At 38.8% G+C, this 115,343-nt stretch carries 115 protein-coding genes, 1 pseudogene and 1 riboswitch (2 of these 117 cut by a window edge); of the genes and pseudogenes, 76 read left to right on the plus strand and 40 right to left on the minus strand.

What is annotated here, in order from left to right; translation table 11 throughout:
* Together AC6CHV_RS15485 and AC6CHV_RS15490 are read right to left on the minus strand one after the other, a co-directional pair.
* Positions 1 to 421: the start of a dimethylarginine dimethylaminohydrolase family protein gene (locus AC6CHV_RS15485; protein WP_341329812.1), read on the minus strand. Its footprint begins 578 nt before the window's first position; 421 of the gene's 999 nt are visible here — the first part of the coding sequence; it begins with the start codon at positions 419 to 421; the stop codon falls past the left edge of the window.
* A gap of 87 nt (positions 422 to 508) precedes the next feature.
* Positions 509 to 676, minus strand: a complete 168-nt coding sequence (locus AC6CHV_RS15490) for a hypothetical protein (RefSeq protein WP_165918285.1) — start codon at positions 674 to 676, stop codon at positions 509 to 511.
* 202 nt (positions 677 to 878) lie between these two features.
* Between AC6CHV_RS15490 and AC6CHV_RS15495 the strand changes: the two genes are divergently transcribed.
* The 4 genes from AC6CHV_RS15495 to AC6CHV_RS15510 all read left to right on the plus strand — a co-directional run bounded on the left by AC6CHV_RS15495 (position 879) and on the right by AC6CHV_RS15510 (position 5,746).
* Positions 879 to 2,168, plus strand: coding sequence for an MFS transporter (locus AC6CHV_RS15495; RefSeq protein ID WP_341329813.1), 1,290 nt, complete (start codon positions 879 to 881; stop codon positions 2,166 to 2,168).
* An 82-nt stretch (positions 2,169 to 2,250) separates the two neighbouring features.
* On the plus strand, positions 2,251 to 3,240 hold the full coding sequence (locus tag AC6CHV_RS15500) for an ornithine cyclodeaminase family protein (RefSeq protein ID WP_498079175.1): 990 nt from the start codon (positions 2,251 to 2,253) through the stop codon (positions 3,238 to 3,240).
* A gap of 75 nt (positions 3,241 to 3,315) precedes the next feature.
* Positions 3,316 to 3,816, plus strand: a complete 501-nt coding sequence (locus AC6CHV_RS15505) for a cupin domain-containing protein (protein WP_341329815.1) — start codon at positions 3,316 to 3,318, stop codon at positions 3,814 to 3,816.
* A 526-nt stretch (positions 3,817 to 4,342) separates the two neighbouring features.
* On the plus strand, positions 4,343 to 5,746 hold the full coding sequence (locus AC6CHV_RS15510) for a tyrosine phenol-lyase (protein WP_341329816.1): 1,404 nt from the start codon (positions 4,343 to 4,345) through the stop codon (positions 5,744 to 5,746).
* Between the two features lie 41 nt (positions 5,747 to 5,787).
* Here the strand turns inward: AC6CHV_RS15510 and AC6CHV_RS15515 are convergent, their stop codons facing one another.
* Positions 5,788 to 6,567, minus strand: a complete 780-nt coding sequence (locus AC6CHV_RS15515) for an ABC transporter ATP-binding protein (RefSeq protein WP_341329817.1) — start codon at positions 6,565 to 6,567, stop codon at positions 5,788 to 5,790.
* A 252-nt stretch (positions 6,568 to 6,819) separates the two neighbouring features.
* On the opposite strand from AC6CHV_RS15515, the gene AC6CHV_RS15520 reads away from it, so the two are divergent.
* Together AC6CHV_RS15520 and AC6CHV_RS15525 are read left to right on the plus strand one after the other, a co-directional pair.
* Positions 6,820 to 7,806, plus strand: a complete 987-nt coding sequence (locus tag AC6CHV_RS15520; protein ID WP_341333471.1) for a Gfo/Idh/MocA family protein — start codon at positions 6,820 to 6,822, stop codon at positions 7,804 to 7,806.
* Between the two features lie 247 nt (positions 7,807 to 8,053).
* A complete protein-coding gene (locus AC6CHV_RS15525) occupies positions 8,054 to 9,127 on the plus strand; it encodes a branched-chain amino acid aminotransferase (RefSeq protein ID WP_341329818.1) in 1,074 nt (357 codons plus the stop codon).
* A gap of 132 nt (positions 9,128 to 9,259) precedes the next feature.
* Here the strand turns inward: AC6CHV_RS15525 and AC6CHV_RS15530 are convergent, their stop codons facing one another.
* Entirely contained in the window at positions 9,260 to 9,622 is a 363-nt protein-coding gene (locus tag AC6CHV_RS15530) for a hypothetical protein (protein ID WP_341329819.1), read from the minus strand.
* Between the two features lie 713 nt (positions 9,623 to 10,335).
* Between AC6CHV_RS15530 and AC6CHV_RS15535 the strand changes: the two genes are divergently transcribed.
* The 3 genes from AC6CHV_RS15535 to AC6CHV_RS15545 are packed head-to-tail and all read left to right on the plus strand — an operon-like array spanning position 10,336 to position 12,345.
* Positions 10,336 to 11,394: an LLM class flavin-dependent oxidoreductase gene (locus AC6CHV_RS15535; protein WP_341329820.1), complete on the plus strand. Its 1,059-nt coding sequence runs from the start codon at positions 10,336 to 10,338 to the stop codon at positions 11,392 to 11,394.
* Between the two features lie 19 nt (positions 11,395 to 11,413).
* Complete coding sequence (locus tag AC6CHV_RS15540; RefSeq protein WP_341329821.1) at positions 11,414 to 11,872, plus strand: hypothetical protein; 459 nt, start codon at positions 11,414 to 11,416, stop codon at positions 11,870 to 11,872.
* A 56-nt stretch (positions 11,873 to 11,928) separates the two neighbouring features.
* Positions 11,929 to 12,345 carry a hypothetical protein gene (locus AC6CHV_RS15545; protein ID WP_341329822.1) on the plus strand — a complete coding sequence of 139 codons (417 nt, stop codon included), beginning with the start codon at positions 11,929 to 11,931 and terminating at the stop codon, positions 12,343 to 12,345.
* Between the two features lie 84 nt (positions 12,346 to 12,429).
* Here the strand turns inward: AC6CHV_RS15545 and AC6CHV_RS15550 are convergent, their stop codons facing one another.
* Entirely contained in the window at positions 12,430 to 12,693 is a 264-nt protein-coding gene (locus tag AC6CHV_RS15550) for a phage holin family protein (protein WP_341329823.1), read from the minus strand.
* Positions 12,694 to 12,865: 172 nt separating this feature from the next.
* Here AC6CHV_RS15550 and AC6CHV_RS15555 point away from each other — a divergent pair, with 172 nt between their 5' ends.
* The 3 genes from AC6CHV_RS15555 to AC6CHV_RS15565 are packed head-to-tail and all read left to right on the plus strand — an operon-like array spanning position 12,866 to position 15,321.
* Positions 12,866 to 13,591 (plus strand): ABC transporter ATP-binding protein, encoded by a 726-nt coding sequence (locus AC6CHV_RS15555; protein WP_341329824.1) that lies wholly within the window; start codon positions 12,866 to 12,868, stop codon positions 13,589 to 13,591.
* Positions 13,588 to 14,649, plus strand: a complete 1,062-nt coding sequence (locus AC6CHV_RS15560) for an ABC transporter permease (RefSeq protein ID WP_341329825.1) — start codon at positions 13,588 to 13,590, stop codon at positions 14,647 to 14,649. Before AC6CHV_RS15555 ends, AC6CHV_RS15560 begins: the two co-directional genes overlap by 4 nt.
* An 18-nt stretch (positions 14,650 to 14,667) precedes the next feature.
* A complete protein-coding gene (locus AC6CHV_RS15565; protein ID WP_341329826.1) occupies positions 14,668 to 15,321 on the plus strand; it encodes a TetR/AcrR family transcriptional regulator in 654 nt (217 codons plus the stop codon).
* Positions 15,322 to 15,364: 43 nt separating this feature from the next.
* On the opposite strand, the gene AC6CHV_RS15570 is transcribed toward AC6CHV_RS15565, so the two are convergent.
* The 3 genes from AC6CHV_RS15570 to AC6CHV_RS15580 all read right to left on the minus strand — a co-directional run bounded on the left by AC6CHV_RS15570 (position 15,365) and on the right by AC6CHV_RS15580 (position 18,357).
* A complete protein-coding gene (locus tag AC6CHV_RS15570; RefSeq protein ID WP_440274397.1) occupies positions 15,365 to 16,579 on the minus strand; it encodes an MFS transporter in 1,215 nt (404 codons plus the stop codon).
* 4 nt (positions 16,580 to 16,583) lie between these two features.
* The gene (locus AC6CHV_RS15575; RefSeq protein WP_341329828.1) at positions 16,584 to 16,988 is read right to left on the minus strand and encodes a MarR family winged helix-turn-helix transcriptional regulator; all 405 of its coding nucleotides are present in this window, start codon (positions 16,986 to 16,988) and stop codon (positions 16,584 to 16,586) included.
* A 193-nt stretch (positions 16,989 to 17,181) separates the two neighbouring features.
* Complete coding sequence (locus AC6CHV_RS15580) at positions 17,182 to 18,357, minus strand: SLC45 family MFS transporter (protein WP_440274394.1); 1,176 nt, start codon at positions 18,355 to 18,357, stop codon at positions 17,182 to 17,184.
* Between the two features lie 226 nt (positions 18,358 to 18,583).
* Here AC6CHV_RS15580 and AC6CHV_RS15585 point away from each other — a divergent pair, with 226 nt between their 5' ends.
* Entirely contained in the window at positions 18,584 to 19,363 is a 780-nt protein-coding gene (locus AC6CHV_RS15585; RefSeq protein ID WP_341329830.1) for a Cof-type HAD-IIB family hydrolase, read from the plus strand.
* Positions 19,364 to 19,436: 73 nt separating this feature from the next.
* Here AC6CHV_RS15585 and AC6CHV_RS15590 read toward each other — a convergent pair whose 3' ends face one another.
* The 4 genes from AC6CHV_RS15590 to AC6CHV_RS15605 are packed head-to-tail and all read right to left on the minus strand — an operon-like array spanning position 19,437 to position 23,341.
* Positions 19,437 to 20,372, minus strand: a complete 936-nt coding sequence (locus AC6CHV_RS15590; protein ID WP_341329831.1) for an aldo/keto reductase — start codon at positions 20,370 to 20,372, stop codon at positions 19,437 to 19,439.
* A gap of 29 nt (positions 20,373 to 20,401) precedes the next feature.
* Entirely contained in the window at positions 20,402 to 20,755 is a 354-nt protein-coding gene (locus tag AC6CHV_RS15595; protein WP_341329832.1) for a cupin domain-containing protein, read from the minus strand.
* 59 nt (positions 20,756 to 20,814) lie between these two features.
* Positions 20,815 to 22,383 (minus strand): autoinducer-2 kinase, encoded by a 1,569-nt coding sequence (gene lsrK / locus AC6CHV_RS15600; RefSeq protein ID WP_341329833.1) that lies wholly within the window; start codon positions 22,381 to 22,383, stop codon positions 20,815 to 20,817.
* Between the two features lie 40 nt (positions 22,384 to 22,423).
* A complete protein-coding gene (locus AC6CHV_RS15605) occupies positions 22,424 to 23,341 on the minus strand; it encodes a sugar-binding transcriptional regulator (protein ID WP_341329834.1) in 918 nt (305 codons plus the stop codon).
* Positions 23,342 to 23,852: 511 nt separating this feature from the next.
* Here AC6CHV_RS15605 and AC6CHV_RS15610 point away from each other — a divergent pair.
* The 7 genes from AC6CHV_RS15610 (at position 23,853) to AC6CHV_RS15640 (ending at position 31,886) form a co-directional block, all read left to right on the plus strand.
* A complete protein-coding gene (locus AC6CHV_RS15610; RefSeq protein ID WP_341329835.1) occupies positions 23,853 to 25,361 on the plus strand; it encodes a sugar ABC transporter ATP-binding protein in 1,509 nt (502 codons plus the stop codon).
* Positions 25,354 to 26,355 carry an ABC transporter permease subunit gene (locus tag AC6CHV_RS15615; protein ID WP_498079176.1) on the plus strand — a complete coding sequence of 334 codons (1,002 nt, stop codon included), beginning with the start codon at positions 25,354 to 25,356 and terminating at the stop codon, positions 26,353 to 26,355. Before AC6CHV_RS15610 ends, AC6CHV_RS15615 begins: the two co-directional genes overlap by 8 nt.
* 8 nt (positions 26,356 to 26,363) lie before the next feature.
* Positions 26,364 to 27,371: an ABC transporter permease gene (locus tag AC6CHV_RS15620; protein WP_341329837.1), complete on the plus strand. Its 1,008-nt coding sequence runs from the start codon at positions 26,364 to 26,366 to the stop codon at positions 27,369 to 27,371.
* On the plus strand, positions 27,364 to 28,449 hold the full coding sequence (gene lsrB, locus AC6CHV_RS15625; RefSeq protein ID WP_341329838.1) for an autoinducer 2 ABC transporter substrate-binding protein LsrB: 1,086 nt from the start codon (positions 27,364 to 27,366) through the stop codon (positions 28,447 to 28,449). Before AC6CHV_RS15620 ends, lsrB begins: the two co-directional genes overlap by 8 nt.
* Before the next feature lie 71 nt (positions 28,450 to 28,520).
* Positions 28,521 to 29,402, plus strand: coding sequence for a 3-hydroxy-5-phosphonooxypentane-2,4-dione thiolase (lsrF, locus tag AC6CHV_RS15630; RefSeq protein WP_341329839.1), 882 nt, complete (start codon positions 28,521 to 28,523; stop codon positions 29,400 to 29,402).
* Positions 29,403 to 29,558: 156 nt separating this feature from the next.
* Positions 29,559 to 31,349 carry an oligoendopeptidase F gene (pepF, locus tag AC6CHV_RS15635; protein WP_440273646.1) on the plus strand — a complete coding sequence of 597 codons (1,791 nt, stop codon included), beginning with the start codon at positions 29,559 to 29,561 and terminating at the stop codon, positions 31,347 to 31,349.
* A gap of 168 nt (positions 31,350 to 31,517) precedes the next feature.
* Positions 31,518 to 31,886: a YkvA family protein gene (locus AC6CHV_RS15640; RefSeq protein WP_341329841.1), complete on the plus strand. Its 369-nt coding sequence runs from the start codon at positions 31,518 to 31,520 to the stop codon at positions 31,884 to 31,886.
* Positions 31,887 to 31,906: 20 nt separating this feature from the next.
* On the opposite strand, the gene AC6CHV_RS15645 is transcribed toward AC6CHV_RS15640, so the two are convergent.
* From AC6CHV_RS15645 to AC6CHV_RS15665, 5 genes are all read right to left on the minus strand, one after another.
* Positions 31,907 to 32,158: a LexA family protein gene (locus AC6CHV_RS15645; RefSeq protein WP_165918166.1), complete on the minus strand. Its 252-nt coding sequence runs from the start codon at positions 32,156 to 32,158 to the stop codon at positions 31,907 to 31,909.
* Positions 32,148 to 32,375, minus strand: coding sequence for a hypothetical protein (locus tag AC6CHV_RS15650; protein WP_341329842.1), 228 nt, complete (start codon positions 32,373 to 32,375; stop codon positions 32,148 to 32,150). The genes AC6CHV_RS15645 and AC6CHV_RS15650 overlap by 11 nt, the downstream gene beginning before the upstream one ends.
* Positions 32,376 to 32,470: 95 nt before the next feature.
* On the minus strand, positions 32,471 to 32,965 hold the full coding sequence (locus AC6CHV_RS15655; protein WP_341329843.1) for a L,D-transpeptidase family protein: 495 nt from the start codon (positions 32,963 to 32,965) through the stop codon (positions 32,471 to 32,473).
* 134 nt (positions 32,966 to 33,099) lie between these two features.
* Positions 33,100 to 33,711, minus strand: coding sequence for a hypothetical protein (locus AC6CHV_RS15660; protein ID WP_440273656.1), 612 nt, complete (start codon positions 33,709 to 33,711; stop codon positions 33,100 to 33,102).
* Between the two features lie 145 nt (positions 33,712 to 33,856).
* Positions 33,857 to 34,249 carry a cytosolic protein gene (locus AC6CHV_RS15665; RefSeq protein WP_309101759.1) on the minus strand — a complete coding sequence of 131 codons (393 nt, stop codon included), beginning with the start codon at positions 34,247 to 34,249 and terminating at the stop codon, positions 33,857 to 33,859.
* Positions 34,250 to 34,402: 153 nt separating this feature from the next.
* On the opposite strand from AC6CHV_RS15665, the gene AC6CHV_RS15670 reads away from it, so the two are divergent.
* Positions 34,403 to 35,116: a YwmB family TATA-box binding protein gene (locus tag AC6CHV_RS15670; RefSeq protein ID WP_341329845.1), complete on the plus strand. Its 714-nt coding sequence runs from the start codon at positions 34,403 to 34,405 to the stop codon at positions 35,114 to 35,116.
* 116 nt (positions 35,117 to 35,232) lie between these two features.
* A complete protein-coding gene (locus AC6CHV_RS15675; protein ID WP_341329846.1) occupies positions 35,233 to 35,745 on the plus strand; it encodes a YbaK/EbsC family protein in 513 nt (170 codons plus the stop codon).
* A gap of 1,286 nt (positions 35,746 to 37,031) precedes the next feature.
* Here AC6CHV_RS15675 and AC6CHV_RS15680 read toward each other — a convergent pair.
* From AC6CHV_RS15680 to AC6CHV_RS15690, 3 genes are all read right to left on the minus strand, one after another.
* Entirely contained in the window at positions 37,032 to 37,388 is a 357-nt protein-coding gene (locus AC6CHV_RS15680) for a GIY-YIG nuclease family protein (RefSeq protein WP_498079177.1), read from the minus strand.
* Between the two features lie 20 nt (positions 37,389 to 37,408).
* On the minus strand, positions 37,409 to 38,164 hold the full coding sequence (locus AC6CHV_RS15685) for a DUF2087 domain-containing protein (RefSeq protein WP_498079178.1): 756 nt from the start codon (positions 38,162 to 38,164) through the stop codon (positions 37,409 to 37,411).
* Positions 38,165 to 38,361: 197 nt separating this feature from the next.
* Complete coding sequence (locus AC6CHV_RS15690) at positions 38,362 to 39,150, minus strand: Cof-type HAD-IIB family hydrolase (protein WP_498079179.1); 789 nt, start codon at positions 39,148 to 39,150, stop codon at positions 38,362 to 38,364.
* A 254-nt stretch (positions 39,151 to 39,404) separates the two neighbouring features.
* Between AC6CHV_RS15690 and AC6CHV_RS15695 the strand changes: the two genes are divergently transcribed.
* Complete coding sequence (locus tag AC6CHV_RS15695) at positions 39,405 to 41,111, plus strand: DUF2207 domain-containing protein (RefSeq protein ID WP_341329850.1); 1,707 nt, start codon at positions 39,405 to 39,407, stop codon at positions 41,109 to 41,111.
* A gap of 111 nt (positions 41,112 to 41,222) precedes the next feature.
* Here the strand turns inward: AC6CHV_RS15695 and AC6CHV_RS15700 are convergent, their stop codons facing one another.
* The gene (locus AC6CHV_RS15700) at positions 41,223 to 42,605 is read right to left on the minus strand and encodes a Glu/Leu/Phe/Val family dehydrogenase (RefSeq protein ID WP_341329851.1); all 1,383 of its coding nucleotides are present in this window, start codon (positions 42,603 to 42,605) and stop codon (positions 41,223 to 41,225) included.
* A gap of 155 nt (positions 42,606 to 42,760) precedes the next feature.
* On the opposite strand from AC6CHV_RS15700, the gene AC6CHV_RS15705 reads away from it, so the two are divergent.
* From AC6CHV_RS15705 to AC6CHV_RS15745, 9 genes are all read left to right on the plus strand, one after another.
* Positions 42,761 to 44,101, plus strand: coding sequence for an FAD-dependent oxidoreductase (locus AC6CHV_RS15705; RefSeq protein ID WP_341329852.1), 1,341 nt, complete (start codon positions 42,761 to 42,763; stop codon positions 44,099 to 44,101).
* Between the two features lie 125 nt (positions 44,102 to 44,226).
* A riboswitch (PreQ1 riboswitch) is annotated at positions 44,227 to 44,274 on the plus strand.
* 118 nt (positions 44,275 to 44,392) lie between these two features.
* Positions 44,393 to 44,893, plus strand: coding sequence for a preQ(1) synthase (queF, locus tag AC6CHV_RS15710; protein ID WP_121446832.1), 501 nt, complete (start codon positions 44,393 to 44,395; stop codon positions 44,891 to 44,893).
* Between the two features lie 255 nt (positions 44,894 to 45,148).
* Entirely contained in the window at positions 45,149 to 46,732 is a 1,584-nt protein-coding gene (locus tag AC6CHV_RS15715) for an ABC transporter substrate-binding protein (protein ID WP_440273650.1), read from the plus strand.
* A gap of 68 nt (positions 46,733 to 46,800) precedes the next feature.
* The gene (locus AC6CHV_RS15720) at positions 46,801 to 47,754 is read left to right on the plus strand and encodes an ABC transporter permease subunit (protein WP_498079180.1); all 954 of its coding nucleotides are present in this window, start codon (positions 46,801 to 46,803) and stop codon (positions 47,752 to 47,754) included.
* 9 nt (positions 47,755 to 47,763) lie between these two features.
* Positions 47,764 to 48,660 (plus strand): ABC transporter permease subunit, encoded by an 897-nt coding sequence (locus tag AC6CHV_RS15725; RefSeq protein WP_121446829.1) that lies wholly within the window; start codon positions 47,764 to 47,766, stop codon positions 48,658 to 48,660.
* Positions 48,661 to 48,985: 325 nt separating this feature from the next.
* A complete protein-coding gene (locus tag AC6CHV_RS15730; protein ID WP_498079181.1) occupies positions 48,986 to 49,996 on the plus strand; it encodes an oligopeptide/dipeptide ABC transporter ATP-binding protein in 1,011 nt (336 codons plus the stop codon).
* Positions 49,983 to 50,966, plus strand: a complete 984-nt coding sequence (locus tag AC6CHV_RS15735) for an ABC transporter ATP-binding protein (RefSeq protein WP_341329856.1) — start codon at positions 49,983 to 49,985, stop codon at positions 50,964 to 50,966. The genes AC6CHV_RS15730 and AC6CHV_RS15735 overlap by 14 nt, the downstream gene beginning before the upstream one ends.
* A gap of 23 nt (positions 50,967 to 50,989) precedes the next feature.
* Complete coding sequence (locus AC6CHV_RS15740) at positions 50,990 to 52,123, plus strand: M20/M25/M40 family metallo-hydrolase (RefSeq protein ID WP_498079182.1); 1,134 nt, start codon at positions 50,990 to 50,992, stop codon at positions 52,121 to 52,123.
* 33 nt (positions 52,124 to 52,156) lie between these two features.
* The gene (locus AC6CHV_RS15745; protein ID WP_341329858.1) at positions 52,157 to 53,095 is read left to right on the plus strand and encodes an ATP-grasp domain-containing protein; all 939 of its coding nucleotides are present in this window, start codon (positions 52,157 to 52,159) and stop codon (positions 53,093 to 53,095) included.
* A 28-nt stretch (positions 53,096 to 53,123) separates the two neighbouring features.
* Here the strand turns inward: AC6CHV_RS15745 and AC6CHV_RS15750 are convergent, their stop codons facing one another.
* From AC6CHV_RS15750 to AC6CHV_RS15760, 3 genes are all read right to left on the minus strand, one after another.
* Positions 53,124 to 54,305 carry an MFS transporter gene (locus tag AC6CHV_RS15750; RefSeq protein WP_341329859.1) on the minus strand — a complete coding sequence of 394 codons (1,182 nt, stop codon included), beginning with the start codon at positions 54,303 to 54,305 and terminating at the stop codon, positions 53,124 to 53,126.
* 163 nt (positions 54,306 to 54,468) lie between these two features.
* Positions 54,469 to 55,611: a PcsB-like coiled-coil domain-containing protein gene (locus tag AC6CHV_RS15755; RefSeq protein WP_498079183.1), complete on the minus strand. Its 1,143-nt coding sequence runs from the start codon at positions 55,609 to 55,611 to the stop codon at positions 54,469 to 54,471.
* A gap of 412 nt (positions 55,612 to 56,023) precedes the next feature.
* A complete protein-coding gene (locus tag AC6CHV_RS15760; RefSeq protein ID WP_341329861.1) occupies positions 56,024 to 56,443 on the minus strand; it encodes an acyl-CoA thioesterase in 420 nt (139 codons plus the stop codon).
* A gap of 306 nt (positions 56,444 to 56,749) precedes the next feature.
* Between AC6CHV_RS15760 and AC6CHV_RS15765 the strand changes: the two genes are divergently transcribed.
* Positions 56,750 to 57,805: an AbrB family transcriptional regulator gene (locus tag AC6CHV_RS15765; RefSeq protein ID WP_498079184.1), complete on the plus strand. Its 1,056-nt coding sequence runs from the start codon at positions 56,750 to 56,752 to the stop codon at positions 57,803 to 57,805.
* A 751-nt stretch (positions 57,806 to 58,556) separates the two neighbouring features.
* On the opposite strand, the gene AC6CHV_RS15770 is transcribed toward AC6CHV_RS15765, so the two are convergent.
* A complete protein-coding gene (locus AC6CHV_RS15770; protein WP_121446822.1) occupies positions 58,557 to 59,033 on the minus strand; it encodes a DinB family protein in 477 nt (158 codons plus the stop codon).
* Positions 59,034 to 59,195: 162 nt separating this feature from the next.
* Between AC6CHV_RS15770 and AC6CHV_RS15775 the strand changes: the two genes are divergently transcribed.
* From AC6CHV_RS15775 to AC6CHV_RS15785, 3 genes are all read left to right on the plus strand, one after another.
* Positions 59,196 to 59,840, plus strand: a complete 645-nt coding sequence (locus AC6CHV_RS15775) for a LytTR family DNA-binding domain-containing protein (RefSeq protein WP_341329863.1) — start codon at positions 59,196 to 59,198, stop codon at positions 59,838 to 59,840.
* A 227-nt stretch (positions 59,841 to 60,067) separates the two neighbouring features.
* Complete coding sequence (gene scpC / locus AC6CHV_RS15780; RefSeq protein WP_498079185.1) at positions 60,068 to 61,579, plus strand: succinyl-CoA:acetate CoA-transferase ScpC; 1,512 nt, start codon at positions 60,068 to 60,070, stop codon at positions 61,577 to 61,579.
* Positions 61,580 to 61,724: 145 nt separating this feature from the next.
* The gene (locus tag AC6CHV_RS15785; protein WP_341329865.1) at positions 61,725 to 62,003 is read left to right on the plus strand and encodes a hypothetical protein; all 279 of its coding nucleotides are present in this window, start codon (positions 61,725 to 61,727) and stop codon (positions 62,001 to 62,003) included.
* Positions 62,004 to 62,037: 34 nt separating this feature from the next.
* On the opposite strand, the gene AC6CHV_RS15790 is transcribed toward AC6CHV_RS15785, so the two are convergent.
* Positions 62,038 to 62,493: a DUF2269 family protein gene (locus AC6CHV_RS15790; protein WP_341329866.1), complete on the minus strand. Its 456-nt coding sequence runs from the start codon at positions 62,491 to 62,493 to the stop codon at positions 62,038 to 62,040.
* A gap of 182 nt (positions 62,494 to 62,675) precedes the next feature.
* On the opposite strand from AC6CHV_RS15790, the gene AC6CHV_RS15795 reads away from it, so the two are divergent.
* On the plus strand, positions 62,676 to 63,104 hold the full coding sequence (locus AC6CHV_RS15795) for a YbaN family protein (protein WP_341329867.1): 429 nt from the start codon (positions 62,676 to 62,678) through the stop codon (positions 63,102 to 63,104).
* Between the two features lie 45 nt (positions 63,105 to 63,149).
* Here AC6CHV_RS15795 and AC6CHV_RS15800 read toward each other — a convergent pair whose 3' ends face one another.
* The 3 genes from AC6CHV_RS15800 to AC6CHV_RS15810 form a co-directional block, all read right to left on the minus strand.
* On the minus strand, positions 63,150 to 63,491 hold the full coding sequence (locus tag AC6CHV_RS15800) for an ASCH domain-containing protein (protein ID WP_121446816.1): 342 nt from the start codon (positions 63,489 to 63,491) through the stop codon (positions 63,150 to 63,152).
* 263 nt (positions 63,492 to 63,754) lie between these two features.
* Positions 63,755 to 64,654, minus strand: a complete 900-nt coding sequence (locus tag AC6CHV_RS15805) for an ABC transporter permease subunit (protein ID WP_498079186.1) — start codon at positions 64,652 to 64,654, stop codon at positions 63,755 to 63,757.
* Positions 64,655 to 64,663: 9 nt separating this feature from the next.
* Entirely contained in the window at positions 64,664 to 65,581 is a 918-nt protein-coding gene (locus tag AC6CHV_RS15810; protein WP_341329869.1) for an ABC transporter permease subunit, read from the minus strand.
* Between the two features lie 242 nt (positions 65,582 to 65,823).
* Between AC6CHV_RS15810 and AC6CHV_RS15815 the strand changes: the two genes are divergently transcribed.
* The 8 genes from AC6CHV_RS15815 (at position 65,824) to AC6CHV_RS15850 (ending at position 72,058) form a co-directional block, all read left to right on the plus strand.
* Positions 65,824 to 66,657: a transporter substrate-binding domain-containing protein gene (locus AC6CHV_RS15815; RefSeq protein ID WP_498079187.1), complete on the plus strand. Its 834-nt coding sequence runs from the start codon at positions 65,824 to 65,826 to the stop codon at positions 66,655 to 66,657.
* 70 nt (positions 66,658 to 66,727) lie between these two features.
* Positions 66,728 to 67,384, plus strand: a complete 657-nt coding sequence (locus AC6CHV_RS15820; RefSeq protein ID WP_498079188.1) for an ABC transporter permease subunit — start codon at positions 66,728 to 66,730, stop codon at positions 67,382 to 67,384.
* Positions 67,381 to 68,103, plus strand: coding sequence for an ATP-binding cassette domain-containing protein (locus AC6CHV_RS15825; RefSeq protein WP_498079189.1), 723 nt, complete (start codon positions 67,381 to 67,383; stop codon positions 68,101 to 68,103). The genes AC6CHV_RS15820 and AC6CHV_RS15825 overlap by 4 nt, the downstream gene beginning before the upstream one ends.
* Positions 68,104 to 68,274: 171 nt before the next feature.
* Positions 68,275 to 68,811, plus strand: coding sequence for an HD domain-containing protein (locus tag AC6CHV_RS15830; protein ID WP_341329873.1), 537 nt, complete (start codon positions 68,275 to 68,277; stop codon positions 68,809 to 68,811).
* A 115-nt stretch (positions 68,812 to 68,926) separates the two neighbouring features.
* Positions 68,927 to 69,550 carry a TetR family transcriptional regulator gene (locus AC6CHV_RS15835; protein WP_498079190.1) on the plus strand — a complete coding sequence of 208 codons (624 nt, stop codon included), beginning with the start codon at positions 68,927 to 68,929 and terminating at the stop codon, positions 69,548 to 69,550.
* Positions 69,551 to 69,569: 19 nt separating this feature from the next.
* Positions 69,570 to 70,454, plus strand: a complete 885-nt coding sequence (locus tag AC6CHV_RS15840) for an ATP-binding cassette domain-containing protein (RefSeq protein ID WP_498079191.1) — start codon at positions 69,570 to 69,572, stop codon at positions 70,452 to 70,454.
* 6 nt (positions 70,455 to 70,460) lie between these two features.
* Complete coding sequence (locus AC6CHV_RS15845; protein ID WP_498079192.1) at positions 70,461 to 71,255, plus strand: ABC transporter permease subunit; 795 nt, start codon at positions 70,461 to 70,463, stop codon at positions 71,253 to 71,255.
* A 17-nt stretch (positions 71,256 to 71,272) separates the two neighbouring features.
* Entirely contained in the window at positions 71,273 to 72,058 is a 786-nt protein-coding gene (locus tag AC6CHV_RS15850; protein ID WP_498079193.1) for a DUF2705 family protein, read from the plus strand.
* A 29-nt stretch (positions 72,059 to 72,087) separates the two neighbouring features.
* Here the strand turns inward: AC6CHV_RS15850 and AC6CHV_RS15855 are convergent, their stop codons facing one another.
* Positions 72,088 to 73,254 carry an ROK family protein gene (locus tag AC6CHV_RS15855; RefSeq protein ID WP_498079194.1) on the minus strand — a complete coding sequence of 389 codons (1,167 nt, stop codon included), beginning with the start codon at positions 73,252 to 73,254 and terminating at the stop codon, positions 72,088 to 72,090.
* Between the two features lie 326 nt (positions 73,255 to 73,580).
* On the opposite strand from AC6CHV_RS15855, the gene tkt reads away from it, so the two are divergent.
* The gene (tkt, locus tag AC6CHV_RS15860; RefSeq protein WP_341329879.1) at positions 73,581 to 75,590 is read left to right on the plus strand and encodes a transketolase; all 2,010 of its coding nucleotides are present in this window, start codon (positions 73,581 to 73,583) and stop codon (positions 75,588 to 75,590) included.
* Between the two features lie 91 nt (positions 75,591 to 75,681).
* The gene (gene fsa / locus AC6CHV_RS15865) at positions 75,682 to 76,347 is read left to right on the plus strand and encodes a fructose-6-phosphate aldolase (RefSeq protein ID WP_121446803.1); all 666 of its coding nucleotides are present in this window, start codon (positions 75,682 to 75,684) and stop codon (positions 76,345 to 76,347) included.
* A 1,710-nt stretch (positions 76,348 to 78,057) separates the two neighbouring features.
* Here the strand turns inward: fsa and AC6CHV_RS15870 are convergent.
* The 3 genes from AC6CHV_RS15870 to AC6CHV_RS15880 form a co-directional block, all read right to left on the minus strand.
* Positions 78,058 to 78,963 carry an NERD domain-containing protein gene (locus tag AC6CHV_RS15870; RefSeq protein WP_498079195.1) on the minus strand — a complete coding sequence of 302 codons (906 nt, stop codon included), beginning with the start codon at positions 78,961 to 78,963 and terminating at the stop codon, positions 78,058 to 78,060.
* Positions 78,964 to 79,068: 105 nt separating this feature from the next.
* Positions 79,069 to 80,175 carry a PAS domain-containing sensor histidine kinase gene (locus tag AC6CHV_RS15875; protein WP_341329881.1) on the minus strand — a complete coding sequence of 369 codons (1,107 nt, stop codon included), beginning with the start codon at positions 80,173 to 80,175 and terminating at the stop codon, positions 79,069 to 79,071.
* Positions 80,168 to 80,821 (minus strand): response regulator, encoded by a 654-nt coding sequence (locus AC6CHV_RS15880; RefSeq protein WP_341329882.1) that lies wholly within the window; start codon positions 80,819 to 80,821, stop codon positions 80,168 to 80,170. Before AC6CHV_RS15880 ends, AC6CHV_RS15875 begins: the two co-directional genes overlap by 8 nt.
* 210 nt (positions 80,822 to 81,031) lie before the next feature.
* On the opposite strand from AC6CHV_RS15880, the gene AC6CHV_RS15885 reads away from it, so the two are divergent.
* From AC6CHV_RS15885 to AC6CHV_RS15915, 7 genes are all read left to right on the plus strand, one after another.
* Positions 81,032 to 82,117, plus strand: coding sequence for a hypothetical protein (locus tag AC6CHV_RS15885; protein ID WP_341329883.1), 1,086 nt, complete (start codon positions 81,032 to 81,034; stop codon positions 82,115 to 82,117).
* Positions 82,104 to 84,272, plus strand: a complete 2,169-nt coding sequence (locus AC6CHV_RS15890) for a molybdopterin oxidoreductase family protein (protein WP_341329884.1) — start codon at positions 82,104 to 82,106, stop codon at positions 84,270 to 84,272. The genes AC6CHV_RS15885 and AC6CHV_RS15890 overlap by 14 nt, the downstream gene beginning before the upstream one ends.
* Complete coding sequence (locus tag AC6CHV_RS15895) at positions 84,273 to 84,830, plus strand: 4Fe-4S dicluster domain-containing protein (protein ID WP_121446797.1); 558 nt, start codon at positions 84,273 to 84,275, stop codon at positions 84,828 to 84,830.
* Between the two features lie 42 nt (positions 84,831 to 84,872).
* Positions 84,873 to 85,400, plus strand: coding sequence for a Rieske (2Fe-2S) protein (locus AC6CHV_RS15900; RefSeq protein ID WP_341329885.1), 528 nt, complete (start codon positions 84,873 to 84,875; stop codon positions 85,398 to 85,400).
* 180 nt (positions 85,401 to 85,580) lie between these two features.
* Positions 85,581 to 85,892, plus strand: a complete 312-nt coding sequence (locus AC6CHV_RS15905) for a hypothetical protein (RefSeq protein WP_121446794.1) — start codon at positions 85,581 to 85,583, stop codon at positions 85,890 to 85,892.
* Positions 85,879 to 86,166, plus strand: a complete 288-nt coding sequence (locus AC6CHV_RS15910) for a hypothetical protein (RefSeq protein ID WP_341329886.1) — start codon at positions 85,879 to 85,881, stop codon at positions 86,164 to 86,166. Before AC6CHV_RS15905 ends, AC6CHV_RS15910 begins: the two co-directional genes overlap by 14 nt.
* Complete coding sequence (locus tag AC6CHV_RS15915; RefSeq protein WP_440274536.1) at positions 86,159 to 87,664, plus strand: nitrate/nitrite transporter; 1,506 nt, start codon at positions 86,159 to 86,161, stop codon at positions 87,662 to 87,664. The genes AC6CHV_RS15910 and AC6CHV_RS15915 overlap by 8 nt, the downstream gene beginning before the upstream one ends.
* Before the next feature lie 196 nt (positions 87,665 to 87,860).
* On the opposite strand, the gene AC6CHV_RS15920 is transcribed toward AC6CHV_RS15915, so the two are convergent.
* The gene (locus tag AC6CHV_RS15920; RefSeq protein ID WP_341329888.1) at positions 87,861 to 88,292 is read right to left on the minus strand and encodes a GAF domain-containing protein; all 432 of its coding nucleotides are present in this window, start codon (positions 88,290 to 88,292) and stop codon (positions 87,861 to 87,863) included.
* A gap of 314 nt (positions 88,293 to 88,606) precedes the next feature.
* Between AC6CHV_RS15920 and AC6CHV_RS15925 the strand changes: the two genes are divergently transcribed.
* The 3 genes from AC6CHV_RS15925 to AC6CHV_RS15935 all read left to right on the plus strand — a co-directional run bounded on the left by AC6CHV_RS15925 (position 88,607) and on the right by AC6CHV_RS15935 (position 91,262).
* Positions 88,607 to 89,338: a helix-turn-helix domain-containing protein gene (locus tag AC6CHV_RS15925; protein ID WP_498079196.1), complete on the plus strand. Its 732-nt coding sequence runs from the start codon at positions 88,607 to 88,609 to the stop codon at positions 89,336 to 89,338.
* Positions 89,339 to 89,598: 260 nt separating this feature from the next.
* The gene (locus tag AC6CHV_RS15930) at positions 89,599 to 89,733 is read left to right on the plus strand and encodes a hypothetical protein (RefSeq protein ID WP_341329890.1); all 135 of its coding nucleotides are present in this window, start codon (positions 89,599 to 89,601) and stop codon (positions 89,731 to 89,733) included.
* A 17-nt stretch (positions 89,734 to 89,750) separates the two neighbouring features.
* Positions 89,751 to 91,262: a sodium:solute symporter family protein gene (locus AC6CHV_RS15935; protein WP_440273333.1), complete on the plus strand. Its 1,512-nt coding sequence runs from the start codon at positions 89,751 to 89,753 to the stop codon at positions 91,260 to 91,262.
* Positions 91,263 to 91,441: 179 nt separating this feature from the next.
* On the opposite strand, the gene AC6CHV_RS15940 is transcribed toward AC6CHV_RS15935, so the two are convergent.
* Positions 91,442 to 91,765 (minus strand): DUF192 domain-containing protein, encoded by a 324-nt coding sequence (locus tag AC6CHV_RS15940; protein WP_341329893.1) that lies wholly within the window; start codon positions 91,763 to 91,765, stop codon positions 91,442 to 91,444.
* Positions 91,766 to 92,007: 242 nt separating this feature from the next.
* Between AC6CHV_RS15940 and AC6CHV_RS15945 the strand changes: the two genes are divergently transcribed.
* From AC6CHV_RS15945 to AC6CHV_RS15985, 9 genes are read left to right on the plus strand one after another with little or no spacing between them, the layout of a single operon-like run.
* Positions 92,008 to 92,193, plus strand: coding sequence for a Flp family type IVb pilin (locus AC6CHV_RS15945; RefSeq protein WP_341329894.1), 186 nt, complete (start codon positions 92,008 to 92,010; stop codon positions 92,191 to 92,193).
* Positions 92,194 to 92,248: 55 nt separating this feature from the next.
* Positions 92,249 to 92,758: an A24 family peptidase gene (locus AC6CHV_RS15950; protein WP_341329895.1), complete on the plus strand. Its 510-nt coding sequence runs from the start codon at positions 92,249 to 92,251 to the stop codon at positions 92,756 to 92,758.
* Positions 92,755 to 93,171 carry a TadE/TadG family type IV pilus assembly protein gene (locus tag AC6CHV_RS15955; RefSeq protein ID WP_341329896.1) on the plus strand — a complete coding sequence of 139 codons (417 nt, stop codon included), beginning with the start codon at positions 92,755 to 92,757 and terminating at the stop codon, positions 93,169 to 93,171. Before AC6CHV_RS15950 ends, AC6CHV_RS15955 begins: the two co-directional genes overlap by 4 nt.
* Complete coding sequence (locus AC6CHV_RS15960; protein ID WP_341329897.1) at positions 93,172 to 94,158, plus strand: TadE/TadG family type IV pilus assembly protein; 987 nt, start codon at positions 93,172 to 93,174, stop codon at positions 94,156 to 94,158.
* Between the two features lie 28 nt (positions 94,159 to 94,186).
* Positions 94,187 to 94,780: a Flp pilus assembly protein CpaB gene (gene cpaB / locus AC6CHV_RS15965; protein WP_341329898.1), complete on the plus strand. Its 594-nt coding sequence runs from the start codon at positions 94,187 to 94,189 to the stop codon at positions 94,778 to 94,780.
* Positions 94,780 to 95,952: a CpaE/TadZ family protein gene (locus tag AC6CHV_RS15970; RefSeq protein ID WP_341329899.1), complete on the plus strand. Its 1,173-nt coding sequence runs from the start codon at positions 94,780 to 94,782 to the stop codon at positions 95,950 to 95,952. Before cpaB ends, AC6CHV_RS15970 begins: the two co-directional genes overlap by 1 nt.
* Positions 95,952 to 97,265, plus strand: a complete 1,314-nt coding sequence (locus tag AC6CHV_RS15975) for a TadA family conjugal transfer-associated ATPase (protein ID WP_341329900.1) — start codon at positions 95,952 to 95,954, stop codon at positions 97,263 to 97,265. Before AC6CHV_RS15970 ends, AC6CHV_RS15975 begins: the two co-directional genes overlap by 1 nt.
* Positions 97,262 to 98,212: a type II secretion system F family protein gene (locus AC6CHV_RS15980; RefSeq protein ID WP_341329901.1), complete on the plus strand. Its 951-nt coding sequence runs from the start codon at positions 97,262 to 97,264 to the stop codon at positions 98,210 to 98,212. Before AC6CHV_RS15975 ends, AC6CHV_RS15980 begins: the two co-directional genes overlap by 4 nt.
* A 6-nt stretch (positions 98,213 to 98,218) precedes the next feature.
* Complete coding sequence (locus AC6CHV_RS15985) at positions 98,219 to 99,130, plus strand: type II secretion system F family protein (RefSeq protein ID WP_341329902.1); 912 nt, start codon at positions 98,219 to 98,221, stop codon at positions 99,128 to 99,130.
* 72 nt (positions 99,131 to 99,202) lie between these two features.
* On the opposite strand, the pseudogene AC6CHV_RS15990 reads toward AC6CHV_RS15985, so the two are convergent.
* Positions 99,203 to 100,397: pseudogene (locus tag AC6CHV_RS15990) on the minus strand (MFS transporter).
* A 208-nt stretch (positions 100,398 to 100,605) separates the two neighbouring features.
* On the opposite strand from AC6CHV_RS15990, the gene AC6CHV_RS15995 reads away from it, so the two are divergent.
* The 3 genes from AC6CHV_RS15995 (at position 100,606) to AC6CHV_RS16005 (ending at position 103,204) form a co-directional block, all read left to right on the plus strand.
* The gene (locus AC6CHV_RS15995) at positions 100,606 to 102,042 is read left to right on the plus strand and encodes a DEAD/DEAH box helicase (protein ID WP_341329904.1); all 1,437 of its coding nucleotides are present in this window, start codon (positions 100,606 to 100,608) and stop codon (positions 102,040 to 102,042) included.
* Between the two features lie 231 nt (positions 102,043 to 102,273).
* Positions 102,274 to 102,615 carry a hypothetical protein gene (locus AC6CHV_RS16000; RefSeq protein ID WP_341329905.1) on the plus strand — a complete coding sequence of 114 codons (342 nt, stop codon included), beginning with the start codon at positions 102,274 to 102,276 and terminating at the stop codon, positions 102,613 to 102,615.
* A 139-nt stretch (positions 102,616 to 102,754) separates the two neighbouring features.
* Positions 102,755 to 103,204, plus strand: coding sequence for a YueI family protein (locus AC6CHV_RS16005; protein ID WP_341329906.1), 450 nt, complete (start codon positions 102,755 to 102,757; stop codon positions 103,202 to 103,204).
* A gap of 110 nt (positions 103,205 to 103,314) precedes the next feature.
* On the opposite strand, the gene AC6CHV_RS16010 is transcribed toward AC6CHV_RS16005, so the two are convergent.
* From AC6CHV_RS16010 to AC6CHV_RS16025, 4 genes are read right to left on the minus strand one after another with little or no spacing between them, the layout of a single operon-like run.
* Positions 103,315 to 103,917 carry a response regulator transcription factor gene (locus tag AC6CHV_RS16010; protein WP_341329907.1) on the minus strand — a complete coding sequence of 201 codons (603 nt, stop codon included), beginning with the start codon at positions 103,915 to 103,917 and terminating at the stop codon, positions 103,315 to 103,317.
* Entirely contained in the window at positions 103,914 to 105,050 is a 1,137-nt protein-coding gene (locus AC6CHV_RS16015) for a sensor histidine kinase (protein ID WP_341329908.1), read from the minus strand. Before AC6CHV_RS16015 ends, AC6CHV_RS16010 begins: the two co-directional genes overlap by 4 nt.
* Positions 105,051 to 105,055: 5 nt before the next feature.
* Complete coding sequence (locus tag AC6CHV_RS16020) at positions 105,056 to 105,796, minus strand: ABC transporter permease (protein ID WP_341329909.1); 741 nt, start codon at positions 105,794 to 105,796, stop codon at positions 105,056 to 105,058.
* A gap of 1 nt (position 105,797) precedes the next feature.
* A complete protein-coding gene (locus tag AC6CHV_RS16025) occupies positions 105,798 to 106,697 on the minus strand; it encodes an ABC transporter ATP-binding protein (RefSeq protein WP_341329910.1) in 900 nt (299 codons plus the stop codon).
* Between the two features lie 250 nt (positions 106,698 to 106,947).
* Between AC6CHV_RS16025 and AC6CHV_RS16030 the strand changes: the two genes are divergently transcribed.
* The 7 genes from AC6CHV_RS16030 to narJ all read left to right on the plus strand — a co-directional run.
* Entirely contained in the window at positions 106,948 to 108,450 is a 1,503-nt protein-coding gene (locus AC6CHV_RS16030; protein ID WP_341329911.1) for a nitrate/nitrite transporter, read from the plus strand.
* A gap of 325 nt (positions 108,451 to 108,775) precedes the next feature.
* Complete coding sequence (locus AC6CHV_RS16035) at positions 108,776 to 109,201, plus strand: hemerythrin domain-containing protein (RefSeq protein ID WP_121446769.1); 426 nt, start codon at positions 108,776 to 108,778, stop codon at positions 109,199 to 109,201.
* Positions 109,202 to 109,240: 39 nt separating this feature from the next.
* A complete protein-coding gene (locus AC6CHV_RS16040) occupies positions 109,241 to 109,552 on the plus strand; it encodes a hypothetical protein (RefSeq protein ID WP_440273319.1) in 312 nt (103 codons plus the stop codon).
* 99 nt (positions 109,553 to 109,651) lie between these two features.
* Entirely contained in the window at positions 109,652 to 109,936 is a 285-nt protein-coding gene (locus AC6CHV_RS16045; protein WP_121446871.1) for a hypothetical protein, read from the plus strand.
* Entirely contained in the window at positions 109,920 to 113,597 is a 3,678-nt protein-coding gene (locus AC6CHV_RS16050) for a nitrate reductase subunit alpha (protein ID WP_498079197.1), read from the plus strand. Before AC6CHV_RS16045 ends, AC6CHV_RS16050 begins: the two co-directional genes overlap by 17 nt.
* Positions 113,587 to 115,089, plus strand: coding sequence for a nitrate reductase subunit beta (narH, locus tag AC6CHV_RS16055; RefSeq protein ID WP_121446766.1), 1,503 nt, complete (start codon positions 113,587 to 113,589; stop codon positions 115,087 to 115,089). Before AC6CHV_RS16050 ends, narH begins: the two co-directional genes overlap by 11 nt.
* A protein-coding gene (narJ, locus tag AC6CHV_RS16060; protein ID WP_498079198.1) for a nitrate reductase molybdenum cofactor assembly chaperone crosses the window boundary here: on the plus strand, positions 115,086 to 115,343 show its 5' end (the start). Its footprint extends 345 nt past the window's final position; 258 of the gene's 603 nt are visible here — the first part of the coding sequence; it begins with the start codon at positions 115,086 to 115,088; the stop codon falls past the right edge of the window. Before narH ends, narJ begins: the two co-directional genes overlap by 4 nt.

Genomic DNA, 115,343 nt, shown 5'->3' on the forward strand with positions numbered 1-115,343 from the left:
TCGACAAAATGACACCACTCGGAATAATCATTCCTAAGTCTCTAGTAAAGGTTCTTTCCGGTAATTCTTCATGCTTAGTTCGGTCAAGAAAGACAACCTCTATTCCTTCAAGCCTCAAAGCTTTTACCAATTGGTCATGTTGATCTTGCAAGATCTGTAATTTAGGTTTTAAATTGGCTTCGAGATCTTCAGGTTGTGTGCCCTTTATATACTTTCCTAATAATGGACCAGCTTCAATTTCCTTCTGATTTTGATGAAGTTTTAAAACTTCATTACCAGGACGATGCATTAATACTTTTCTTAGCTGCCCGATATCACTTGTAATCCCCAAAAATTCGCCCCAAACTTCTTTGATAAGTGTAATGTCCTGAAAGGGCTCTCGTACAATCCTTCTTGAAAAGTTTAGCTTGTTTTTATTCATTTGGATTACCTGCTTTACTCTTGTCTTATATATAAAGAACCCCCTTGGTTCAATCTTGGGGGTTCTTTTTTTTAAGGTGCTTTCGTATTAAGGCATTTCGTCTTCTTTCTCTCGGTTCTTAAAAGCTTCATGAGAGACAATACCTTCCATTTGTTCAAATTGTCGACTATGGTCTTTTTCTTCAGTTATGCTGTTCTTTGGAAAGTTGCCAGGATGGCCTTTTTCTTTGTGGTTAAAGCTTTTTCCACGACCCATATTGATCTCTCCTTTCAAATGCTTTCCATCGTAGTTTTTGCATTCGTTGGTTTTGTATGTATCACGGACTATTTGGTAAATCGCGGAAAATAGGACTTAGCTCCTAATATCTGTAAAAAGTGAATAGTTGTCCTTGATTTGAAATATATACAGTATTGGTATATTTAATCTTTTTTTACCTTAGGAAAAAGGGGGATACACGATGCAGACGAAGGTGGAGAAGAAGGTACTTGTTGCAAGCCTTGTAGGAAGTTCTATAGAATGGTTCGATTACTTTTTATACGGTACTGTTGCAGCACTTGTTTTTAATACAGCATTCTTTCATAGTGACGATCCAACGGTCGGGTTAATGTTAGCATATGCTTCATTTGCTTTATCCTTTTTCATTCGACCACTTGGTGGAGTGATTTTTAGTCATATTGGCGATAAAATTGGGAGAAAAAAAACACTCGTTTTAACTCTATCACTTATGGGTGGAGCGACTGTTCTTATGGGTTTCCTTCCTACTTATGAACAAATCGGGGTAATCGCACCGATTTTACTCATAATCCTGCGACTTGTTCAAGGGATTGGACTAGGTGGTGAGTGGGGTGGAGCACTTTTATTAGCGGTTGAATATGCGCCAAAAGAAAAGCGTGGATTCTTCGGAAGTATCCCACAAATGGGTGTTACGGTAGGGCTCCTACTTGGAACGTTAGCATTATCTCTAATGACATTACTTCCAGAGGCTGCATTCATGTCGTGGGGATGGCGTGTTCCGTTTATTCTAAGTGCATTTTTGGTCATTTTCGGTTTATGGATCCGTAAAGGTATAGAGGAAACGCCTTCTTTCAAAAAGGTACAAGAGAAGGGCGAGGTAGCTAAAATCCCATTTATCGAAACAATGCGTACGCACTGGAAAGAGGTTTTAATCGCAGTTGGTGCAAAGGTTGTTGAAACAGCACCATTCTATATTTTTGGTACATTTATCGTCTCTTATGCAACAACACAGCTTGGTTTCTCGCGAACGGCAACCTTAAATGCGGTTACCATTGCAACAATCGTAACAACTCTTCTTATTCCTATTATGGGGAGTCTTTCTGATAAATTTGGTCGGAAAAAGCTCTATGTCGGTGGAACCATTTTGATGATGATATATGCTTTTCCTTACTTTTGGTTACTACATCAAGGCTCTGTTGCACTATTAATCGTTGCAACTATTTTGGGATTAGGAATTATCTGGGCTCCAATTACAGCTGTGCTTGGAACCATGTTTTCGGAGATATTTAAATCAAATGTTCGCTACACGGGGATTACATTGGGGTATCAAATCGGAGCTGCGGTTGCTGGTGGCACGGCTCCACTTGTTGCAACGGCATTATTAGCAGCCTTTAATGATTCCTATATACCAGTTGCATTATATATCATTCTTACCGCTGCTATATCACTTATTGCAGTTGCCACCGTACGTGATCGTAAGAATGAGGACTTAGATTATGATGAGATCGTGTAAGTGTGAAGGGATCGCAAGTGGCGGTTCCTTTTTCCTTTTAGTGATATGATGTTTATAAGATAAAATAGAAAGAAGGGATACCGTGCTCGTTTTATCAGAATCTCAAATTCGTTCCATATATTCAATGGCAGATGCAATTCAGGACTTAGAAGAGGCACTTATACACAATAATGATGGTAAGGTAAAGAATCCACACCGTACGGTTCTGGACTTCCCAGAAAAAGAAGCATCTGCTTTATACATGCCAAGCTCAATTGAACCGGTTGGAAAATCCGCTGTCAAGGTCGTGACTATTTTTCCGCACAATCCTTCCGTGGGCAAGAAAACGACACAGGGTATTATTTTACTAAGTGATACAGATAATGGAGAACACCTTGCATGTATCAATGCTTCTTATTTAACTCGTTTGCGGACCGGTGCAGTAAGTGGAATTGCAACAAAGCATCTAGCGAAAAAAGAAGCGTCAACTGTTGCTGTAATTGGAACGGGTGCCATGGAAGAGGAGCAGTTACAAGCGGTTCTAGAGGTACGTGAAATAATGGAAATCATGTTATATAATCGTACAAAGGAAAAGGCTTTCCTTTTTGAAAAAAGAATTTTAGAACTCTGCCCGGGATTCAAAGGTTCAATTACAGTCATGGATCATCCAGATGAAGCTGTTTCCAAATCAGATATTGTTATCTGTGCAACACGATCCGTTACACCTGTTTTTTCAGGGAGAGCATTAAAGCAGGGGACACATATCAACGGAGTTGGCTCTTATCTTCCGCATATGCAAGAGGTCGATGCAGAAACGATTCTAAAATGCTCAAAAATCGTTGTGGATACGATTGAAGGGGTAAAAGACGAGGCGGGTGATTTGATTATTCCAGCGAAAAAAGGGCTATGGAGTTTCTCGGATTTACATGGAGAATTAGGAGACCTTGTCTCGGGTGCTGTCTCTGGACGAGAAAATAAGGAAGAGATAACGTTTTTCAAGTCAGTGGGAATTGCTTATTTTGATCTTGCGGTAGCAGCTGCTGTCTATAATAAAGCAATAACAATTGGAGTAGGCACACAGGTAGAGATTTAGATTTTAGGTACCTTCAAGTATTCAAGCATTTATCGTGGTTTTTTTATTACAGTATTCGTGAAAGGGGTTATGAAATTGAACACAAATGATGCACAATTCTACATATCACATCTTGGGCTAGAGCCACATCCAGAGGGAGGGTTTTATAAACAAATCTATGCTTCAGATATGACGATTCATACTGAGCAGGAAAAACAAAGAAAACTATATACAAGTATTTATTTTCTACTGAGGTCTGAAGAAATCTCTCATTTACATAGATTGCAATCAGATGAGCTTTGGTATTACCATGGGGGGAGTTCCTTAACCGTACATATTATTGATGAACAAGGAGAATACAAGGAGGTAAACCTTGGTCTAAAGCTTGACAAGGGAGAGGTTCCACAAGTTCTTGTACCCAAAAACTCGATTTTTGCGTCTTCAGTGAACGAAGAAAATACATTCTCACTTGTTGGCTGCATGGTTTCTCCGGGATTTGATTTCGAGGATTTTGAATTATTTTCACAAGAGGAATTATTGAGGGAATATCCGCAGCATGAGGTGGTCATCCGCAGACTCGCGCTGGAAAAGAAATAAATTAGAATAATAAAATTATTGTTTCTCTATATATAACAGTCCTTTTTTACATGGCAGAATCTCGTGTAAACAAACGTTTGATTGAAATTCAAATACCTTGATCTGCATAGCTTAGGGTGCTAATCAAACGTTTGTTTGAAATGAGTATTGCAAAATGAAACAGATTGTTTTAAAACCATATTACAATAATAAGGTAAGGCGCCTATCCTCTAACTTGGGAAGGCGTTTTTTTATTGGTTTAAAGCGTTTATCGTGCAATGGGAATTCTTGAGAATGAAGCATAAAATATTCTACATTATAGATAGATTTAACTTTAATCAGTGGGGTCCAAACCCCGACTGATTAAAGTTAAAGCCTCCGGCGGATGCCACGATTTTTCAAAGGAAACTTTTCGAGCAGTAAGATCAAAGACTAAATACGCCACGTCCTGTGGCAACGTCTTTATGACCCACTTCCTGTGGGCCTAAAAATCGGGTGCAAATACGCCAAGGCGCGTTTGATCTTTCAAAATAATGGAGGGGTTCAGGTGAAAAGAAGAACGGCGGAACCATATAAAATTAAAGCAATAGAACCATTAGCAATGCTAACCTATGAGGAACGAAATGAGGCGCTTAAAAGGGCGGGTTATAATACGTTTTTGATTGATTCTCAGGATGTCTATATTGACCTTCTAACAGACAGCGGGACAAGTGCAATGAGTGACAGGCAGTGGGGAGCTTTAATGGTTGGTGACGAGGCTTATGCTGGAAGTAAAAGCTGGAAGAAGCTTGAGCAGGCAGTTAGAGAGATTTATGGATATAAGTATGTGTTGCCGACTCACCAGGGACGTGGTGCAGAAAACATTTTATCTCAACTAAAAATAAAACAAGGTGACGTAGTACCCGGGAATATGTATTTTACTACAACACGTGCCCATCAGGAGCTAAATGGGGCAAGATTTGTTGATATCATCATTGATGCAGCACATGATTCAACGACAGAGCATCCTTTTAAAGGGAATGTGGATCTTTCTAAATTAAAGTCGCTCATTCAAGAGGTTGGGGCAAAACGGATTCCTTATGTTTGCGTGGCAGTAACCGTGAATATGGCGGGTGGCCAGCCGGTTAGCATGGAGAATATGAGAGAGGTTTATAACTTGTGTAAAAGTTATGGAATTGATGTGATGTTTGATGCTACACGGTGCGTAGAGAATGCCTATTTTATAAAGGAAAGAGAAGCGGGATATGAAAATCATCGGATTAAGGATATTTTAAAAGAGATGTTTTCGTATTCAGATGGTTGTACGATGAGTGGTAAAAAAGATTGTTTAGTGAATATTGGCGGCTTTTTAGCAATGAATGATGAGGATTTATATGCCAGGTCACGTGAATTGGTGGTGGTTTATGAGGGGATGCCATCTTATGGCGGCATGGCAGGACGTGATATGGAAGCGATGGCACAAGGAATCTATGAATCTGTCGATGATCATTATATCCATCACCGGATTCAACAAGTCCGTTATCTTGGACAGCAGTTAATTGAAGCAGGAATACCTGTTGTTCAACCAATTGGGGGTCATGCTGTTTATTTGGATGCAAGAAAGTTTTTATCTCATTTAAACCAAGAAGAATTTCCTGCACAAGCATTGGCAGCGGCGCTTTATTTAGATTCAGGTGTTAGGGCGATGGAAAGAGGGATAGTCTCAGCTGGTCGAAATAAAGAAACGGGTGAACATAACAAACCGAAGCTAGAACTCGTTCGTTTAACAATACCAAGAAGGGTTTATACGAATAATCATATGGATGTTGTCGCTGATTCTGTGATTGGACTCTTTGAAAAGAGACATCAGATAAGTGGTTTACGAATAGATTATGAACCTCCTACGTTACGATTCTTTAATGCCAGGTTTTCACCACTTTCCAATGACTTAGAATTGATGCCTAAGGAATAAAATGAAAGCCAGCCCTTTATTAGATTTGGGGCTGGCCGTTTTTATTTTCCTTTTACTAGGTAAGGACGGGAATTTTCCCATTTAACCTGAACCGGAAGATTGAAATAGTCTGATAGAATTTCACTAGTAATGATCTGATCTGTTTGCCCTGAGGCAAATACTTCTCCGCTCTTTAAAAGCAAAGTTTTCGTAAACACAGGAAGAATTTCTTCTACATGGTGGGTAACATAAATAATCGTTGGTGCGTCTTCTTTGATGGCAAGTCTTTCAATTGAATCTAATAATTGCTCTCTAGCGATAAAATCTAACCCGTTTGTTGGTTCGTCCAAAATAAGGATTGATGGATTTGCCATTAAAGCACGGGCAATTAATACTCGTTGTTTTTCACCTTGGGACAGGGTCGAATAGTCACGGTTTGCATAGGCAAGACATCCAAGTTCCTCAAGAAGACCCTTTGCCTTTTCTCTCATGTCGTCAGTAGGGGTCTCATACAGGCCAATGGATGCAAAAGCTCCACTTAAAACAACCTCAAACGCGTTGTCTGTGGGGTAGAACTTTTCTTGTAAGGATGCAGACACAAAGCCAATTTTTTTCCGGAGCTCCTCACCTAAGTAAACCTTGCCGAACTTAAACCCAAGTACAGTAGCATTTCCGCTAGTAGGGAAATTATAGGCGTTAATTAAATCCAATAATGCAGTCTTACCAGAACCATTTAATCCATAAAGCACCCAGTGCTCGCCTTGTTTTATCTGCCAATTAATATTTTGTAGGATGAGTGCATCATCACGCCGTAGTGTAACATTCATCAAATCTAAAACCACTTTATACCCCTCCTTGTTTAATAAATTTATAATATCAAATAATTCAGATAAGGGTACACAAAAATTTCCAGAAGGAAAATGATGATAGTTCTTTCAAATAGTGAAAAACGGCCATTACATGAACCCTATACACAATCTATCCGTTAACATTTTAAAAGTCGTCTTCTAGCCACAATTGAGAACTATTTTGTGAATGGAAAACTTTTTGGGGTATACTTTATGATGGAGATAATTGACAGAGGGAGTGAAAATATGGCATATAACAAGGTTCGGTGGGGAATTATTGGTTGTGGGAATGTGACGGAAATAAAGAGTGGTCCAGCATTTCAAAAAATTACGAATTCCGAATTGGTTGCCGTAATGAGAAGAACAGGTGAGTTAGCAAAAGATTATGCAAAAAGGCATAATGTATCGAAATGGTATGATAATGCGGATGAGCTTATCCATGATCCGGAGGTGGATGTAATCTATATTGCAACTCCGCCAGGATCCCATAAAGAGTATACATTGAAAGCAGCTCAGGTTGGAAAGCCAGTATATGTTGAAAAACCAATGGCTCGTACATACACAGAATGCCTAGAAATGATTGAGGCATGTAAAGAAGCAAATGTTCCTTTGTATGTCGCTTATTATCGTAGAGCGCAAGAGCGGTTTTTGAAAATCAAAGATCTACTGAATAACGGTGCAGTGGGGGATATTCGCTTTGTGTCAACAACACAATATCGTAAAGCATCAGAAGATCCGAACAATCTCCCATGGCGAGTTCAACCAGAGTTATCAGGAGGTGGGCTGTTCTTTGATTTGGCAAGCCATACTCTTGATATAATCGATTACTTGGTTGGACCCATTATAGAGGTTCATGGTTTTGCTTCCAATCATGGTGGCCTATATACAGCAGAAGATATTGTAACGGGTACCTATGTTTTTGAATCTGGCATACATGGTGTTGGCAATTGGTGTTTTACGGCATTTCAAAATGAAGACGTGAATGAGATTGTGGGTAGCAAAGGAAAAATTACCTTCTCTACTTTTGGAAATGAGCCTGTTGTGTTAACAACAAACAATGGAACCGAAGAGTGGAGCTTTAAACGTCCCGAGCATGTACACCAACCACTAGTGGAAACCATTGTAGCCGAATTGACCGGAAAGGGCGGTATCTGCCCAAGTACTGGCGAATCAGGAGCTCGAACAAACTGGGTAATGGGAGAAATGGTTAAAGGGTATTATTCCAAGCACTGATAGTCTAGCCCACGGGAAGGTCGTTTTCTTCTTCGGGGGCTAGTTTTTTTGTTGCTAAACCAACATTGATTTTTATCATTTTAGTAATTAACTTTAAATGGAAACAAAAATAAAAAAGATTGCTATACTTTAATACACTTTTTTTAGCAATATTGTGATAAAATAGTTGATATTATTATCAGAATAATATAAGATTTCGATTAATAAAAACTTAAAAGATTTAAATTAAATGAAAGCTGGGATTAACATGACGACAGATTTTACAATTGATATCACCCTTACAACCAAGAAGAAGGAAATTCCTCCATTCGATCAGTTGGTGTTTGGAACTAGCTTCACTGATCATATGTTTATGTGGGATTACACGGAAGGAAAGGGTTGGCATGATCCTCGAATCGTACCTTATCAATCGATTCCTTTAGATCCTGCAGCTACTATTTTTCATTATGGTCAATCGGTATTTGAAGGATTAAAAGCCTATCGTACAAAGGACGAAGAAATTTTATTATTCAGACCGGATCAAAACATGAAAAGATTCAATAAGTCTAACCAGCGTTTAGTCATGCCGCAGTTTGACGAAGAATTTGCCATTCATGCTTTGAAGAAGCTAATAGAAATCGATAGAGACTGGGTGCCAAATCTTCCGGGTACTTCGTTATATATCAGACCGTTCATGATTGCTACGGAAGCACATCTTGGCGTTAATCCGGCTAAAAACTATAAGTTTATGATTATATTATCCCCAGTTGGTTCTTATTATAAAGAAGGTATCAATCCTGTAAAAATTGCTGTAGAAAATAAATATGTTCGTGCAGTTGCAGGTGGAACAGGTGATGCAAAAACAGCAGGGAACTATGCTGCAAGTTTATTAGCATCAGAAATTGCAAGTGAACATGGCTATTCACAAGTATTATGGCTTGATGGCAGAGAGAAACAATATATCGAAGAAGTTGGCAGTATGAACATCTTCTTTAAAATCAATGGAGAAGTTGTCACACCAGCATTAAACGGTAGTATTTTAGATGGAATCACTCGTAAATCTATTATTGAACTCTTAAAATACTGGAATGTTCCTGTAACTGAACGGAAAATTTCTATTCACGAAGTTCAACAAGCTTATAACGATGGCGTGCTTGAAGAAGTATTTGGAACAGGAACAGCAGCAGTTATTTCACCAGTTGGCGAGCTTTTCTATAATAATGAAAAATCTATTATTAACAATGGCGAAACAGGAGAATTATCAAAGAAACTATATGATACTATTACTGGCATCCAAAACGGTACAGTAGAAGATCCGTTTGGCTGGACTGTAAAATTATAAGGAATAAAAAAGTGCTTACCCATGTGGTAGGCACTATTTTTTTGCGATGTGGACAGGTTGGTTTCTTATCCCAGTGAGAGAAAAAGGATAACCCCCTAAGCCAGAGTTATCCATTTTATGTTCCATTATATTTTAAAAGATAATGAGCCAATAAATGTAAGATGCTACTAGCAGGCAGGTGTATGCCCATGATAGCTTGCGTTGCCAAGTAGCTGGTTGAAAAGTGGTAAATAGAAATGTGATAGGTACTAGTGTCCAAGGTAGTAAGAGTAATAGACTTAGGAAAATCAATCCAAGGGACATACCAATAGAGCCGACTCCTATCGAAACTTTGGCTAAGTATGCTGACGCTCCTAATCCAAAAGGAGAGAGTAATAGCAAGAAATAACTTTTAAGTCGGAAGGCTAAGAAAAACGTACTAAGAGATTCTGTTTCGAAAATTCCGAAATTAAAATGTGAGAGTGGTTCACGAATTTTTTCAGGAACTAATTGCATGTTCATCACTCCTAATAGAATGGTATACGAAGTATGTAAAATTCCTATATATATAGTATACGAAATAAACAGTAAAAAGTTTTACAATAATACAATAATATTCCATTTTTCTGAATTTATCGAATGATGTGATCGAATATTCATATTTCCTATATTGAAGGATGGGGTATGAATAATTTTTTAAGTACTTTACGGGAATCTTCTTAGGGGGGGCTGAACGACTAGGTGTGGATCGTACCCTCACAGCGCTCACTTTTAGTAATTGATGGTAGGACTAGGTGTGGATGCTACCCTCACCGCTCACTTTTAGTGATTGATGGTATGAATAGGTGCTAATCGTACCCTCACAGTGCTCACTTTTAGTGATTGATGGTATGAATAGGTGTTAATCGTACCATCACTGTACTGACCTATGGTGACTGAGGGTACGAATAGGTGTTAATCATACCCTCACAGTGCTCATTTTTAGTGATTGATGGTACGAATAGGTGTTAATCATACCCTTACAGCGCTCACCATTAGTGACATATGGTACGATTACAGGCTTTTGATGCCACCTCTCAACCGTCTTAGAGTAGTCCAAGGCGTGACTCCCCCGACTCCGACCCGTCCCAAACCCAAAGTCGAAAAAATTTGCTTCAGAACCAACAATATTAAATAATAGAAGTAGTTTAGCAATAAGATAAATGAAACAATAATAGGGGGTACAGACATTGGAGATAGGAATTAGTACTTTTGTTGAGACAACACCGGATCCTCGGACAGGTGAGGTCATTAGCCATGCCGAGCGAATTCGTGAAGTGGTTGAGGAAATAGTTCTAGCTGACCAAGTAGGTCTAGATGTATTCGGTGTTGGGGAGCACCACCGTGAGGATTATGCAGCTTCAGCACCAGCTATTATACTAGCAGCGGCTGCATCGCAAACAAAGAAAATTCGTCTTACTAGCGCGGTTACCGTACTTTCTTCAGCCGATCCTGTTCGCGTGTTCCAGGACTTTTCAACCCTTGATGCCATTTCGAATGGTCGGGCTGAAATTATGGCAGGAAGAGGGTCATTTATCGAATCATTCCCCCTATTTGGCTATGATTTAAAGGACTATGATGAGCTTTTTGAAGAAAAGTTAGATCTGCTGCTACATATTCAAAGATCGGAGAAAGTGACCTGGCAAGGAAAGCACCGAGCAGCCATTATCAATAGAGGCATTTACCCAAGACCTGTTCAAGATCCATTACCGATCTGGATTGGAAGTGGAGGAAACCAAGAATCAGTGGTACGTGCGGGTCTATTGGGATTACCACTCGTTCTTGCAATTATTGGAGGAAGGCCCGTTCAATTTGCGCCACTTGCTGAACTATATAAAAGAGCTGTTGCACATGCAGGGCATGATTTTTCAAAATTGGCTATTGCCTCCCATTCGCACGGGTTTGTTGGTGAAAGCAAGGAAGAAGCTGCGGAAAAATTCTTCCCACCAACAGCGCAGTCGATGAGTAAATTAGGAAAAGAGCGTGGCTGGGGACCATACACCCGGGAGACCTTTGAACATGCCCGAAGCTTTGAAGGTGCATTATATGTAGGTGACCCTGAATACGTTGCCAATAAAATCATACATTTACGTAAAAATGTTGGGGTTACTCGTTTTATGCTTCATTGTCCTGTTGGAACAATGCCACATGAGGATGTCATGCGCTCAATTGAACTACTAGGGAAAGAAGTAGCACCCCGTGTAAGGGAAGAAGTAGCGAAATGGGAAGCAGAAAACGAATCCAAATAAGAAAATAGAGGGGAAAGTAATGGGGAATCTATCTCATAAACAGTTAGCAACAGAATGCTTTAACAAAGTGTGGGATCTATTAGAAAATACGAATCGTACGGAATATGAAACAGAGGAAATGATGCATCTTTGTCATACTTCATTTTGGCATTGGACACAGGTAACAGATCACACCGAACAAAATTTATCAATTGGATATTGGCAACTTTCACGCGTTTATGCTGTAGTGGAAAATGGAGTTTTGGCCCTATACTTCGCAAAGCGGTGCGTCGAAATCAGCAAGAAGGCAGAGCTAGCTCCATTTTTTATAGCGTACGCATTTGAAGCGTTGACAAGGTCTTATATCGTCCTAAATGAAATAGGCCAAGCAGAAGAAACCCTTATTCAAGTTAAAAAATATACGGAACTTGTAAAAGATGAAGAAAGTAGGAAGCTCTTATTAGCAGATTTGGCAGACCTTATGAATAAAATATCATGACCCGCATGCATAACTCATGTTAAAAATTGGGATATTACTATTTGAGGTGAATAATTATGAAAAAAATAGTAATATCCCTGCTTTCTCTTGTCATCTTGTTCCCATTCCAAGTCGGTGCACAAGCAAGAGTTGAATGCCCAAGTGTGAGTCTGTTAGAGGATACATCAATAACGAATAAAGATGAACTCATTCAGGCTTTGGAAACAATCATTCCACGTACATTTGGCGAAAGTGATTATGGAAATCATTTTTCAGATTGGGAAGTCGTAACAGCGCAACCTCTAGATGAAAAAGTTGCAAAAGAATACCAAATGTCTACGAAATATTGTGGACAAGAGGTTGCTGACAAATCATGGTTAGTTACATTGCATTTTCCAAGATGGGAAGGAAAAAGTGACATTGCAGCGGATGGCCAAATTTTTGTATCTAAAAGTAAAGATAATGGTTGGTTCGTCTGGTACAGAAATCAATAAAAGAACGCAAACAAAACGCTTGGAAAAAATCCAAGCGTTTCGCATTTTTAATAAGTGGAAAATAGATTAGTGCGAAAAGGTGAATTATTTTTTTGTGAATTTTGCCTCGGCAGTTTGTTTATACAGTTGATGTCCGAAAACAGCAACCCCAGCTGCAATTACTCCGTTATATAACGCCTCTGCAGTAAAGCCATAGAAAAATGCGCCTCCTACTAGAGAAACTCCTAAAAGAATCCATCCAATAGCCCAATCAGGAATAGTTGGCGTTGATTTTAGGAAATACCCGATCACCCACAGTGCAGGGACCAACATATAGTAATTTTCATTTAAAAATTCAAGCAAGTCCATGGTTGTCACCTCCCTTAGTTCATCGTATGAAAGGTAGAAAGATGTGCTTGTTCGGATATCCCGATTTCATAAAAAAATGGTGAGTAAACACTCATTTTTTTATTGACTAGGTTTTGAAAAAGGAGCATAATGTGAGTAATCACTCACTTCTTTGTGAAAAGGGGGACCTATCATGAGTCATACTGTAGAAATCAATAAGATGAGTAAAAGCTTTGGGAAAAAGGTGGTACTAAATGAAATTGACCTATCTATTGAGGAAGGTACGATTTACGGTTTTATTGGGCCATCAGGTGCAGGTAAAACGACATTAGTTAAAATGATTGTGGGAATGGATTCACCAGATCATGGCTCCATTCAGGTGTTAGGAAAGAAAATGCCCAATTTGGAATTGTTGCAGGACATCGGGTATATGGCTCAATCCGATGCTTTGTACACAGAACTAACAGGTAGAGAAAACCTTGCATTTTTTGCTTCACTTTATAAATTAAATCGTGCCCAAACGAAAGAACGAATTGAATATACAGCAAACCTAGTCAATCTGACAGACGACTTAAATAAAAAGGTATCCACTTATTCGGGTGGGATGAAAAGACGTTTGTCTCTCGCGATCGCATTGATTCAAAATCCCAAAATGCTCATTTTAGATGAGCCAACTGTTGGCATAGATCCGGAGCTAAGACTTGCCATTTGGAATGAACTCATCCGTTTAAAAAAAGAAGAAGGAAAAACAATTATCGTGACAACCCATGTCATGGAAGAGGCTGAGCGTTGCGATTACATTGCAATGGTACGGGACGGTAGGATTTTAACAAGAGGTACACCAAACGAATTGAAAAAAGCATACAATGCCAGCAATTTTGATGAAGTATTTTTACACGCTGGGAGGGCGAGACAATGAGAATCGTAGCACTCATAAAAAGAATTTTTCAGCAGTTGCTTCGTGATAAGCGGACATTGGCTTTGCTATTTGTGGCTCCACTATTAATCCTATCTCTAATGTACGTAATGTTTAACGGAGATTCAGCAGAACCTACAGTGGGTGTTGTAGGTGTTGATGAAAAGTTAGTCATTGCATTAAAAAAGCTAGATATTCAAATTGAAGAGTTTGAACAGGCACCAAATCCTAATCAGACAATACTTAATCACGAACTTGATGGGTTACTTGTAATGGAAAATAATCATGTCATTCTTACGTTAACAAACAGTGACCCATCATCTGCAAAAGCCTTGCAAATGAAAGTGAACCAGATTTTTGCTGCGCAAGCACAGGAAAATCTAGTAAGTCAACTACCAAACCCTAGTGTAATGCCAAAAGTCGAACTCGAAACAAACTATGTGTACGGTAGTGATGACACCGCCTTTTTCGATGTGCTAAGCCCTATTTTAATCGGCTTTTTTGTTTTCTTTTTCGTATTTTTAATTTCTGGTATAGGATTACTAAAGGAAAGAACTACCGGTACTTTGGAGCGTCTTTTATCCACACCAATTCGAAGAGGTGAGATTGTAACAGCCTACCTTGTTGGATTTGGCATTTTTGCAATTATCCAGACAATAATTGTTGTCTTTTTTGCCATCACTGTTTTAGACGTCATATTAGTTGGTTCGCTATGGAATGTGCTCGTCATCAATTTATTATTAGCATTGGTAGCTCTTTCCTTGGGGATTTTATTATCTGCTTTTGCAGCTTCGGAATTTCAAATGGTACAATTTATTCCGATAGCCGTTATTCCTCAAATTTTTTTCTCAGGGATTATACCGCTTGAAGGAATGGCCAACTGGCTTCAAGTTGTAGCAAAATTCATGCCTTTATACTATGCCGCCGATGCATTGAAGGGTGTCATGTATAAAGGCTTGGGAATTACTGATATAAGTTTAAACCTTTTGATGTTAGTCATATTCGCGGCTGTGTTTATCATACTGAATGTATTCGCATTGAAAAAGTACCGTGCATTGTAGCTAAGGAAGTGAAGAATTTTGTCAAAAGATAATTTACTAGACGCTCTAATTGAACAAACTAAATTAACGAAAAAACAAACCGATAAACAACAGAAAATCATAGAAACTGCGATTAGTTTGTTTGCGGAAAAAGGGTATGCTAACACATCAACAAATGAAATTGCAAAAGCAGCAGGGGTTGCTGAGGGAACTATTTTTCGGCATTACGGTACAAAGGATAATTTATTGCTCTCCGTTATTTTGCCTTTTCTAAAAGAAGCATTACCTGGAATGGCCGAAAATGTGTTTAAAGAAGTATTAAAAGAGGAGACGCTCCACTTTGAGGATTTTTTAAAAGGACTTTTCAAAAATAGAATAAAATTCGTGATTGAAAATAGAGAAATCTTTCAAATCATCGTTAAGGAAATCTTATATAGTGACTCACTACGACAGGAAATTGCACCATTTTTTATGGACAGTGTTATCAAACGGGTTAATCAAGCAATTGAGAAGTTTAAAGAACGCGGAGACATAAAGGACATACCGACACACAAACTATTAAAATTGCTAATGACAACCTTCGGTGGTTTCCTTGTCACTAATTTTGTACTTATCCCATCCCAAGAAAAAATGGATATCGACCAAGAAACGGAAAACTTAGTCCGTTTTGTAATGGATGGTATCAGAAAATAAACTGAGCCTTGCCCGACAAAACATGCCGAGCAAGGCTTCATTATTACATGGATAATGGTAATGTTTGATTTTTTCGACCTGTAGATTCTTTCTTTCCATGCACAAAGAAGTAAAGAATAATACTCGCTAAAGCAAAAATTCCTAGTATAGAATATAGCTTGCTGTATCCTGTAATTGGAACAAGATATCCTAATAGATAAGGACCAAACCCAAGCCCTGCGTCTAGGAAGATATAGAAAGTTGAGGTCGCAAGCCCCATGCGATGTGCTGGTGTTAACTTGATCGCAACAGCTTGAGTACATGACTGCATATTCCCGAATCCTAGCCCGATAAGCGCACCAGAAAGTAGGAGAGTTATGCTGTTATGCGCAATACTTAATAGAAACATTCCAATTCCTAATAGGATAAAGGCAGGATACATGACATAATTGGCACCTTTTATATCCATTAACCGTCCAGTGAAAGGACGGGAAAGAAGTATCGCGATAGAATACACAAGGAAGAAGAAGCTTGCTGCAGTTACTAATTCAATTTCAATTGCATAAAAATTGATAAACGAAAGAACACTCGCGTAACAAAGCGAAATTGCAAAAGTAACAATAGCAATCGGAAGTGCCTTTGGTTCCACATAATTTGCAATTGAAAAGCCTTTTTTCTCTTGAGTTTGATTTGATTGTACTTCAATTGGTGGCACATAAAGAATGAACGAAGTGAGAAGAGTGATAACTCCAATCACAAGACATAGACCGAAGATAACCTGGTAGCTCGTATGTTGAGACATAAATAATCCGATGAATGGTCCGATTGCCGTCGCTAATGTCGCACTCATACTAAAATAACCAATTCCTTCACCCCTGCGTTTGGGTGGGATAATTTGAGCAACAATGGTACCAGTCGCAGTGCTAGCGATGCCAAGCGTAACGCCGTGTATGAAACGATTGATAAGGAGAAACGTGATTCCGGCATGTACGAAGTATAAGAAGGTCGTGAGTGTAAAAAGAGTCAACCCAATAAATAATGTCTTTTTACGTCCAATCAGATCGATATAACGACCAATAAAAAGTCGGCCAATTAATGTTCCGACAATAAAGATGCCTGTGACAAGCCCTGCTTGGCTAGTGGAAGCACCATATTCATCAACCGCATAGACGGCGATAATTACAACCAATAGATAAAAGATAAAGGTTAAGAAAAAGTTGATGGAAGACACGATGATAAAATCTTTCGTCCATAGTTTTTGATTATCCAAGTTGAAAATCCCCTCACTTAATTAAATTGTTTCGTATTGTTTTCATAATCTGAATGGCTTGGAGTAGTTCCTTTTCAGATACCCCCTCGATTAATTCCTTTTCAAATTCATCAACTGTTTCTCTGACTTCTAGGTACACTTTTTTACCAAGGTCAGTCAGCTGCATTCTTTTTTCTCGCTTGTCTTTCCCAGGAATGTTTTCTACATAGCCAAGTTCTTCTAAACGATTTATGGTTCTTGTAACAGTTGGCTTTTCGACACCTAGGTAGTTAGAAATTTCCACGAGTGTTGGTGAACCAAAGTTTACAATGTAGTACAGAATGGACCATTGTGCTCTATAAAGCTGGTGTTTTCCCAGTTCAACATTCAGCTTACTCTCAAATGGTCGATATAATTGGGTTAGTTGTTGAAAAAACAATTGAAAATTTTCGATTGGAATTCACCTCTTTTGAAAATAGTTACCCAAGGTAATAGTTAACAAGGGTAACCATTTGAATATAATATCAGACATCATTGTAATAGTCTATGAAATAAGCAAATAAAAATGAAAAAAGCGTGAGAAAACTGTTTCCAGTTTACACGCCTTTTATGGTTATTTGCTCGGAAAACCGCTATGAACCAAGCCCTGCGCTTTCCTCTTCTTTTACCCTGGTAATAAAAAACAATGCAAGAACCAGACTCCCTGCTGCAGCAATAAATAACACACTGAATCCAAACAGATCAATTAAGTATCCAAGTGCTGGAGGTGACGTGATTGCAGCCAATGAGGAAACTAAATAATAAAGCCCTGTTCTCGTTCCGAAACTTTTTTCACTTCCTGTCGAGACAATATAAGGGTATGCGTTAATGTTAACAAATGCCCAAAAAATGCCTCCCAAAAATAAAATGGCCCTCAAGAGAATAACGGAATCAACCCAGTTTAATAGTAAAAAAGAAACAATTAGCCCAATGACACCTATGACAATTACTTTTTTCTTGCCAATCTTTGCACCTAGTAGTCCACTTGGAATGGCTGAAATCACAAAGCTTAGTGAAAAAAATGTAAGTGAAAAAGCAGAAGCGCTTCTGGAAAGACCTAACTCATTTACACCATATAAGGTAAACAAAGCCTCCATTCCTTGAATGGCAATAAACCAAAAAAAGATAGCTGCTAAAAGGTATATCGTAGAGGCATTCAATTCCTCCTTATAATTAATCTTTGGTATGACTGTTTCTGCATAGGAAAGGGCATCACGTTGTTCTTTTATATGTTTAAATACAATCCAAAGGGTGATCAGGAAAACAACGGAAACAGCAAGAAAAGGGAGGGTCTCGTCGATGCTAAATAAGAATGAGCCGATACTAAATGCTAAGATAGCACCGCAGCCCCCCATAAAGTTGATGATTCCGTTTGCTTTTGTACGTTCTTGTTCAGGGGTGATGTCGGGCATCAATGCAATCGTAGGAGAACGGAAAATCGCCATCGATAAGTTCATGCATAGCATAAAAATGAGTAAGGATATTAGCCCAGTGTGGAAGGGAATGAGGGTATAGAAAAGGGCTGCAAGTGGCACACCAACAAGTAAATAGGGCATCCTGCGTCCGAAGCGAGTTCGAGTTCGGTCACTTAATTGTCCAATATACGGCTGTAAAAAGAGAGCAATATAATTATCGATTGTCATAAGAAAACCAATTAAAGCCGTACTAGTAATGAAATTATCCAGAAAAAAAGGAACAAATCCGTTATACAAAGACCAACCTAGACTAATGCTAAAAAAGCCAAACCCTAATAACCAAGTTTTTTTCATTCTCGCTCTCCTTGATGTAGATCAAATGCGCATTGGCGTATTTGTGCCCATTTGGACTTCTACTGAATATGTCAAACATACTTCTAATTTATGCTCAAGAATAGTACTTTTTGCCTGTTTTTGTGCCTATTATTCTTGATTTGTTTCATTTGTTTAAAGCGCGAAAATAATGTATCGTAGACATTATGTGATTGAGCAAAAGTGAGATAGAAAGTGGGAAGATGAAATGAAAGAACGTAGCCTAATTTTTTTTGACATAGATGGGACACTCTTGAACCATAATAAACAACTTCCGCCTTCCACAAAGGAAGCCATCTTTAAACTAAAGGAAATTGGACATGAAGTTGCGATTGCTACTGGTCGTGCTCCTTTTATGTTTGAAGACCTTCGCGAAGAGCTTGGGATCGGTACATATGTTAGCTACAATGGGCAGTACGTCGTGTTAAATGGAGAAGAGATTTATACGAACCCATTAAATGAAGAAGCCCTTATTCAATTAACTGAAAAGGCACTTGCCAACAATCATCCTATCGTTTACATGGACCACGAAGACATGAAAGCAAATGTGCCCGAACATGAATTTATTACGGAAAGCATTGCAACATTAAAAATCAAAAGTTTTCCAGCCTATGATCCAACGTATTATGAAGGACGGAAATTGTTCCAATCGCTTTTATTTGTCCAAGAAGGCGAAGAAGGTCAGTACGAAAAAGAATATAAGGACTTTGATTTTGTGCGCTGGCATCCGGTTTCCGTAGACGTAATCCCTAGAGGGGGTTCAAAAGCTAACGGAATAGAGAAGCTTGTTGAAAAAATAGGTATTCCTTCAGAACGCATTTATGCTTTTGGTGATGGGTTGAATGATATGGAAATGCTCACCACTGTTCAAAATAGTGTAGCCATGGGGAATGGACTTGACGAAGTAAAAGAAGTAGCGAAGTACGTTACCAAATCAGTTGAGGAAGATGGAATCCTACACGGACTAAAAATGGTGGGGTTGTTATAGAAATAGTTGCAAACCAAAAAAAAAGAGCAAAAGCACGAAAAATCTTGCTTTTGCTCTTTTTATGTTTCAAAACTCATGATTTAAAGATATTATCTATATCCTGGATTTCTTTTGGCGTTAATGTAATTTCTAACGCTTTAAGGTTACTAACAATTTGCTCTGGTCTTTTTGCCCCAGGGATAACAGAATCAATTCCATCACGTGTTAAGTACCAGGCAAGGACAAGATGTGCCATTTCAACATTTTTTGATTCGGATATGGTTCGTAATTTTTCTACCTTTTCAAGATTTTGCAGGTATGATTCCTCTTTAAAATAAGGTAATCTTGCTCGAAGGTCAGTGAATGTGGAGTCCTTTGAAAACTTACCGGTTAGTAAACCGGCTGCTAAAGGGTAAAATTGTATAAACGAAATATTTTTTTCAATCGTGTAAGGTATTATGTCATTTTCTAGTCCTCTGTCTAACAAGTGATAACCACCCTGGTATACATCTACGTAACCGTCCTGGTTCGCTTCTCTTAGCTGATCTATTGAAAAGTTTGACACCCCAATTACTCGTAGTTTCCCTTCATCTTTAAGCTCTTTTAAAGCACCGATAGCCTCAGCTTTTGGCGTTGTTTTATCGGGTTTGTGGATATAATAGATATCAATATAATCTGTTTTTAAACGCTTTAGGCTTTCTTCTACCTCTTGCTTTAGGAAGGAAGGGGAGTTATCAAATTGTATTTTTTGATTAATAAGTTTGGGGCCACCCTTTGTTGCAATAATGACATCAGATCGATTTCTCATCTCACTTACAACTTCACCAATCAATTCCTCTGACCTTCCAAACCCATAGCTATATGCCGTATCAATAAAATTTATATCATGATGAAATGCTGTTCTTACTAAATCTTTCCCAACCTCATCATCAAGGTTTGAATAGATATTATGACCACCAATCGCATTTGCTCCCAACCCGATTGGATTAATATATATTTCGGTTTTACCTAAACGAACTTGTATTGTCATTTTAAGCATCTCCTCTAAGCAAAAACATTTTATTTCAAGGGCTTATAATCAACATCAACTTTATCCTTTTCCTGATAAGGGGAGAGCATGAAAGCAGCTTTAAAAATTGTTTCCCCTGTATTTACAAGATAATGAACTTTTTTTGGCTCGACATGGATAAAGTCGCCTTTACTGCAATTGAAAACTTCTCCATCGATGTGGATTTCCAATTCGCCTTCAAGAATAAAGAAATTTTCCTCCATTACATTATGGTAATGGGCAGGGAAGTCTTGACCAGGTTTTAAAACCACTACACCAAAGTTCATTCTTGGACCTCTTTGAAGATACTTCGGACCACTATCACCAAATCTGTATTCCTTTTCGTTCTCATTAATAACCGTCATTGTTATCACTCCAAGTCGCTTATTTTAAGACTAAGAATCGGGCGCAAATTCGCAAAGGCTCATTTGATTCCGGGTGCTATCCACATATGCTCAGTTAAACCACTATCTGCTAATTCAAGTTGATGTTTGTATATGCCCTTCCACTTACTGTATAACTCATCATAAACTTCCCGATTTTCTTGATTTGGTAAATAGGTTCTTTCGAAATGAATGACTTTTGCTATAGCATCGTTAAAATCCTCATAAATCTTTGCGCCAACACCTGCACAAATTGCGGCACCTAGGGCTGTCGATTCTTTTACAACTGGAACTTTTATAGGCGTATTAAGGACATCGGAAACGATCTGACACCACAACTCACTTTTCGAAGCTCCACCCGCAAAAATAATCAGTTCAGGAGAAGTATTTGTTATAGCATTAACCAATTCGATATTCCCCTTCGTTACAAAAGCTGCATTTTCCATAATAGATCTATAAAAGCTTGCTTTGTTATACTTGTGGGAATCAAGTTTAAAGTTAATAAAACCAGGTGCGGCATGCTTCCAAGTTTTATAGTTCATTTGATCTGAAAAAGTGCATAGCAACCCAAAGCTTCCGGCAGGAACGTTTTGTGCTCGTTTTTCCATCTGAATATAAATACTTTCTCCGGTTTTATCTTGAATGTCCTTTTCAAGCTCACAAAAACTATCTCTAAACCATCTCATCACTAAGCCTGGAAAAAAGGCAATTGCTTCGTATTGCCAAGTATTAGGTGCAGCATGGCAATTAATTCGTACTCTGCATTCATCGTCGATTTCAACATGATTTGTAGTATATTCGTATTGCCAGAAGCTTCCTCCAAAGATAGCAGCATCGCCTTCTTTAATAACCCCTACGCCAATACAACCAAGCTGCGCATCTCCACCTCCAGCAACAACAATTGTTTGAGGGTTTAATCCTGTAAGCGTTGCCATTTCGTTCGTTACGTTTCCAATTACCGTACCACTTTCGTATACGATTGGAAAAATATCATTTCTCAGGTTTACTTTTTGGGCGATACTTGGATCCCATAACCTGCTTTTTAAATCAAAGAGCCCAGTAGTACAACCGTTTGAAGGCTCGACTGAGATAATATCTGTGAGACGATAGGTTATCCAGTCATTAAGCATCGTTACATATTTTATCTTTTCGTATGTGTCAGGGAGATTATTTTTAACCCAAAGTATTCGAGGGATGGCACCTAAGGAAAACGTCTGACCAGAGAGTTTATAAATCTCAGATTCTAGTGAATCGCTCTGGCTATATAGATTTGCAACTTCATCGTTAGAACGTGAATCAACATTCGCACATGCCCATATTTCCTTGCCCTTGTCATCATATAAAACGATGGCTTCTCTCATACTAGTCGTAGAAATGGCAAGTATATCACGTGGGTCTATTTTGCTTTTGTCGATCGTTTCTTTGATGAGGTCAGTAATGATACTGATATTTCTATTGATATCAAAATCCATAGAGCCTGGATATCTTTTATCTTCATGGTGTGTCCATTCAGCCTGTGAAACGCATACCTCTTGGCCAGTTGTGTCAAATATGATTACTCTCACACTGCCAGTTCCAGCATCGATAGCCATTAGGAATTTCCCCTTCATTCCTATTTCCCCCTTATCAAAAAAAGATAGTGTTCACTCTTTATATCAATCCTTGGGCAACTGATTCATCAGTAATTAGAACATCAATATATCCCCCCTTAAGTGCACCAATTATTGCATCCTTTTTTTCAAGGCCGCCAGCAACAGCTACTACATGATTAAGGGATTTTAGTACGTCAATTTCAGTACTAATAAGTTGTTTATGAAAATCTAAATCTAAAACATTACCATTGATATCGTAAAACTGGCATAATAAATCGCCAACTGCCCCCTTTGACTTTAATATTTCAAAGTCATTTGTATTGAAATAGCTTTCTTTAATTAAGGTGGCTCGATCATTCAGAGCGCCTATTCCGATTACTGTTAAATTCGTATATGGTATCATATCTAATATTTTGCTTACTGATTGTTCCTTTCGTAAATGCTCTGCAATATTTTTAGAGGAAATGATTAAGGGGGAAGGAACAATGTAATGATTGTAGTTAGGGTTCGTATAATAGTCTGATCTCGTATCGATAGCGGTAGGCATGTAGAACTTTACACCGCCAGAAAGTGAAACAAATGTCACTTTGTATTTTGTTGAGATACGCAAATGTCCTAAAGTTCTAGATACAGCTTCTCCGTAACCAATGCTTAACATCGTATCACTTGTAATTCGATCTTCAATATACTGGGCAGCAGCAATCGTTAAACTTTCAACATTCTTTTGATTTGAAGTAGGTACAATGATGATATCCTTTAGATTATATTTTTTCTTAATCTTATTTTGGAGACTAAGATTCTCAATTTCTTCCAGGTTGATTTTAAATTGGATCACATTGTTTGTTTTTGCTTTTTCAAGGTATTTAATAACCTTCATTCTTGATAAATTAAGAGATTCTGATATCTCATTCTGCGTTAGACCTTCAATATAATATTGCCACGCAATTTTTACGATTAAGTCATTTTCATAGTTCATCATAATCACTCTTCTTAGCTATATTTTTGGTTAATACAATTTATTCATATGCCAACAAATGTTCAAAAATGATACAAACATAACATCCTATTTCCAAAATTCATGAAAAACCATTTACAGAAAAATCCTTTTATTATTATGCGAATAATCTCGGGCCTGGGAATATATATGTAATATAAAAGTTCTATGGTCTATAAAATTTTAATAATTATGAAAATGAATAATTTTATCCTGCCTTAATAAAATGTTTTAACTTTATTCAGCAGAAGTCCCTACTTCTATAAGTGGGGGATGAATGAAATTTTGAGTATCAATCAGTGGTGGGTTTAAACCCCGACTGAATAAAGTGAAAGCCTCCGGCGGATGCCACGATTTTTCAGGGGTAGTTTTTCGAGCGAGCTCGAAAAAAACCGGGCGCAAATACGCCAAGGCGCATTTGATAATCAATCTAAAACCGTTAAAAGAAAGCGATTACAAAAATAGAGAGATTTGTAGGCATGGGGGGGTTTTTATGGAAGTGAAAAAAAGGCTTGTTAGGCTAGACAATATCTATAAGACTTTTAACCAAAATGAAGTCCTTAAGGGTGTCTCTCTAGAAATTTATGAATCTGAAGTAATCTCGATTATCGGTGGAAATGGTGCTGGAAAGAGTACATTGATGAAGATACTTACAGGAGTCTATAAAGCGGATAGTGGAAGTATAGAGGTAAGTGGTGAGAAGGTGAACCAGTTTAATCCCTCTATTGCACACGAAAAAGGAATCTATTTGGTGCCTCAAGAACCTTTATTATTTCCAAATATGTCAGTTGAGCAAAATCTCACAATTGGGTTAAATAGGAAAAAACAAGTGGTAAGGGAGCAGGCAAAGAAATTAATTCACCAACTAGGTTGGGATCTTGATTTGAATAGATTTGCAAATTCATTGTCAATTGCTGAGCAGCAACAAGTAGAAATCATAAAAGGTCTGCTAAGGAATGCGAAGATTCTTATTTTAGATGAACCAACATCTTCTCTAACATTTGCAGAGACGAAAAGCTTATTCGAGCTAATTGAGAAGTTAAAGGCCGATGGTGTAGGTGTTTTTTATATCACTCATAGACTTGATGAGGTTTTTCAGATTTCGACACACGCAGTCATTCTTCGAGACGGTAAAGTGACATTAAAAGGAGAAATCCATGACTTTACAAAAGAAATGTTAATTAACGGATTGTTACCAGAAGAAAGCGAACGAAATGGTAAAGAAGAGTTTAGGAAAAGGTTCATAAGTCGTGAAAAAGAAGAGCCGATCCTGAAGGTCCAAAATATTTGTGGTGATGGTTTTAAAAATATAAGTTTCGATGTTTATAAGGGAGAGGTAGTCGGTCTTGCGGGACTCGTTGGGGCAGGTAGAACTGAAATTGCAGAGGCTATATATGGAATTAATAAAATAACTAGCGGGAAAGTTTATTTGAATGGAAAGGATATTACGGACTTACCAGCAAACGAAACAATTGAAAGTGGCTTAGCCTATATTCCGGAGGACCGGTTTTTAAACGGAACTTTTTCAATTAGTTCGGTAAGTAGTAATATCACAGCACAGGTAATCAAAAATCAGGGATTTTTCCTAAATAAAAATTTGGAAGAAGCAATTACAAATGAATATGTTAAAAAGTTAAGCATTAAAATAAGTAGCCAAAATGAAGAAATTAAATCATTGTCTGGCGGAAATCAACAAAAAGTAATCATAGCACGGATTTTATCTACAAATCCACAACTTATCATCATGGATGAACCTACAAGGGGAATTGATGCAGCAGCGAGGAGTGATATTTATTCGATTATCACACAACTAAAAAAACATGGATATTCGATTTTGTTGGTCTCTTCAGATTTAGAAGAAATTGAAAGAATTAGTGATCGAATATATGCCATATATCGTGGTACGTGTGCGGACTGTCTTGGATTTGATGAGATTAATGCAACAAATGTGATGAGTGCTGCATTTGGAACATATAAAGGAAGAAGTGATAGGCATGTCTAAAATCACTGGCATAACGAAGTATAGGGAATTTAGAACCATTATCTTCTTGATTATTATTTTTTTGCTGGTAGGTATAGTTAACTCTGACTTTCTTGCTTTGGAAAACATACTAAATTCTGTGAAAAATAGTTTGCTATATATAGTCCTTGCGGTTGGATTAACTTTCGTTCTATTGACAGGAGAAATTGATATCTCTGTTGGAGGTACTTTAGGACTTAGTGCTGCAGTAAGCGGTGTGATTGTAAGGGACGGAGGAAGCATCTTTCTAGCGATTATTGTAGCTATTTTCATTGGGGCTTTAATCGGTTTAGTCAATGGAATAGGGGTTACAAAACTAAAAATATCTTCATTCATTATGACTCTAGGTATGTTGGAAATTGTAAGGGTTGTACAAGTAATATACACAGATGGAAAATGGATTGAAAATCTTCCTGCAAATTTCAAGCAAATCTCACAGATTAATCTACTGGGAATGAATCTATTAGGAATTATCGTGATTTTAGCCGTTATTATCCTACATCTTTACTTGTCAAATAGTAGGAAAGGGAGGTACTTCTCGGCGATTGGTGATAACGAGGATGGAGCTATATTAATGGGAATACCCGTAATAAGGTATAAAATCATATCATTTGTCATTTGCGGAATCTCAGCTAGTTTAGCTGGACTCATCTTTGCAAGTCAGGTTGGTTTTATTTCAACCACTGCGGGATTAGGGATAGAGATGACGGTAATCGCAGCTGCTGTTCTTGGAGGAGTCTCCTTAAGCGGTGGCATAGGTTCTGTAGTTGGTGCGGCGATTGGAGCCATTATTATGAGTTCAATTAATTCAGCTTTAGTATTCTTAAAAGTTCCAGCATTTTGGAATGCCACAATCTCAGGGTCGCTATTGATCGTTATTGTCGTAGTTGATGTCCTCATTTTCCGTAGAGCTAATAAGAAGGCGAAAAAGGAAAGGTTAAATGCGAGAGTGCTAACTTTAAAGGAGGAGGTGTGAAGTCTGGGATGCTGAAAAAAATACCGAAGTGGAATTTGATCCTTTTACTAACATTAGTTGGTGAAATTATTATATTTGGTTTAATTAACCCGAGATTTTGGAATCTAAATGTACTTCTAAATAGTTTTAATGACTTTGTGGGAATTGCCATCATTGCTTTTTTTGTGACATTTGTCGTTATTACAGGTGGTATCGATATTTCAGGGGGATCTATTATCGGGCTAACTTCTGTAGTAACAGGTATGCTAGCACAATTTGTTGGAATGAATATTTGGATTGCCGCCCTATTAGCAGTACTAGTTGGAGGACTCTGTGGTTTGCTGAATGGAGTACTTATCGCATATGCCAAAGTTCAGGCCATGGTTATAACGCTAGGCGGGATGCTTTTATATAGTGGAATTGCAATTGTATTAGTTGGTTTATCGGGAACAAGCACATATGAGGGAATTTCTGGATTTTCACAAGAGTTTATAAATCTAGCAAATGGAAAAATTCTTGGAATACCACATTCCGTTATCCTCTTTCTTGTAATACTAGTGATTGCCTATATTCTACTTCATAGAACGAGATATGGGAGATATGTCTATTTAACTGGGATTAATCAGAACGCAGCGGATTATTCAGGTATCGATACTAGGAAGATTATTACAAGTACTTATATTTTATCAGGGTTAAGCGCAGGTATTGCGGGTGTAATTTTAACATCGTATTTGGGAAGTTCTCGAGCTGATTTTGGTGCGGAGTATTTAATGCCAATTTTAACAGCTGTTGTCCTAGGAGGAACATTAATAACTGGAGGTAAAGGGGGTGTTATCGGCACTGCACTTGCAAGCATAGTTGTTGGTTTCTTAAAGCTAGGATTGCAAATGGGAGGAGTTCAAACACAATATATAGGCTTAGCTACAGGATTGCTCTTAATCACTTCGGTTGCATTCTTAGGTGTTCCAGGATTCAAGTCCAAGGTAAAAAGATTTTTAACGATTAAAAAGGACAGAGGGGGAAATCTACATGCGTAAATCCAAGTTTTTTCAACTATTAACGGGAGTGGCTCTTTCCACATTGTTATTAGCAGCCTGTAGCGGTGAAGATTCTGGCAAAAGTACAGAAAATGGTTCTGGCGGAGAAAAAGATGCAAGTGACATTGAAGTCGTTTTTATTCCAAAAATGACTGGGAATGCATTCTTTGAATCAGGTAATGACGGTGCACAAGAAATGGCTGAAAAGATAGGATTTAAGGTGAAATATGATGGCGCACCGGAGGGAACAGTTGCAAATCAGGTGCAGATTATTAATAGTGCGGTCAATAGTGGTGCTGATGCAATTGCGATATCATCAGTTACCTCTGATGGATTAAATCAAGCTTTACAAAAGGCATTAGATGCAGGAATTAAAGTTGTTACTTGGGATTCAGATGTTGACCCGAAATATCGAACTGCATATATCAATCAAGGTACACCTGACATCCTTGGTGCAATGCTAGTTGACATGGCAGCACGTCAGCTTGAAAATCCCGATGAAGCACAACAGATTGCATGGTTCTATTCAAGTCCAACTGTGCCTGATCAGAATTCATGGGTTGATTATGCGAATAAATATATAAAAGAAAAATATCCTAACTGGGAAGTTGTAACAACACAATTTGGTGATGGGAATGAACAAAAATCTCTCCAAGTGGGTGAAAGTATTCTAGATTCATATCCTGACATCGATATTATTATTTGTCCTGACTCTACTGCTTTACCTGCAATGGCACAAGCGGCACAAAATAAAGGACTAAATAAGGAGGATGTAATCATTACTGGATTTGCATCTCCAAATTCTATGAGACAGTATATTGAAAATGATACGATCGAAAACCACGGTTTATGGGACGTAAAAGACCAAGGGGCTCTCGCAGTCTACATTGCATACTATTTAGCTCAAGGAAATGAACTAAAAGTAGGTGACACTGTAGATGTTCCGGAACTAGGGGAAGTAAAAGTAGAACCAAATTCTGTTCAAGGCTATGAGTACGAGGCAGAAGATTCCGGAATTATTGTATTACCTGAAAGAATCGTATTCACGAAGGATAATACAGGAGACTATGATTTCTAAAACCTTATAACAAAATTTCGCTTATTACTATCGATACGATTCTAGATATCTTGTAAGGAGAGGAAGAAAAAATGGCTGATGTAATTGGAAACAAAGCTGCAAAGAAATTTTTAGAAGAAACTCCTTTTGCCAATAATGGTAACTTTCATGTGAAAGGAGCAGCTAATTTAGATTGGGGAATGAAAGATCGATTATCAAGAATTTTTAATCCTAAAAGTCAAAAGACAGTCATGTTGGCTTTCGACCATGGATATTTTATGGGACCAACATCAGGCTTAGAAAGATTAGATATCCTTATTCCGAAATTAGCAAATTATGCTGATTGCTTAATGGGAACTAGAGGGGCAATCAGAAGTAGTGTCCCCCCAACCTTTAATAAATCAATAGCACTCCGGGCGTCCTCAGGCTCAAGTGTATTGCAGGATGACTTGAGTCACGAATCGATGGTTGTTGATATTGAGGATGCAATTCGAATGAACGCAAGTGCGATAGCCATCCAAACCTTCATCGGGGCAGAGGGGCAAAAGGAAACAATTGAACAACTAAATAAAGCAGTCAATTTAGGAACTAGGTACTCAATACCAACTATGGGTGTTGTTGCTGTCGGGAAGGAGATGGAACGCACAACCCAATTTTTCCTCTTAGCAACTAGAATGTTAGCAGAATTTGGTGTGCAAATAGTCAAAACCTATTATTGTGAGGACTTTGATAAGGTAGCATCTGCTTGTCCTGTACCATTAGTAGTTGCGGGTGGAAAGAAAGTTCCTGAAAAAGACGCACTCTCGTTGGCGTACAATTCTATCCAAGGTGGTGCGGCCGGAGTTGACATGGGAAGAAACATTTTCCAATCAGATTACCCTGAAGAAATGATTCAGGCAGTGGGAAAGGTTGTGCATGAAGGATATACGGATAAGGAAGCATATGAGTTTTTCATAGATTTAACGAATCAATAATGCTAATTTATTAGAAATCAAGCTTCTGCCTGGATAAGGGTAAAAGCTTGATTTTTGTTTGTCCTTTTAGAAAATATTTTAACTTTTTAAATTAGTACGATATAATTTATGTATATTTCGATTTGCGAAACATTTTACAAGAGAGGGGAAATTTAAATGGCATTATTACGTTCAGAAGTACCTGTTGAGCAAACATGGAACCTACAAGATTTATTTGAAACAGATGAGGCATGGGAGAGAGAGCTTTCGTCTGTTGAAATTGACATCCAAACCGTAACTCAATTTAAGGGGACTGTTGGGAAGAGTGCTAAGAACTTACTTAATTGCTTATTAGCAAATGACGCACTTCAGGAAAGAATTATGCGTGTTGTGAGTTATGCAGATTTACATATGTCGGTAGACGGTACGAATTCCGTTTATCAAACAAATGCTGCCAGGGCCGCATCCTTGGTCTCCAGTGTAAGTGCGAGTATATCATTTATAAAGTCAGAGCTACTTGCATTAGAATCAGAAACCATCCAATCATACATAAAAGAGGAAGAGGGATTACAAGAGTTCATAAAAACGTTATCGGATATCTCAGAGGCAAAGGAATACACACTATCCCCTGATGCAGAGGAAGTTTTAGCTGCGTTTGGTGAGGTGATGGATTCTCCATATATGATTTACCAAAGAAGCAAAACTTCAGATATGCAGTTTTCAGCATTTAAGACGGATAATGGGATCGAACATCCACTTACTTTTAACTCATTCCCAAAATATGAGGATTCTCCTGATACGGAATTGCGCCGTAAGGCTTCTGCAGCTTTTGCTGAAACTTTGGATAAATATAAAAATACCTATGCTGCGACATTAGCCACAGAGGTAAAAAAGCAAGTCATTGAAGCGCGCTTACGTGGTTATGAATCTGTAACAGATATGCTACTTGATGAACAACAGGTTACAAAGGAAATGTACCATAATCAGTTACATACCATTCAAACGGAATTAGCACCCCATATGCGACGCCTTGCTAAATTAAAGCAACGCGTATTAGGGCTTGAAAAAATGTATTATAGTGATTTAAAGGCTCCGCTTGATCCAGACTTTGACCCAGAGGTAACGTATGAGGAGGCTTCAAAGTATGTTCTTGATGCCATCCAGGTTATGGGGCCGGAATATAGTAAAATTATGGAAGAGGGCATTCATAATCGTTGGGTCGATTTAGCAGATAATATTGGGAAACGATCGGGTGCATTTTGTTCGAGCCCGTATGGAGCCCACCCATATATATTGATGACATGGAATAATTCCATGCGAAATACGTATACTCTTGCACATGAATTGGGACATGCTGGTCACTTTGTGCTAGCGGGGCGTAATCAACGCATCTCAAACAACCGTCCTTCACGTTATTTTATCGAGGCGCCATCAACAATGAATGAGATGCTGTTGAGCAGACATATTCTTTCGCATTCCAATGATGAACGGATGAAGCGCTGGGTGATTTTACAATCATTAGGCACCTACTACCACAATTTCGTTACCCATATATTAGAAGGTGAATTACAACGTCGTATCTATGAGTTGGCTGATAAAGGAACCCCGATTACAGCAAAACTTTTATGTGAACAAAAAACAGAGTTGCTGTCGACATTCTGGGGCGATGATGTAGTAATGGATGAGCTCGCTGCTTTAACATGGATGCGTCAGCCACATTATTACATGGGTCTATATCCATATACGTATTCTGCTGGTCTGACTGCTTCAACAGCTGCATCCCAAATGATTCAAGAGGAAGGCCAACCCGCAGTCGACCGCTGGTTATCTGCATTAAAAGCAGGTGGAACACTGAAACCACTTGAGTTGATGAAGCTTGCAGGTGTTGATATGTCAACACCGGAACCAATTAAGAAAGCAGTTGCCTATGTTGGTTCATTGATAGATGAGCTTGAAAGAAGTTTTTGATCAAAACGTTTTAACCTAGTCATTTTGGCTAGGTTTTTTTGTGTAAAAATGGATTTCAGGCATAAGATAAGGAAAGTGAAATTTTAAAGCTTGTACAATGATTCATTTATTCGCCTATGTAGTACAATAGTAGTAAAGGATTCTGATCATTTAAAATGGGGGATTCAAATGGATGAAATGGAAAAGCATTATTCAGACGATAAATTTTGGGAAAAACTTAAAAAGTTTGCATTAAGAGCGGGCCATTCAGTCGTATATACGGCATTATTGCTTTATTATGTCCTTCAAAAACCTGATTTGCCTGCAAAAGCAAGGGTGACGATTCTTGCTGCGTTGGGGTATTTTATTTTTCCAGTGGATCTCATTCCAGACCTTGCAGTAGGTATCGGCTTTACCGATGATTTAGGTGCCTTAGGTGTAGCATTATTCCAAGTGGCAATCCATATTGATGACAATGTCAAAGCAAAGGCAAAAGCAAAGTTAGTTGACTGGTTTGGTGAAGATGTCGATACTTCAGAAGTGGATGAAAAACTCTAGAAAGTAGAAAGGAACTACCCTTATTTAGCCTGGGGTAGTTCTTTTTTTAGAGTGATGGATCGTGGTGTTTTGGGTTCATAATGCAGGACTCCTTTTTCTTTAAGGCGATCCAGATATGCTTTAATTGTGCTTGTTGAGCTCACCGAAGTACAGAGTCTAGAAAGTTCACGTATCGTCGGAGCTTTGTGGAATTTCTTCATATATTTTTCAATTTGTTGAAGTAATTCCTGTTCGGTGTCCTCCATTCGCATTTGTAGTGTTCTAATTTGCAAACTTAACAACTCCTTTTTTCCTGGGTACATCTGCAGATAATATGCTTTCTATTTTAAAAGTTCTTTTTTTATGACGAAGCAAGCAATAAGCCTTGATGGTATGTTCATTGATTTCGTAAACCTTGATTAGGCGTTGTGTAAGTATGCCGTTTTGAGACATATAGATGATTTCGATTGGTGTGTGTTGAGAAAGGGCTCGTTGTAAAATCCCGCGCATGTAATCATCTCCTTTCTTATATTATATACGAACATATATTCTATTATCAACATAAACCAGAACATTTATTCGTGTCTTGGAGACTCGCTTTTAAATCAAGGATGTATGAAAACAGGGGTACCGATTGGAATGGTTCGTGCCAGTTCCTCAACATCATGGTTATACATTCGAATGCAACCTTTTGAAACGAATTTACCGATAGAGCTCGGGTCATTGGTTCCGTGGATTCCGTAGTGTTCTTTTGATAAGCTCATCCACATTGTCCCAAACGGTCCACCAGGATTCGGGGCTTTATTGATGATGATAAAGTTTCCGATAGGTGTGGAATGAAGCATACGGCCAACCGCAATTGGGTATTGTTTTTGTAAGACTCCATTTTTCAGTAAGCGTAAATGACGGTTCTGAGTAGAAATCTCAATTTTAAAGGGAATTGTTGAGGGGTCTGGGAAACCTGGAATAATAATGGATTGACCTGGATAAATCAGATTGGGGTTAATGGAAGGATTTGCTCGAATGATTTCAAAAAGTGGTTTCCGATAATCTCTGGCGATTTGATTCAGTGTTTCACCAGGTTTTACGGTATGATTCAACAGGAATACCTCCTTATTTACTACGTACATTCATCATATTAATTAACGAAGGAAAAGAGTCTGTACCTGTGGTCCAACAAGCCAATCCTCTGTTAAGAGGAATAAAAATACACCAGGCTACAAGGCCTCGTGTATTATGATTTGGATGAAATAGTTGGAGTTGTTTGTTGCGTTTGGTCTGCTTTTCTTTTTCCGGGAATGCCGTTTGTCTCAAGTAATTCAATGATTTTATCAAGATGTTCTTCATTTTCAACAACAACGAAATTGAGGAATGGAAAAATACTTTTTACCTTAATCGTTAACTTATAGCTAAAATTTAATCGGTCTTCAATCCCGTACAAATCATGCCAACGGACAATTCGCTCGACTTCATATTCCTTGACTCGGCTATAAGAAAAATATCGGCCCTGAAGGATAATACCTTTTGGTAATAAAAAGAGGTTTCCACGGTGGCGAACTGCACTAATGAGTGCAAAAAAGAAATATGCCAATGAAAAAAAGGAAGATCCTAAGTAATCTGTTGTAAGAATAACAATTAATAGCCCTATGAGAACGATGATTATAGCAGTCGTTCCCCATTTGACAATTTTATAAGATCTTGTTGATTTAGAAAGGGGCTCCATTTCCTTAAACTCATTCGGGATAAGGATGCCACGGAACTCCTCTTCCGTTTGCGGGTAAAGGGCTTCTTTTGAAAAATCGACTGCCTTTTTAATACTGATTCTGTATTGAATCAAATAATACACACCAAGTATGAAAACAATCGAAAAAAAGATATCTACAAACAAATAATCACCAACCTTGGTTTTTACATTATTTTCTATATATCTATTTTTTCATATTTTCAGCTGTTTGAAAAGGAAAAAAGACCACATTGCTGTGGCCTTCCTTTTACGCTTGTTTTGCATCTTCAACGATATGATATAGCAGGTGAGCGAGGTGATGGATGGGTCCATACTCTTGCTCTTCGTCTTCCGATTCTTCATCTGAAAACTCAAGGTCATTAAGGTACAATGCCATAAATTCATAAAAGTCCTTAAGCTCAAATGAGAAACAGTATGTAGGTTCTTCACTATCTTCTTCATACTGCAGGGCAAGATAATGTATATTTCCCTCGGCATCCGCACCATCGAAAAAGACAAAAAAACCAATATTTGTGTCAAGCTCAAATAAGTGTCGCGTACCACCTTCAGTCACACGGTTAAAATCGTCTTCCTCGAGGATACCGACTTTCATTGCTTCAACAGCATCTTCTTTATGAAATGAAACAGTAATTGATTTCAAAGATAACACCTCCTTAGGCTCATCTTTAGATTGTACTAAAAATATAAAAAGTAAAACAGCTAAAAGAAAATTAATCGATTTTTAAGATTACTAGATTTTCAGGTATAGAACCTAATCACCCTGGCTATCCTTGTTAAGGAGGTGAGGGACAAAATGAAAATGACAATTGCATTAATCTTATCGTTGGGAATTTTAGCAGGATTTTATAATAATCAGGAAGAAATCATTCAAAAAAACGATTTAGTGGATATAAAAGAAATTGCCGATAAAAATGAAATTGAAATTTCATCTTGGATGGCCTTATCTCGAGATAAGGTTGGACAAGCAAATAATGTACATGAAATGAAACAACAGATTGAAAAATTCATGAGTGATCATGGTTCATATAAGTGGAAAAGCATTCTTAAAGAAGAAAACAGCCATTATGTTTGGCAAGGATTAAAAGAAAATGATAACGGAATTACGGAGTCAATTAAGCTAAAAGCTTATAAATCCAATGATAAATACGAAATCGCTATCACGAATGAAGCAAAAGGGAATCAGCTTACTGCAGACCATGTTGAATGGGTGAGTGAAACTTTCGTGGAAAGAAATACTTTTTATACAGTCTCCGGTGTTATGAGATCCAAATCAAACCAATTAGATGAGGTAGCCGAGAAGATGGTTGGAGATGTGAATGCAAAGATGGTGGAACAGCTACAAGAAAAGAAATTTGTGTCGGTATCAGCTTACTCGGAGGTTTTCGAATCTGAATTGTTAACAGCAAAACAAGAAAAAATTAATCTTCAACTAGGCTTACGAGCAGATACAGATAAAAATGAAATCGACGTAACGATTGGAACACCAATAATTACAACCGAATATTAGAATAAGTAGCTTGGGCTAGTTTCCAAGCTATTTTTAAATGGAAGAGCATATTTTGTGACTTTTTCAAATTGTATGCTAAATTAATAGAATAAACTTCGAAGAAAGGATGAAACTAAATGTCACTTGAGAGTGTAAAAGATCATTTCAAAAAGTGGAACCGTGAAAAAGATGTGATGGAGTTTGATTCTGTAAGTGCAACCGTTGATCAGGCTGCTGATACAATCGGCGTTGCCCCTGAACGGATTGCAAAAACTCTTTCCTTTCGGGGAAAAGAGGATGCTGCCATTTTAGTTGTAGCAGCAGGGGATGCGAAAATTGATAATAAAAAATTTCGAAATACCTTTGGGTTTAAGGCAAGAATGCTGTCTGCAGAAGAAGTAGTCGAACAAACCGGACATGTCATAGGTGGTGTATGCCCGTTTGGCTTGGCAAACAATCTTGACGTTTACTTGGACGAGTCCTTAAAACGCTTTACGACCGTATTTCCAGCATGCGGCAGTATCAATTCTGCTATTGAACTAACCTGTGACGAACTATTCCAATACTCCGAAGCAAAACAATGGGTCGACGTATCCAAAGGCTGGCAACCCGAACAAACCGAACAAAAAGAGGCCGTACATAACAAATAGGTGGGACAGAGGGACAGGTCCCTCGTCCCACCATTTTTTTACAGGATTAGTGAAATCCCCTTCATTGAGGTTATGAAGGGGAAATCGAGTAGGTGGATGGGGAGAAATCCAAATCTTCGGGGTTATGAAGGGGAAACCGAGTAGGTGAATCGGGAGAAATCCTCTTCATTGAGGTTATGAAGGGGAAACCGAGTCGGTAGATCCATAGAAATCCTCTTCATGGGGGTTATGAAGGGGAAACCGAGTCGGTAAATCGTGAGAAATCCTCTTCATCGAGGTTATGAAGGGGAAACCGAGTCGGTAAATCGTGAGAAATCCTCTTCATCGGGGATATGAAGAGGAAAACGCGACGGTAGATCCATAGAAATTTTCTTCATCAGGGATATGAAGGGGAAACCGAGTCGGTAAATCGTGAGAAATCCTCTTCATTGAGGTTATGAAGGGGAAATTGAGTCGGTGGATCAGGAGAAATCCTCTTCATGGGGGTTATGAAGGGGAAAACAAGTCGGTAAATCGTGAGAAATCCTCTTCATCGGGGATATGAAGGGGAAACCAAGTCGGTAAATCGTGAGAAATCCTCTTCATCGGGGATATGAAGAGGAAAACGCGATGGTAAATCGTGAGAAATCCTCTTCATCGGGGTGATGAAGGGGAAACCGAGTCGGTAAATCGTGAGAAATCCTCTTCATAGGGGTTATGAAGGGGAAACCAAGTCGGTAAATCGTGAGAAATCCTCTTCATCAGGGTTATGAAGGGGAAACCAAGTCGGTAAATCGTGAGAAATCCTCTTCATCGGGGATATGAAGAGGAAACCGCGACGGTAGCCCCAGAGAAATCCTCTTCATCGTGGATATGAAGGGGAAACCGCGACTGTAGGTCCAAAGAAATCCTCATCATTATAGAGGGAATGTCTATTTTTTTGATGATACTCCTGGTAAATATAATGAAGTAAACTATTGGGATACCAAACAAGATGCCAAATCCGCACATAAGGTAATCTCTCCAAAATTAGAAGCGGCGTTTAAACAAATGAAAAGCCTACTTATCTCTTCATTGAAGTATTTGATACCATTGATGATGAGGAGATTATCTCATCACATTCCGTAACTAAATGAAAAAAAGAGCTTGGTGAGGTGGTGACCCCACAAAGTTAGATTTTCAACTCTAACTTCTGGGGTGCACCACCCGACTCAAGCTCTTTTTATGTGACAACAAATATTTGGGAAATAGGATTGTATCGCCATACCGTATTTTTACAGGGACAACGGACCTGTCCCTGTGTCCCATTATTTTTTCTTGTTGTATCCTCGTTCCCCGTATGGTTGGAAGTGTTCTAACCATTTGTTTTCGAGTTCTTGTAATGCTTCTTTTTCATTGTAATAGGGATCGTCCTTCTTTTTGAGTTTTTCTAGTATCTCAATACTGAATGCACTTGCGCCGTAATGGTTCCAATCTGCTTGGAGCGCTTGGTTCGTAGGTGAGGCTGAACCTGATTCTAAACTGAACTTTAACCCGTTTAAAGTTTTAAAGTTTCTCGTGCTTCCGATGAAAAGCTTCCCATTTTGGTTGTTTTTTATTTGATAAACACCAGCTTCAATTGGCGTTTCTTTATATTGCTGTTTCAATACTTTCTTTCGATCCATAGTAGACACTCACTTTCTTCTTATTGTTTCAGCCAATATTGACTGCCATCTTTCTTTCGTTCTAAAAATCCATAACTAATTAAATATCTTCGAATCAATACATAATCATCATACAAACCTTTTAATATCTGGTTGATTTCTCTTTCTGTGTATGTGATGTTACTATCGAATTGTTTTGTTATTTCTCGCAAAACAATCAGTCTTTGTTTTTCTTTTGGGGGGAATTTTAGTAGTCGACCATTTATCCCTTCTGGTAAAAACTTTTCAATGATTTCTTGTTGCTCCTGCTCTGTAACAGCATATCGATCATCAACCATTGTCGCTGTTTTATGAGGGGGAACAAAGGCTGGTGCGTGTTGATCTTTTTCTTTTAATAGCTCCATGATGGCTAAGAAGGTCCTAGCTTGGCGTTCTTTTTCTTTCAATGCAAAACGATGATGTCTAATTGTAGAAGTACTGCCGATCCCCATTTCGGCTTGAACTTCTTTATCGCTTTTTCCTTGGTAGAAAAGACGAAGCAGCTGATTTTGATGGTCCGTAAGACCCGTAAGTTTTTTATCAAGTTCGATTAAATAATCAAACACAGATTGATGGGTCGCTTCGATATGAAGACGCATATACCTCTCCGCCTCATAAAGAACTTTTTCATGAGGATATATGACCCCCTTTTCTATTTTCTCGCCACATAAAAGGCAGACATATGAATCTAACTCTTGGATATACCCCTTTTTAAGTTCATCTAGTGAGGCATTCCAAAAATTTTCCGACATATCCATTACTTAAACACATCCGTTCAACGTTTGATATAGAACAAACACTTTTGAAAAGTGTTTATCTTTTAATCAAAATTTTATAGTGTCCCCAGCTAAAAGTCAAACACTTTATCTGGTTGTTTGTATAAAAGTAAACATTTTGTGTGAAAGTTTAACTATATGCAAAAAAGACTAGGATCTATTTATCCTAGTCTTTTCATTTATTCAATTAGCCCTAGCTGTTTTAATCCGTTGTATACGCCGGAATTCTCGACATCCGTTGTTTTATATTTTGCATAGGAAAATAAATCGGGATTGGCATTTCCCATGGCAAATCCAGAACCGACTGCTGACAACATTTCCTTGTCATTCATGCCATCTCCAAAAGCAGCCGCTTGTTCAGTTGATATGTGAAGTGAAGCTAACACAGCTTTTACGGCAACCCCTTTGTTTACTTCATCACGAATGACATCGTGACATGTTCTCATACCATCCACATTAACCGAGGAGAGGTGAATCCCATCGATATGTTCGAACCATTTTTCTGAATGTTCCTCATTCGTAATAATCGTCGAACCTAGAATTTCGTCTTTTTCAGTGTCATCGTATAGCGCATTTTTCCTTAGATGGAAGGTTTCGATGAACTCTTTTACAATCTTAGAATCCATGCTAGTGAAGATATTTTTATTTTGAGTATATAGAACAATATCGTAATTATTTTCCTTGGTCGTATGTAAAAGGTTGTCAACTAAGCTAGCTGGAAGTGGTTCATTAAACAGTGTTACACCACGATGAATGGCAAAAGCACCATTATATGCAATATAGGATGAAATTGAAAGTTCATCTCCAATATCCGTTATTTCATGAAGCGGTCTACCAGTCGCGAGAAATACTTCAATTCCATTTTGCTGAAGGTGGGTAACCGCCTCCTTGGTGGATTCTTCAATGGTATCGTCCGGTCGCAAAATCGTTCCGTCTATGTCAAGAAAGACAATTTTTATATCAGGCATTTATTTTCTCCTTTTTAACTTTATTCAGCGTTCATGCCGTTTCATACAGTTAGAGAATTAATTCATAGTGGAGGTTCAAACTTAATGAATAAAGGTAAAGCCTCCGGCGGATGCCACGATTTTTCAAGGATTCGAGTTTGCTTGAAAAATCGGGCGGCAAATACGCCAAAAGGAATTTGATAATAGTATACCACGTTAGTTTGAAACCATATGGGGTGTTTATTCGTATTCATAAGTATGAAGGAGGGGACGGCATGCGTGCAAAAATGGGAGGCATCATATTATTACTAGTATTCCTTTTACTTTTTCCGATGCAAGGTTTCGCGGTCGATTTTTGGATCAATGATGTAAAAATGGATGCGCAGTTGCAGGATGATGGTACTGTTCACGTAACAGAAACACATACATATGAATTTGATGGTGAGTTTAACGGGATAACAAGGACTGTCATCCCGAAGGAAGGAAGTACGATTAAGGACTTTTCCGCTACTGAAAATGGAGCGGAGTTACGAGTAAAAAAGGAAGATGAACTTTATAAAATTTATCGTAAGGGTGAGGACGAGACAATAACAGTCACACTTACCTATACGATTGAAAAGGGCTTAGAAATCTACGAGGATGTAGCCCAATTTTATTGGCCATTTTTTGATAGTCGGAATGAGGCAACTTATGAAAACCTCGTTATCACAGTTCGTCCGCCACAATCAACAAACGACGTGATTGCCTTCGGGTATGATGAGGCATTTCAAAAGGAAACTGTGAAATCGGACGGCTCTGTTGTCTATCAGTTCGGAGAGGTTCCGAGTGAAACAAATGGAGATATTCGAATTGCTTATGATGTAAATCTTTTTTCTGGAGCAGGCTATGTAACCTCTGATAAACCGATGAAAGCAGAAATTATGAATGCCAAAAATGAACTACTTGCAGAAGCGCAGGAATGGACAGAGACACAAGACACTCTATCTAAGGTAGCGATTGTGTTAGTACCGCTTTTGGCATTAGTCTTTTTGATCATAATGATTCGAAATCGGATGGAAGGTCGAGCAAAGTTAGCTATGGTAAAAAGGGAGATGACAAATCCGGGTGCACTCCCGAAACAGGATCTTAGCTTGCCTGCAACTATCCGTTTTACTAACTACAATTATTTACCGCAAGGGCAGTCGATGGCAGCTGCGTTATTGGATTTGGTGAGAAAGAAAATGGTTAGACAGGTGACGGATGAAAAATTTCAGCTTATGAATCAGTCCGGGGCACTGCCACATGAGAACATCTTAATGGAGTGGTTATTTGAAAAAATCGGCCAAAATGGGGAGTTTAGTTTTAAAGACCTAGAAGATTATTCAAAAAACAAGAAGAACTCTGATAGTTACTCAGGCTTCCAACTGAAATGGGGCGAGTCAATTCGAAACGAAATTAAGGAACGCAATCTCTATGAGGATAAATCAAAGTTCAAATTGGTTCTTGGGCTGTTAAGCATTTTACTGGTTCCATTTTTAATCTTGTTCCCAATGTATGAGTTATTTTCTTGGTTTGTTTTGGATTTGATTTTGTTTGGAGGAATCATCATCTATTTGATTGCTTATCGACCAAAAAATATAGATGGTTTGCGAATTTACCATGAATGGTTACTGTTCAAAGAGAGATACAAAACATTGTCATCGGATGAATGGAAAAAATGGTCAGAAGATGACCAGATGCGTGCCTATATTTACGGATTTGGTATGGGAGACAAGGAAATGAAAAAGCAGAACGAGGATCTGATATCCGCAATCACTAAGCCTTATTACAATAATAGCACTGGTTTTTATCCTTATTCAGTAGCCTCATTTGGCTATGTTGGACCAAATGCCTCAACCCACTTTGATTCTGCCAATGAACTCATTGGAAGTGGAAGCAGCAGTTCGAGCAGCACAGGCGGTGGTGGAACCGGTGGTGGCGGAGGCGGTTCTGGAGCGTTTTAGGGACACAGGGACAGGTTCCGCGTCCCACCATATTTTTACAGGGACACTGTACCTGTCCCTCTGACCCACAAAATAAAAGCGGTAGCCCACGGGCTACCGCATTAACTAATCTCAATATAATTTTCCCTGTCGATATAGGACAGTAGATAGTCTTGTGACGGCATGAATATAACAGTTTTGACGCAGGGTGAATGAGTCCCCAAAGAAGGTCGGTAAGATTGCATCCAATGTTGCCTTCATTTTATTCAATAGCTGACTGAACACTTCTTCCTCGGAATAAAATTGTGTTTCACGACCCTGTAGCCACTCTAGGTAAGAAACGATAACGCCACCTGCGTTTGCAAGAATGTCCGGTATAATCAGGACACCTTTTTTACTTAAGAAATTGTCTGCTTCCTGTGTTATAGGGGCATTCGCACCCTCTAAAATAATAGGTGCTTTAATTTTCTCCATATTATTCTTATGGATTTGATCCTCTAAAGCAGCGAGAATCAGAGTATCTACTTCTAAATAAAGGATAGCCTCTCGGTCAAGAATTTCAGCCTTGACACCAGCTGCAGCTAGCTCCTTATCAGAAATAGGGAGATCCCCTTTATTGCTCTTAGTGAATTTTACAAGAGAAGGGATGTTTAAACCGTCCTCATTAAATAAAGTAACATTCCGGTCACTAACAGCTACAACTTTATTTTGTAAATGAGAACATTGATAAGCCTCTAGAGCTGCGACAGAGCCAACATTACCGAAGCCTTGCACCGCGAGCCTCATGGCTTGGTTTTCAAATTTGACCACTGTATTTGAAAACACATTATCAGTTTTCGTAAGTAGACTCTTTTGATTTTGAAGAAAATCATGAAATAGATATCGGAACGTAAAATAGACGCCTTTCCCGGTAGCTTCTCGTCGTCCTAATGAACCACCATTAACCACGCTCTTTCCGGTAAAACTCCCGCGATAGGGTGTGCCAGGTCGAATGCTTTTATACTCTGCCATCATCCAATCCATCTCGCGTTCACCTGAACCAACATCTGGTGCTGGAATATCTTTATCAGGACCAAGACTATCTGAAAAGTAACGAACATATTTTTTGCAAATTAGATGTAGTTCTTTTTCGGAAAGTGTTCTAGGATTGATAACGAGTCCGCCTTTGCCTCCACCAAAAGGAACGTCATGAAGTGCATTCTTTAATGTCATCAGAGAAGCAAGGTTAATTACTTCATCTTCGTTGACTGTTTCGTGAAAACGGATTCCACCCTTATAAGGACCTAACGCATTATTATGCTGGACACGGTAGGCTGGGATACGAACCACCTGACCATTTTCTAACGGGATTCTTAAAAAAGACTTATGAACATGATTCGGGGTTGATAGTATTGAGGCTAGTGAGGTAAAAGCTTGCTCACGGGTTTCCCCAGATAACTCTGGAATAAACGTGTCATCCTTCATTAATGCATCTAATGATTCTTGGACAATCAACTTTGTTTTATTCAATTCCATTCCTCCTTGTTGAAAGCGTTATTACACCTATAATTGTAACATATAGACGGTGTAAATGTTGGTCTGGGACTCTGTACCCTTGTCCCAAGGAATAGGAGCGTTGCTCTACATAAAACTGGCGGATGGAAGGAAAATACTAGAGTGGAGGGATATTGATGAAATATATTATTATTGGTGGCGATGCAGCGGGAATGAGTGCTGCTATGCAAATTGTACGGAATAGCTCAGGGAATTCGATTACTGTGTTCGAGAAGGGTGGAATCTATTCATATGGTCAATGTGGGTTGCCTTATGTAATAGGTGGGAAGATTGAGTCCACAGACAAGGTGATTGCAAGAACACAACAAGAATTCATAGAAAAGTATGAGATTGATGCAAGGGTATTTCATGAGGCGAAGAGCATTGATGCGAAACATAAGGTTGTACGAGGAATTAACCTGTCCACGGGAGAAAACTTTGAACAAGCATATGACCGTTTGCTAATTGCGACGGGTGCCAGTCCAGTTGTCCCAAATTGGGAAGGAAGTTCACTTCAAGGCGTCTTCACGCTAAAAACAATACCAGATACTGAAGAAATTTTAGATTATGTATACAAGGGGTTCCGTGATGTCAAAGACGTAACAATCATCGGTGGTGGTTATATAGGTCTTGAAATGGCAGAAAGCTTTTCGGAAATAGGAAAAAACGTCACCATCATTGAAAGAAATGATCAGCTTGCTGGAATTTTTGATCGAGATCTTGCTGAACTCATTCACGAAGAGGCAAAGAAACATAATCTAACACTAAGATTTGGTGAATCAGTAGAAGGTTTTATTGGAAATAACTTTGTTGAATCCGTAAAAACGGATAAAGGCAGTGTCAAAACAGATTTGGTTTTAATTGCCGTAGGAGTGAAGCCAAATACAGCGTTTATTAATGGTACGGGAATTGTAACAGGAATAAAGGGAGCGATCCAAGTAAATTCGAATATGCAAACAAATCTGGATGATATCTTTGCAGCGGGTGACTGCGCAACACAGTATCACCGAATCAAGGAGCGGGATGATTATATTCCTCTTGGTACTCATGCCAACAAGCAGGGGCAGATCGCTGGCTTGAATATGGTCAATTTACATAAAACCTTTAAAGGCGTAGTTGGGACATCAATTATCAAGTTTTTTGATTTAACACTTGGTCGAACCGGGCTATCAGAAAAAGAAGCGGAGAGGTTGAATATGCCAACTGCTTCTGTCACAATCCGTGCGCGAGACATTGCGGGCTATTATCCGGATGCAAAGAAGATGTCCTTGAAATTAATCTACCATAAAGTAACCCGCAAGCTTCTTGGGGGACAAATTATTGGCGAGAATGGCGTAGACAAACGAATTGACGTCCTATCCACGGCCCTCTTTCACAGTATGTCTATTGATGAATTAATGGATTTAGATTTAGCATATGCACCACCATACAATGGTGTTTGGGATCCCATTCAGCAGGCGGCAAGAAAAGCAAAATGAGGATACAGGCTCTTGTCTCTTGTACCCTGCCAAAAATTGGTGGGACAAGGGACCTGTCCCTGTGACCCACCATGCTTGACGATTTTGGGGGGGTCTTATATTATATGGGAAGATACTTGGTTTAATCGAGAGAGGTTCATAGCTCATAACCCTCTATAAAAAACTATGGATACATGACTATGATGCCATGTCCATATTGGACGTGGCTTTTTATATGTTTGTCCAATTTAGTTTGAAAAGAATAATAGAAGGTTAAGATGTTGGGACAACATTTTACAGGGAGGTTTTTTCATGTCAGGAAGAAGTCATGAAGAAGGATTGAAAGATTTAACATTACTTGGAAATCAAAATACAAAATATAGTTTTGAGTACGCACCAGAGGTGTTAGAGTCTGTTGATAATTTACATCCAGACCGGGATTATTTCGTGAAGTTCAATTGTCCGGAGTTTACGAGTCTTTGCCCACTGACACATCAGCCGGATTTTGCAACGATGTACATTTCGTATGTTCCAGATAAGAAAATCGTAGAAAGCAAGTCTTTAAAGCTGTATTTATTTAGTTTCCGAAACCATGGTGATTTTCACGAAGATTGCGTGAACATCATTATGAATGATCTTATTAAATTATTGGATCCACGTTATATCGAGGTATGGGGCAAGTTTACTCCACGCGGGGGCATTTCGATTGATCCTTGGTGTAATTATGGGAAACCTGGTACGAAATATGAGGAAATGGCACAATTTCGTTTGATGAACCACGACCTCTATCCTGAAAAAGTAGATAACCGATAAGGATTTTTTTCTATATGCAAATGCACACGTGTCAAAAACGTGTGCATTTTTTATGCTTTGAAAAGCTGGTAAATAATGCTTCTTATAAATGTAATCCCTTTTACTTGACATGGGCGAAATAAAATAGTTAAATCGTATATGTTTAGTAGGAATTAATTTTTTGATAAATCTCTCTTATAAGATAAATAAAAAAGCTTAAAAGAGTAGTAGCAGTACTAAACGTACAAGATTACATATCATCGGGGGGTAATGACATTGAAAAAACGAACAAAACTCATTTCAGTATTATTACTAAGTGCACTTCTTTTTCTTGCAGCATGTGGTAATAATGAAGCTTCAAAATCAGGCTCTGACTCAAAAGAGGCGACAATTAATAAGGATGCAGAATTAAATATCGCATATCCTACAAATCTACAAACCTTAGATCCACATTTAACAACAAATCAATCAACAAGAGACGTAGCAAGACAAATATTTGAACAGCTTTTGACACTTAATGAGAACTATGAAGTAGTTCCGATGTTGGCTGAATCATACAAAGTAAGTGATGACGGTCTTACATACACATTTAAACTAAGACAAGGTGTAAAGTTTCATAATGGAGAAGAAATGAAAGCAGATGATGTTGTAGCTTCTATGGAAAAATGGATGAAAACATCGACTCAAGGTAAAGCAAACTTAAGTGGTGCACAATTTGTTGAGGTTGATCCGTACACTGTAGAATTGCATATTGATAAGCCGTCTTTAATTGTTCCTTTTGTACTGGCTGATGCAGCTCCGTTCCCAGCAATTGTTCCAAAAGAATCAGTTGAAGCGGCTGGTGATACTGGATTAACAGAATATATCGGTACAGGTCCATTTAAGCTTGAAGAATGGAAAGTTGATCAACATATTCACTTAACACGATTTGATGAATACGTAGCAAGAGAAGACGAAAGCAGTGGTCTTGGAGGAAAGAAAGAAGCGCTTGTAAAAGATGTATACTTCCGCATTGTCACAGATGAATCTACACGGGTATCAGGTGTTACAACCGGCCAATATGATATTGCATTTGAAGTTCCGTTTGACAGTGCAGATCAAATTGAATCAACTGATGGTGTAACGAATGTATTTGACGAAGGTGGAATTGCTACCTATGTATTTAACAAAAAGTCAGGTCCATTTTCTGACTTGAAATTAAGAGAAGCGTTTAATACCGCTCTTAATGCAGAGGAAGCAATGATTGCTGCTTATAGTGATGATCGTTTCTACACATTAGATTCTGGTCTTGCATTACCAAACCAGGTTAACTGGCATAGTGATGCTGCGAAGGAAAAATATAATATAGGTGACATTGAAAAGGCTAAAAAGTTAGTAGAGGAATCAAGCTATAACGGTGAGGAAATTGTTATATTAGCAACGAAAGACTACACCGACCAGTACAATTTAGCTGTGGTTGCTCAACAAGTTCTTGAAAGCATTGGTATAAAAGCGAAGTTAGATGTATATGACTGGCCAACAGTTCAAGAAAGACGAGTAGATCCAAATAACTTTGATATGTTTGCCATGACATTTGCCGTTAGACCAACGATTCACCAAAATCCATTCCTGGATTCTAAAGCAGAGTATCCTGGTTGGACAAATAGTGAAAAAATTGACCAATTACTTGTAGATATTAAATCAGCTTCATCATTTGAAGATGCAAAACCATTAATTGATGAGCTTCAAACAGAGGTTTGGAATTACTTACCGGTGGCTAAGGTTGGTAATATCCAAGACTTAGTAGCGGTAAGTGATGATGTAAAGGGTTATAAAAATCTAATTGGCCCAATCTTATGGAATGTCAGTAAGAGTGAATAAGGTGAAGCTCCAGCGATGAAGGCGGTAAGCTAGATCGCCTTCATTCATAAATAAAGGATGATGATAAATTGCTAAAGTATATTGTACAACGATTATTTTCATTACTTCCCATATTGCTGGTAGTTGCCATAGTAGTCTTTTTCTTGGCCCATCTGACACCAGGTGATCCCGTTACTGTGCTTCTTGGAGATGAAGCTTCAGAAGAGACCAAAGCCGAGTTACGAGAGGAACTCGGCTTTGATTTACCTCTTTATACTCAGTTCATCCTGTGGTTCAAAGGGGCTATCTTAGGTGATTTAGGAGATTCCTATTTTCTGAAAATGCCAGTAACACAAGCGTTTTTTGAATATTTAGGACCGACTTTATCATTGGCCATCATCTCGCAAATAATTGCGATTATTGTGGCTCTTGTTCTTGGTGTCTTGGCAGCAAAAAAGAGAGGCACTTTCATGGATCAGGCAGTTATGGGAATATCTCTCTTTGGTATTTCAGTACCTAGCTTTCTAGTAGGTTTATTTTTAATCTTAATTTTTTCCGTTCAATTGCAATGGCTTCCTGTTGCAGGCTATCGTCCTTTAAGTGATGGGTTGGGGGAACATCTCCGTTATCTAATCCTACCTGCAATAGCCCTTGGCATGATGCAAGCTGCGTTAATTGCAAGAATGACGCGGTCTTCGATGCTAGATGTAATGAAAACCAATTATATAAAAACGGCTAAATCCAAGGGGTTACATCCAAACAAAATTACCTTCAAGCATGCTCTCCGTAGTGCATTTATTCCAATCTTAACCGTCATCGGGGAAAGCTTTGGAACGTTAATTACAGGTGCAGCTGTTGTTGAAACTGTATTTAATATTCCTGGAATTGGACAATTAATTGTTAACTCAATCGAGAGAAGAGATTTTCCTGTTATTCAAGGAACAGTTTTAATGATCACTGTAACATACGTTTTATTAAATTTAGTGATTGATTTGCTTTACGGCGTGGTTGACCCGCGAGTTCGCTTAAATCAGAGAAAATGAGGAGATTACATGAAGAGTGAAATACAAGTAAGCAAGCCATCGACTCTTTTCGTAAAAAAACAACGTAATTGGACACGGGTCTTATCTAACAATATGCTCCTTACTGGTTTAATCATCATTTCGATATTAACCATCATTGCTCTTTTAGCACCGGTTTTAGCACCATTTAGCCCTTATGAAATTAATCCACAGAACCGACTCCAGCCACCAAGTGGAGAGCACTGGTTTGGAACAGATAACTTTGGTAGAGATTTATTTACAAGGGTCCTTTATGGAATACGGGTATCTATAATAGTTGGTCTTTCAGTTGCAATTATTACGGGGATTATTGGTTTAGTGATTGGCCTATTATCTGCTTATTTTAATGTGCTTGATCATATTCTAATGAGAATAGTCGATGGTCTGTATGCTTTCCCTTCTATTCTTTTAGCAATGGCAATAGTGGCTGTAAGAGGACCAAATACAGTAAACGTGATGATTGCTCTCGTGATTGTCTATATTCCTTCCATCGCAAGGGTAGTTCGATCCGCGGCATTAGTGGTAAAGGAGCAAACATATATTGAAGCACTAAAGGCACAAGGGGCAAGTACATGGAGGATACTAGTTATTCACACCATTCCCAACGTACTTTCGCCGGTTATTATTCAAACAACCTTTATATTTGCTGTTTCCATTTTAACAGAAGCTTCATTAAGCTTCTTGGGTGCAGGGATTCCAGCGCCAGAACCAAGCTTAGGAAATATATTGTTTGATGGGAAAAGCGTAATCTATAAGGCATGGTGGATGACCGTATTTCCGGGTAGTTTCATCGTCCTCCTTGTTCTTGGATTAAACCTTGCAGGTGATGGTCTTAGAGATATAATGGATCCAAAAATTGTCCATGCAAAGCGAAGAAAGAGTCTTTAAAGTGAGTGTTTAAAAAGGAGGATGAAAAGGACCACGTCGACAAAAACGCCACGTCCTGTGGCATTGTCGACACTAGCACATCCTGTGCGTCGAAAAGTTCGAGGCGGCGCAGCTTTGAGTACCGGAACGTATGCATTTAATACGTGAGGAACGCAAAAGCAAGCCAACGAGCTTCCACAGGATGTGGTGACTTCGACGTTCGACACAGGACGTGTCGGCACTTAGTCGAAGCTCCGATATAGCAGTGTCATCTTCACCGGACTTTTTAAACTTCTTCTTGTAAAAAAATAGAATTGTAGAATTTGTACCATTAGGAGGGGAGAGCATGAACAGCGACTATTTACTACAGATTGATAAATTAAGAGTTTCTTTCTGGACAGAGAAAGGGCGTTTAACGGCTGTTGAAGATGCTTCCTTTTATATAAAGCAGGGTGAAACACTAGGGGTTGTTGGTGAGTCAGGTTGCGGTAAGAGTGTTACTGCGGAGTCTATCCTGAAATTACACGATGACCAATTGACTGATTATGAAGGAACAATTTCCTATCATAATCAGAACCTTTTAACAGAATCTGAAAAATCCCTTAGAAAAATAAGAGGGAATGAAATTTCAATGATTTTTCAAGACCCAATGAGTTCACTAAACCCCGTCTATACAATTGGCGATCAAATTGTTGAATCGTTGAGATTACACAAAAAAATGTCAAAGAAGGACGCCTATCAAAAAGCGATTGAGGTCCTGCGATTAACAGGGATTCCTTCTCCTGAACAAAGAGTTCATGATTACCCTCATCAACTTTCAGGCGGAATGCGGCAAAGGGTTATGATAGCCCTTGCGATTTGTTGTGAGCCAACCCTGTTAATTGCGGATGAGCCAACGACTGCATTAGATGTAACGATTCAAGCGCAAATCTTGGATGTGATGAAAGATCTTCAAAAGAAAACAAGTATGGGGATTATGATGATTACCCATGATTTAGCGGTTGTTGCAGAGACATGTGATCGAGTTGTCGTTATGTATCTCGGTCAGGTTATCGAGGAAACAGATGTGAAGGATTTGTTCAATCAACCACTTCACCCATATACAATCGGCCTATTAAAATCAATGCCAAACATGGATAGTGATCGAACAAAAGAACTCCATGAAATCAATGGTTCTGTACCATCTCTTCATCAAGTTCCACAAGGGTGTCGATTTGCGGGTAGATGTGAATTTGCAACAGAAAAATGTAGAAATGAAGCTCCAATACTTGAGGAAGTAACAGACTCACATAAGGTAAGATGCTGGCATTATCAAGAAATTTCCTTGAAGAGGGGGGCTTCAAATGGCGATTCCTAAAGAAAAAGAACCAATCATAAAAGTAAAAAATTTAAAGAAGTCCTTCACAGCGGCGTCTTCATCCTTTTTTAAGAAAAATGTAGTCAGGGCCGTAAATGATGTTTCCTTCGAGATCTATGAAGGTGAGACATTTGGAATTGTTGGAGAATCTGGTTGTGGTAAAAGTACGACGGGCCGAACAATCCTGAGACTGACTGAACCGTCAGGGGGAGAGGTTTTTTATCATAATCAAAATATCTTTGACATGAAAGAGAAGCAATTTCGGACAATTCGTCAGGATTTGCAGATGATATTTCAAGATCCCTATGCATCGCTAGATCCTAAAAAAAGAATAGGATATAGCCTTGAAGAATCGATGATTATTCAAAAAATCGGTACGAAAGCAGAGCGAAAGGAAAGAGTGCTAGACCTTCTTGAACAGGTTGGTTTCAGTAAAGAGCACTATGATAAGTTTCCACATGAATTCTCTGGTGGCCAAAGACAACGAATTGGAATTGCGCGTGCACTCGTGTTAAACCCTAAGTTTATCGTTTGTGATGAACCTGTTTCAGCACTTGATGTTTCGATTCAGTCACAAATTCTTAACTTGCTAAGAAAACTTCAAAACGACCTAAAGCTGTCTTATTTATTTATCGGTCATGACTTGAGTGTGGTTCGGTATATTGCGGACCGAATCGGAGTGATGTATCTTGGCGAAATGGTTGAAAAGGCACCAACTGATGAACTATTTAAAAATCCATTACACCCATATACTCAATCTTTATTGTCAGCAGTTCCGATTCCTGACCCAGAAAGTAGACGAGAACGGATTATATTAAAAGGGGACGTTCCATCACCACTTTCCGTCCCGAGTGGGTGTGTATTCCATACGCGTTGTCCATATGCGACAGAACGATGCAGATTAGAAAAGCCAGTTAAAGTTCAAGTAGATGGTAACCATGAAGTACAATGCCATCTATATGATGAATAATTGATCTAAGGAAGTGTCTAAAAGTGAAGGATAACATTATTGGTAATGAGGATAAGATGCTTGAGTTAATTGAAACTCTTGTCAATATTGACAGTGGTACATACGTCAAGCACGGTGTTGACAAGGCTGGAAAGGTTCTTCTTGAAGAATATAAATCTATCGGGTTTCAAGCGGAAATCGATGAACAAGAAATTGTCGGAAATAATCTTTTAATACGCCATCCAGAAGCTGTCAATCCTCAAATTGTGATTATTGCACATATGGATACTGTGTTTAAAGAAGGGACAGTTGCGGAAAGACCTTTCAGAAAGGAAGGAGAGTACGCCTATGGACCTGGTGTAATTGATATGAAGTCAAGCCAAGTTACGACCCTATTTGCTCTTAAGGCATTAATAGAAAGCGGAAGCAATGCCCATAAGAATGTAGAAATCATCCTAAATACGGATGAGGAAATTGGTTCTATCTACTCTAGAGAACTGATTGAAAGAATAGCTAAAGATAAAAAATATGCACTTATCCTTGAACCTGCGCAAAATGGAAATTTGGTAAGCGAGCGTAAAGGCGGGGGTAAGTACTTACTAAAAATTACAGGGAAGTCTTCACATGCAGGAGTTGCTCCTGAAAATGGAATTAGTGCAATTGAGGAACTAGGGAATAAAATCATAAAGTTGCACAAATTAACAAACCGAGATGAAGGAATTAATGTAAATGTCGGAATTGTAAAAGGTGGAACGTCCGTCAATACGATAGCACCTTATGCTGAAGCTTTTATAGATGTAAGAATCAATACTGCTGAACAAGGAGATGACATTGACAAGGCGATCAAAGAAATTTGTAGCAAATCGGATGTGCCAGGTACAACACTTGAATTGACAGGAAAGATTACGAGACCGGCATGGGTGTTAACTGAGAAGTCGGAGAAGCTTATTGATATAATAGTAGATGAAGGGAAAAAGCTAGGTCTTGAACTTTCTCATGAAAAAAGTGGTGGAGGTTCAGACGGAAATTTAACTGGATATATGGGTATTCCATCGATAGATGGGCTTGGCCCCGAAGGTGGAAATGCCCATGAGGAATCAGAGTTTCTTTATATTCCTTCCCTTACAGTAAGAACAAACCTGTTAGCAAATGTGATTCAGAGACTAAGTGATCAATAGGATCAATAGTTAATACGAAGGGAGACGTTCTATATGTCTAAAAAAATATATATTATCCATGAAAATGATGATTGGACTTCACATTTAACAAAACGATTGGATGAGTTAAATTTACCATATGAGGCATGGCATCTTGATAAAGGGGTCATTGATTTAACTGCAGAACCACCAGAAGGTGTTTTTTATAACCGTATGAGTGCTTCTTCACACACAAGGGATCACCGATTTGCTCCTGAATTAACAGGCGGGATTTTAGATTGGCTGGAATTCCATAACCGTACTGTTTTTAATGGTAGTAATGCCCTTCGCCTTGAATTAAGTAAAATCAAGCAATACACAGCACTTGAAAAAAATGGGGTACGCACTCCGAAAACAATTGGGGCCGTGGGCCGTGAGCAAATTATTGAAGCTGCGGAAAAACTAGGAACAGTACCTTTTATTACAAAACATAATCGAGCAGGTAAAGGGCTTGGTGTACAATTATTCCAAACCGTAGAGTCATTAAAAGCATACGTAAATAGCCCTGCATTTGAAGAGCCAGTTGACGGGATTACGCTCATTCAAGAGTATATCCAATCACCAGAATCCTATATTACAAGATCTGAATTTGTTGGCGGCAAGTATGTATATTCTGTACGGGTTGATACGTCAGAAGGATTTGAGCTTTGCCCTGCAGATGCATGTCAAATTGGCGATCTGTTTTGCCCAGTTGGGGAAGAGGTAGAAGTACGTCCTAAGTTCGAAATTATCGATGATGTAGACCCAGAACAGATTGCACGTTACGAAGCATTTCTGAAAGATGTTAACATTGATGTAGCAGGTATTGAGTTTGTGAAAAATGCAGATGGTGAAGTCTTCACCTATGACGTTAATACAAATACTAACTACAACTCCGATGCAGAAGCGAAAGCGGAAAAATACGGAATGCTTGAGCTTGCGAAATTTCTAGGCGAGGCACTAAATAGAATATAAGTTGAACAAACGAAGGGTAGCATGATTGCTACCCTTCGTTTGTTGTTGCCGTATGCATTTTCTTCGTTTTTGCTGTATACATTCTAAACAATATGAAAGCGACAGCGGATAGGAATATACCTGATATGTAGGGTAATCCCATTGAAATTGTATAAAGTAGACCACCTAAAATAGGTCCGAGAATTCGTCCAAGCGAATCGAAGGAGGACAATAATCCTGTGACGCTTCCATGTCCCGTCTTGGAACGCTTCGTAAGTAATGCCGAAACCGCAGGACGAATGATGCCATTTCCTACTCCAAAAATAGTTAAATAAATCGCAGCTGTAACGAAATCCTTTGTAAATAAAATAAGGAAAAAACCTACGGCTGACACGAAAATTCCGATTTGGATGACAAAACCTTCACCAAACTGTTTCGTAAGCCTTCCCACTAATCCACCTTGTACAATCGCTCCAGCGAGTCCCATAATCATAAAAATATAACCGAGCTCAGTAGTTCCCAATCCAGCTTTTTCAGCCGCAAAATAAGCAAACGTAGCTTCAAGCCCTGATAAGGATAATGTGATAAAAAGAGAAAGGAAAAACAGAACACTTTCAGGACCGTTAAGGGCTTTTAACAGACCCGTTCTTTTTCGGTCTTTCGGATGTCTTTGCTCTTTTGATAAAGATTCTTTAAGAACAATCATGACGAGGAAAAAAGTAAGTAAAGACAAAGTACCTGCAATGTAAAATGGCATGTGTAAGTTAGTTTTTGAGAAAATACCACCAATTGCTGGACCAAAGATAAATCCTAGACCAATCGATGCACCAATGACACCCATTCCTTTACCACGGTCTTCCTCAGAGGTAATATCGGCAGCATATGCCATTACGGTTGGCATATTTGCGGCTGAAAGAAAGCCACCAATGATTCTGGCTGCAAACAACATCCATAATTCTGTGGATAAAGCCATTAGAAAGAATGAAACCGCAAGTCCGAATATACCAATCATAATAACAGGCTTGCGTCCAATCCGATCGGAAATTCTTCCCCACATCGGTGCGAACAAGAATTGCATTAATGAATAAACAGCCATGAGTAGTCCTAATTCAGTGGGTGAAGCGCCAAGATCTTCTGCATAAAAGGGTATGACAGGAATAATGATCCCAAACCCAACATAAACCAAGAACATAACTGCAAATAATATAGGTAATGCTTTTTTTGTATTCAACGTATGTCACTCCAGTATGATAGCTTACTTTCCTATCATAAATTAAATGAAAACAATTTGAAAGTAATCAGAGAGAGAGTCACAAAAATATTTTTATAGGACGAATTTATCTCACAAAAAAGCATCTTCAAAGATGAAGATGCTTTAGTCTTGGGCTCGTCCATTACATAACTCGTCTTACGTGCCCCTTAAAATGGTTTTTCCAATAGCCGCTTGTCATATCAGCAATACCAACACCGGTAGAACTTTGTGAGCCGATAAATTTACCGCCACCTATATAAATTCCAACATGACCATCTTTTTTATAGGTGTCGAAGAATACCAAATCACCAGGTTTCATGTTACTAACTGATACTGCAGTACCTTGACCTCTTAAAACACTTGTACTAGAACCAACATTTACACCAGCTTGAGCGAATGCCCAATGTACAAATCCAGAGCAATCGAATCGACCGTTTGCAATATCATATGCACTTCTTCCGCCACCAAATACATAGACGGAGTTTCCTATGTATTTATATCCTGCATTAATTACAGTGTTAATTGAACCAGTAACCTTTGGAGTTGAGGTTGGAACTGATGCAGTAACTGTAGCTTTGGCTGTTTTTGTTGCAGGACTAGTTGAAGCAGTTGTGCTAACTGCAGGTGTTGCAGTAATCATACTAGCACGAAGGTCTTCAATGTCCGCTAATGTTTTTTGTTCTTTTGACTTTAGGGCAGCCTTTAATGCGTCATTTTGTGCTTTTTGGTCTTCAATTTGACCTTGCATGGCTACCAATTCTTCTTTTTTGTCTGTTAATGCAGTAAGAGTCTCCTGAATCTTAGCTTGCTTTTCTTCAACCAGATTGATTGCTTTGGCTTGTTCATCAATTATTTCTTGGTCTGCTTGCATAATTGTAGAGACTGCACTCACACGATTAATAAAATCAGAGAAGCTTTGTGCACCAAAAATTACATCTAGGTAACTAATCGTTCCACCAGATTGTTGCATCATGCGGGCACGTTCTTTTAAAATCTCGTTACGAGCTTCAATTTCTTTTTCAAGCTTTTCAATCTCAGTTTCTAGAGTTTTTACTTCTTCTTCTGATTTCTTAATTTCCGCTTCTGTTTGAGCGATCATTTTACGGTTATCTTCAATCGCTTGGTCAACCTTTGCAATTTGAGCATTTAATTCTGCTAATGCTTTTTGTGTATCAGATAGCTCAGTTTGAAGTGAACTCATTGTTTCTGCACTAGTTGATATTACATATGGAGAAAAGGCACTTATCATTAAAGTGGCACTTAAGGTTACGAGTGTCTTTTTCAAGATAATTCCTACTTTCTTACTAATCTACTTAGTCTATATCCGAGTCTTTTACTCTATCATATTATCATAAGTTTCTATAAAATTCTCCATTTGTCGCGAAATTGTTACATATTATTAATATTGTAATGTTACAAAACCTAATAGAATCAAGGTTTCGTAAAATAGCGAATATGTCAATGTCGAAATATATTTGTAATATAAACGGAATATTATTCCTACTAAAGTAGGGTTTAGAGGTCATTGTGCCTTTGAGGAGATTGAAGGAAGTCGGTAACATGAACATGATAGGAGTATTTCGTTGATTTCTCAAATAGTTTGATTGAATGTGAAAACCCTTGGAAAAGAAGAGAAAAAGGCGCTAAACAAACATTTGTTTGAAAAATAGGATTCGACTAGCGCCTTCCTTTTTTGTCTATAAAGCTTCAAATTCCTGTATTCTATGTTTAATGTCATCAGGTATAGGTGTAGATGTTTTAGTAACATTGTTGTAATTTACTTGAATGGTTTCGGCTTCAACTAAGATTTCATCATCTCGTGTTATGATACTCTCAAGGGTGAGGCTGGAAGTACCCAATTTTTTTACCCGAACATAAATCGTGATGAGATCATCTAGTAATGCTGGTTTTTTGTACTCAACTGTACTTTTAACAAGAACGGGTTCAAATTGGGAAGAGTGTTGATTCGTAAGCCAATCCGGCCCAAGAATTTTACGCATGTATTCAGTGAAGCCGATATCGATATAGGTAAGATAATGTGCGTTAAAAACAATTTTTTGACCATCGATTTCAGAATACCTAACACGGATAGTATGTGAAAAATGAAAGTTTTCCAAGCTGTTCCCTCCTTTTTACAAAGTATATTCTGCAAAGAGGGGGTTTTTCCTGCATACTATAATAGAAGAACAATCAACTTTATTCAGTAGAAGTCTCTTTTTCTTTATGTGTTGAGATGGATGTAATCCCAGAAGAGAGGGTTCAATCCATTGCTGAATAGAGTGAATGCCTCCACTGAATGCCACTATTTTCAAAGGGGAATTTTCGAGCAGTAAGATCAAAGACTAAGAACGCCACGTCCTGTGGACCAAAAAATCGGATGCAAATACGCCATGGCGCATTTGATTGAGAAAGGTCGAATATATATGAAATTTTCACAGCAGAAAGGCTTAATAGAGTCCTATATTGTAGCGGGTACGGGGGGAATGGTGTTTTATTTATTACACTTTCCGATCCCGTGGATACTCGGCCCGATGACATTCATGATTCTATACAAAGCCATTACACATCGAACAATGGTTGTTTCAGTTCGCCTGTACAATGTTGGACTTGCGACACTAGGAATCTACTTCGGATTGTCGTTTACTAAAGAAACCTTTATTACGGTCTATCCGTATATTATTCCGTTTTTAATAATGACAATATTGCTATTGACGGTCAGTGTGATAAACAGCATTTTTGTGACTCGATTTATTAAAATTGACCCAATGACAAGTGTGTTTGGCTCGATTCCTGGGGGACTATCCGAAATGGTTGCCGCAAGTCATTCGTTAAAAGCAAATTCTGCAATGGTAACGATTTTTCAAACGGTTCGTTTGTTAACGGTCGTGTTCATGGTTCCGTTTATTGTAACGCATTGGTTCATAGCAAGTGTTGGAAATCCATATGAGGTCACAAAAAATCTCAGCAGTGTACCTGTTTATGCATATTTATGGTTCAGCATAGCTTTAGTAGCAGGGTGGCTGCTTCGAAATAAGCTTCCAGCGGCGTTTGTTATTGGCCCACTTGCAGTAACGGTATTACTTGGTGTAGTGGGAGTAGGGTTACCACCCATTCCACCCTGGTTACTAATACTTGCTCAAATCACCGTTGGGATGAGAATGGGGAATAATATCAATCTAAGAGATTTAAAGATTGGTGGAAAGTATTGTGGAGTTTACTTCACTCTCACGCTTTTATTACTCGCATTCTCATTTGGATTTGGTTATCTATTTGCCATATTGTCAGATTTAGATATACCAACTGCTTTACTGAGCTTTTCACCTGGAGGATTAGTTGAAATGGTATTAACCGCAACCGCAATAGGTGCAGATCCAGCAGTGGTAAGCTCATTACAGCTTATTCGACTATTATTCATTATTTTAATCGTTCCGAGCTTTTTAAAATGGATGTTTAAAAGAAGGGAAAAAGTAGCTGCATGATAAAAGAGGCAATTCAAACAAACATTTGATTGAAGTTGGGAACCTTTGTGTACCAAGGGATGTAAGTTAAACGGGCGTTTGAAGAGGGAATTTGTAGTTTCTTGAAATTCTGTAAGCAAAAATTCAAACAAACGCTTGATTGAAAATTGAATCCTTTGTGCCCCAAGGAATAGACCGCTAAACAAACGTTTGATTGAAAAAGATTATGTCAACTAGAATGAGGTTTTACCACTGTAAGTGGATAATTGGAGAAGTGGTGCCTTTCAAAAAGGCATAGAATACTATGAATGTCCTAGAAACTGGAAAGTGGTATCACTCGGAACGGCTTGGAGTATCATCACCGTCCTATAAACTGAAAATTGATATCACACCAAAAGACTTGGAGTACCACCAACGTCCTATTAACAGGAAAGTGATGTAACTCTGAAAGACTTGGAGCACCATCACCTTCCTAATAACTTGAAATTGGTATCGCTCCGAAATGCATGGAGCACCATCAACATCCCAAAACCCGAAATTTCATAGATTCAAAATTGCTTATGGTATCACCATTATCCAACTAACCGGAAACAGGTAGTCTCCAAAAGGGGTTAGAGTATCATCACCGTCGTAATTAATGGAAGGTGATGCCACTGTAAGAAGCAATAAAGTACCACAAGCATCCTGAAAATTGACCAACAACGGATCAGCCAAGTGCAGACCAAGACTAAAAAGCCACTAGGGTATCCTAGCGGCCAAACTTAATATTAGATTATGCGCCCCACTCTTCCTTAGATGGACCGTAAACACCAGGGACCCTTAATCCAGCTTGACGCATTAAAATGGTCATTTGTCCGCGGTGGTGAATTTGGTGGGTATTCGTCATTCCAAGTATTACGGCAACAGGCATTGTTTGACCAAACATTTCTTTCATTTCCTTCAATGTTTCATCGTTCCATTGTTCTTTAATCGCAGAAACTAGGTTTTCACTTGTTGTACGGTAGCTATCGGCCATTTCCTTTGCTGATGTTGGAACTGTCTCACCGGCTGCACCATCGAACTGAAGGCCAGTTTGTGAAATAATTTGATGGACGGAAGTCACAACATGCCAAGCAAGTTCACCTAAGGTACGGTGACCAGCTGCAACAGACTGTGATAATGACTCATCTGTTAAAGCATCAAGGATTTTTTGAGTGGCACTACCCTCATAATTCCAATCTTGTAAGAATTCTTCAAGTGTATGGTACATATGTATTCCTCCTATAATGTGATTACCAACATTATACTTGATTCACAAGTAAAAGCCATTTTAAACGCACATGATGATTTTTTTGAAGGATGATGTTTTATCTATGAATTACTTGTAAAATAGAAGAGGATACTAGATTTCTACTACAAAGGATGTTGACGTGTGAAGGATATAACAATTGGCTCACTCTTAGATGTGGTTGGGGAATTGTTCTCCGACGAGATATCAATTGCTGTCTCAAATACAAAAGAATATCTTTATTATCGACCAAGTAAACGCATTGATTTGAAAATTAAACCAGGTGATGAAGTAAAAGAGGGAACCATTGCGTATAAAGCCATTACGTCCAGACAAAAGGCTTCCGAATTTATAAATCGCGACGTATTTGGCATTCCTTATCATGGCATGGCCGTACCTTTTTTTCATGGGGATCAGTTGGAAGGTTGTGTAACGGCAATCTACCCAGCATTAACAGATGGAAAATCGGTCGTAACCGTAAAGTCTCCAGATGGCTGGAAACCCATTCCATTCTCAGAAGTGCTTTACCTTGAGGCAAAAGATAAAAAAACACATGTGTACACGGAAGATTTTTCGGGGACACATAAATATTCGCTTCAGGAATTTGAATATACGTTGCCAAAGGACTCTTTTATTCGCTGCCATCGCTCATTTATTGTGAATGTAAATCAAATCAAAGAAATCCATCCTGATACTCATTCTACATTTGTCTTAGAAATGAACAACGGCGCCAGGGTCCCTGTTAGTCAAAATTACTCAAGTTATTTTAGAAAGTTGCTGGGTTTCTAACTGTTATCCACCAAAAGATTGAATAGAAATTAGAGGCCTCTTAATTCTGGGAAAAAATATGCCAAAACATATTTGATAATCTAGAAAAAGAACAAATCTTCTGCTTTGGGGGTTTGTTCTTCTTTTTTATCGAAAATTTATGTTCTTTACTCCAGAAATTCCACCCTATGTGGAGATTATAGGTAAAATTATCTTAATATTCAATTTCATAAAGGGGATGGGAGAATATGACTAATAAACTAGATCGCATTAAGGACACCCGTCTACATGACCGTGTTGTAACTCCGGAAGAGGCAGCGGAGTGGATTCAGGATGGTATGACATTAGGCCTCAGTGGATTTACACGTGCGGGCGATGTGAAAGCGGTACCATTCGCGCTTGTAAAACGTGCTGAAACGGAAAGCTTAAAAGTAAACGTATATACAGGGGCGTCATTAGGCTCTGATGTTGATAAATTATTCGCTGAAGCGGGAATTCTAGGTAAGCGCTTACCATTCCAAGCTGATCCAACAATGAGAAAAGGTATTAACAATGGGGACTTTTTGTTTGTAGATCAGCATTTATCTCATACATCAGAATTAATTCGTTCAAATGTGATGGATGTCGATGTTGCAATTTTGGAAGCGATATCAATTGATGAAGATGGGTTAATCATTCCTACAACTTCAATCGGGAATTCTTTAACTTTTGCACAGCATGCTAAATCAATCATTGTTGAAATCAACCTTGCACAAACAACAGAGCTCAAAGGGGTTCATGATTTATATGCACCTGGTAAACAAGGCGAAAGAGAACCTATTCCGTTAACAAAGTCAGATGATCGAATTGGCTTACCTGGAATTAAAGTAGATATAGGAAAAATCAAGGGAATTGTGTTTACAGATCAAACAGATTCTCCGTCAACAATCGTACCACCAGATGAAGAAACAGAAATAATGGCACAGCATCTTTTAACCTTTTTACGAAAAGAAGTTGAAGCTGGCCGTTTAACAGAGAAGCTTGCACCACTACAGTCTGGAATTGGATCAGTGGCAAATGCGGTACTGCATGGTATGCTTGATTCTGATTTCACAGATTTAGAGGTTTATTCTGAAGTATTGCAGGATGCGGTATTTGACTTAATGGATGCGGGCAAAGTAAGCTTTGCTTCCTGCTGTTCCATAACCTTATCAGAAGAAAAGATGAAAAAAGTGTTTGGGAACTTTGACAAATATCGTGATCGTTTGATCATGCGACCACAAGAGATTTCAAATCATCCTGAAATTATCCGACGTCTCGGACTTATTTCAATAAACACAGCACTCGAACTGGATATATACGGAAACGTCAATTCAACCCATGTGCTCGGTACCAAGATGATGAATGGAATCGGCGGTTCAGGTGACTTTGCTCGAAATGCACGCTTAGCGATTTTTGTTACAAAATCAATTGCAAAAGGTGGAGACATTTCAAGTATCGTTCCATTTGTCTCACATGTGGACCACACAGAGCATGATGTAGATGTCATCGTAACAGAACAAGGATATGCAGACTTACGAGGACTCGCACCAAGAGAACGTGTGGAGCTATTGATTGAAAACTGTGCACATCCAATGTATAAACAACAGCTTAGAGATTATTACCAAGAAGCACTTACACGAGGTGGCCAAACACCACATGTATTAGAAAAGGCATTCACATGGCATACAAACTTTGCACAAAAAGGTACCATGCTAGAAAAAGAATTAGTAGAAGCGTAAACCATAGAGCCGTATAAAGAAGGAATTCTTTATGCGGCATTTTTTTGTGAGAAACCCAGTATCGAACATAGGTAAAAAGGATTATGTCCTACTGACTGTAATCATGGTACGATTAACCAAAAGTGTAACAGAGAAGAGGGGTAGAATGAATCATGTTAAGGCATTTGTGGGTTGCTTTTTCATCGCGGTGTCTGCTTTTTTGTATGCTACAAAACATGTTACGGCTGCGATCATATCTTCAAATATGAATCGTCCAGACGTGAATTATTATGAGGGGGCATTCAAGGTTGTTGGATTTGGCATTAACTTTTGGATAATCGTATCCTTAATTGTTGGGATTGTTATTTTAATAAGCCTCATTACACAAGGAGCTACCTTTCCATTCAAAAAGAAAAATGCACTCGAAGAAAATCCCCACCAATGAAGATGGGGATTTTATAGAATAAACTTTATATGATTTAAAAAGGTTTTAAAATCATTAATGCTATGATAATCAAAAAGAGTGTATTTTCGATATGCTCAACTCGAAAAAGCGCCTTTGCCAGAGGATAGTATTCGGCAGGAATATCTTCACCTTGATGTGATTCTAATAAAGCTTTTACTGGCTTTGATTTAGGTGTAAGGGCGAATGGTCCCATCGCTAGCGCAACAAGAAATAGCAATAAGCTTGTCACATACCAGCCCATAGTAAATAGATAAGGATTAATAGCCCCCATTAAAAGTCCAGAAACGAGCAGGAGTATGCCACCGACCATGACAAATATGTGTAATCTATGTCTAATTGCATACGAATGTCTAAGCTCTGTCATCGTATCTCCCGACTTCACAACCGTTGTTAAAATAAAGCCAGGTCCCATTCCGAGGATGGCTGAAAAAATATGTATGAAAACAAGTATTCGATAAACAACATCCATTTTTTATGGTCCCCCATTTACAACATATTCCACTATTAATGATAGCACTATAATAAAAAAGATAAGTGATGTAACTCACAATTCCATATTCATAATCTTACTATTTTGTGACAGTAGTTTGCCAGTAAAAGATACGTGGTATAATAGGAAAGAAGTCCTTAAATTCTTAGAAAGGGGACAACATGGTGAAAAGTATCACAAAATTTTTATATATTGTATTAGGTTTTATTTTCTTTGGCCTTGGGATAGTAGGAATCGTATTGCCCATCATCCCAACTACGCCCCTGTTACTACTAGCATCATTCTTTTTTGTAAAAGGATCGGAAAAATTTGATCGGTGGTTTAAAGGGACTAGTATCTATAAAAAGCATTTAGAAGGTTTTGTGAAGCGGCGGGAAATGACATTAAAACAAAAGTTAACCATTTTGTTAACCGCAGATGCGATGATCGCAATTCCGTTTATTATTTTGGACAATATTTGGTTGAAATTATTTTTGGTCGCAGTTGTTATTTATAAATACTATTATTTCATCACAAAAATAAAAACGGTAGCACCTGAAGATTATGCATTACACCAGCAAGCGTTTTTTGAAAAAACAGGTCATAAATAGAGAAAACCCTTGTCCACCTCATAATGACAAGGGTTTTTTATGTATTTAGTTCACTTTACTAAACTCATGGACCCAAACTTTCATGTGAGGGAGCCATGGCATGCCAGGATGATAGGAAAGAATTGATTCTTTGTATTCGTCAACAGTATCAAAGCCTTCTCTTTTCGCATCCGCGTCTGTCAACTCACCTAGGGATTGTTCATATACACGGTCAATTTTAAATTGCTGACCTTCGAGAGTCATGATTTCTCCAACATCTGCATATCTACCATTTCGGCGTGTAGCTGTCTTTTTACCTTCTAGTACTTTCTTTATGTCTGACTCCATTGTCACAAGACGATCAATGGTACATGTTTTAGCTGGTAATTCATTATTTGGTGTAGTCATTAACAAGCTCCTTTCAACTTACAGATCTTAATATTATTTACTATACACTTTAACAAGGAATACCATTCTTGACAACTTATGAGGTAGTTCAAAAAGTCGGCCGGAAATGACACATCGAATTTCAGCGTACCTTGCTGCGAAGATGTCAACTCAAGCAGTTGCCACGCTCCTGTACTCGGGAGCTCGCACAGCCTTAAATTACAACGCACAGGACGAGGCGTTTAGTCGACGCGGTCCTTTACACCCTCCGTTTTGAGCACGCATTAGTTTGTTTTTCGATCAAAATACCTTCTCAAGCCTTCCCCTAGAATGGTAAAAGTAAACATCGTAAAGGAAATAGCAACACAAGTCCAAAATGGAATCCAAATAGAGCTAATCATGTCTTTTCTAGCTTGTCCAAGTAACGTTGGCCAGTTAAGACTAGTGTTTATCATCTCACCAACACCATAATTGGTTTGAACAAACACTTGTGAAAGAAACACACCAAAAATACCTAATTGCGCTATTAATAGACAGGTTCTCCCGATATCAATAAAGAAATTGACCATAATTGCAGGATATGTATTCGGTAGAATGTTTCCTAATGCTAGTCGAAGTGGGGAAATACCGACTGTGATTCCGGCCTCTATGTACGGTTTTCTTACAATTCTTTGAGTTTCCTCACGAATGATGTGACTTACTTTTCCAACCTCAATGAATGCTAAAAGTAAAACCGACCACCATAAGCGATTTTCATTCATTACAAGGGCTGGAATAGCCAATAAGAGCAGTGCCGAAAAAATAATCGGAATACTAGAAAAGACATTGTTCCAAGTCGTAACAATCCAAGAGAAAGGATTATTTTTACGTGTTGCTAGTAACCCAAGAGGGATGGCTAAACAATAGCGAATAATCACAATACCTAAGATGATTTTTAGTGTATCTTTCGCGCCGACGATGATCACACTTAATAAGTCTCTACCCTCATGGTCAGAGCCAAAAGGAGGTTGTTGCCCTGGTGAAAAAGGTGCTTTAAGCAAACCTTTACCACCGTCTAAAAAACGAATTCTACCTTCTTCAATACCTTCTTTAACATACGGTATATGTGGCCCCACAAAGGTAACGAGAAGAAGAATACTTAACATAAATATGCCTGTGATTAAAAACCAATTTCGATTTAACATAAAACACCCCTATTTTGGATCTAATCTCATTTTGAGTACTTGGCTTATCATATGAGCCACCATCACAAGTATCAGAAAGCTTATACAAATCCCAATGATTAGACCACGTTCATCGGCACCGCCACCTGGAGGGATAAAGTTGGTATATCCAATTGCCGAAAATAATCGATAGGCAGCTCCTTGGTAACCTAGTAAATACTCAACAACCAATAGGTTCGATAGAACAAATACCATTATTGATTGCAAATGGCTGGAAACCGTGATTAAGCAGGATCTCATCATATGATTGAGCAACACTTTATTTTTTGTGAATCCCTTAGCAAATGCCACTTGAATGTACGGTTCGCGGTCCTGCGTAAGAAGTGAAACCGACGTGATTCTAGCTACATAAAGCATTGGCGCAATCGATACGAGAATACTAGGTGCGATAAACTTCCACCAGGCTTCCGTTCCCATGATGCTAAAGTCCGGTACATATAATAGTAGAAAATAGCTTAAACAAATGATAATAAAAAAGTCAGGAACTCCTGAGAAGAACCAGGTCGCACCACTTCCTAAAAAGCTCTTTTTTGTATTCGTCCATCGATAGTCAAGAATCCCTTTTATAATTCCGAACACGACACTAAGAATAAACCCAATCAAAATGATTTTAAGACTTCTCGGAAAAAACTTTGCAATTTCATCTTCTGCTGATAGGGAGGCAAATTTCGTTCCTCCAAGACTTTTATTCTCATAAACATCTTTTAGAAATACACCTACATTCGTTGCATATTCTTTTAAATTAAAATGATAGGAATACTCAACAGTCATTGCCTTTCCGGAAAAATCAATACTAGGTTCGCGAGGGAAAAGTACAAATAATATCACACATAGAAATACACATAAATAAATCGCTAAAATCTTTCCGAACTCTTTCACAACCCCCACAAAAACATCCTCCTTTTCGAAAATGGCTACTATTCTAAATATATTCGAAATTCTAGTCCGTGTCATCACCGATTTGTCGTTTAGTTAGTTCTATAGTTCTATATAAGGTTCATAAAATGTAACGATACACATTCATCAAAGGGGGAAAATCAATTCTATATTTCTTTTAGACTATCATTGTGATAATATAGTAAAAAAGTTAACTATTAAAAATTTTATAAAAAATGAAAGGGGTTACATGGGTGAAGAAAATTACAGTTTTTTTAATCATGCTTGTATTTCTCTTCTTGGCAGCTTGTGGAACTAGTGATACAAGTGAGACCGGCGGAGAAAAAGAAGGAGAAGAAACTGGCAAAAAGACACTTAAGGTTATGACAGATGCGGCATACGCACCATTCGAGTTTATGGAAGGTGACAAAATCGTTGGTTTCGAAATCGATGTTCTTAATGCTGTAGCTGAGGAGGCAGGCTACGAACTTGATATTAAACATACAGGTTGGGATCCAATTTTTGTTGAATTAAATAAAGGTTCTTATGATATGGCGATATCGTCAATTTCAATCACCGAAGACCGTAAGAAGGAGTATCTATTTACGATTCCGTTTTTCCTATCAACTAATAAAATTATGATCCCTGAAGATAGTAATATTCAGACAGCTGATGATTTGAAAGGGAAAAAGGTAGCGGTTCAAGCATCGACCACTGGACATTTTGCGGTTGAAAAGGTACTTGGTGAAAAGCATCCTGATATTAAAGCATTTGAAAATAATAACTTAGCCATTCTTGAGCTTGAAAGCGGTGGAGCTGATGCAGTTGTAGCCGATAACGGTGTTATTGAATACTACGCAGCGCAAAATCCAGACAAAAAGCTAAAGGTAGTTGGAGACAAAGACACATTTGATGCTGAGTTCTACGGCATGATGTTCCCTAAGGGCAGTGATAACTTAAAAGCTGATCTCGATAAAGCAATTGAATCAATTATTGAAAGCGGAAAGTACACAGAAATTTATAAAGAATGGTTTGGGGCAGAGCCAGACTTAGAAGCATTGAAGGCAGAACAAGAAGCTTCGAAATAAACGAGTGAAAAATTGCGTAACGACTTCATTGTGTTACGCAATTTTTGGCTTATCAAAAGGGGGACACACCATGGATTTTAGGTTTGATATAATCATAGATTACCTTCCCTATTTTGGGAAAGGAGCATTATTAACCATCGGCTTATCAATTGCCGGAATTTTACTTGGGACAATCCTAGGGCTATTTATTGGCATTGGAAAAATGATTCGTAATAAATGGATTGCTCTTCCATTTATGTTTTACGTAACTTTCTTCCGCGGGACACCACTACTCGTCCAAATCTTTTTAGTTCACTTTGGGGTTGTTCCACTATTTTTAGGTGGAACAAACGGAATTGTCGCAGGTGTTATTGCACTTACATTAAATGCTTCAGCCTACATAGCGGAGATTTTTAGAGCAGGTATCCAATCCCTTGACCGTGGGCAAATGGAAGCCGCTCGCTCATTGGGAATGACACATGCTCAAGCGATGAGATATGTCATTATCCCTCAAGCATTTAAACGAATGATCCCTCCATTAGGAAACGAATTTGTTATTCTGATTAAAGATTCGTCCCTTCTTTCGGTAGTAGCAACTCCGGAATTAATGCACTGGGGCCGCATGATGACTGGCCAATATGCGCGGGTGTGGGAACCATATTTAACTGCAGCCTTCATTTATTTGATATTAACTCTTACATTGACAATCCTATTAAACTATCTTGAAAAGAGGTTGAAAACAGAATGATCAAAGTGGACAATATAAAAAAATCTTTTGGAAAGAATGAAGTGTTAAAAGGGATTTCAGTTGATATTCAGCCTCAAGAGGTTGTGGTTGTCATTGGTCCGTCGGGATCCGGGAAGTCTACCTTTTTACGTTGCATAAATTTATTGGAGACCATAGACGAAGGGCATGTTTTTATAGAGGGTGTCGACATTACTGATAAGAAAACAAATATCAATTCAATCAGAACAGATGTCGGTATGGTGTTCCAGCAGTTTAATTTATTTCCTCACAAAACCGTTATGGAGAATATTATGCTTTCGCCATTGATAGTAAAGAAGGTTTCGAATGAAAAGGCGTATAATAAAGGGATGGAGCTACTGAAAAAAGTTGGTCTTGCAGAGAAAGCGGACGCTTATCCGGATTCATTGTCTGGTGGTCAAAAACAGCGTGTTGCGATTGCACGAGCACTTGCCATGGAACCTAGAATCATGCTTTTTGATGAACCAACCTCTGCTCTTGACCCTGAAATGGTTGGAGAAGTTTTAGAGGTTATGAAGCAACTGGCACGAGAAGGAATGACAATGGTGGTCGTGACCCATGAAATGGGCTTCGCTCGTGAAGTGGGTGACCGTGTTCTTTTCATGGATGGTGGATATATTGTTGAGGAGAATCGACCAAAGGAGTTATTTGAAAATCCACAACATGACCGGACAAAAGCATTCTTAAGTAAAGTACTGTAAATGGGGATACCTGGCATCATTTTGTGTCAGGTTATTTTTACTTTATTCCATTGAATAAAGTTAAGCCTCCGGCGGATGCCTCGATTTTTGAAAGGAAAATATTCGGGCTAGCTCGAAAAAAAATCGGGCGCGAATACGCCAAGGCGCATTTGATAGGAGGAGATCAACAACATGGACATGATTGAAAAAGCAATAATTGTTGCGAGTAAAGCACATGACGGGCAGTATCGCAAACTAACAAATATTCCATATATTACCCATCCGCTTGGGGTTGGCCTAATTTTAATGAAGATAAATGCGCGGACTGAACTAGTAGCTGCCGGAATACTACACGATACAGTTGAGGATACTGAGTTAACACTTTCTGATATTAGAGATGGCTTTGGTGATGAGGTAGCAGAACTTGTGGACGGTTGTTCAGAGCCAGATAAATCTCTGCCGTGGGAAGCAAGGAAAGAACATACCATTTCATTTCTAAGGGCGGCGTCAGAAGATAACCGAACAGTCGTATGTGCGGATAAGTTGCATAATATCCGGTCGATCATCCGCGATTATGAGGAGCAGGGTGATCAAGTTTGGCGCAGATTTAGCCGTGGCAAGGATAAACAAGAGTGGTATTACCGAAATGTAGCCGAAAGCCTAGGTCATGCCTCGACTTTTCCATTATTAGAAGAACTTAAAAAGGAAATCGATATATTGTTTGGTTAGGAATAACGGTGTCTCAAAGATAATCTTTGGGGCCTTTTTTATTATTGACCAGAGTGGTCAATAAGGGATATAATGGAATTGACCGAACTGGTCAATGTTAATTGGAGGTTTTACCATGCTTTTAAAATTTTTCAACTTAGAGCAAGAAAAACAAGAACGAATCTTGAATGCAGCCACCAAAGAGTTTGCTGAAAAAAACTATGCGAATGCATCAACAAATGAAATTGTTAAGCAAGCGGGTATTTCAAAGGGGCTGTTGTTTCATTATTTTAAAAATAAAAAAGAACTATATCTCTTCTTATATGACTATTATTTAGAGTTACTGGTTAATGACTTATTTGCCAATATTGACCTTGATGAGCCTGATATTTTTAATAAATACCGCAGTATAACATTGATTAAATTTGAACTAATGAAAAAACACCCAGAGATGTTTACCTTTATAAGACTTGCCTTTGAGGAAGATTCCCCCGAGATTAAGATTGAACTTGAAAAAAGAAACAAGGATATCCTTAAAAGTAGTTATTCGAAGCTGGCTAGTTCGATTGATGTATCAAAATTCAAGGAAGGAATCGATATTCCAAAAGCAATGAATATTATTTTTTGGTCACTTGAGGCCTTCGGTTATCAAAAGCAAGAACAAACAAAAGAGATCCCGTTAGACCAGTTAAATATTGAAGACCTGCTTGAAGAAATGGACGAATATATCGAAATGCTAAAATTAGCATTTTACAAATAATGTAGGGAGGTCTAGATAAATGAATGTCATTGAAATTCAAAACTTAACAAAGATGTATGGAAAGTCACGGGGAATTGAAGATATTAGCTTCCATGTGGAGGAAGGAGAGATTTTCGGATTTATTGGGCCGAATGGTGCCGGAAAGTCCACAACTATTCGAACCATGTTATCACTCATCTACCCGACAAGTGGAAGTGCAAAAATCTTTGGGAAAGACACAGTTCAATTCTCGTCTGAAATTAAAAAGGAAATTGGTTATCTTCCATCAGAAGTCTTTTACTATGACAATATGAAAGTGAAGGACCTGCTTAAGTATTCGGCAAGCTTTTATAAAAAGGATTGCTCCAAGAGAATCAAAGAACTGACTGAGATTATGGAACTCGACCTTAATCGTAAAATTGATGATCTATCTCTTGGAAACAAGAAAAAGGTTGGGATTGTCCAAGGTCTTCTCCATGAACCAAAGCTTGTGATTCTTGATGAGCCAACGAGTGGTCTTGATCCATTAATGCAACAGCGCTTTTTTGATTTGCTAGAGGAAGAAAATAAAAAAGGTGTGACGATTCTTTTCTCTTCCCACATTTTAAGCGAGGTTCAAAGACTGTGTGACAGGGTTGCTATTATCAAAGAAGGTAAAATTGTAACCGTTGAAAAGATTAGTACTTTAAAAGATAACAATTTTAAAAGATTTGTGGTTGAACCATTAGCTCCGATTGAAAAAAGCTATTTTTCAATTCCGGGGGTAAGTGATTTAGAAGTTACTGATAAGAAAATTAGCTTTCTGTTTAAAGGTAATATCAATACAGTAATGGAAAAAGTCGCCGGTATAGAGATTACCAATCTGTCCGTAACAGAGCCAGACCTTGAGGAGATTTTCATGCATTATTACGAGAAGGAGGCCTAAAATGATATGAACGTCTTTTTTCATGAATGTAGGGCCTATCGAAAAACCACGCTCATTTGGACATTGTCGCTCGTTGGAATCATGGTCTTGTTTATGTCGATGTTTCCAACGATTGCAAAGGATATTGAAGATTATAAAAAGGTGTTGGATGGTTTTCCAGATGCAATGAAACAAGCATTAGGACTACAGGTTGATACCTTTGGTTCCGTTCTCGGATTTTACTCCTACGTGTTTGTGTATATTAGCCTTTGTGGGGCGATCCAGGCAATGAATTTTGGCACAGCCATTGTGTCAAAGGAAGTAAGAGAGAAGACAGCTGACTTCTTACTAACAAAACCAATCACAAGAAATACGATTTTAACGGCAAAAGTTTTGGCTGCATTTACTTCCATTCTGTTCACAAGCATTGTATATTTAGTTGCCTCGTGGCTTATGGTAGCTGCAGTTGCAACGGATGAATACAGTACAAAAGCCTTTTTACTTATTTCGATTTCGTTGTTTTTATTGCAAGTCATTTTTCTTGCGATAGGGATTTTCCTTTCCGTTTACTTACCAAAAATCAAATCGGTACTCTCCGTTTCTTTAGGAACTGTTTTTGCTTTTTTTATTATTGGAATGCTTAGTTCAAGTAGTGCTGAATTTAAACGGTATCTGTCTCCTTTTAAATACTTTGATTCGTACTATATGATTGAACACACAAGATATGAGGGAGCTTTTTTATTAGTTGGATTAGGGATTGTGGTTGTTGCAATTATCGCGAGCTATATCTACTATACGAAAAAAGATATCCATTCTGTATAAGAAAGGGGGGACTTTGCATGAATGTATTTTTAAGAGAAATGAAGGCATACCGTAAGTCTCTCATCATTTGGAGCATTGGACTTGTCCTTTTAATATACATGGGAAACACTGAATACTCAAGCCTTTCTTCATCTGGGCAATCCTTGAATGAACTTGTTGAGTCGATGCCAAAAGCTCTTCAAGCATTAATGGGGACGGGTACGTTAGATTTATCGACCCCGATAGGGTATTTCGCGGTTCTGTATTTATATTTGCTTTTGATGGCGACAATACATGCCTCGATGATGGGGGCTTCAATCATTGCAAAGGAAGAGCGGGATAAGACCTTTGAATTTTTATTTGTAAAACCCATTACACGTACGAAGGTAATTACCATGAAGCTAGTAGCAGCTTTTATAAATCTTGTCGTTTTTAACGCTGTTACAACCATTGCAACGATTTTGATTTTTGAAATGGATCATGGGATTGAGGATCTACTTAAGTTAATGGGCGGAATGTTTATTTTACAAATCCTATTTTTAGTGCTTGGTTCTGCACTTGCAGCAACTATCCGGAAGCCGAAACGAGCAGCACCCATTGCTACAGGAATCCTGCTACTAACATTTATTTTATCGATTGTCATTGATTTAAGTGAAAAACTTGAAGTCCTTAAATATGTTGTTCCATTCAAATATTTTACAGCGGAAAATATGCTAACTGGGGATGGGTTTGAGGCTGTTTTCGTCATGATCTCCGTTTGTTTGACCGTCATTTTAACAGCACTAACCTATGTTTTTTATAAAAAAAGAGATCTGAACGTGTAATAAGGAGCAGACTACTGCTCCTTAGAAGGTTATTCATTTTTATAATTTAAATTTAAAATGGGTACGCCTAAAAAGCGTTTGATTGCAAAGGCACATGCACCCATTCGAACGGTTCTTTTGCCTAAAGTTGAAACCGATAATTCACGATAGTGACTGATAGAAGAGGATAAATTCTCTTCTATTTTTTTTATAGAATCAGGGTAAAGACGTAAGATTTCTCCATCAAGTATAATTGTATCGGGATTATACATGTTGATCATATTATTTAATCCAATGGATAGGTAGTAAATAAAGTGTTCGAGACGCTCAAGGATCTCCTTGTCATTTTCCTCAATTAGCTCTTTCAAGTCATCATATGTAAAAGAGGAAAGACCTTTTTCCACTCTTATATTTTCTAAAAAGACGGACTCTGAAGCATATTGTTCCCAGCACCCTTCATTACCACAAGAACATGAGCGTCCGTGTGGAACGACGATCATATGACCGATTTCACCTGCAAACCCGTCATTTCCGCGAAAGAAATGATTGTCCATAATGATCCCAAGCCCGATTCCAGAATAAATCGTGGTGCATAATAGGCTGTTGGTTTCATGGTGAAGAAATACCCTTTCAGCAAAAGCGGACATATTTGCATTGTTTTCGATATGTATCTCGAGCTCGCATGCTTTTTCAAGGTCTTCCTTCAAATTAACAGAACGCCACAAGAATCGAGGCACAAAATGAATCTTTTCATCTTTTCCAACAAGTCCGTGAATTGCAATTACGACACCGATAATACCATAACGATTATCACTGTATTCCTCATCAAGTAAATTGATTTGTTCAATTAATATCTGAAGAATGTCCTCATAGGCTCGGTTTTTACATTCGATCGTCTTTTCGAAAACAAGCCTCCCAAGCAAGTCCGATATTGTGAATGAGATATGGTTGTAGTCCACATCTATTCCCAGCGCATATCCGGCCCTAGCGTTTAATGAAAGCATAATTGGCTTTCGCCCAACATTATTATGCTCTAGCTGAGTTTCAATGATTAAGTCTTCATCTAATAAATCAGCAACCTGTGCAGAAACGGTGGCCCTTGTAAGTGCTGTTGCTTTGGAAATGTCAGCCCTTGAGATCATGCCTTCTTGAACTATTTTTTCTAAAATAAGCGAGCGATTTATTTTTTTTATATATGCTGCATCTCCAGTAATCATACAAATCCTCCATCTGGTAGTTGGTACAACAAAATTTTAAAAAGAAGATTTCATCATTAAGTTATACATAATGAATGGCAATATGTGAAGTTTTTTCTATGATGACGCTTTCAAAAAAACTAAATTTACATTTGACATAATTGTTTGTATTTAGATAATTGACGAATAAAGGCTAGGGTGGTACATTATAAATGGTTATAATTTGTTTAGTGAACGAATTAATTATACAACTTATTTTTAAGATTGAAAAGATTTGATTTTTTAGGTAGGGTATAAAAAGGAAACATAATAGTATTACTATTTTAATAGTTTAGGAGTGTGGTTACATGAAAACAGCTTTAAATAACAAAGAATTAGATTTGTTAGCAATTAATACGATTCGAACTCTATCAATTGATGGTGTAGAGAAAGCAAATTCTGGACACCCAGGAATGCCAATGGGTGCAGCTCCAATGGCTTACACTCTTTGGGCAAAAGAAATGAATCATAACCCTGCAAATCCAAACTGGTTCAACCGCGACCGCTTTGTATTATCAGCTGGACATGGTTCCATGCTTTTATATAGCTTACTACATTTATTCGGTTACGATGTAACTATGGATGATTTGAAAGCTTTCCGTCAATGGGGAAGTAGAACTCCAGGACATCCTGAGTTTGGTCATACTCCAGGTGTTGAAGCAACTACAGGTCCACTTGGCCAAGGTGTTGCAATGTCTGTTGGTATGGCAATGGCAGAAAGACATCTTGCTGAAACTTATAACAAAGACAATTATGAATTAGTTAACCACTTTACATATGCAATTTGTGGTGATGGAGACTTAATGGAAGGTGTTTCCGCAGAAGCAGCTTCACTAGCTGGTCACTTAAAATTAGGTCGTCTTATCGTGATGTACGATTCAAACGATATTTCATTAGATGGTGATTTAAACCTTTCTTTCTCTGAAAGTGTTGAAGATCGCTTTAAAGCATACGGCTGGCAAGTAATCCGCGTTGAAAATGGTAATGATACAGAAGAAATTCAAAAAGCATTACAAGAAGCAAAAGCTGATCTAAACCGTCCAACATTAATTGAAGTTAAAACAACAATCGGTTTCGGTTCCCCAAACAAAGGTGGAAAATCGGCTTCACACGGTGCTCCACTTGGTAAAGATGAAGTTACTTTAACAAAAGAATCATACGGCTGGACTTATGAAGAGCCATTCTTCGTACCAGAAGAAGTGAAAGAACACTACAGCCAATTCGTAGAAGCTGGCAAGCAAAAAGAAAGTGTTTGGAATGAATTATTTGCAGAATATAAAAAAGCATACCCTGAATTAGCAACTCAATTTGAAATGGCATTAAATGGCGAGCTGCCTGAGAACTGGGAAGCTTCATTACCAAGCTTTGAAGCTGGATCTTCAGTTGCAACTCGTGATGCTTCAGGTAAAGCATTAAATGCTGCTGCTACTGCAATTCCACAATTAATCGGTGGTTCAGCAGACTTAGCAGGATCAAACAAAACCCTTATCACTTCTGAAAAGAACTATGCAATCGACAGCTTTGCTGCTCGTAACATCTGGTTTGGTGTTAGAGAATTTGCAATGGGTGCGGCTATCAACGGTATGGCACTTCACGGTGGCGTAAAAGTATTCGGAGCAACTTTCTTCGTATTCTCTGATTACCTACGTCCAGCAATCCGTCTAGCAGCTTTAATGAAGCTACCTGTAACATATGTATTTACACATGATTCAATTGCAGTTGGTGAAGACGGCCCAACTCATGAGCCTGTTGAGCAATTAGCTGCATTACGTGCAATGCCAGGTCTTTCTATTCTACGTCCAGCTGACGCAAAAGAAACAGCTGCAGCATGGCGCTTAGCAGTTGAAAGTACTGACACACCAACAGCACTTGTATTAACTCGTCAAGGTTTACCTACTTTAGAGCTTGATCAAGAAGTTGTATATGAAGGTGTTAAAAAAGGTGCTTACGTTGTTTCTGAAGCAAAAGGAGAAGTTGCGGGTCTATTACTTGCAACAGGTTCTGAAGTTTCATTAGCAATTGAAGCTCAAAAAGAGCTTGAAAAAGAGGGCATTTTTGTATCAGTAGTAAGTATGCCAAGCTGGGATCGCTTCGAAAAGCAATCTGCAGAATACAAAGAATCAGTTCTTCCAAAAGCTGTTAAGGCTCGTCTTGGAATCGAAATGGCTTCTCCACTAGGATGGAAAGAATTCGTTGGCGACCAAGGTAAAGTTCTTGCAGTTAACACATTTGGAGCATCTGCACCAGCTGGTAAACTTCTACAAGAATACGGCTTTACTGTAGAGAATGTAGTAAAGAACTTTAAAGAAGTACTGTAATTTTTTACTAACTCATTTGACCCACCAATAAGTATAGGTGAGTCAAATGTTTCTAACAATATGGAAGATAAGATACTGGAGGGAAAAAGAAATGAAATTTTTTATCGATACAGCTAATCTAGATGACATTAAAAAAGCGTATAAAATGGGTGTACTATCTGGTGTTACAACGAACCCATCACTTGTTGTAAAAGAAGGCGTTAAATTCGAAGACCGCATTGCTGAAATCCTTCAAGCTGTGCCAGAAGTTGAAAGTGTATCTGCTGAAGTATCTCCAGATGCTGAAACTGCTGAACAAATGATCGCAGAAGCTGAAGAGCTTATCAAAATCAACGGTGGCGACAAAAACATCACTATCAAAGTTCCAATGACAGTGGCTGGATTAGAAGCAACTCGTTACCTTTCTCAAAAAGGTGTTAAAACGAACGTTACATTAATTTTCACGATGAACCAAGCTCTATTAGCAGCTCGTGCTGGTGCAACTTATGTATCTCCATTCTTAGGTCGTCTTGACGACATCTCTGAAGATGGCGTACAGCTTGTAGCAAAAATTGCAGAGCTATTCCGTGTTCACAACCTAGACTCTCAAATCATCGCTGCATCTGTAAGACACCCAGACCACGTTACTCGTGTAGCTCTAGCTGGTGCGCACATTGCAACGATTCCATACTCTGTAATTGAGCAACTTACTAAGCACCCACTTACAGACCAAGGCTTAGAAAAATTCGCAGCTGACTGGGTAAAAGCAGTAAAATAATTGTTTTTTTATATGGAACCCCGATTCGCTTTAAGAGTGGATTGGGGTTTTTTGGTTTGGGGATAATTAGTTAGTAGATTTTGTGTTTGTGCCCAAGGCTTGTTATCGGGATTGGTGAAAGGGAAAAGGGGCTAGAAATTAGTAATGAATCTCCTTCATCAAGTGAATGAAGAGGAATAAGTCCGGTGAAATAGACTTGAATCCCCTTCAACGGATGAATGAAGAGGAAATTGCTTAAGGAATTAGCTCTGAATCCCCTTCATCGAGCGTATGAAGAGGGAAAGAGCTGATAAAAAGTTGCTGAATCCTCTTCATGGAGTGGATGAAGAGGAAAAGCGCCGATGAAATGATGGTGAATCCCCTTCATTGAGTGTATGAAGGGGAAAAGCGCCGAAGAAAAGTTGGTGAATCTCCTTCATGGAGCAGATGAAGAGGGAAAGCGCCGATAAAAAGTTGGTGAATCCCCTTCATCGAGCGTATGAAGAGGAAAAGCGCCGATAAAAAGTTGGTGAATCCCCTTCATCGAGCGTATGAAGAGGAAAAGCACAGATGAAATGAAGGTGAATCCCCTTCATCAAGTGAATGAAGAGGAAAAGGGCCGATAAAAAGTTGGTGAATCCCCTTCATTGAGCGTATGAAGAGGAAAAGCGCCGATAAAAAGAAGGTGAATCCCCTTCATTGAGCGTATGAAGAGGAAAAGCGCCGATGAAATGTTGGTGAATCCCCTTCATCGAGAGTATGAAGAGGAAAAGCGCCGATAAAAAGTTGGTGAATCCCCTTCATCGAGAGTATGAAGAGGGAAAGAGCTGATAAAAAGTTGCTGAATCCTCTTCATAGAGTGGATGAAGAGGAAAAGCGCCGATGAAATGATGGTGAATCCCCTTCATTGAGTGTATGAAGGGGAAAAGCGCCGATGAAATGATGGTGAATCCCCTTCATTGAGTGTATGAAGGGGAAAAGCGCCGATAAAAAGAAGGTGAATCCCCTTCATTGAGTGTATGAAGGGGAAAAGCGCCGATAAAAAGTATGTGAATCCCCTTCATCGAGCGTATGAAGAGGAAAAGCACCGATAAAAAGTTGGTGAGTCCCCTTCATCGAGAGTATGAAGAGGAAAAGCGCCGATGAAATGTTGGTGAATCCCCTTCATCGAGCGTATGAAGAGGAAAAGAGTCGAAGATATAGTTCCGAATCCTCATCATGGAGCGTATGAAGAGGAAAAGCGCCGATAAAAAGAAGGTGAATCCCCTTCATCGAGCGTATGAAGGGGAAAAGCGCCGAAGAAAAGTAGGTGAATCCCCTTCATCAAGTGAATGAAGAGGAAAAGCGCCGATAAAATGTAGCAGAATCCTCTTCATCGAGCGAATGAAGAGGAAAAGCTCCCATGAAATGTTGGTGAATCCCCTTCATCGAGCGAATGAAGAGGAAAAGCGCCGATAAAAAGTAGGTGAATCCCCTTCATCGAGTGAATGAAGAGGGAAAGAGTCGATAAAAAGTAGGTGAATCCCCTTCATCGAGCGAATGAAGAGGAAAAGCGCCGATGAAATGTTGGTGAATCCCCTTCATCGAGCGAATGAAGAGGAAAAGAGTCGAAGATATAGTTCCGAATCCTCATCATGGAGCGTATGAAGAGGAAAAGTGCCGAGGAATTAGTAAGCAATTCCTTTCTATAGGTATCTCCAGCAAGCAAAACAAAAAAGCAACGTTTTATTTTCAAACAAAATATGCCCATTGGCGAACCCCTACCATAGTAAAATTCTTTGATAGAATGTTGCGTATTCTCTCTTTTGACTGTACGATCTTACACCACTCATAAATAGCATTGGTAGTAATCTTTTGCTCCGGGAATAGTATCATAAATTCTTTAACACTCCGTATTACAGCGTTAGCCGCCAACTCTTTATGCCCACACGCTTCACATCTACATATCCTACCTTCAACCACAACAGAAAATGAATCACATTTCTCACAAGTAATCCCTTTGCGAAGTTGCTCGTAATGGTAACTTGGAATCTTAGTAAATGGGGATTTGGTGATATGCAAAGACATTAATAAATCTGCTATTTTTTTCTGTTTTTCATTTATTTTTACAGGGTTTGTGTCCAATGTTTTCATGTGGTTCTTGATTTGAGTTGGAAAGATTACCGGTAAATTTAGGGGTGCTTGATAGAGAGTGAATGATGGATTGATAAAAATAACTGAAGCTTCAATAGGGAGGTGACATCCATGGCTGCGAAGTAACTGATTTAATAGAGTTTCGCTTCTACTTAATTGAAGTAGGGGGTTGCTCACTTCTTGTTTAGGTTTCTTGAATAATTTATTCGACTCATAATAGTAGTCGCCTTCATAATTTTTAACCTCATAAAAGTGAATTTTTCCATTGATCAGGTTAAGGTTGTCTATTTGGAAGATTGTGTTATTCACTTCCAATAACAAATCATTTAATAGTAGGCAATCGCTGTGAAGTTGTTCCGTCAAGATATCGAAGAGTAATTCTCCTTCGTATCCTTTTTTTAGATTTGAAAAGTACAGCATATCCTTGCTAGATAATTCACTTCGCTTGTCTAATAACTCGAGTAGAATTAGTTCATCCGGTTTTGTTCGGTGTTTTATAATCATAGCATACATCCTTTCTAGTAATTATCTTTATTATATTGGAAAATTTAGTAGATTCAAAGGAGAATATGTAATAAAAAATGGCCTGCATTTGAGCAGGCCAAACATCTACTTCGGTACCACTAACACTAACGAAGTACCTTTATCAACCTCAGATTTCAAGGTAATGCTACCACTGACCCCTCGAGCACGTTCTTCCATGCTGAAGAGGCCCACACCGTTTCCTTTTTCATCAACTGTAAAACCTTGGCCTTTGTCGATTACTTCTACGGTAACGTCCGATTCGCCTTCTTGAATCTTAACAACGGCTTCTGCTACATTGGCATATTTGGCGATATTGGTTAGCGCCTCTTGAACAACGCGATAAATGGTTGTTTCCTTATGAATATCAAGGCGTGTCTTTAATGTACATTCGAACTCCACGTCAATTCCGTAATGTTGGGAGTAGTGTTCAATATATTTTCGAAGTGCTGGAACGACACCGAGATCATCCAACACTGAAGGGCGAAGCTCCCAGGCAAGACTGCGGATGTCCTCCATCATAAAGGAAACATCCTGACGCAAACGGCCGAGGCGTTCATCTGGCTTTTCACTAAGCAATTGATCGAGTTGAATCAATAATGAAAACATACTCTGACCAATGCCATCATGAAGTTCGCGTGAAAAACGTTTGCGTTCTTCTTCTTGGATGCTAATGACTCGGGTCATCATGCTTTTTAGCTCTTCCTGTGTTTCTTTTAGTGCGGTAACCTCATGTCGTACGGCCAAATACTGATTGGGGCGTCCGTTTTCGGATAAAATGGGAACAATCGTTGTATCGACCCAATAAAATGATCCGTCCTTTGCTTTGTTCTTAATTTCACCTTTCCAGACATGGCCAGACCCAATCGTACGCCACATTTCTTTCCAGAATTCCTTGTCATGATGGCCGGAATTAATGATTCGGTGGTCCTGGCCCATTAACTCATCCCTCGAAAACTTTGAGATTTCGCAGAATTTATTATTGATATATTGAATTTTTCCTTGGCGATCTGTGATTGCAACAATCGAGGATTCATCTAATGCAAAGGTTAAATCGGCAAGATGACGTAATGACTTCTCAACATCTTCGCGAAAAGCAGGGTCTTCAATATGTTTTTCTAGATCGGCCAAAAGCTTCAAAGCATTTGGGCCGCCAATTTCAGATTGGTGTTTGAGTCGGTCAATTTTATTCAAAATGCAATAATCCTTTCTTCATTGCGTATTTCACAAGCTCTGGTCGAGATTTCAACCCGAGCTTCTCCATTAAATTGCTTTTATGTGATTCAACGGTTTTAACACTAATCACTAAACGCTCGGCAATTTCTTTATTTGAATAACCCTTTGCAATCCATTCGAGCACTTCTTTTTCCCGTTCTGAAAGCAATGCGAAGGTGTCAGCATTATCTCCCTTTTTGACGCGGTCCAAATATCCACTCATCAAAACCTTTGTTGCAGAGGGTGTTAAATAGGCATTCCCTGTGGAAACAGATTCAATTGCTCCCAACAGATCCTCGTGTGGAGCATTTTTTAAAATATAGCCTGATGCTCCAGATTGAATTGCCCTAAATAAGTATTCCTCATCATCGTGCATTGTTAAAATGAGGATGGCGATGTTTGGCATGAGTTCATGAAGCTCCTGTGTTGCTGTTAATCCATCTTTTCCATGAGGCATGCTTAAATCCATTAACACGACATCAGGGTTTAATTCTTTTGCTTTTTGAATTGCTTCGTCTCCTTCAGATGCTTCCCCAATTACTTCTATATTATTTTTCCCGTTTAATAGCATCATCAGTCCCGAACGGACAACGGCATGGTCGTCCACTATTAGTAATTTAACCATGATATTCCTCCCCCTAAAACGAATCCGACGTTTTCCATTCACAATAGTTCCATTATAGCACGTTCTGGCGGTTATTTTGAAAAATCAATCGTTCAAGGAATTGTTACAAATAAGGGGTTTTTCGTCCAAAGATAGGGGGGTTCCCTGATATGTTTTAAATCACACTTCTTCTACAATAGGTTTATGTTAATTGATTGAGGAGGAGTTCGTATGCAGGCAAAAGCTGCAGCAATCCAAAAAAAGCAAACACCAGCTTATAATAACGCGTTTGCATCAAAGTTTGCCAAGTCCATGTTTTTATCTGTGCTAGGGCTGGCGGTTTTATCATTTATTGGAACGAGAATGTTTACACATGTTGACTTAAATCTTTACGGCTATATGGTAGGAACCATTGTATTCATTGGGGGCTTCTTTTACCGCTTCATTGCTTGGGGAGAAAGACCGCCAACGAAAATCATTATTAAAAAAGGTATCAAACTTTTATTTCGAAAATCGACTCCAAAAACATCTGTGGAGCATTTAGCTACTTACAATTTCATTTGGAATAGGGGAATTTACCGATGGACCCAACATATTTTAATCGGTGGGGGTTGCATCCTTTCTTGTTTTGTTACATTTCCACTTGTCTTCGGTTGGATGTATTTTACGATGGACGAGAATGGCTTTTACAACATCATTGCGATGGGGATACAGGTCTTGACGGTACCAGCAGATGGTATCATCGCAAATCTATCTTATAATGCCTTAAATATCACCGCAGTAATGGTAATTGCAGGAGTTTGTATGGCATTGTACCGACGTATGAAAAATCTACAAGCAAGAGCTGAACAAAAATTCATGTATGACTTGCTGCCACTTTATATGCTGTTATTAGTCAGCGTTACCGGTTTACTTTTAACCTTTATGAATATTTTCTTACATGGTGCAGGTCAGCCAGTGATGTCACTCATCCACCAATGGTCAGTGATTATCACATTGATTTACCTGCCATTCGGAAAACTTGCACATATTCCATTCCGACCTATGAGTGTGTTTGCAAGAAACTATCGTGAGCATTATGCAGAAAAAGAAACGAAGAAATGTAAGGTTTGTGGTGAAGGTTTTGTATCAACTGAACAGTCACAAGATGTCATCAATGTACTTGATGTGAACGATATTCATTTTAAAACTAGAGAAGGCCATCATTTAGCAGAAATGTGTCTTCCATGTCGCAGAAAATACCGGATTGCACAATTTTCCGGCTTCCCAACCCACGAGGTTAAAGTCAAGGAGGCAAATCAGAATGCAAAGGGATAAGTTTTTTAAAGAAGTTAAAAATGTCAATCATCCGAACGAAAAATTAATAAAAACACATTGTAGCTATTGCGGAATGCAATGTGGAATGAATTTACGAGTCAATATAACCACCAACAAAATTGTAGGGGTTGAACCGCGCTATGATTGGCCAGTAACCGTTGGAAAAATGTGTCCGAAAGGGGTAACGGCATACCAGCAAACGAACCACAAAGACCGAATCTTAAAACCGCTTATCCGTGATGATGCTTCCTTAAAAGGAACAAAAGAAGGATTTCGGGAAGCAAGCTGGGATGAAGCCTATGATCTAATCGTAAAGAACTTCAAGAAGTTGCAAGCAGAACACGGCAAGGATTCATTATCCGTCTTCAGCGGAGTATCGATGACAAATGAAAAATGTTATTTAACAGGAAAGTTTGCTCGGGTTGCACTAGGGACTCGCTACATTGATTACAATGGACGTTTCTGTATGTCTAGTGCTGCCGGTGGATTCCTTCGCTCCTTTGGGGTTGACCGTGGATCGACATTACCATGGACGGATATCCATGAAACGGATTGTTTGTTTATAGCAGGAAGCAACACAGCAGAGTGTCATCCAACTTCCATGTTCCGTGTTTGGAATGTACAGGAACGAGGCGGCTACATCATTGTCGTGGATCCGCGCGAAACTCCGATAGCAAGAAGAGCAGATGTACACCTTGATCTAAAACCAGGTACGGATTTAGCTCTAGCAAACGGGATTTTACATTTACTAATTGAAAATGGCTACACAGATGAAGAATTTATTGCCAATCATACGAATGGCTTTGAAGAGACGAAGGAACTTGTGAAGGAATTCACACCAGAATACACAAGCGAGTTAACTGGAATCGCACCTGAAAAGATTATCCGCGCTGCTGAAATTTATGGTAAAGCACCGAATGCGGTTGTGATGTTTGCACGCGGTATTGAGCAACAACATAAAGGCGTTGATAATGTATCTGGATATACAAATATGGCTCTAATTACAGGAAAAATTGGCCGTCCAAAATCAGGCGTTGCCACTTTTACAGGTCAAGGAAATGGGCAAGGTGGAAGGGAACATGGTCAAAAATCAGACCTGCTACCAGGCTATCGCAAACTGACGAATCCAGAGCATGTTAAGGAAGTTTGCAGTGTTTGGGGGATTACTCCAGAAGAAATGCCAAAACCAGGTGTTTCTGCATATGAAATGTTTGAATTAATGGATCAAAAGACAATTCGTGGACTCTATCTCCTTTGCTCAAATCCAGCAGTATCAGCACCAAACTTAAACTTCGTCAGAAAGGCACTTAAATCACTAGACTTCATGGTATGTGCAGACTTTTACCTATCAGAGTCAGCAGAGTTTGCAGATGTCGTTCTTCCGTCTGTGACATGGTCTGAAGATGAAGGAACGGTTACAAATATAGAGGGTCGTATTATTAAGATCAATAAAGCACAAGAACCGATTGGTGAATCCAAGCCTGACTGGCAAATGCAGGTCGAACTTGCAGAGCGACTAGGTAGAGGGGAATATTTTTCACACTTAAAAACGGCTAGAGATGTAGCCGATGAATTCCGACTCGCGAGTAAAGGTGGGTATGCCGATTATTACGGTGCGACATGGGATAAAATCGAAAAGCAAGATGGCGTATTTTGGCCGTGCCGTGATGAGGAAGACAAGGGAACACCACATATGTTCCTTGATAAGAAATTCTATCACCCAGACGGAAAAGCGAAAATTTGTGCATTGCCATATCGTCCACCAGCAGAAGAACCGGATGAAAACTATCCACTTCGCTTAACAACAGGACGTGTCGTATACCACTACTTATCTGGAAACCAAACAAGACGAATTTCATTTCTGCATGATATGTGTCCAGAGCCATATGTAGAAGTTCATCCAGAATTGGCGGCAAAATATGATATTCAACATGAAGAACGTGTTCGCCTTTTTACAAGAAGGGGCGAAAGTATTTATAAAGTGAAAATCACGGAAGCGATCCGAAAAGATACAGTATTTGTTCCTTATCATTTTGGTCATGAGGAATCTATTAATCTATTGACAATAGCAGCGCTTGATCCGATGTCAAGAATGCCAGAGTTCAAGGCATGTGCTGCCCAGATTGAAAAATTAGTTGCAAAGAAGGTGCAGTAAATGCAAAAACGGCTTTACTTAGAACTTGAAAACTGTATCGGTTGCCGCTCTTGTCTTGCGGCGTGTACACAATGCGGTGGGCATGAACAACGAAACCGAAACTACGTATATGATGTGAATCCGCTCGTGAACAGACAGACCATGCCACTTATGTGCCTTCACTGTGTAAACCCAGCTTGTGCAAGAAGCTGTCCTGCACAGGCGATTCAAATTCATGAGTCAGGTGCTGTGTTATCTGCACTCGTGGAAAAATGCATTGGCTGTCAAAACTGCACGATTGCGTGCCCATATGGAATTCCGAAATTCGATGAAGAGCAAAACTTAATGTACAAATGTGACCTTTGTATCGATCGATCAAAGGATGGCATCCCACCAATGTGTGCGAGTGTTTGTCCGTCTAACACCATCCAGTGGTTAACTGATGAAGAGATCGAAAATAAGAAAAAGCACCATAATCTTGATAATGGAAAATGGGTTACAAGCATGCCTCTTGAAGGTGAAACGAACGTAAAGATAAGTTTACCTGGTATTTTACAAGGTATTGAGAAGTTATTTTAGAAATATGTTCAAAAAGGAAGCATCCGCTAAGGAGTGATGGGAATGCCGTCTGATAAAAATAATAAAATTCCTTTTAATGAGGATAATTACACGCATAATATTAACCGCAATAATGAAAGAAGCCTTGATCGCCGTGGCTTCATGAAGACTTTAGTAGGAGCAGCTGGAGTGTTTGCAATTTCATCCCTGCCATGGGGGGCTGTTGCTGCTAAGGAATTAATGGGACTTGGAGAAAAAGAATATTCCCATAAAAAAATTACCGATGTGAGTAAATTGGCTGTGGGTGATTCTATTGATTTTACTTTTCCAGGTGACCATGATGATGCCATTTTAATTAGGCTATCAGAAAACAAATATGTGGCGTATCAAAATGCATGTACTCATCTCCGTTGCCCTGTTTTTTGGGTGAAGGAGGAGGGACAAATGGTTTGTCCTTGCCACCATGGATTCTTTGATGTAGAAACGGGTGCACCAACTGCAGGTCCACCACGCCGTCCATTGCCAGAAATTCAAGTAAAGGTAGAAAATGGTGCAGTTTATGCGGTGAGGGTGAAACGATATGAAGCGTAGTTACCAAGGTGTACTCCTCCTTTCCGTCATCTTGTTATTGAATATTGTTTTTACACAAAAAATGGTGCATCAATTTTTTTATGAAAACTATGTAAATACGCTGATCTATTGTGGCTTAAACATTGTGTTATTTCCAGTCGCATGGGTTATATACAAAAAGTTAAAAAAGGCGTGACGTACATGAACAGTGAAACGTATCTTGATTTTTGTTTTATTAGAGAGGCAACCGGCAATTTTACAGAAGAAATTAATGAGCTCTTAACAAAGCTATTTAAGGGCATACGACTAAATTGGTACTTAGAGGAAAAGACGGAGGAAGGCATTGAAATTGTGATTGCCGAGGTTAAGGGAATGAGTAGATGGCAATCCGAGGATGAAACCATCGACTACATCGAAACACATGCGGACGATGCCTTTTGGTCCTACCTTCAAGGGTATAAAATGTTCATCTATCCTGCTAAGAGAGGGTGTGGCAGCTGTGGAGTTAACTGAAATTAGTAGCTTAGAATCTTTTATTTTGGGAAATGTGGAAGTTTCTATTTTGGATGAAGATGGGGATGATAAAGCCCCATTCGTAAAAAAAGAAATTATGAAAACAGAGCTTTGTCCGGATCGGACCCACCTTCGCATTTATTTTGACCGGTTGCAGTTCTTTGCTGTTCCTTTAACTGCAGAGGTAGCAATAAGTGATGAGATTTGGTCGGCTTTTGATGAGCAGGCTGGATTAACCTATGTCGTAAAAAAGGTGCGTGGTCATAATGGTTAGGAAAATTCAACTTCCCCTTCAAACATTAAACCTTGTTGTTGGTTTTATGGTCTGGGTGCTTATATCATCCCTCTTGCCATTTATGAAAGAGGATATCCATATTCCAGCAAATCAATTAGCATTGGTAACCGCAATACCCGTTGTACTTGGTTCCATTTTGCGAATTCCACTTGGATATTACGCTAATCAAATTGGTGCCCGAATCATCTTTTTACTAAGTTTTATTTTATTGTTATTCCCAGTTTACTATATTAGTATAGCTAACACAGTAACTGACCTATTGATTGGCGGGCTGTTTCTGGGAATTGGTGGAGCGGTTTTCTCAGTAGGGGTTACTTCATTGCCTAAATACTACCCAAAAGAGAAACACGGATTTGTGAACGGAATCTATGGTGCGGGGAATCTTGGAACTGCAATTTCAACCTTTGCAGCACCAGTGATTGCTACAAAAATCGGTTGGTCTTTAACCGTTCAATTATATTTAATCATTCTTGCCATTTTTATCGTAGCAAACTTTTTATTGGGAGATAAAAAGGAAGTAAAGGTCCAAACTCCATTAATGGAGCAAATTAGAGGAGTCTATAAGAACGAAAAACTATGGCTTCTAAGCTTATTCTATTTTATTACCTTTGGTTCTTTCGTTGCGTTTACAGTCTATTTACCAAACTTCTTAGTGGAGAATTTCGGTTTAGATAAGATTGATGCAGGAATCAGAACGGCAGGATTTATTGTTCTAGCAACCTTGATGCGACCAGTAGGTGGGTGGCTTGCGGACCGTTTCCATTCTCTAAAACTATTAATGTTTGTATTTGGATGCTATACGGTATCTGCCATGATCCTATCATTTGCTCCATCAATTGGTTGGTATACAATCGGATGCTTAACAATTGCTTTCTGCGCAGGAATGGGAAATGGGGTTATTTTTAAATTAGTACCAATGTATTTCCAAAAGCAAGCGGGAATTGTGAATGGTATTGTATCAGCAATCGGCGGATTAGGAGGATTTTTCCCACCTATTCTCCTTGGAATCCTCTACCATGTCAACGGACATTACGCAATCGGATTTATGGCCTTATCAGAGGTGGCATTAGCAAGCTTAATTCTTGTGGTGTGGATGTACTACAATGGAAGAATGGAACTTTCGAAACAGGTCATTGATCATACTGCTGAAGGAATCATGGTTACAGATTTACATGGGAAAATCATTTCTGTGAATCCAGCATTTACGACTATTACAGGTTTTACAGAGGAAGAAATTATTGGGAAGACACCGAATGTTCTTAAATCTGGTAAGCAGCCAAAAGAATTTTATGAGGACCTCTGGAAAAAAATCGAAACAGAAGGCTTCTGGCAAGGACAGATCTGGAACAAACGTAAGGACGGATCGAACTACTTACAATGGCTAACAATCAGTGCGATTAAAAATGATTCTGGAGATATCGTACAATACGCCGGTATGCTAAGTGACATGACCGGAAAACAAGTTAAACAAAGTTAAAAAATCGGGCCCAAAATGTGCCCGATTTTTATGCCCACAGGAAGTGAGTTTCTAGTTTTTGATCTTATTGCTAGGAAAATTGAGGCATACGCACGAGGCTATACAAAATTTTGGTGGTTTACAGTCAAATTCACCCTCACTAATTGAGGTAAGAATTTTTATAGAGGAAATAAAAAATGAATCCTATCAATGGGATTCATTTTTTTATTTCTGCAAATTCACTTGTTGTCTTTTTTAATAACTCTATTTGTTCGGTTGTGTATTTTACTTCAGAGCGTGAGCCGATTAGAAGAACCCCAGCGACCTTACCATTCACATGAACTGGGACTGCAACAGCTGAAACGAGGTTTTCTGCTAGCATGATTGGATATTGGAGTCGTGTTTTCTGTCGGTTCGGTGTATCAATGTCTAGGACCATTGTTATACCAAAACGGACAACAGATCCGGATAATCCTTTGCCTGGGCGAATGACCATATTCTTGAAACGGTTATTGGTAAAACCGTAAGCATATTCCCAGCGGATTGTATGATTTTCTTGATCGACATTCGCATATGCAGAGAAATCACTTGAGGTATTTGTACACAAATCATGAAGTTTTTGTTCAAATTCCACTTGCATTGCTTCCATGAGTAATCTCTCCTCGATCCTGTTCGTGATTTCTTCTTTATATAAACGTAATTAGAATTTTACATCTTCCTATCTATTGTAAATCTTTTTTTCAAGATTGTATGTCAGGGAATTCCCTTAACTTTATGGTTATTAAGGATGAATTTTATATCCGTCATAGGGGAAGTTCCTAGAGAATGTGCTTGTCTAGGGGAAAGTCACGGGAAATTAAATAGGGGAATTCAGAGCAAAAGTTAAGGGGTTCCCCTGATACCGGTTTTTCACTATTGGCCGTATGATTATAGTATAAAGTCATGGCGGAGGGGGAACCAAAAATGGCAATGAGTCTACAGGAACTAAGTAGCGAGATTCCTCATATAGAGTCAATTAATGAAAGCATTGATCAATTTTTATCTGAAGAAAATTTAAATAAATTACAAAGTATTATGCGCACAAGAAAAGTAGGAGCGGGAACTCACCTCTTTTGGGATGGTGAGGAAGCGAAAGAAATGTATTATATTAAGTCTGGTAGAGTGAAACTCCGTGTATCCTCAGAAGGAGGAAAAGACTTCTTACTATCAATCAAAGAAAAAGGAAGCCTAATTGGAGAATTTGGGGGCTTCGCTGAAAGCCTATACTATAATTATCGTGCAGATGTTGAAGAAACTGCTGAGATCGGCATCATCCACATTAATGATTTGAAAAAATTATTATATCAATTTGGGAATTTTGCAGTTGAATTTATGAGTTGGATTGGCTGGACACAGCGAATCATGCAAAATAAATTATATGATTTCCTGTTTTTTGACAAACAAGGGGCACTGGCATCTACATTAATTAAACTAACCACAACACATGGTGTTAAGTGTAAGGACGGGATCCTACTTGCAATCGAACTAACGAACAAAGATTTAGGTGATTTAATCGGCACAACTCGTGAAAGTGTTAACCGTATTTTAAACAGTTGGAAAAGAGAAGGAATTGTTGAAATGTACGACCATAAAGTGGTCATCAATCGAATCAATTGTTTATATGATATTTGCGATTATTCGGGTGGAGTACATTAAATAGAAATAAGTGATTATTATTAGGCAAGGGACAGCGATATGAGCTGTCCCTTTTTCATTGAAAATTTTGTAAGAACTCTAAGTTGTTTTGTCAGATTATTACATTGACAAAATTTGTTTGAAAGAATAACCTACCATTATCTTTATATTCATAGAATACTATATATAGAAAATATAAAGTGTAGTGTGATAATTAATTCTGATGTCTGTAACTTCTATTTGGGATGGACTGAATGTAAATGCGAAAGGTGGGTGTCTGTATGTTTATAGCAATGATGTTCTGGGTTGGGGTTATGGTATTTAGCGTAGTGTTAAATACATTTCTTTGCTATAAGGTAGAAAAGTCCGGTGTAAAGCGTTGGGGAGCTACTGGAAGAATATTCAAATATAAATAGAAAAGTGAGGGGATTCGATGGTTTGGTACGTAGCTGTATTTGCTTTTTATATTGTTTTTCTTATCTGGGCAAACCTCAAAAGCCTTAAGGCTGCAGAATCTATCGATGATTTTGCAATCGGTGGGCATAGACTGGGTTTGCTGATGAGTATCGGTACTACAACCGCTACATGGGTAAGTGTGGCATCGGTTATTGGAATACCGGGTTATCTATATAGTACTGGAGTTGCTACAATTATCGGGTGGGTAGCCGGTTGGGCGTTTGGTGGAGCATTACTACCACTTGTCGCCTACAAAGTCAGAAGGCCAAAAGTACCTGCAAGGACATTCCCGGAATTTGTTCGATTTCGATTTGAACCTTTTAAGAAAAAGAGTTCCCTCCAAGCTTTGGTTGGGATACTAATGTTTATTGGTTACTTGCTCTTAGTAAATATTCAGGTAACGGGCTTCGGTATTGTGTTCTCCACGATAACAGGCATTAAATATGAATTTGCTATTTTTGGTTTCTTACTATTTATACTATTAACAAGCCTGGGTGGATTCTGGTCAGTTGCTGCAACTGACACATTAAATACATTACTGATAACAATTGGTGTTATTTTAGCAGCTGGTGTTGTCTTGGTATTAACTGGTGGAATGACCAATATCCTTGATACACTTGCTACCACTACAGCACCAACAATTGTAGGGGGACCTGAACTTGAAAAGGGAATCCTTCTTTCACCAGTTGGATCTTTCGGTCTTGGAGCATTATTTTCTATCTTTATTTCAAATTCACTTGGAACACCTTCTTCACCGCACTGGGTAGCAAGAATGGTAGCACCAAAAAATATTAAAATTGCAATCTTACAAATCATGGGTACTATATTTTTATTAATTTTTATCATGGGCCCACTTATCATCGTTGGCCTAGGTGCAAAAGTATTAATACCTAGCTTACCTGTTGGGAAAACAACAGACTATATTGTTCCATTGCTGATCCAAGAGTATATGCATCCATTTATTGGGGCAGTCATACTTATTGCCATTTGTGCGGCAGCAATATCTACTGCTAACTCGATGCTTTTACACTGTGCAACGTCACTTTATTATGATGTGTATTTAAACATCTCTTCGAAAAAGGTTTCAGACAAAGGATTTAGAAATTGGTTGCGTCTAAGTATTTTTGGAATTGCAATCGTTGCTGTTTTACTTGCGATTAAACCACCTTGGTTTATTGCGATGGGCTTCACGTATGTATACGGTGGTTTTGGTGCAGCCTTCTTCTTAGTTGTATTTTTTGGATTATACTGGAAGCGAATGAACAAGGCAGGAGCCTATACAGGAATATTAGTGGGTTCAGTGGTGTATATAATCGCAAAAGCGATGGAAGCTACCAATCCATTCGTTGTAGCCGTAACAGCTTCATTAATTGGAGTACTAATCGCTGTATTTACAACGAAAAAACCACCAATCGAAGCATACGAACCATACTTCAACGCAGAAGTCAGCAAATCCACCGAAGAACTATATGCGAAAATCAGAGATTAAATGGGACATAGGGACAGGTCCCGCGTCCCACCAAATTTTTCCTGGGACAGTGTACCTGTCCCTCTGACCCAAATTGAAAAAGGTGACCTATTTTGTAGGTCACCTTTTTTGTGTTTTGTATAAAGAACATCACGGCGGCTGGCTCAAAGAACAATTTAGCGATCGATTAAGTGAACTTTTTAGAGAACAAGTTTGTCACCGATTTGTAGATTGTACTTTTCTATAGTCCCTGTTGGGAGTTCTAAAGTAGAAAAAGCTTTTCTATTAGGGATCGCAATTTTCCAGGGCTGGAGGTTATAGCGTACATCTACTATTCTATTTTCCTTATCTAAGAAAACAATATCCAGCGGAAATCTCATAAAGAACATATGTATAGATTCACATGGAGTTAAATGAAGGCCTTTATTTACGTATGGTTTCCTTTCAAACATCAAGCCCTTGAATCGCTTCATAAATGTATCAGCCTTACTAATTGGTAGATCTAGGTCTAAAGAATGTTGCATAATCCATTCCTCCTATCGAGTTAGTTGTTAATGTTCATTATATAGGATATTTTGTTCTAAATAAAAAAACAAAAAAGTAAGAAAAAAAGAGAAAAAAGGAGATTAATAGAGAAAGATGGTCATTATATAGAACGAATGGCCTATTTTGGCTGTTTCCAATATAGAACGTTCGATATATACTAAAGTCAAGTTCAATATAAAGAACAAAACAAACCAAAAACAAATTTTAGGAGGAAACAAAAATGATGAAAAACGTAGTAGGAAGATTAGTTAAGGAAGAAGAAGGACAAGCATTAACAGAGTATGGGTTATTGGTTGGGTTGATTGCAATGGGGGTTGTTGCTGCAATCGTAGCACTTGGAGCCGATATTGCAGGTGTATTTACTTCTATTTCGACAAAATTAAAGTCTATCGTAATACCGTCATAATTAGAAAGCCCTGCCCCGGCAGGGCTACAATTTTATCAAGTGGAGGAAAACAAAAATGGAAAACTTAATAATTTGCCTCATCCTAATCATCTCCGTAATAACAGATCTTCGCAACCGAAAAATCCTTAATATTGTAACCTTTCCAGCCATAATAGGCGGCCTCATTTATTTTTCTATTTTCTCTGGATTTGATGGCTTTGTATTTAGCGGAAAAGGATTTTTAGTGGGACTCGGAATACTTTTCATTCCATTTGCAATGGGTGGTATAGGAGCTGGAGACGTTAAACTTTTAGCCGCAATTGGAGCCTGGAAGGGAGCAATGTTCGTTTTTTACACGGGTATTTATGCAGCGATTATCGGAGGAATCATTGCTATTTTCATGCTTATTAAACAAAGGAAACTAGGATTCACATTTAAAAGTATGCTATTTTCACTTATGTTTTTCAGAGGAACTCAAGGCTCACTAGAAATCAACTCAGGTAACCAAGGAACGGTATCCATTCCATATGCAGTACCAATAGCGATTGGTGCCCTATTATCCTTTATGTGGGAGTTATTACGATGAAGTCACAAAAAGGTCAATCATTAGTTGAGACAGCACTTATTCTACCAATCATATTAATGATTTTATTTGGGATTACAGATTTTGGTCGTATCTTTCATGCGTATTTAACACTCGATCATGCGGGAAGAGAAGCGGCTAGAGTTGCAACAGTCGGCTCGGATTTAGGGACGATACAAACAACTATTTCAAATGCAACTGATACATTAGAGAGCGATGACCCATCTAATCCAAAAATAGTAGGCAAAACGGTTTATTTTGGTTCAACGGTAGTAACCGATGCATCAGCAACTCCAACAAGCGGTGAAGAAGTAAAGATTGAGCTAACCTATGAAGTTGACTTTCTAACCCCAATCATTGGTCAAATAATAGGAGGGTTCGACTTGAAGGATACCACGGTTATGAGGGTGGAATAAATGGAAAGAGTCTATAAGTTGATTAAACGTTTATATAAGGACCAGAGTGGTGTATCGATGGTTCTTGTCGCAATTCTCATGGTTGTAATACTTGGATTTTCAGCGATTGTCGTGGATGCTGGAGCCTTATACTTTAAGAAAGGCCAGCTTCAAAAGGCATTAGATGCAGCGGTACTTGCTGGTACTCAGGAACTAAGAGGGAAACCATTTAATGAAACTGTGAAAAACTCCGCAATATATACAGCTAAAGAAATCGCTCAAAAGAATGGAATCTCAATTGTAGATGATGGAACAGAGAGTAACAAAATTGAGGTTACTCAGAATTCTGTAGCAATCACACAAACTGTTAATGAAAATTTATATTTTGCAAGAGTACTATCCCCAGATTTTACAGATGCAGATGTAAAAGCATATGCAAAAGCAGAATATCAGTCCCTTCTAAATAGTAGTGAAGCGATTCCAATGATGCTTAAGTACAATGCTTTCAAAAATGTGTATTTTGGACAAGAATTCGAATTAAAGGAAGAACATTCCGAAACGGGTAATTTTGGATTTATCGCGATAGATGGTTCTAATGGGGCAGATGACCTAAGAATAGCAATTGAGAATGGTGTCGAGGTGAAGATAGGTGATTCTCATTATCCTGAACCAGGTAGAATTTCCAGCGCAACTTCTACATTAAATGCACGAATTGTTGCCGATAACAATGATCCGAACAGACGTGATAAATGTAATGATCCAACAAAGGCAGATAGCTCATGTAAAAGACTCGTTACGATTCCAATCGTTGATGTTACTTCTTTTCCGAATGGAAGAAGTCAGAAAGTAGAGATTATGGGGTTAGCAGCATTTTTATTAACAGAAGCAAGTGGTACTGGCAGTAATGAAAAAATAACGGGCAAATTCATTGAGTTTACACTGGACAGTAGTTACACGCCAAATCAGGGATACCCTGAAAGATTACCTAAAGTCAAACTCATAAACTAGTAAAAAATATCAAAAAAGCAGGTGACGTATGAACACGAAAAAAATCTGGATAGCTGCAATGGTTTTCGGACTTGTTGCATCTGGGCTATTATACATACTTTTAAATTCAGAACAGCCAACGAAAGCACAAACTGCTAGCAAAGAAGTTGTACAGGAAGATAAGGCTGAAGAAAAAGAGGAAATTGTACAGCCGGAAGAAACAGAAGTGGCTTCTGCAGAATCGTCAGGAATAAAGATTGCAAAAGGAAACCGCGCCATGACAATTGCTGTGACAGATGTTCAAGGGGTAGCTGGACATATTAAACCGGGTTCATTTGTCGATGTTGTGGCAGTAATGACGGTACCGGAAGAATATAAAGAGAAAGGACAACATGATTCAGCGACACTCCTTTTGCAAAATGTAAGGGTAATAGAAATTGGTCATGCAGCGGATAATCCAGAAACAGAGAAGAAACGCTACCAAATGGTAACTGTTGAAGTAACGCCGAAGCAAGGTTTGGCATTAGGATTTGCTTCAAGATATGAATTGTATTTAATGCTTAGAGATGAAGGGGACCACGATGTGGAACCAAAACATACGCATGTTCATGAGGACCAACTTCACGAAGGAGTGTTTAAGTGATGATTAAGCTAATTTCTATTTTTGAAAATGAAGAAACAAAGTCAATGCTTGATGCTATAGCGAAAAAAGTAGATAGAAAAATCGAGTGGACTACTCATGAGGAACTTTTTGAGAAATTGCTTCCAACTGAGCTGTCACTTGTATTACTCCCACAATCTACTTCATATGACATCTACCATCTATGTTCAAAGATTAAGAATGAGTACCGTAATACAAAGGTATCGTTAGTTTTCGAATATGAAACAGAGCTAGATTCCAAGCAGGCCATTCGTGCAGGGGCGACAGACGTTATTTTTCTATCGTCAAGCCCTTCAAAAATTCGTGATGATCTTCAAAATGCGATTCAAGAAACTAAAAATCAGATTAGCTATCAATTCGACCAACCTAAAAAGAACGGAAAAGTCATTACGATTGGAAGTACAAAAGGTGGAGTTGGCAAGACCAGTATCTCTGTTAACCTAGCGGCCTCTTATGGAAAGAGATTAGCAAAGGTTGCGATTCTTGATTTAGACCTTCAGTTTGGTGATGTCTCAATGTTCTATGATGTGAAACCGAAAAGAACAATATATGACTGGGTAAAAGAAGATCGTAATGGGTCGCAAATTGAAAACTTTATGACGCCTTACAAAAATGGAATTTCCATTTTAGCAGCTCCGCAGCGCCCTGAATTTGCAGAGGTGATTACAGGTGACGATGTGAAAAGGGCCATAAAAACGTTAAAAGAAAACTACGATATTGTCGTCATCGACACAGCACCGCATTTAGATGAGAATTCAATTGTTGCATTGGAAAAATCGGATGAAATTCTTCTCGTCACACATCAGGACCTACCAACTTTAAAAAATACAAGATTATTAATTGATACATTAGAAACCTTACAACTTCTTGAAAAGGTAAAAATGGTTCTAAACCGCCAGGCTAAGGTAAAAGGGCTAACAATCGAAACGGTCGAAAAGATCATTGGGCAAAAGGTGGCCTTCACATTACCAGCAATGGAAAAAGTCATGATTACTTCAGTCAATGAAGGTAAGCCACTCGTCTATTCCTATCCTAGGTCACAGGTGGCGAAGAAAATTTTCCAAATGGCCGATACCATTTTTGCGCCTGTTGGTACATCCGGCCGCAAAAAACTTAAGTCAAAACGAGTGATCCATGCAGGGGGTATGGTCTGATGTCGTTATTAGCGAGGCTCGGAGGTGAGACTCCGGTTAAGGAGCTAAAGAAGGACACTCCAAAAATAAAGACAGCAAGCGTTAAATCAAGTGAACTGGGAGTTCGCCTACACAATTATCTAGTTGAGGAATTGAAAAAGCCCATATATCAAGACCGAAACCTAGAGGAAATAATTGAAAAGCTTTCGGAAAGTTTTCTTGAAGCAGAGGGTGAACAGCTCGCTTACGAAGAAAAGAAGCAGCTAAAATATGATATGTCCTACGAGCTAACAGGTTTTGGACCAATTTCTCCTCTGCTAGCTGACCCAGAAGTTTCTGAAGTCATGGTAAATGGTCCAAAGGATATTTACATTGAGTCGAGGGGAAAAATCGAAAAAACAGATATACAATTTCGCGATGATTTGCATGTTTTACGGATAATCGAAAAAATTGTTGCTCCATTAGGACGCAGAATTGATGAGAGTTCCCCATTAGTAGATGCAAGACTACCGGACGGCTCACGTGTAAATGCAATTATCCCGCCACTAGCATTAAATGGACCAACAATTACAATTCGAAAATTTTCGGCAACTCCTTTTACAATCTATGATTTGTTGCGGATGGGAACTTTAAGTGAACAAATGGCCGACTTTTTAAAGGCTGCCGTAGAGTCAAAGTTGAATATTTTTATTAGTGGGGGAACAGGATCTGGGAAAACGAGCACATTGAATGTGTTGTCATCGTTCATTCCGAGAAATGAACGTATCGTTACAATTGAGGATGCTGCCGAGCTTAGGTTATCACAAGACCATGTGGTGTCACTGGAGTCACGGCCACGAAATATCGAGGGACAAGGTGAAATAACCATTCGTGATCTTGTTCGAAATTCACTACGGATGCGCCCAGATCGAATTATTGTCGGAGAAGTCCGTGGTGCGGAGGCACTTGATATGCTTCAAGCGATGAATACTGGACATGATGGCAGTTTAGGAACGGGACATGCGAACACCCCTCGAGACCTTTTAGCAAGGCTAGAGACAATGGTGTTAATGGCAGGATTCGATCTTCCTGTTAGAGCTATTCGAGAACAAATTGCGGGTGCCCTTCATTTAATTGTCCAACAATCTCGAATGAAAGACGGTACAAGAAAAATCACGAAAATTACCGAAGTCTTAGGACTTGAAGGAGATACGATTGTCCTGCAGGATCTTTTCGTTTATCAGGAGGGGAAAAAGCAAGAGTTTGCCGCTACTGGAATTCTTCCGGATTGTGCCGAAAAGCTTGAGTATGCTGGCTTTGATGTACGATCGATGATTAGGGAGGAGTGGGTATGAGCACTTCTCTTTTAATTGCTATATCTGCGTTTTTGGTTGTTACCCTTTTTACCGGAATTGTAATTACAATGATTTCGGAAAAAGGAAAGTATGAAAAACGAGTTAGCAAGTACCTGCCTATAAAGAAAGAGGAAGAAAAGAAAAAGAAGAACCGCGAAAGTGTATTTGTAAAAAAAGTCAGCGAAAGTATGGAGCGGACCATTCATTTTTCAAAATACGAAACGATTCTTACGCAATCAGGGCTAAAAATGACTCAAGGTGAATTGTTTATTTGGAGAGTGATTGGTGCATGTGCAGTCGTGGGTATCGGATATTTATATGAGCTCCATTTCCTATTATTGATTTTTTGCGGGATTATTGGATTCTATCTTCCAATTTTATATATCAAACGGAAACGAAAACATAGACTGAAAAAATGTTCTGAACAGCTAGGAAACGCATTAGGGACAATGGCGAATGCATTACGGGCTGGTTTTAGTTTCATGCAGGCGATGAAAATGGTAGCTGAAGAAATCGAAGATCCGTTAGGACCAGAATTTTTGAATACACTGAAGGAAATCAATTATGGGGTTAAGATTGAGGATGCCTTTGATAATCTCCTAAAAAGATTACCAGATCGGGAGCTCGAAATGGTTTTAACTACGTTGCTAATCCAACGCTCAAGTGGAGGAAATCTAGCATATTTACTTGAAACAATGCAGGAAACAATTATTGACCGCTCGAGGGTGCAAGATGAGGTAAAGACATTGACCGCACAAGGTAAAATGTCCTCGGTTATTATTACATTATTACCGCCAGCGCTGGCATTGTATTTAACTTTTGTAAACCCAGAATATTTTAATATGCTTTTTTCACATCCATTAGGTTGGGGGATGCTTATCGTGGGTGGAATTAATATGATTTTAGGCTGGGTATTTATTAATAAAATTGTACACATTGAGGTGTAGGTTCCAATGATACAAATCTTTTTTATTATCGCTAGTTCCCTTTGTTTTATGTTGCTCATTGGTGGATTGCTAAGTCTAATATATAAAAAGGACATTGTGATTGAAGCGCGGACCAAGCATTATTTTGGCCCAGACATCGAAAGAGAAATACCGGTGAAGAAACAGAGATTACAGTTGCATGTAATGAAAAATTATAGTGACAGGCTGAAGTTGGTTGTCGATAAAAAAATGGCGAGTTCGAAAAAAAGAGAACTCGAAACAAGGCTACGTGAAGCGGGATACCCGTTGAAGTTGTCAGCCATCGACTTTCGTTTTTTACAGCTGTTAATTGGGGGTGTCCTGTTTCTATCGGTTTTTTTGATATTAGGTAGTACAGCCATTTTTTCAAGGATTTTACTATCGAGTGTGGTTGCGGCTTTAGGGATTTATTATCCTTCATTTTATTTAAGTACAATCATAAAAAAACGGAGACATCAGATTCAAAAGAGTATGTCTGATTTTTTTGATATGGTCAATTTATCAATTGAGGCAGGGATGGGGCTGGATGCCTCGATTCAAAAGGTATGTAAGCAAATGAAAGGGCCATTGTCAGAGGAATTTATACAAACAATGGAGGACATGAAGTTAGGAAAGTCAAGGAGAGAAGCATTTGCAGATCTTCGCTCTAGGGTTCCAATCCCTCAGTTCCAAAGTATCATTACTTCACTCATCCAAGCAGACATGTTAGGTGTGGGTATGGCAAAGGTTCTCCACCAACTGACTCAACGAATTCGGGAGCAGCGGACTCAATTTGCACGTGAACAGGCCATGAAGGCACCAGTCAAAATGATTTTTCCAATGATGCTATTTATCTTCCCGTCCATCTTTATCGTATTAATGGGACCGTTAATTATTTATCTAATCGAAAATGTAATGTAGGACAGTTGACCTGTCCAAACATAGAAAAAGGTGACCGAATTTGGTCACCTTTTTTGAACAGTCACTGTTCCATCAAATCATCGCTTTGACTTGCGGTTTTGACTTTGAATTTCTTTGCCACATGATCGTGATGAATAATGTGACAATGAGAAGGATTAGGCCTAAGATGAATGGATAGATAATATTAACATCATATAATAATCCGCCAAGTGTTGGGCCTAATATGTTTCCAATACTCATATATGCGTTATTCATTCCCATCGCAAATCCTTGTTCATTGCCTGCAAGCTTAGAAATTAATGTGTTAAGCACAGGTCGCAGGATGGAAGTAGCAAGGAAAACGAGTAGTGAAATAGCAAAAAACATCGCAAAACTAGTAGCAACTAATGAAAGAAGGAAGCCTAAAGCAGCGACAGAAATAAAAATATTTAAGATTTTACCTTCTCCAAATCGTGTTACCATGCGATCTACAACGAATAATTGAACGATAACACTGACAAGTCCAGTTGACGTTACCATGACCGCAATATCTTGTGGTGTGGCTTGATATTGGTTATCAACGAAAAGTCCGATAACTGATTCAAATGCCATTAATCCGAAGCTCATCACAAGTGTTATTACCAATGGAATGAAAAATGGCATTCGGACAGATCGTACTAATTTTTTTGCCATTGTTTCATCATCAACAGGCATGAATCCCTCTTCTTTTTGTTGGCTTTCCTTTAGTACCGCAAACGAAAAAATGACCGATACAAGTGAAACCAATGCGGAAATTAAAAAGGGAAATTTTAATCCAAAGTCAGCTAAAAATCCGCCGATACCTGGTCCCACTACAATTCCAAGAGACATAGCCGCGGAAACATAACTATTTCCTTTTGCACGTTGTTCCATCGTTGTTATATCCGCAACATATGCAAAAATAGCTGGAATAAGAAGTGCTGCTCCGATTCCACCAACAACACGTGATGCATATAGTAGCCAAATTGAATCTACAAAATAAAAAATAAACATGGACAATGTTAACCCGGATAGTCCATAGATAATCATCTTTCTACGGCCATATTGGTCCGTCCATTTACCTGCGATTGGTGAGAAAATAAACTGCGCACCAGCAAAAATAGCAATCATAAGGCCAGCTGCTTTTCCACCCTCATTGATTGATTCAAGATAAGCAGGCAAAATGGGAATAATAATCCCAAAACTTCCTATTGCAATAAACATAATTGATCATCAAAATGATCATTTTTTTACGTTGGTCTGCTGACATCAATACACCTCTTTTTTCATGAATATTTATATAAAAACTTTAATTCCATTTCACATTAGCTATACTAAGTTAATACATCCCAAACCAGTTGTCAACGAGAAAAAATTGGGGACTGGGTCACAGGGACAGGTCCCGCGTCCTACCATTTTTTTCCTGGGACAATGTACCTGTCCCTCTGTCCCATAATAAATATAGATGAGGTAATGATATGAATGGTTTTGATAGATTTAATTTAAGTGATGAAATTGTGAAGGCACTTTCGGGTTTGCGTTATCAGGTTCCTACTGAAATTCAAGCGAAGGTGATACCTGTTGCAATGCAGAAAAATGACATTGTTGGAAAATCGCAAACCGGTAGTGGTAAGACTGCTGCATTTGCGATTCCAATTTGTGAAATGGTTGATTGGGTTGAAAATAAGCCACAAGTCTTGATTTTAACGCCAACGAGAGAGCTTGCCGCACAGGTGAAGGAAGATGTTATACATATTGGTCGATTTAAGCGGATCAAAGCAACTGCTATATTTGGAAAGCAATCCTATGAACGACAAAAGTTAGAGCTAAAGCAAAAAACACATGTAGTTGTGGGGACACCTGGTAGGGTACTAGACCATATCCAAAAGGGAACGCTTTTTGTGGATCATATAAAATTTCTAGTAATTGACGAGGCTGACGAGATGTTGAATATGGGCTTCATTGAACAAGTGGAGTCGATTATCCAAGCCCTTCCGACTGAGCGGGTTACGATGTTATTTTCAGCGACATTACCTGAAGATGTTGAAGCTCTGTCGGCCAAGTATATGAAAAGGCCAAAATTTATTGTGGTTAACAATCCAAATGTTGCAAAAGGAAAGATTGAACATTATTTAATGAGGATTAATGAAGATGAGAAGTTTTCACTTTTAAAGGACATTACGATTTTTGAAAATCCAGACAGCTGCATTATTTTTTGCGGAACACAGCAGGGTGTGGACGATTTGTATCGAAAACTGACAAGAGCTAATTATTCTTGTGGGAAAATTCACGGTGGTATGGTTCAAGAAGAGCGTTTCAAGGTGATGGATGATTTTAAGAAGGGTAAGTTTCGGTACTTAGTAGCGACAGATGTTGCGGCAAGAGGGATAGATGTTGAGGATATTTCGCTTGTGATCAGTTACGATGTGCCCCAGGATAAAGAACGGTATGTTCATCGAATTGGAAGAACGGGTCGCGCAGGCAAAGTCGGAAAAGCGATTACTCTCGTAACACCCCAAGAAGAAAATCTAGTAAAAGAAATTGAAGAATACATCGGTGAGGTACTTCGTAACATCGAATCTCCAAGTAAGGAAGAAGTTGCTCGTGCAAAAGCAGCCTTTGTAGAAAAAATGAACACCAAGCCACGACTTAAACAAGATAAGGCAAAGCAAGTTAATAAAGATATAATAAAGCTTTATTTTAATGGCGGAAAGAAAAAGAAGCTTCGGGTGGTCGATTTTGTCGGTACGATTGCTAAAATCCCCGGAGTGTCTGCAGATGATATTGGAATCATCACTATCCAGGAAAATGCAACCTATGTGGATATTTTAAACGGGAAAGGCCAGCGTGTTCTAACAGCAATGAAGCAAACAACCATCAAAGGAAAACAACTAAAAGTACATATTGCAAAATAGAGATATCTGTTTCGATCTACTTGGGTCAGAGGGACAGGTCATTTGTCCCACCATTTTTTTCCTGGGACACTGTACCTGTCCCTGTGATCCGCCAAGCTCTACGTCAAGGCCACCCGTTACCCACATCTATGAATCAGGGAAAAGGAATTATGCGGAAGTTGAGAGAATAGATTAATATATAATCTTTAACATTGTGGGGAGAGATAGTCGAACCAATAGAAGGGAGTTCCTATGGATTTTGTTGAGATTGCAATATTAGTCTTAATCTGGGGAATATTTGGGTTCAATATTATCAAAGTATACAATAAAGCAAAAAAAGAGAAACGGCATCGATTTTTAGATATTAAAAATTTCGAGTTCTGGGAAGAAAGCTTGCGTATCATAGGGATACTCCTATTTATTTCAGGACTAATTGCTGATATTGCCTTAGTAAAACATATCGGTGCCTATTTATTAGCAAGCGGTTGGTTTTTATCAGGTATCTTATTATTGGGGGAAAATAAGAAAAGAGGCGTCCTCATAATGATGGTGGCGGTCCTTTTTGGGATAATCTATTATCTAATATGGTTTTAAGTAATGGGGCATCGGTGGATGCTCCATTTTACATTGGATATTCTGATGAACATAGACGTGCTGAACAGAATACTCATAAAAGGAGCAAGATATTGTTATAATTGGAAATAATAATGGCGAGCGAAAAGGGGAGGACGGTATGGTGAAGCAGAATGTAGATGACTATCTTCAGCAGGGGATACATGGGGCAAAGGAAATAAAACCAGAAGAACGGAAACAATTTCTTGGAACCATTAGGGAACGTGTATTATTAGCCTTAACCCAATCACAAGTTAGGGAAAATAAGGTAATTCAAGAAATCCAGGATGCATGTAAAAAAAACACCGGGGTACATATGTACTTAAATGGTCATATGAATTATCGTTTTTTATCCAAATATGTGAAGCTAGCGAGTACAAACAACATGGAGTACACACTTGTCACGAACAAGGATTACAATTCGGACCTCGGGCTAGTACTTGCATTCGATCATGCCATCGATAAAGAGGATATTTATATAACTGAAAAAAGAAAACCCATACTACCACAAGAGAATAAATCCGAAAAAAAAGGACTCCTCTCACTTTTTAAAAAGACGTTTAAAAAGTAGGGAAGAGTCCCTTTTTTGTAGCTTGCGACTATGGGACGCAGGGACAGGTCCCGCGTCCCACCATTATTTTCCTGGGACAGGGGACCTGTCCCTCTGACCCAAACTAAGATTTAGATCCATCTTTTTTCTTTTGCAACGGTGCAGGCTTCGGTGCGGTTTTTTACGCCAAGTTTATTAATGATTTCGGACATATAATTCCGGACAGTTCCAGCTGATAAAAATAATTGTGATGAAATTTCTTTTGATGTTTTTCCCTCTGAGGCTAATCGAAGTACGTCCTGTTCACGTTCAGTTAATGGATTGTCATCTTTGATGCTACCAAAAATTAGTTCAGGAGCAAATTCACGTTTTCCTTTCATAACGCTGCGAATGGATTCCGCAAGCTCATCAACGGATCCGTCTTTTAGCATATACCCGTGTACGCCAATTTTTACTGCTTGCTCAAAATAACCTGGACGGGCAAAAGTGGTTAATATCATGATTTTACATGTGGAAAAATGTTTTTTTGCTTCCTGGGCTACTTCGAGTCCGCTCATATAAGGCATTTCAATATCCATTAAACAAACATCGGGCTTTAGAGATAGAATCAGCTTCAATGCTTCTTTTCCATTGGATGCTTCCCCAACAATTTCAATATCATCCTCAAAATCTAGTAAAGATCCTAAAGCCCCTCTAAGCATGCCCTGATCCTCGGCAATCATTACTCTAATCAAGAACCAACACCAGCCTTTTTCTCCCTTGCAATTATTGGAACAGTAATCATTAATTTTGTTCCATTATGCGAAATAGCTTCTCCGAAACCGTCGATTAATTGTAAACGCTCCTTTATTCCTGTTAAACCATTACCGTCAGCAGCCTTTTCATCTAATCCTTTACCATTATCAGAGATGGAAAGTTCGATTTCGCCCGGTTTTTTCAATAAATGTACAGTACAGTTATTTGCTTCACTATGTTTGACGACGTTGGTAATACCTTCTTTCAGACACAAACTAAGGATATTTTGAGTAAGCAATGGAACATCTTCTAGTTTTGAATCTCCATCAAATTCAAAAGAAATCCCTGCAGCTTTTAAGATGTTCTCGGTTTCAATTAGTTCTTCTGCAATGGTGACTGCCCTCATATCAGATACTAATTCTCTTACTTGTGTCAAAGCAGTGCGAGAGGTTCTTTCAATCTCTTTTGTCTCAAGCTTAGCTTTTTCAATATCCTTACTTATCAATTTGTGAACGAGCTGACTTTTTAGAGTGATCATTGATAGAGTATGTCCTAACGTATCATGAAGGTCTCTTGCAATCCTTAACCGTTCTTCTCGTTTCACTAACTCTTCAATTTGTTCATTAGCTTCCTCGAGTTTTTTTTCGAGCTCCATACGGCTATTCATTGAGCGAATACCGAATGGTGAAACAATCATAATGATAATAAAAATTCCATAGAAGTACATCGACTCTAAAATCAACGAATCCCAATGAATCAGAAGTGGAATGATAATTGAAAGTGTAAAGAACCCTAATGCGCGAAAGAAGTAAACTTTTTTTTGATACCAGCCAATAAAATGAGCCGGAAAAAACCCTAAGAATAAATTATAAAGATTATAAGAGATTGCAAGGATCATAACCAAAATAATTTGAATAACTAACCAATATGCGTAGGTTTTTTTATCGGAAGTGTTATATAGTTGTCGATAGGTTACGAGAAACAATAGCAGCAGGCCAATCCCAGCAACTTGTTTCCAACCGTTCTCCAATGAAACATAGTAGGCAGGCATGACAAGATAAATTAAAAAGATATAGGGAAAGAATCCGTACCTAGCAGGAAAGATCCGAAACTTTTTTATGTTTTGCAGCATTCAGCTTACACCGCCACTTCTTGTTTTCTCCTTGTATAACCTGATATTACCATGAACAGAAGGAGATACCCAACCAAAAGTGTAAAATTAATCCATTCTGGTTGACCACCACGAACAATTTCCCAAGCACCACTGCCAAAGTGATAGGAAGGGAGCCATTTTCCGATTGATTGAACGAAATTAGGCATGATCTCCATCGGCATCCACATTCCACCACATAGAGCAAGAACCATATAAATCATATTCGAGACGCCAGAGGCTGTATCTACCCTTTTCATCGTTCCGACGAGTGTCCCTATAGCAAGAAAAGGCAACGAGCCAAATAGTAACCACATTCCGCACATTAACCACTCAAAAAGGGTGAGTGAGATACCGTTAATAATTGCGCCTGAAGTAAAGATAATAAGAATCGAAAAAATATGAATGACCGTTTGACCGACCATCTTTGCAGCGAAATAGGCTTGGTCAGATAATGGAGTAATTCTCATAAACATCGACCAGCCTTGTTTTCTTTCTTCAACGAGCCGGATGCCTAGTGTCATAATAGCGGATCCCATCACACTAAACGCAGCCATTGACATTAAATAATGAGCTTGCCATAACTGCTGATCGTCCATTCCTGAATTAAAAATTCTTGTAAAAACGACGTAAAAAACGATGGGCATGAACAATGACCAAAATACATAGTAGGGATTACGGAAAATTCTCAAAACCTCGAACTTACATTGCATCAAAAAACCGTTCATTTTAGATTACCTCCCTTTTTTCTACTAGCTGTTCAAACGCATCCTCGAGACGTCCGCGTTCAATTTCGATATTTTCAACGGAAAGTTTCTGAGAAAAAATAGAGGCTAGGACTCCATCTGTATGATCCGTTAATAAAAATATCCGACCATTCTTTTCATACAAATCTGTTACATGCGGAAGATTTATTAATTCCTCATAGTTAATTGCAGAAATTGGCGTAAAAGAAACAGACTGTTTTAATAACCTTGCCTTTATACTTTTGGGGGTTCCGTCCCCGATTATTTTTCCTTCATGAAAGAGAATGACTCTTTCGGCAATATCATCGGCCTCCTGTAAATAATGGGTTGTAAATAGAATCGTTTTACCACGTTCTTTCAAATCGATCACTGTATTCCAAAATAGTTTTCTTGAGGTTACATCCATTCCTACGGTGGGTTCATCAAAAAATAACACATCAGGGTTTCCTGCCATAGCAAGCGCAAAGCCAAGTCGTCGTTTTTGACCGCCTGAAAGTTTATTGGCACGTTTTTGTAACTCATCCTTTGTAAATCCAGTAAAAGCAACTAGTTCCTCATATGATAAAGGGTGTGGATAATAACTTCTAAAAAGCTGGATAACTTCCCGTACCTTTAGTGCATCAATCACACTTACCTCTTGCAGCAATGCTCCGATTTTCTCCCGTACGGCTTGTTTCTTTGGATGACTCCCAAATAATTGAACACTCCCATCACTTGGCTCCAATATCCCAAGCATCATCATTATGGTTGTTGTTTTCCCAGCCCCATTTGGCCCTAGAATAGCAACAACCTCACCCTTTTGAATTGAAAAGGAAACCTGATTAACAGCCATCTTGTTTTTAAACAACTTACTAACTTGGTTTACTCCAATAATAGATTCCATAAAAACACCTCCACCATCATTGTAAAACCGAAGGACCACCAAAATTAGTGGATAATGTCATCAACCTACATGACAATTGTCATCTGGGACACAGGGACAGGTTCCTTGTCCCGCCATTTTTTTCCTGGGACAGTGGACCTGTCCCCTTGACCCACCTCTGACTCACGGGAAAAAAGTATGTTTGATTTTCTTGAAATTCCGTAAACTAGGGAAAATACATATAGATTGTTTGGAGGAGGAGTACGAAAGTATGAAGACGCAAAAGTTGCAGTTGCCACTTCAAACCTCAAGTTTGGTTGTAGGTTTTATGGTGTGGGTGATTCTTTCTTCCTTAATGTCGAGCATTAAGCAGGATATACCTTTAACCGATAACCAGACTGCTATGGTTACGGCCGTTCCTGTCATCTTGGGTTCACTGATGCGAATACTATTAGGATATTGGACAAATAAATTTGGGGCCAGATGGTTGTTTTTCCTTGGATTTGTTATCCTGATCCTTCCTATTTTTTATATCAGTATTGCTGATTCCATGTTTGATTTGATTCTAGGAGGACTTCTTCTCGGTATTGGGGGAGCCCTGTTTTCGATTGGGGTTACTTCCTTACCGAAGTACTATCCGAAGGAACGTCATGGATTTGTCAACGGGATTTATGGTGCAGGTAATATTGGTACTGCAATCACTTCATTTGCAGCACCAGCGCTTGCAATTAGCATTGGGTGGCAAAGTACGGTTCGCTTGTTTTTAATACCTGTCATTTTATTTGCACTTTTAAACTTTTTGCTTGGTGACCGTAATGAACCTAAAGTAAATAAACCATTAAGTGAACAGATAAAAAACGTTTATAAAAATGAAAAGCTTTGGTTCATCAGCTTATTTTATTTTGTAACCTTTGGCTCTTTTGTTGCGTTTACAGTGTACTTGCCGAACTTTTTAGTCACTCATTTTGGATTAAGCTCGGTCGACGCAGGATTACGAACAGCTGGGTTTATTACACTCGCTACCCTTTTAAGACCAGTTGGGGGTTGGCTTGGGGATAAGTTTAATCCGTATCTCATTTTGTTTATTGTTTTTAATGTGATCACGTTCGCAGGCGTGCTCTTGGCGTTTACACCCGATATTGTTTTATACACAATAGGCTGTTTACTCATCTCTATATTTGCGGGAATTGGGAACGGAACAATCTTCAAGCTCGTCCCATATTATTTTTCGAAGCAAGCTGGGATTGTTAACGGAATTGTGTCCGCAATGGGGGGATTAGGTGGTTTCTTCCCACCAATTGTTCTCTCAATTGTGTTTGGTATGACGGGACACTATGCGATCGGGTTTATGTCGCTCGCGATGTTTGCACTATTAAGCTCTGTATTCGTTGTGTGGATGTTCTATACGGAAAGAATTCAACTTGAGGCAAAGCTTATCGAGAATGTTGCTCAAGGAATGATGGTTACGAATCCGAAAGGCATTATTCAAAAAGTTAACCATGCATTCACAACGGTTACCGGATTCGAACCGAACGAAGCAATCGGAAAATCCCCAAGTATTCTCCGTTCAGGAAAGCATGATGCTGCGTTTTATGAACAAATGTGGGATTCAATTCGCTCGAAGGGATTCTGGCAGGGAGAGATTTGGAATCGACGAAAAAACAAAGAGCTTTATCGAGAATGGCTAACCATTAGTGAAGTGAAAAATGAAGCCGGCGAGGTTAAATATTATGTTGGTCTCTTTAACGACTTGACTGAAAAACAGGAGACATGATAAAGGGCTGGGGTTCAAACCTCGGCTCTTTTTATGATGGTGGAACCACTTTATAACGCAAATATTAATAATAAAACGCAATTACAAAAAATAACACGCAAATCCACGAAATAAAGCGCAATTATCCAAAATAAAACGCATATCTACGATTTACGAAATTAACCCCAATTCGAAAACACCCCTTTTTCAACTCCAACTAACTCGCAACCCAAATTTATGACATTTTTCGCAAAATGTAAGCTCGTAAGTTTAACGGGAATTAAGATGGAAAGGATTATGAAGGAAGAAAAAATAATCTTTTGTAAATGATGAAAGGATGATAGTCATGTCAACAGGACCAAGTTTACGAAAAACAGATTCTCATTCCGCGATACACGAGGCGGCACTTCATGAGGCGAAGGAGCTTAGAAATCTATTTAGAAAGTGTGTTGAACAAGGAGATAAGGAAAAAGCATTACAAGTGGCGGAGATTGCAATTGACCATTGGGAATCAAGAACACTCAAGCATGCGGATTCCGAAGAAGAAGGATTGTACAAAGAAATAATTGAACAAAACCCGAAACTTGAAAAACTAGTGAATCAATTAACCCGTGACCATGATTTAATGCGCCGCATAGTTGCAACGATGAAGAAAAGCCTTGAGACACAAGAAGCGGATTACCGGATGATTCCACTACTAGATAGCCTAATTATCATCGATGAAATCCATAATGATGATGAAATGAATAAACTGCTAGCATCTAACGAATAATAAAATGAAAAATTAGGAAATAGAGGAAAGGGGATGTAAATGGGTAAAAAAGATGTAATTGAGGAAAAGATGCTGCGTTTTGCGGCTCCCAACTTATATAAGAAAATGGTTGAAACATTTTTAGCATATAACATTCATTCTTATGACATCTACGCCACAGTTGTGAAGCAGGAAAAAGGGTTTGAGCTCACTTTGCGATTCTCTGAATCATTTTCACAAGCTGTCACAGGCTTCGTAAGTTTTGAACAGGCAGAGAATCCGGATGAAGAGGTTATGAGCTTTTTTAAGGAAACTGCAGAGAAATGCAAGAATCAGTTGATTTCCGACTATTACAAGATGATTAAACTATAGAGCTATTAGTATAAAAATTTCTACTGACTCTAATACTTTCAAGGAACAAAGAGTGATAGGTTCTATTAAAAAAAGGAAGGGGTTGATTGATTGTTTTCAATGGAGAATGACGTATTGTTAATTGATGATCGGGAAGATTTGATTGCTGTTCTAAGAATGAGATTTGGTGACATCCCTGGAAAAATAATTGAAGAAATCTATCAAATCCAGGATATTAGTACACTTCAGCGACTTATTCTCGCCGCAGCAAATGCATCAAGCTGGAAAGTCTTCCTCGAAGAATTCCAAGCGGGAACGCAAAGCTTCAGGTTAGTGGGTGAAGATTTTAACCCATTGGCAAATATTCTAAAGGGAAGGGATGGAGACTTTGGCAAAACAGAATAGTCTCTTCCACTCGCTAAAGCATTTAGTGCGTGGAGAGCGTATTAACGATGGTTGGACAGAAGAAAATCCACGCCCGCGTGACTGGGAATCAATTTATCGCAATCGCTGGGCCCATGATAAGATTGTCCGTTCCACACATGGGGTGAACTGTACAGGTTCATGTAGCTGGAAGATCCATGTGAAGGATGGAATCATTGCCTATGAAACTCAGCAAACAGACTATCCATCTACTGGTGATGATTTCCCAGATTACGAGCCCCGCGGATGCCCACGTGGTGCGAGCTTTTCATGGTATACATACAGCCCTACTCGGGTGAAATATCCATATATACGTGGTGACCTTCTCGCTCTTTGGAAGGATGAGCTTAATAAAGCGGACAACCCTGTACAAGCTTGGGAAAATATCGTCACCAATCCTGAAAAACGTCAATCATACGTATCCGCCCGCGGTAGAGGTGGTTTCGTAAGAGGAAATTGGAAAGATATATGCCAAATGATTGCAGCATCGACCATTTATACGATAAAAAAATATGGTCCCGACCGCGTAGTAGGTTTCAGCCCGATTCCAGCGATGTCGATGGTGAGTTATTCAGGTGGAACAAGATTCTTATCGCTAATCGGTGGAACCATTCTTAGTTTCTATGATTGGTATGCAGATTTGCCGCCAGCATCTCCACAGGTTTGGGGCGATCAAACTGACGTGCCAGAAAGCGGTGACTGGTACAATACAAAATATTTCATTATCTGGGGTACGAATATTCCGCAAACAAGAACCCCTGACGCACACTTTATGGTGGAAGCACGCTATAACGGAACGAAAGTAGTTGGAGTAAGTCCAGACTATGCGGAGTATGATAAATTCGCTGATATCTGGTTGCCTGCCAAAGCAGGGACAGATGGAGCACTTGCAATGGCTATGACTCATGTCATTTTAAAAGAATTTTATGTCGATAAAGAAACACCTTATTTCCGTGATTATGCGAAGCAATACACAGATTTACCGTTTCTGATTACCCTTACTAAAAAAGGAGAGAACTACCGTTCAGACCGGTTCCTGCGTGCCTCTGATTTTTCCACTGAACACGAGCTTGGTGAATGGAAGACAGTCGTTTGGGACGAGAACTCTAATCAAATCGCCGTGCCAAATGGAAGTCAAGGATTCAGATGGGATAGTAGCTCGAAATGGAATCTTGATATGACAACAGAAGACGGCACAAGCATCAATCCAAAGCTTAGCTTTATTAAGATTTGCGACGAAGTAGCGATGGTAGAGTTCCCTTATTTTGCAGAAAAAGAGGGCGGAAAAATTGAGCGCGGTGTTCCAATCAAACGTATGAAGGACCAATCCGGTAATGAGTTGATTGTAACAACTGTGTATGACTTGATGCTCGCACATACTGGTATAAACCGCGGGTTAAAGGGAGACTATCCGACTGACTATAATGATGCTGCAAGACCCTATACACCTGCATGGCAAGAAAGTATTACAGGTGTGAAAAAGGAACACGTCATCCAAGTTGCGCGTGAATTTGCTGAAAATGCGGCATTAACACAAGGTAAGTCGATGATTGCAATGGGCGGTGGTACAAATCACTGGTTTCATAGTGATCAAATCTATCGCTCTATATTAAATCTAGTTTTACTTACAGGCTCACAAGGTGTGAATGGTGGAGGCTGGGCTCACTATGTTGGACAGGAAAAGGTGCGTCCGTTAGAGGGCTTCTCTCAAATTGCATTTGCCAATGACTGGGTAAAAGCGCCGCGTTTTATGAACGGAACATCTTTTTTCTATTTTGCAACGGAGCAGTTCCGCTATGAATATGACTTTGATGAAAGAGAAACGGACTGGGGTAGCCAGTATTCAAATATGCATCCGGCTGATTTTAATGCGCTGTCTGCACGCCTAGGGTGGTTACCAAGCTTCCCATCCTTGTCACAAAACACGCTTGATGTCATGAAGGATGCTCGTGCAAAACATAGTGATGACAAAGCTGTAACGGAGTATATTGCGAAACAGTTGGTCGATGGAAACCTAGAGTTTGCCATGGAAAATCCGAACGATCCCCGAAATTTTCCAAGAGTCTTCTTTAATTGGCGCTCCAATTTATTAGGGGACAGCGGAAAAGGCCATGAGTATTTTGTAAAGCACTTGATTGGTTCAAAGGATACGGTGTTATCGGATCCTGAACAGTCGTGGCAACCTAAGGATGTTAAGCTTTCGGAAAAACCGCCGGAAGGAAAAACAGATCTTTTCGTTAGTATGGACTTTCGGATGACAAGTTCAGGATTGTTCTCTGACATCATCCTGCCTGCTGCAACATGGTATGAAAAGCAGGATATCAGTACCACGGATTTACATCCATTTGTACATCCATTTAACGCCGCGATTAGTCCACCTTGGGATACAAGAAGTGACTGGGATGCCTTCCGCGAAATAGCAAAGGCTTTTTCCGAACTTGCAAAAGAACATCTGCCGGCCCAAGAGGATCTCGTCATTTCACCACTCGCTCATGACACAATCAATGAAATTGCTCAGCCATTTGGAAAAGTGAAAGATTGGCGCAAGGGTGAAGTAGAAGGAATTCCGGGAAAAACAATGCCGAACTTTAATTATGTGCAGCGTGATTATCCAAATGTGTATGACATGTGGATAACAGTCGGACCGAATATTAAAAATGGTTATGGAACGAAAGGTGTAAAAATTCCTGGGGATAAAGTGTACCAATCCTTATTAAATCGCCTAGGACCGTCCAAACATGAAGGAGTTGGAAAAGGCTACCCGTCCTTGTACACAGATGTACAAGCAATTAATGCAATTCTTCTCATGTCAGGAGCAACGAATGGGAAGCGTGCTGTTGAAGGCTGGAAATCAATGGAGCAAAAGACTGGGAAAAAGCTTGAACATATTGCTAAAGAGCGTGAGGAAGAGGACTTTACGTTAGATGCCCTAACGATTCAGCCTAGACAAACCCTTTCAACACCGGTTTGGAGTGGACTTGAAAGTGATGGTCGTCGTTACTCACCTTTTACCGTAAACAAAGAGTACCACATTCCCTGGCACACACTTACTGGCCGACAAAGCTTTTATTTAGACCATGAAGTAATGCTCGACTACGGTGAAGGACTTCCGTTATATATTCCTCCAATTAACAAAGGTCCTTTTATAAAAGGGGAAAAAGAGGTTGAGAATACCGGAAAGTCGATAACGCTTCGCTATATGACACCTCACCAAAAATGGGGTATCCACACGATGTTCACAGATACCCGAAACATGATCCAGCTATTTAGAGGCTGGCAGGTTGTCTGGTTGAATGAAGAGGATGCTGCTGAAATTGGCATTAAAGATAATGACTGGATTGAATTATACAACCGTAACGGTGCTGTCGTGGCAAGGGCGGTGTTAACGTACAGAATGCCTCGCGGTGCTGTCTATATGCACCATGCCCAAGATCGTGTTATGGGTGTACCTGGTAATACAATCAATAAAAATCGTGGTGGAACACATAACAGCGTGACAAGAATTTATCCAAAGGCAACACATATGATTGGTGGTTATTCACAGCTCAGCTATGGATTCAATTATTATGGACCAACTGGTAGCCAAAGAGATACGTTGACAATTGTTCGCCCATTAAAGGAGGTCGACTGGCTTGAGAATTAAAGCACAAGTGGCAATGGTCATGCACTTAGATAAGTGTATTGGCTGTCATACTTGTTCTGTCACATGTAAAAATGTATGGACGAATCGACCGGGTATGGAGTACGTCTGGTTTAACAACGTTGAAACACGTCCAGGACCAGGGTACCCGAAAGAATGGGAAAATACGGATCGCTATAAAGGTGGTTGGACATTACGAAATGGAAAACTACACCTACGAGCCGGTGGTCCAATTTCCAAACTTGCAAACATTTTTTACAATCCAAATATGGCAGAGCTTGATGATTTTTATGAGCCATGGACATACGATTTTGAACATCTGCATAATGCAAAAAAAGGGGAAAACATCCCTGTAGCACGACCAAAATCAATGATCACCGGAAAATACATTGATAAGCCGGAATGGGGGCCGAACTGGGATGATGACCTTGCCGGAGGTAGTGAGGTCGTCCCGATGGATCCTAACGTGCAAAAGCTTCAAGAACATATTGCTATGGAATACGAAAAAACATTCATGATGTATTTGCCGCGGATTTGTGAGCACTGTTTGAATCCATCCTGTGTTGCGTCCTGTCCGTCAGGTGCGCTGTATAAAAGGGATGAAGATGGAATTGTTCTTGTTGACCAAGATGCTTGCCGAGGCTGGCGTTTTTGTATGAATGGTTGCCCTTATCATAAGGTGTACTATAACTGGAACACACATAAAGCGGAGAAGTGTAATTTCTGTTACCCACGAACAGAAGCTGGTCTTCCAACAATTTGTTCAGAAACATGTGTTGGTCGTATCCGTTATATTGGGGTTGTTTTATATGATGCTGACCGTGTAAAGGAAGCTGCATCCGTTGAGGACCCGAAAGACTTATATGAATCACAGCTCTCTGTCTTTTTAGACCCATTTGATCCAGAAGTAATTGAAAAAGCAAAAGAGCAAGGTATTAATGCAAGCTGGATCAAGAGTGCACAGGAGTCACCGGTTTATAAAATGGCAATGAAGTGGAAAATTGCGTTACCGTTGCATCCTGAATATCGTACAATGCCGATGGTGTGGTATGTTCCGCCACTTAGTCCAATCATGAACCACATCACAAATGAGAATGGCTTAAGTGCAGATGGATATATTCCAGCAGTTGATGATATGAGAATTCCGATGGAGTATTTAGCGTCGATTTTATCAGCTGACGATACGAATGTCATTCGCCGAGTGTTACTTAAAATGGCAGCCATGCGTGTTCATATGCGTGCCAAAACAGTTGGGGGAATTGATGAAGTGAAGAAATCGAAGCTCTTAAAAGAAGCAAATACAACTGTTGAGGAGCTTGAAGAAATGCAACGCCTATTGGGTGTAGCAAAATACAATGAACGCTTCGTTATTCCGACAGGTCGTCGTGAAATGGATGAAGACCTCCATTACAAACAAGGCGCATGTAGTATTGAGGATTTAGCACCACCTGAAGGAATGGTGACTTATCCATTTGAAAGAAGTGGAAATCAATGACCAATGAAGCAAAAGCAATATTAATGATCATGTCACGAATTCTCGAATATCCGGACAAAACCCTTCACGAAGGGTTTCCGGAAATTGAGGAATATGTGAAAGCAGAAGTTGGCTCAGTAAAAATGAGAAATGAAATCTTAGCAAGGATTGCACCACTTTTTAAGATGCCATTATTAGAATTACAGGAGCTCTATGTAGAAACCTTCGATTATAAGGATAAAACAGGTCTTTATTTAACAGCCCATGAATTAGGT

It is taken from the genome of Ferdinandcohnia sp. GQ5 (genome assembly GCF_059759275.1).

Coding starts and splice junctions, on each gene's coding strand:
- AC6CHV_RS15830 (WP_341329873.1), top strand. CDS start 68,275: ATGGACATGATTGAAAAAGCAATAATTGTTGCGAGTAAAGCACATGAC.
- AC6CHV_RS16045 (WP_121446871.1), top strand. CDS start 109,652: ATGGAGAATGACGTATTGTTAATTGATGATCGGGAAGATTTGATTGCT.
- AC6CHV_RS15805 (WP_498079186.1), bottom strand. CDS start 64,654: ATGTTAAATCGAAATTGGTTTTTAATCACAGGCATATTTATGTTAAGT.
- AC6CHV_RS16040 (WP_440273319.1), top strand. CDS start 109,241: ATGGGTAAAAAAGATGTAATTGAGGAAAAGATGCTGCGTTTTGCGGCT.
- AC6CHV_RS16030 (WP_341329911.1), top strand. CDS start 106,948: ATGAAGACGCAAAAGTTGCAGTTGCCACTTCAAACCTCAAGTTTGGTT.
- AC6CHV_RS15560 (WP_341329825.1), top strand. CDS start 13,588: ATGAGAATCGTAGCACTCATAAAAAGAATTTTTCAGCAGTTGCTTCGT.
- AC6CHV_RS15640 (WP_341329841.1), top strand. CDS start 31,518: ATGGATGAAATGGAAAAGCATTATTCAGACGATAAATTTTGGGAAAAA.
- AC6CHV_RS15690 (WP_498079179.1), bottom strand. CDS start 39,150: ATGCCTGATATAAAAATTGTCTTTCTTGACATAGACGGAACGATTTTG.
- AC6CHV_RS15800 (WP_121446816.1), bottom strand. CDS start 63,491: ATGACTACACCAAATAATGAATTACCAGCTAAAACATGTACCATTGAT.
- AC6CHV_RS15680 (WP_498079177.1), bottom strand. CDS start 37,388: ATGGATCGAAAGAAAGTATTGAAACAGCAATATAAAGAAACGCCAATT.
- AC6CHV_RS15980 (WP_341329901.1), top strand. CDS start 97,262: ATGAGCACTTCTCTTTTAATTGCTATATCTGCGTTTTTGGTTGTTACC.
- AC6CHV_RS16035 (WP_121446769.1), top strand. CDS start 108,776: ATGTCAACAGGACCAAGTTTACGAAAAACAGATTCTCATTCCGCGATA.
- AC6CHV_RS15925 (WP_498079196.1), top strand. CDS start 88,607: ATGGCAATGAGTCTACAGGAACTAAGTAGCGAGATTCCTCATATAGAG.
- AC6CHV_RS15770 (WP_121446822.1), bottom strand. CDS start 59,033: ATGTACCATACACTTGAAGAATTCTTACAAGATTGGAATTATGAGGGT.
- AC6CHV_RS15905 (WP_121446794.1), top strand. CDS start 85,581: ATGAACAGTGAAACGTATCTTGATTTTTGTTTTATTAGAGAGGCAACC.
- AC6CHV_RS15985 (WP_341329902.1), top strand. CDS start 98,219: ATGATACAAATCTTTTTTATTATCGCTAGTTCCCTTTGTTTTATGTTG.
- AC6CHV_RS15685 (WP_498079178.1), bottom strand. CDS start 38,164: ATGGATATGTCGGAAAATTTTTGGAATGCCTCACTAGATGAACTTAAA.
- AC6CHV_RS15880 (WP_341329882.1), bottom strand. CDS start 80,821: ATGGTTAAATTACTAATAGTGGACGACCATGCCGTTGTCCGTTCGGGA.
- AC6CHV_RS15555 (WP_341329824.1), top strand. CDS start 12,866: ATGAGTCATACTGTAGAAATCAATAAGATGAGTAAAAGCTTTGGGAAA.
- AC6CHV_RS15915 (WP_440274536.1), top strand. CDS start 86,159: ATGGTTAGGAAAATTCAACTTCCCCTTCAAACATTAAACCTTGTTGTT.
- AC6CHV_RS15615 (WP_498079176.1), top strand. CDS start 25,354: ATGTCTAAAATCACTGGCATAACGAAGTATAGGGAATTTAGAACCATT.
- AC6CHV_RS15525 (WP_341329818.1), top strand. CDS start 8,054: ATGACGACAGATTTTACAATTGATATCACCCTTACAACCAAGAAGAAG.
- AC6CHV_RS15610 (WP_341329835.1), top strand. CDS start 23,853: ATGGAAGTGAAAAAAAGGCTTGTTAGGCTAGACAATATCTATAAGACT.
- AC6CHV_RS15765 (WP_498079184.1), top strand. CDS start 56,750: ATGAAATTTTCACAGCAGAAAGGCTTAATAGAGTCCTATATTGTAGCG.
- AC6CHV_RS15490 (WP_165918285.1), bottom strand. CDS start 676: ATGGGTCGTGGAAAAAGCTTTAACCACAAAGAAAAAGGCCATCCTGGC.
- AC6CHV_RS15930 (WP_341329890.1), top strand. CDS start 89,599: ATGTTTATAGCAATGATGTTCTGGGTTGGGGTTATGGTATTTAGCGTA.
- AC6CHV_RS15745 (WP_341329858.1), top strand. CDS start 52,157: ATGTCTAAAAAAATATATATTATCCATGAAAATGATGATTGGACTTCA.
- AC6CHV_RS16025 (WP_341329910.1), bottom strand. CDS start 106,697: ATGGAATCTATTATTGGAGTAAACCAAGTTAGTAAGTTGTTTAAAAAC.
- AC6CHV_RS15840 (WP_498079191.1), top strand. CDS start 69,570: ATGAATGTCATTGAAATTCAAAACTTAACAAAGATGTATGGAAAGTCA.
- AC6CHV_RS15735 (WP_341329856.1), top strand. CDS start 49,983: ATGGCGATTCCTAAAGAAAAAGAACCAATCATAAAAGTAAAAAATTTA.
- AC6CHV_RS15795 (WP_341329867.1), top strand. CDS start 62,676: ATGGTGAAAAGTATCACAAAATTTTTATATATTGTATTAGGTTTTATT.
- AC6CHV_RS16005 (WP_341329906.1), top strand. CDS start 102,755: ATGGTGAAGCAGAATGTAGATGACTATCTTCAGCAGGGGATACATGGG.
- pepF (WP_440273646.1), top strand. CDS start 29,559: ATGGCATTATTACGTTCAGAAGTACCTGTTGAGCAAACATGGAACCTA.
- AC6CHV_RS15540 (WP_341329821.1), top strand. CDS start 11,414: ATGGGGAATCTATCTCATAAACAGTTAGCAACAGAATGCTTTAACAAA.
- AC6CHV_RS15995 (WP_341329904.1), top strand. CDS start 100,606: ATGAATGGTTTTGATAGATTTAATTTAAGTGATGAAATTGTGAAGGCA.
- AC6CHV_RS15705 (WP_341329852.1), top strand. CDS start 42,761: ATGAAATATATTATTATTGGTGGCGATGCAGCGGGAATGAGTGCTGCT.
- AC6CHV_RS15675 (WP_341329846.1), top strand. CDS start 35,233: ATGTCACTTGAGAGTGTAAAAGATCATTTCAAAAAGTGGAACCGTGAA.
- AC6CHV_RS15695 (WP_341329850.1), top strand. CDS start 39,405: ATGCGTGCAAAAATGGGAGGCATCATATTATTACTAGTATTCCTTTTA.
- AC6CHV_RS15920 (WP_341329888.1), bottom strand. CDS start 88,292: ATGGAAGCAATGCAAGTGGAATTTGAACAAAAACTTCATGATTTGTGT.
- AC6CHV_RS15885 (WP_341329883.1), top strand. CDS start 81,032: ATGCAGGCAAAAGCTGCAGCAATCCAAAAAAAGCAAACACCAGCTTAT.
- AC6CHV_RS15585 (WP_341329830.1), top strand. CDS start 18,584: ATGAAAGAACGTAGCCTAATTTTTTTTGACATAGATGGGACACTCTTG.
- AC6CHV_RS15895 (WP_121446797.1), top strand. CDS start 84,273: ATGCAAAAACGGCTTTACTTAGAACTTGAAAACTGTATCGGTTGCCGC.
- tkt (WP_341329879.1), top strand. CDS start 73,581: ATGAAAACAGCTTTAAATAACAAAGAATTAGATTTGTTAGCAATTAAT.
- AC6CHV_RS15650 (WP_341329842.1), bottom strand. CDS start 32,375: ATGCGCGGGATTTTACAACGAGCCCTTTCTCAACACACACCAATCGAA.
- AC6CHV_RS15850 (WP_498079193.1), top strand. CDS start 71,273: ATGAATGTATTTTTAAGAGAAATGAAGGCATACCGTAAGTCTCTCATC.
- AC6CHV_RS15855 (WP_498079194.1), bottom strand. CDS start 73,254: ATGATTACTGGAGATGCAGCATATATAAAAAAAATAAATCGCTCGCTT.
- AC6CHV_RS15790 (WP_341329866.1), bottom strand. CDS start 62,493: ATGGATGTTGTTTATCGAATACTTGTTTTCATACATATTTTTTCAGCC.
- AC6CHV_RS15605 (WP_341329834.1), bottom strand. CDS start 23,341: ATGAACTATGAAAATGACTTAATCGTAAAAATTGCGTGGCAATATTAT.
- fsa (WP_121446803.1), top strand. CDS start 75,682: ATGAAATTTTTTATCGATACAGCTAATCTAGATGACATTAAAAAAGCG.
- AC6CHV_RS15520 (WP_341333471.1), top strand. CDS start 6,820: ATGGCATATAACAAGGTTCGGTGGGGAATTATTGGTTGTGGGAATGTG.
- AC6CHV_RS15545 (WP_341329822.1), top strand. CDS start 11,929: ATGAAAAAAATAGTAATATCCCTGCTTTCTCTTGTCATCTTGTTCCCA.
- AC6CHV_RS15725 (WP_121446829.1), top strand. CDS start 47,764: ATGAAGAGTGAAATACAAGTAAGCAAGCCATCGACTCTTTTCGTAAAA.
- queF (WP_121446832.1), top strand. CDS start 44,393: ATGTCAGGAAGAAGTCATGAAGAAGGATTGAAAGATTTAACATTACTT.
- AC6CHV_RS15820 (WP_498079188.1), top strand. CDS start 66,728: ATGGATTTTAGGTTTGATATAATCATAGATTACCTTCCCTATTTTGGG.
- AC6CHV_RS15495 (WP_341329813.1), top strand. CDS start 879: ATGCAGACGAAGGTGGAGAAGAAGGTACTTGTTGCAAGCCTTGTAGGA.
- AC6CHV_RS15700 (WP_341329851.1), bottom strand. CDS start 42,605: ATGGAATTGAATAAAACAAAGTTGATTGTCCAAGAATCATTAGATGCA.
- lsrF (WP_341329839.1), top strand. CDS start 28,521: ATGGCTGATGTAATTGGAAACAAAGCTGCAAAGAAATTTTTAGAAGAA.
- AC6CHV_RS15890 (WP_341329884.1), top strand. CDS start 82,104: ATGCAAAGGGATAAGTTTTTTAAAGAAGTTAAAAATGTCAATCATCCG.
- AC6CHV_RS16000 (WP_341329905.1), top strand. CDS start 102,274: ATGGATTTTGTTGAGATTGCAATATTAGTCTTAATCTGGGGAATATTT.
- AC6CHV_RS15845 (WP_498079192.1), top strand. CDS start 70,461: ATGAACGTCTTTTTTCATGAATGTAGGGCCTATCGAAAAACCACGCTC.
- AC6CHV_RS16020 (WP_341329909.1), bottom strand. CDS start 105,796: ATGAACGGTTTTTTGATGCAATGTAAGTTCGAGGTTTTGAGAATTTTC.
- AC6CHV_RS15870 (WP_498079195.1), bottom strand. CDS start 78,963: ATGATTATAAAACACCGAACAAAACCGGATGAACTAATTCTACTCGAG.
- AC6CHV_RS15935 (WP_440273333.1), top strand. CDS start 89,751: ATGGTTTGGTACGTAGCTGTATTTGCTTTTTATATTGTTTTTCTTATC.
- AC6CHV_RS15580 (WP_440274394.1), bottom strand. CDS start 18,357: ATGAAAAAAACTTGGTTATTAGGGTTTGGCTTTTTTAGCATTAGTCTA.
- AC6CHV_RS15825 (WP_498079189.1), top strand. CDS start 67,381: ATGATCAAAGTGGACAATATAAAAAAATCTTTTGGAAAGAATGAAGTG.
- AC6CHV_RS15960 (WP_341329897.1), top strand. CDS start 93,172: ATGGAAAGAGTCTATAAGTTGATTAAACGTTTATATAAGGACCAGAGT.
- AC6CHV_RS16015 (WP_341329908.1), bottom strand. CDS start 105,050: ATGCTGCAAAACATAAAAAAGTTTCGGATCTTTCCTGCTAGGTACGGA.
- AC6CHV_RS15730 (WP_498079181.1), top strand. CDS start 48,986: ATGAACAGCGACTATTTACTACAGATTGATAAATTAAGAGTTTCTTTC.
- lsrB (WP_341329838.1), top strand. CDS start 27,364: ATGCGTAAATCCAAGTTTTTTCAACTATTAACGGGAGTGGCTCTTTCC.
- AC6CHV_RS15975 (WP_341329900.1), top strand. CDS start 95,952: ATGTCGTTATTAGCGAGGCTCGGAGGTGAGACTCCGGTTAAGGAGCTA.
- AC6CHV_RS15550 (WP_341329823.1), bottom strand. CDS start 12,693: ATGGACTTGCTTGAATTTTTAAATGAAAATTACTATATGTTGGTCCCT.
- AC6CHV_RS15900 (WP_341329885.1), top strand. CDS start 84,873: ATGCCGTCTGATAAAAATAATAAAATTCCTTTTAATGAGGATAATTAC.
- AC6CHV_RS15950 (WP_341329895.1), top strand. CDS start 92,249: ATGGAAAACTTAATAATTTGCCTCATCCTAATCATCTCCGTAATAACA.
- AC6CHV_RS15970 (WP_341329899.1), top strand. CDS start 94,780: ATGATTAAGCTAATTTCTATTTTTGAAAATGAAGAAACAAAGTCAATG.
- lsrK (WP_341329833.1), bottom strand. CDS start 22,383: ATGAAGGGGAAATTCCTAATGGCTATCGATGCTGGAACTGGCAGTGTG.
- AC6CHV_RS15835 (WP_498079190.1), top strand. CDS start 68,927: ATGCTTTTAAAATTTTTCAACTTAGAGCAAGAAAAACAAGAACGAATC.
- AC6CHV_RS15595 (WP_341329832.1), bottom strand. CDS start 20,755: ATGACGGTTATTAATGAGAACGAAAAGGAATACAGATTTGGTGATAGT.
- AC6CHV_RS15620 (WP_341329837.1), top strand. CDS start 26,364: ATGCTGAAAAAAATACCGAAGTGGAATTTGATCCTTTTACTAACATTA.
- AC6CHV_RS15945 (WP_341329894.1), top strand. CDS start 92,008: ATGATGAAAAACGTAGTAGGAAGATTAGTTAAGGAAGAAGAAGGACAA.
- AC6CHV_RS15530 (WP_341329819.1), bottom strand. CDS start 9,622: ATGCAATTAGTTCCTGAAAAAATTCGTGAACCACTCTCACATTTTAAT.
- AC6CHV_RS15940 (WP_341329893.1), bottom strand. CDS start 91,765: ATGCAACATTCTTTAGACCTAGATCTACCAATTAGTAAGGCTGATACA.
- scpC (WP_498079185.1), top strand. CDS start 60,068: ATGACTAATAAACTAGATCGCATTAAGGACACCCGTCTACATGACCGT.
- AC6CHV_RS15590 (WP_341329831.1), bottom strand. CDS start 20,372: ATGACAATACAAGTTCGTTTAGGTAAAACCGAAATATATATTAATCCA.
- cpaB (WP_341329898.1), top strand. CDS start 94,187: ATGAACACGAAAAAAATCTGGATAGCTGCAATGGTTTTCGGACTTGTT.
- AC6CHV_RS15955 (WP_341329896.1), top strand. CDS start 92,755: ATGAAGTCACAAAAAGGTCAATCATTAGTTGAGACAGCACTTATTCTA.
- AC6CHV_RS15670 (WP_341329845.1), top strand. CDS start 34,403: ATGAAAATGACAATTGCATTAATCTTATCGTTGGGAATTTTAGCAGGA.
- AC6CHV_RS15785 (WP_341329865.1), top strand. CDS start 61,725: ATGAATCATGTTAAGGCATTTGTGGGTTGCTTTTTCATCGCGGTGTCT.